The following is a 111,470-nucleotide window of genomic DNA, read 5'->3' as shown; positions in this document are numbered from 1 at the left end:
TGGTTGAAGGGACACTGGATGCTGCGGATCAGCGCAGCAGATGGATGGTTGATCAGAACCGTCGTCTGCCGCACCCCCGCGCCTGACTGTCTACCGGTAGTCACCTCCATCTTGGACCGGGGATCGACGGCTCTGCAATCGTGCACTGCGGCATTGTCTCGGCAGTGAGGCGCAGCGCACACGGGATGGATCGACCCGGTGGCAGAATGCAACGCCCGCTGATGTTGTGAGCCTGCCGAATGCGCGACGCCGCCGCCCCGTCTACCGCTGTCGCCGATGTTCCACTGCTGGTCGACAGCCGCTGCACCCATGGCGAAGGCGCCCTGTGGTCGGCCCGCCGGCAATGCCTTTTCTGGGTGGATATCAGTGAGCGCCGCTTGTGGCAGTACCGCAGTGCCGACGGCAGTCACCGGAGCTGGTTGCTGCCGGACCGGCCCGGCTGCCTCGCCGAAGGGGACGACGGCCGCCTGCTGATCGCGCTGGCCGGCTCATTGCAGCGGCTGGATATCGACCGCGACGGCGATGCCCCGGCGCCCGCGCTGGAATGGCTGGCCGATGTGCAGCCCGATGTCGCGGACACGCGCAGCAATGACGGCCGTACCGATCGCGCCGGCAATCTGGTGTTCGGCACCATGAGCGAGGATCCTGCGCGTGCACCGCTCGGCCGCTACTACCAGTTTTCGATGCGCCATGGCCTGCGCGAACTGAACCTGCCGGACGTCGTCATTCCCAATGCGATCTGTTTCAGTGCGGACGGCGCCACGATGTACTTCTGCGATTCGGTACGGCCGGCGCTGTGGTGCTGCGATTACGACGCCGAGCGCGCGCACTGCGGGGCGCCGCGCCTGTTCGCTGCGCTGCCCGATCCGGACTGGGAACCCGATGGGGCCATTGTGGATGCCGATGGCGGCGCCTGGAACGCGCAGTGGCGCGCCTCCCGCGTGGTGCGTTATCGCCCTGACGGACAGGTTGACCGGGTGGTCCTGCTGCCGGTGCGCAACCCGACCTGCGTCGCGCTCGGCGGGCCCTCGCTGCGGCACCTGATGATCACCAGTTCCCGGCTGGACCACACCGACCAGCAACTGGCGGCCAGCCCGCGCGCCGGCGGCGTATTTGCGCTGGAGACCGGCATCCCCGGCCTGCCCGAGAGTCCCTTCCGCTGGGGCTGAGCCTTGCGCCAGCGGCATTTCGGAGTTTCAGGCACGATCCGATCCCGCGCCACGGACCAACCTGTTCTAGAATTGTGCGGCTTACTGTCGGATTCAGATCCAGCCATGCCTTTTGTCGTCACCGAAAACTGCATCAAGTGCAAACACACCGATTGCGTGGAAGTGTGCCCCGTGGATTGCTTCCACGAAGGCCCCAACTTCCTGGTGATCGACCCGGATGAGTGCATCGATTGCACACTGTGCGAACCGGAGTGCCCGGTCAACGCGATCTTCCCCGAAGACGACGTGCCCGCCGGGCAGGAAGCATTCGTCGCCCTGAACGCCGAGCTGGCCAAGGCCTGGCCGGTGCTGACCGTGCGCAAGGACCCGCCCGCCGATGCCGGCGAATGGGATGGCAAGCCGGACAAGCTGACGCTTCTGGAACGCTGAGCCGTCGGGCGCTGGCGGCAACGAAAAAGGGCGCCGACGGCGCCCTTTTCGTTTCTCTGACCGGTTCCGGTTACGGAGCCAGCTTCGCCTTCAGCTCGCCCAGCAGCTTGGTCGGGGCCGCCGCGGTGGCCGGCAGGCCACGCGGGTCGACGGCCGACACATAAGCACCGGCATCGACGGCGACCACGCGGACCAGGAAGTCGCTGCCTTCGAAGGCCACGTCGTAGGAACCCAGCAGCTGGGCCTTGCTGGCGATCTTCACGCCTTCAACGGCCTCCAGCGCGGTGCCGACCTTGGCGAACACCTCTTCCTTGGTGCCCGGCACGGTGAAGCCGGCGTTGTTGGCGGCCGCCGGGTTCGCGGCCGGGGCCGGACGCGCCGCCTGCGAGGCCAGCGAGGAGCTGGTCGCAGCGGTAGCGGCGGCCTGGCCGGCCGGGACGTTCAGATCCGGCGGCACTTCCAGCGGGCGCACTTCCGGGGCCAGGGCGTAGTCGCCCTTGGCGCCGCGCTTGAAGCAACCGGTGGTGCCGACGAGGGTGGCGGTAGCCAGGATCGCGAACGACAGCACGCGGAAGGCGGAAACGGATTGACGCATGGGAATCTCCTGGGTGACCACTGACATCAGTGGTTGGATAGTGCTTCCAGCGCACCGATATCGGTGGCCAGGTGTTCGGCAGCGGCGTGATGGGCCGCGGACAAGGGCAGCAGCGGCAGGCGCAGGCCGTCACCAATGCCGATCCGGCGCAGCAGGTCCTTCACCGGGATCGGGTTGGACTCCACGCCGCAGAATTCATGGAACGGCTCGAGACGGGCATCCCACGACTCGGTCGCCTCGCGTTCCCCGGCCGTCGCCAGGTCGCACATCCGGCGGTAGGCGCCCGGCAGGGCGTTGGAGCCCACCGAGATCAAGCCATCCACGCCGGACAGGATGGAACGCGCGGCCGTACCGTCGTCACCGCTGAGGATGGCGAAGTCCGGCGTACGCAGGGCCAGCAGGGCATTGACGCGGCCCACATCGCCCACCGCTTCCTTGATGCCGACGATGTTCGGGTGGCGGGCCAGCTCGGCGACGGTCTCGGGCAGCATGTCGCAGCCGGTGCGGCCGGGCACGTTGTACAGGATGACCGGCAGGCCGCCCTGGTCGGCCACCGCGCGGTAATGCGCGATCAGGCCGGCCTGGGTCGGGCGCACGTACGGCGGGGTCACCACCAGCGCATGGGTCGCGCCGTTGGCGGCCGCACGACGGGTCTGCTCGATCGTTTTGGCCGTCCCCGACAGGCCGGTCCCGGCCAGTACCGGGATGCGCCCGGCGACGGTTTTGACCGCACTGCGCAGCAGCTGGTCGTATTCGTCGTCGGACAGGGCAGCGGCTTCACCGGTCGAACCGGCCACCACCACCCCATGAACACCACCCTCCAGTTGCAGGTGCAGCAGGCGCTGCCAACCGTCGGGATCCAATGCGCCGTTCGCCTGGAAGGGCGTCGCCAGCGCGGTGATGAGACCGGAAAGGGACAAGGACATCGTGCTCGGAAGAAAGGGGGCACCTTGCCTGCGTAAACGCCGGCCAGATGTACGTTGCATGTTACTTGCGGGTCGAAAGCGCGGGCAAGTATGCTGGACTCCGGCGAACGTGCCGTCGCCGGCCGTTCAGACTCACCTTGTATCACCCGGAACCATCTTGACCGACACCACGCCGCGGCCTGCGCCGACCGAAAACCACCTCCTGATCAACGCCTATACGACGCATCCGGAGTCCCCCCTGCTGCCTGTGACCCGGCGTATCGCCGACAGTGGCTGCAATCTGGTCGATGCCCGCCTGGCCACGGTCGGGCGCGACGTGTCCGTGACCGCCCTGGCCACCGGCTCGTGGGACTCGGTGGCCAAGCTGGAGGCGATGCTGACCCGGCTGGAGCGTGAGGAAGGCCTGAAGCTGGTCTGGTACCGCACCGGTGCCAAGCAGGCGCAGTCCAACCTGCTGCCCTACATCGTGGAAGTGATCGCCGCCGACAAGCCGGGGATCCTGTTCCAGCTGGCCGATTTCTTCGACCGCCAGGGCATCACCATCGAAAACCTGCAGAGCACGCGTTACCGCGCAATGCAGACCGGTGCGGAAATGTTCTCCGCGCAGGTCACGATCGGGGTGCCGGCGAACATGCACATTGCCGCGCTGCGCGATGATTTCCTCGAGTTCTGCGATCACCTGAACCTCGATGCGATCATGGACCCGATGAAGTTCTGATGTTTCGCGCGTTCGTCACGGACGCGCGGGGTTTCATGCAGTTGTAGTAGATCTACCCCAGGATCCGGAAAGGAACCCATGAACGACGGCGACACCCTGGACAGCACCACCCTCGCGCTTCCGCTGGCCTTGTCCGGCGGCGACACCACCACCCTCGGCGAGCTGGCCGGCCAGTGGCTGGTGCTGTACTTCTACCCCAAGGACAGCACCCCGGGCTGCACCACCGAGGGCATCGATTTCAACGCACTGCTCCCGCAGTTCACGAAGGCCGGCGCCCGCGTCTTCGGCGTCTCCCGCGATTCGGTCAAATCCCACGACAATTTCTGCGCCAAGCAGGGCTTCGCCTTCCCGCTGATCAGCGATGGCGATGAAGCGCTGTGCACGGCGTTCGACGTGATCAAGCTGAAGAACATGTACGGCAAGCAGGTGCGTGGCATCGAGCGCAGCACCTTCCTCATTTCGCCGGACAGTCGTATCGTGCAGGCGTGGCGCAAGGTCAAAGTGGCCGGCCACGCAGACACCGTCCTTGAAGCCCTGAAGGCCGCGAAAACCCAGTGATCAACCCGGCACCCCCAATGGCCATCACCCTGCCCCGCAGGTCGTGATGGCTTGTCCCTGTTCTGCCACCAGGAATTGACGATGACCCGAGGCAAGCGCATCTACGTACTGGATACCAACGTGCTGATGCACGATCCGACCGCGCTGTTCAAGTTCGAGGAGCATGATGTCTACCTGCCGATGCAGGTGATCGAAGAGCTGGACAACGGCAAGAAGGGCACCACCGAGGCGAGCCGCAATGCGCGCCAGGTCAGCCGTTTCCTCAATGAGCTGGTGCAGGCCTCGGGCCTGGACAACCTGGCCGATGGCATCCCGCTGCAGCGCCCCAACGGGCTGCAGCTGCGTGGCAAGCAGAGCGTGGGCCTGCTGCGCTTCCAGACCAGTCATTTCGATGCGGGCAAGAGCTTCGGCGCGGTGATTCCGGACAACGCCATCCTCGGCGCGATCCTGGCGCTGAAGGAACAGGTGCCGGAGATTCCGGTGGTGTTCGTGTCCAAGGACATCAACCTGCGGATCAAGGCGGCGATTGCCGGCATCGTCTCCGAGGATTACGAGAACGACCGCGCGCTGGACGATTTCAGCCTGCTCTACACCGGCGCCACCGAACTGCCGGAAGACTTCTGGAAGAAGCACACCGACAACCTGCGCAGCTGGAGTGACAAGGGCCGCACCAGTTACGAAATCATCGCCAGTGAAGACGAGAGCTGGCACCCGAACCAGTACGCCTACCTGCCGGGCGACGATGAAGTCGAACTGCGCGTGGCCAAGGTGGACGGCGACAGGATCACGTTGTCGCTGGTCAACGATTTCCGCCACGGCAGCCATGCGGTGTGGGGCATCAGCGCGCGCAACCGCGAGCAGAACTTCGCGCTCAATGCGTTGATGGACCCGGAGATCGATTTCGTCACCCTGCTCGGCACCGCCGGTACCGGCAAGACGCTGCTCGCGCTGGCCGCCGGCCTGGCCCAGACCATGGACCAGCAGCGCTACCGCGAGATCATCATGACCCGCGCCACGGTCAGCGTCGGCGAGGACATCGGCTTCCTGCCCGGTACCGAGGAAGAGAAGATGACGCCATGGATGGGCGCGCTGACCGACAACCTGGAAGTGCTCACGCATACCCAGGAAGGCGGCGCGTGGGGCCGAGCGGCGACCAACGACCTGATCGCCAGCCGGATCAAGATCCGCTCGCTGAACTTCATGCGCGGGCGCACGTTCCTGTCGCGCTATCTGATCCTGGATGAAGCGCAGAACCTCACCCCCAAGCAGATGAAGACCCTGATCACCCGTGCCGGCCCCGGGACCAAGATCGTCTGCCTGGGCAACGTCGAACAGATCGATACCCCCTACCTGACCGAGACCACCTCGGGCCTGACCTACGCGGTGGACCGTTTCAAGAACTGGCCGCACAGCGCGCACGTCACGCTGCGCCGTGGCGAGCGTTCGCGCCTGGCCGATTACGCCTCGGAGGTGTTGTGAGCCGTTCCCTGTCCCGTGTCCTCCTGCCGCTGGCGCTTGCTGCGCTGGCGGCAGCCTGCACGCCCGCCAACACCCGGCCGGGCGCCAGCGTCCCGACCGCGATCAAGACCGGCCAGTCCTGGGTGGTGACCCGTCCCGTCGTCGCCGCCCAGGTATTGGATACCTGCTCGCGCTCCAGCCCCGGCCGCGAGCCGGGGCGCGTCACCGGCTACTGGGCCCCCAGCCGCCAACAGGTGGAGCAGCTGGAAGCCCGGTTGCCGTCGCTGGAGGCGCAGGTGCCCAAGGCCGCCGATTTCGACCGCCAATATGTGGGCATCGAAATGGACGGCCGCCAGCTGATCTATCTCAACGCCTTCCATCTGCCCGACGACGCCGATATCGATCCGGCGCGCGATGCGATCCGGGTCTGCGATGGCGGCGCACAGTTCTGGGGCGCGGTGTTCGATCCGGGCAGCGGCCGTTTTTCGGATGTGCAGTTCAACGGCCCGCCCGCGGGTCGTTGATCGTGCCGTGACCATCACCGCGCACGCCGGATGAGCATCCGGCTGCCCACCTGGGTCTGGATCGGGGCGATCGCCCTGTCCTGCGTCGCCGGGATGGTCAACGTGGTCGGCTTCCTGGGCTTCGAGCACCAGGCGGTCAGCCACATGACCGGTACCACCAGCCAGCTCGGGATGGCACTGGCCCAGCGCGACTGGCGCGTGGTCGGGCACCTGTGGGGACTGCTGATCGCGTTCTGCGTGGGCGCTACGCTCAGCGGCGTGATCATCCAGGACAGCGGCCTGCAGCTGGGCCGTCGCTATGGCGTGGTGCTGGCGCTGGAATCGCTGTTGCTGCTGGTCGCGATTCCGCTGTTCAAACAGCAGCAGATCTGGGGCGCACTGGCCGCGGCGATGGCCTGCGGCCTGCAGAACGCAATGGCCACCACCTTCAGTGGCGCCGTGGTGCGCACCACCCACCTCAGCGGCATGTTCACCGACCTGGGGATCGGCCTGGGCCACCTGCTGCGCGGGCTGCCACTGCCGATCCGACGGCTGACCCTGAGCGGCTTGATCGTCAGCGGCTTCCTGGCTGGCGGCGTGATCGGCGCCCTGCTGTTCCTGCGCTTCGGCTACGACGCCCTGCTCGCCCCCGCGCTGCTGACCGGCGGCACCGGGCTGGGCTACGTGCTGTACCGGCAGTGGGCACTGCTTCGGGCACGCTGAGGGCGCGGCAGCACTGCCGCGACAAACATTGCACAATTGGGGCATGACGCCTTCCAGCCCCGTTTCCGCCCTGACCATCGCCGGCTCCGATTCCGGCGGTGGCGCCGGCATCCAGGCCGATCTGAAGGCCTTCGCCGCCCATCGCGTGCATGGCCTGTCCGCGATCGCCGCACTGACCGCACAGAACACCCGCGGCGTTACCGCCGTACACGTGCCGCCGCTGGACTTCCTGCAGGCGCAGATCGATGCCTGCTTCGCCGATTTCGATATCCATGCGGTGAAGCTGGGCATGCTGGCCAACGCCGAAGTGATCGCACTGGTGGCCGACGCACTGGAAAAGCACCGCCCGCCCCATGTGGTGCTCGATCCGGTGATGGTCGCCACCAGCGGCGCCAAGCTGCTTGAAGACGGCGCACTGGCGGCGATGCGCACGCGCCTGATCCCGCTGGCCACGCTGCTGACGCCCAACACCCCCGAAGCGGAGCTGCTGCTCGGCCGGCGCATCGTCACCGCCGAGGATGCCGAAGATGCCGCCGACGCACTGCTGGATCTGGGCGCCGGCGCGGTGCTGCTCAAGGGCGGCCATCTGGACGAAGGCAGCCGCGTGATCGATCGCTACTTCGACGGTGTGACCCGCGAAGAATTCATCCATACCCGCCTGCCGGTGGATGCGCACGGCACCGGCTGCACCCTGGCCTCGGCCATCGCCGCGCAGCTGTGCCAGGGGCTCTCGTTGCCCAACGCCTGCGAAGCGGCCATCGACTACGTCGCGCGTGGCCTGCAGAGCGGTTATTACCCGGGCCGCAGCGAGGTACTGGTGATCGACCACTTCGGCGCGGCACGTCCGGCATGATCGACGCCTCGCCCCTGCCCGTGCAGACCGGCGATGGCCATCGCGTCGAGTTGCTGGCGCGTGTCCCGGCACAGCCGCGCGCACGTCTGCTGTGGCTGCCGGCGCTGGGCGTGGCCGCGCGCCATTACCTGCCGTTCGCCGAGGCGCTCGCTGCGCGTGGCATCGCGGTGTACCTGCACGAGTGGCGTGGCAACGGCAGCAGCAGCCTGCGCCCGTCGCGCACGCAGGACTGGGGCTACCGCGACATCCTTGAGCAGGACCTGCCGGCGAGCCTGGCAAACGTGCCCGCAGACGCTGAAACACCCTTGATCATCGGCGGCCACAGCCTCGGCGGCCAGCTGGCCTGCTGTTTCGCCGGGCTGCATCCGCAGCGCTTCGCCCGCGTGTGGCTGGTCGCCAGTGGCACCCCGTACTGGCGCACCTTCCCGGCCCCGCGTGGCTGGACCCTGCCGCTGGTGTATCGCTTCCTGCCCTGGTTGGCCCAGCGCCAAGGGGTCCTGCACGGCAGGAAGCTTGGCTTCGGTGGCACCGAGGCGCGCGGGTTGATCCGCGACTGGTCGCGCGTGGGCCTCAACAACCACTACGCAGCCGCTGGCATGGCGACCGATCTGGAGGCCGGGATGCGCGAACTACGCGGCCAGGCGACCGCCGTGGTGATGGACCATGACTGGTTGGCACCGACGGGCTCGATGCAGGGCCTGCTGGCCAAGATGCCGGGCATGCGTGCGCAGCTCAGCGTAGTCAGTGCGCAGATGCTGGGTGCGCGTGCCGATCACTTCGCCTGGATGAAAACGCCCGAAGCCGTGGTGGAGCAGCTTCTTCGTTCATTTGAATGAAGACCTTCACAAAAACCGTTGACGAATGCGACGCCGATCCGCATAATTCCGCTCCTGTTGACGCGCCCGTAGCTCAGTTGGATAGAGTACCTGGCTACGAACCAGGCGGTCGGGAGTTCGAATCTCTCCGGGCGCACCATCAACAGGGTATCGATTTCGCCGTCGATATCAGCAATGAAAATTCGATGTAAATGCGCCCGTAGCTCAGTTGGATAGAGTACCTGGCTACGAACCAGGCGGTCGGGAGTTCGAATCTCTCCGGGCGCACCATTACATCGAACGGCAAGCGTGCTTGCCTTCCCGTCGAACGTGGCAACACGCGCGACAGGACACACAACCAGACAATGCAAATGCGCCCGTAGCTCAGTTGGATAGAGTACCTGGCTACGAACCAGGCGGTCGGGAGTTCGAATCTCTCCGGGCGCACCATTGCATCGACGAAGACAGCAACCATCGGTTGCTGTTTTTTTTGCGTGGGTGCCAGCTGTCACCAGGTAGTGCCGGCCGCTGGCCGGCTCTCATGGACGCTGGACGATCGCGTGGAGCCGGCCAGCGGCCGGCACTACCGGGAGGTCATCCCCGCGGCTTGGCGTGGGCCTGGGCTGCCTGCATCGCCATCAGATCCGCTTCGCCCGGCAGTTCCGGCGCCGGGCAGTCGCCACCGGCATGGGCGTCGTGCGCCAGCCAGTCATCCACCACGCCGGCCAGCAGATCCACGCGCAGCGGCAGGCTGATGTGGTCTTCGCCACGCATTTCGATGTAGTGCACACGCGGGCTGGCGGCAGCCAGACGACGGCCCTGCCCGACCGGCACATGCTGATCATCCTGGCCATGCAGCAGCAGTACGCAGGTACGGCTGTCGGCCAGCGCGCGGGTGACGTCGACGCGATCCAGGTCCAGATCCAGACGCTGGCTGGCGGCGGCGATCACCTGGTCGATATCCTGCCCGCCGTAGCGCCAGCGCCCATAGGCGGCCATGGCCTGCGCCTTCCACGCCGTCGGCTGCAGCGACATCAGGTGCGGGATCATGCTGCGGATCGCATCCCCGGCATTGGCGAAGGATTCCATCGCCACCACGCCGGTGACCTGGTCGCCGAGCTTGTCGGCGGTGAACAGCGCGGTGGCGGCGCCGTAGGAAACGCCGAAAAGATACAGCGGCCCGACCACCTCCCCGCGTGCCCTCAGCGCAGCGATGACATCGACCACATCATCCGATTCGAATGTCCCGTAACCGGACGGGCCGGCGCCGGAATGACCGTGATTGCGCAGGTCGATGGTGACCACGCGGTAGCCCGACTGCGCCAATTGCAGCGACCACGGCAGCATCGCGTCACCGTTCATCATCCAGCCGTGCAGCAGCACCACCGTGCCGCGCGGCGCCTGCGGCTGGAACGGATGCGGCAGGTCCAGCGCCATGCCGGTGCGCAGCGGCTCGCCGTTGTCGTGCGGCTGGGGCAGGTAGTGGTAGCGCACCCCGTACTGGCCCGGGTCGAAGGCCCGCCAGAAGATCGGCACGCCGGCGCGGCCGGTCACGAGACCATGCCGGTTGGGGACGCTGTCCACCGCGTCGGCAATGCGCGCGGTGTCCAGCAGGGTGGACACACCACCGGGCGCGATCAGCCGATCACTCAACGAGGTCGAGGCGGCGGTGGAGGTCAAGGAGGAGCAGGCAGCCAGCCACAGGCCAGCCCCGGCCAGCAGCAACAGCAGCAAGCGCTTCATGGGCAGAGTCGTAAAAACCAATCGAGTCGGGCAGGTTACCGATCCGCTCCGCGCCGCTCTATCGCATCCGTATGACCATCCGATGACAGCGAGGCCAGGATTCAGGTTGGCCCCGGCGGCTGGCTAGCCCAGCCAGCCTTCCATCGTCGGCCACCACCCCGCCAACACCGCCGGCCGCTGCATCCGCTCACGCCACCACTTCAGCGCGGCTCCCTCCTCGCCGGTGCGCCAGGCCAGCCAGAACGTCTCGTCCGGCTTGGGCTCCTCGACCTGCTTGATCACCAGCCGGCCATCGCGCACCGCCTGCTGCACGTAGGGCTCGGGCAGGAAACCGAAACCAAGCCCGGCACATTGCAGGCGGAACTTGCTGACCATGTCCGGCACGGTGACGGTCTCCTGCCCCATCAGCAGCCCGACCGTGCGCGGCAGCAGCCGCCGCGCCGAATCGGCCACGGCGATCGCACAGTGGGCGGCCAACGACTCACGGCCCAGCGGCTCGGACGCGGCCGCCAGCGGATGCGAGGGCGCCACCGCGAACACGAAACGCACCACGCCCATCGGCTCGACCACGTAGCCCCCGCCACTGGGCCCCTCGCCCGCCGCGCCGACCAGCAGGTCCGCGCGCCGGTCCAGCAGCGCCTCCCAGGTGCCCGACAGCGATTCACTGATCAGCCGCATCCGGGTCTGTTCGGCCACCGCAGTGAACGCGCGCACGTCCTCGGCCAGCAGCGCCGGCACGAACATCGAGTCGACCGCCACGGTCAGTTCGGCCTCCCAGCCGGAGGCTACCCGCCGCACCCGCATCTCCAGCTCCCGCGCCGCCCGCAGCAGATGGCGGCCCTCCTCCAGCAACGCCTCCCCGGCCGGGGTCAGGTGCGCGCGCGGGCCCACCCGATCGAACAGCTGCACGCCCAGGTCCTCTTCCAGTTTGGAGACGGTGTAGGAAATGGTCGATGGCACCTTGTGCAGGGCCTTGCCGGCTGCGGCGAAAGAACCACGGCGGTCGATGGCATCCAGGATCTGCAGGGCGTCGAGGCTGAGCTTGAGCATTCGAATTTTTCGATGATGGCTTGCGAAACTATCCGTTTTTCAACGCGCCGGAGCAAGCGGATACTGGCCGCAACAGGAAAGGGAACGGCAGCTGCCGCCCCGGACCGCCATCGAAACCATCGAACACCGAGGAGATTCCCATGCTGCAGATCCGCAAGAGCAACACCCGTGGCAAGGCCGACCATGGCTGGCTGAACTCCATGCACACCTTCTCCTTCGCCAACTACTACGATCCGCGCTATGTCAGCTTCGGCCCGCTGCGGGTGATCAACGAAGACCGCGTGCAGGGCGGCCAGGGCTTTGGCACGCACAGCCACAGCAACATGGAGATCATCTCCTACGTGCTCGGCGGCGCGCTGGAGCACAAGGACTCGATGGGCACCGGCTCGGTGCTGCGCTACGGCGATGTGCAGCGCATGAGCGCCGGCAGCGGCGTCAGCCACAGCGAGTTCAACCACTCGGCCGACGAGCCGGTGCACTTCCTGCAGATCTGGCTGTTCCCCGATCAGGAGAACATCACCCCAAGCTACCAGGAAACGCATTTCGCGCCGGAAACCAAGCGTGGCCAGCTGCGCCTGATCGCCTCGCGCGATGGCCGTGACGGCTCGCTGCTGATCCACCAGGACGCTAACATCTACGCCACGATCCTGGACGGTGACGACCGCCTCCATCTGCCGCTGGCCCCGCGTCGCGGCGCCTATGTACAGGTGGCCCGCGGGCAGCTGCAGGTCAACGGCATCACGCTGGAGACCGGCGATGCGCTGCAGGTCAGTGACGAGGCGCAGCTGACGCTGGAAAACGCCAACGACGCGGAAGTCATCGTGTTCGAGCTGGCGCTGTAAACACCCGGCCGCAAACGCAGACACCCCGGTTGCCCGGGGTGTCGTTCGTTTTGGATCAGAACCTGTAGTTGAGGGTCAGGCGCACGTTGCGCGGCTCGCCCCAGGTGTAGGTGCTGTACCAGCTGAAGATCGTGTAGTAGTGCTTGTCCAGCAGGTTGTTGACGTTGAGCGTTGCCGAGAGCTGGTCGTTGAACTGGTAACGCGCCATGGCATCGAGCAGCCAGTAGGGCTCGGTGCGGTGGATCTGGCTACCGCCGGTGGCCGGGTTGGTGATGGTGCCGAACGTGCTGCCCTGCCAGCGCGCACCCCCACCGACGCTCCAGCCATCGGCCGCGCCGGTGAGGCGATAGCTGCTGTGCACGCTGAACTGATCTTCCGGCTCCAGCGTGGAGACCTTGGTGGACTGCTGGCGCGCGATCTTGTGCGCGTAGCCCCCCTGGATCTGCCAGCCCGGCGCGAGCTGACCGGACACTTCCAGCTCATAGCCCTTGGTGCGCACCCCCATCAGGCCTTCATAGGCGATCCCGCCGCTCGGCGTCCTGCCGCCGGTCGGCTGCGCGTAGTTGTCCTGCTCCAGCTGGAACACCGCCGCACTGGCATTGAGGCGACCGTCGTAGAACTCCGCCTTCAGGCCCGCTTCGTAGCTGCGCCCTTCCAGCGGATCCAGCACCCGGCCCTGCTCGTCCTGGTTGCCCTGCGGCTTGAAGATGGTGCTGTAGCTGGCGAACACGGAGAAGTTGCGGTTGAGGTCGTACACCAGGCCGGCGTATGGCACGACCACGCCGCTCTCGTCGGTATCCGGAGATTTATAGTTGGCGATGCGGCTGCCGACGATCAGCTTGAGCGGATCGGCCAGGTCGAAGCGGCCCACCACATAGGCACCGCTTTCGCGGGTGACCTGGTTGTCACCGTAGCCCCACTGCCAGTCCGGCTCGGGCACATCGCCAGTCCAGGCGTAGTAGTCGGCGACGCTGCTCACGTAGCCCGGCTGCGGCGAGTAGCCGTTGTTGACCCAGCGCTTGCGCGACACGCTGCCACCGACGACCAGCTCATGCTGCCGGCCGAACCACTCGAACTTGCCGCTGACGTACAGATCGGCCGCGTTGCTGGTGGTCTTGCCGATGTACTGGCCCAGCCACATGCTCACGCCCTCACCGGTGACCGGATCCGGGTTGCCACCGGCCGCCGCGCCCAGCGAGGCGTCATAGCCGTTGACCTGGTGATTGAGCTGCAGCTTGGCGACCCAGTCATTGGCGAAGGTGTGCTCCAGCGTGGCGAAGCCGGTGCGGGCGTACTGGCCCCAGCGGCTCCAGCGCGCGCCGTTGTTGAACGAGCGCGGCATGTCGTTGAAGTTGCCTGCACTGTCCAGCAACGGAATGCCGCCCCAGCTGGAGCCCTTGGGATCGCTGTCCTGGTAATCGGCACCGACGGTCAGCAGCGTGCTCTCGCCGAGGTCGGCTTCCAGGATGCCGTAGAACACCTCATTGCTGCGCTGGTAATGATCGACGTTGGAATGCTTGTCCTGGTAGGCGCCCACGACGCGGCCGCGCACGCGCCCGCTCTCGGTGAGCGGCCCGCCGACATCGACTTCGGCGCGGTAGCTGTCCCAGGAACCGATGCCCAGCGTGGCACTGCCGGCCAGCTCGCGGGTAGGCTTTTTGCGCACCAGGTTGATGGTCGCGCCCGGGTCGCCCATGCCGGTCAGCAGGCCGGTGGCGCCCTTGAGCACTTCGATGCGGTCATAGATGGCCATGTCGCTGAGCGTGTTGCCCGCCGAGTAGGCCGAATCACGCGCCATCGGAATGCCGTCGTACTGGAAGTTCTGCACCGCAAAGCCGCGCGCGTAGTACTCGGTGCGCTCGCTGTCGTAGGTGACGATGCTCACGCCGGGCGTGACCTTCATGACGTCATCGATGCCATTGAGGCCGAAGTCGTTCATTTCCTGCCGCGTGATCACACTGATCGACTGCGGCGTCTGGCGCGGGCTGAGCACCAGGCGGGTGGCCGTGGCAATGGTGCCGGGCGTGTACGAATCGCTGCCCTCGGTCACGGTACCAAGCTGGTTGGCGGTGACCTGCACGGTCTGCAGGGTCTGCGCACCGTCCTTGGCAGGTGCGTCCCCTGCCGGCGCCTCTTCGGCCTGCACGGCCGAGGCGGACAGGGCCAGGCCCAGCACGCAGGCCATGGCCTGCATCAGCGGGGAGATCGAGGGAACAGCAGGACGGCGACCCGAATGGATCGGGGCAACACGGAACGGAACGACGGACACGGCAATGCCTCCAGGCAGGAAGGGACTCCTCTGGCGGCGGCTGGAGGGAACGAATGGGCCGCATGATGCCGCATCCGGGGCCATAGCGAAAGGCTATGGCGGCATGGGACCGGCGGATTCCCCTGCAGCCAGGGCGACGCCCCGCTGGAGGCGGGCGCCGGGTCAGCCGCGCGGCACCGGCGCATCCGAAGCGATCAGCTTTTCCTGCTTCAGCTCGGCCCAGAACGCCGCGGGCACCGCCACGGACAGGGAGGCGACGTTGGCCAACACCTGTTCCGGCGTGCGCGCGCCCGGGATCACGGCCGAGACCACCTCCGGTGCATCGGCGAACTGAAGGGCGGCCGTGCGCATATCCACACCGTGGCGATCGCAGATGGCCTGCACCTTCGCGCGCTTTTCCGGCGCCCACGACGGCACCTTGCCGTCGTACAGATACCGGTCGCGCCCAGCCAGATAGCCGGCCAGCAGCGGCGAACCCACCACCACCGACGCACCGTGCGCGGCGATCTTCGGGAACGTGTCATGCAGCGCTTGGTCGTGATCCAGCAGCGAGTACTGGCAGGCGAGCAGGAAGATGTCCGGGTCCGCCTCGGCGACCGCACGCAGGGCGGGCTCAGGGCGGTTCACCCCGAAGCCCCAGGCCTTGATCAGCCCCTCTTCGCGCATGCGCGTCAGCGCCGGCATCGCGCCTTTTGCAGCCTCGGCGAAGCGCTGCTCCCACGGCATCCCAAGGTCCTTCTCGTTGTCCGGCGAGAGGTCATGGATGAAGACCACATCCAACTGCGACACACCCAGGCGGTTGAGGCTGTCCTCCACCGAGCGCCGCGTGCCGTCGGCGGAGTAGTCGTAGCGGTAATGGAACGGCGAGGGGTCCTTCCACATCACGTCCTGCAACTCACCGGCGGTGGCCGTCAGGAGGCGGCCGACCTTGGTCGACAGCGTGTACTCACGCGCGGGATGGTTGTGCAGATGGTGGCCGTAACGGCGCTCACTCAGACCAAGCCCGTACCACGGAGACGTATCGAAATAGCGCACGCCCGCTGCAAAGGCGGCGGCGAGGGTGGCCTCGCTCTGCGCATCGGTCGCGGCCGCAAACCCATTGCCGATCGCGACACCGCCCAAGCCCAGGCGGGTCTGCGGACGATAGCGCCTGCCCTGCTGTGCGGGGTTGCCCGGCAAGGGCTTCGCCGAGGCCTGGCCGCGGGTGGGCAGGACGCTGCCCGGGCCGGCCGACTGCGCCATCAATGGGGCGGCGGCGAACGCGGCGGTGCCGGCGGCTGCAACGGAAAGGAAGTGGCGGCGTGCGTTCACGGCGACTCCTGTTTCTGCGGGGGAAGCGCACACCCTGGCAGAGCGGCGGTGCAGAGCATGCCTGTGCGGCGTCAACGCAGTGGCAACACCCCTCCGTTCGTTCCGGTTGCGCCTCGCTCAGCCCGGGCGTGCACCCGCCGCCAGAAGCAGTGTCTCCATCTGGCGGTAACCGCGCTGGCGTGCATGCTGCAGCGGGCTCACGCCCTCGCCGTCGGGCAGGTTCACGTCGGCCCCGGCCGCGATGAGCTGACGGACGATCTCCACATGTCGCGGGCCACCATCGGCCAGGATGATCGCCTCCAGCAGCGCGGTCCACTGCAGGTTGTTGACATGATCCACATCGACGCCGGCGGCGATCAGCGTCGCCACGGTCTCCACGTGCCCGCGTTCGGCCGCCGGAATGAGTGCAGTGCCCCCGTACCGGTTGGTGCTCTTCAGGTCCGCACCGGCCGCCAGGGTCGCGCGCAGGATCTCGAGATGTCCGCGGGCACCGGCGTAGAGGTAGGGGCTGTCCTGGATCGCATCCTTGGCATTGACGTCGGCACCAGCCTGGATCAGCGCAAGCGCGGCCTCCACGTGGTTGTGGTGGGTCGCGGCCAGCAACGGGGTCGCGTTGGCCGCGCCGCGCGCATCCACCTGTGCACCCTGCCCCAGCAGCGTGCGCACGGCTGCGGCGTCGCCCTTTTCCGCCGCCCGATGCAGGCGCTCCTCCAACGATGCGGCACCGACCGGCATGACCATGCCCATCAGCATGCTCACCACCACCCAGCCACGCAGTGACTTCCGTCCCATCGACATGCTCCTGCTCCTTTCACGGGGGGCGCCCGGTGGGGCGCCGCTGCACCAGACCGTAGCCGAGCCGCCGCGTCGGCACCAATGAAGATTGGGGATCGACTGCATGCGCCATCCGAATGTGTCGGCCGGCGCGCCGTCCGCCTGTTTCATGCGACGCTGCGCGCCACATTCCCCACGGAAGCGCACCACCATGCTGCATCACCTTTCACTGGGCGTGCGCAATCTCGCGCGTGCCGCCGCCTTCCACGATGCCGCGCTCGGTGCGCTGGGCATGCGCCGCGTCTTCGAAGACGACGAGGCGATCGGATATGGATATGTCGAAGATGAGGATCTGCTGTGCTTGAAACTGCGGGCCGACGCCTCGCCGCCCGGGGCTGGGTTCCACCTGGCCTTCGGCGCACCTTCCCGCGAGGCAGTCGATGCGTTCCACCGCGACGCACTGGCGGTTGGCGGCACCTGCAACGGGGCGCCGGGGCTGCGCGAGGACTATGGCGATCACTACTACGCCGCCTTCCTGATCGATCCGGATGGGCATCGGATCGAAGCGGTCTGCAAGTCGATCATTTGACCCGGATCGCACAAGCGGATCGCACAAAGAAAAAGGCCTCCGTACTTGCGTACGAAGGCCTTTTCTACAACTGGCGGAGCGGGAGGGATTCGAACCCTCGATAGAGTTTTAAGCCCTATACTCCCTTAGCAGGGGAGCCCCTTCAGCCACTCGGGCACCGCTCCAGTGTTCTTGGTCCGCCGCTGTGATGAATCATCTCAGCGGGGGCGCGAATAATAACGTTTTCCGCGCCCTCAGGTAAAGCCTTAATCCGAAGAATTTTCACTTCCGGATGCATTCGGCTCATCGCCGCGCTGGATCCGCTGGTAAATCTCTTCGCGGTGCACGGCCACGTCCTTCGGAGCGGTGATACCGATACGCACCTGGTTGCCCTTGACGCCGAGCACGGTCACGCTGACCGAGTCACCGATCATCAGGGTTTCGCCTACACGGCGAGTCAGGATCAACATTTGTTCAAGTCTCCAGGGGAACCGGTGGTGGCATTTCCCCACCGGCTTGGCGCCCCGGCAAGAGCGCCCCACGACAACGGGAAAAGATTCGCCATAGTACCGTCAGGCCTCCCGACCCATCAAGGAGCAGGAGGCTTCAGGCTGTTCAGATACGGGGGGTGACCCAGTCGACGACGGCGGCCAGTGCAGAAGCAAGGGCGGGCCCGTCCTCACCACCACCCTGGGCGAGGTCCGGGCGGCCGCCGCCCTTGCCCCCGATCTGACTGGCGATATGGGCCAACAGTTCCCCGGCCTTTACCTTGCCCATTGCGCTGCCGTTCACGCCTGCGACCAGGGCCGCCTTGCCGTCCTGGGTGCCGGCCAGCACGATCACCGCATCGCCAAGCTGCTGCTTGAGCCGGTCGATCGCATCGCGCAGCGCCTTGGCATCGAAGCCTTCCAGGCGCGCGGCCAGGATCTTGATGCCGTTGACCTCGACCGCGGCGCCACCGAGATCGGCGGTGGCACCGGCAGCCTGCTTGGCCTTGAGCGCCTCGAGTTCGCGCTCCAGCTTCTTCTGCCGCTCGCCGAGCTGGCGGATCTTGTCGACCACGTCGCCGGCATTGCCGCCAAGCAGTGCCGCCGCTTCGCTCAGCTGGGCTTCTTCATGGGCCACGTAATCCAACGCGCCCTGCCCGGTGACTGCTTCGATACGACGCACGCCCGAAGACACACCGCCTTCGGCAGTGATCTTGAACAGGCCGATGTCGCCGGTGCGCGACACATGCGTACCGCCACACAGTTCGGTGGAGTAGTCGCCCATCTTCAGCACGCGCACGTGCTCGCCGTACTTCTCGCCGAACAGCGCCATCGCGCCGAAGTCGAGCGCTTCCTGCATGCCCATGTTGTGGACTTCAGCGGCGTTGTTGGCGCGCACCTGTTCGTTGACCTTGCGCTCGATGATCGCCAGGTCTTCGGCGCTGATCGGCGCGAAGTGCGAGAAATCGAAGCGCAGGCGATCAGGCGCGACCAGCGAACCCTTCTGCTGCACGTGGGTGCCCAGCACTTCGCGCAGGGCGGCATGCAGCAGGTGGGTGGCCGAGTGGTTGAGAATGGTCGCGCCACGGCGCTGGCCATCCACCTGACCGGACAGCACATCGCCGACCTTCAGGCTGCCCGCGGTGAGCTTGCCCACGTGCCCATGGAACTGGCCCGCGAACTTCTGGGTGTCGCTGACCTCTACCTGGACGCCGGCGCCGGACAGGATGCCGTTGTCGCCGACCTGGCCACCGGACTCGGCGTAGAACGGGGTCTGGTGGGTCAGCACGATGACGTCATCGCCAGCTTGGGCACTCTCCACCGGGCGGCCGTCCTTGAGGATGGCGACCACGGTGAGGTCGTCGGCCTGCAGGCGGTCATACCCGAGGAACACGGTCGGCTTGAGCGTGGCGACCAGATCGGCCGACAGGGTCACGCCGCCGCCGAACTTGCCGGCCGCGCGCGCGGTCTCGCGCTGGGTGTCCATCGCGGCGTTGAAGCCCTCGATGTCCACGGTCAGGTCGCGCTCGCGCGCGATGTCCTGGGTGAGATCAAGCGGGAAGCCATAGGTGTCGTAGAGGCGGAACGCATCCACGCCCGGGATCACGCCGTTGCTGACCTTGGCGGCCACGTCGTCGAAGATCTTCATGCCCGAATCCAGCGTTTCCGCGAAACGCTCTTCTTCGGCCTGCAGGGCGCGCACAACCGTGTCGACCTGCGCCGGCAGTTCCGGATAGGCCACGCCCATCTGCTCGACCAGCGTCGGCACCAGCTTGCTGAAGAACGGCTGGCGCACGCCCAGCATCCAGCCATGGCGCAGCGCGCGGCGGATGATCCGGCGCAGCACGTAGCCGCGACCTTCGTTGGACGGCAGCACGCCGTCGACGATCAGGAACGAGCAGGCGCGGATGTGATCGGCGATCACGCGCAGCGACTTGTTCTCCAGGTCGGCCATGCCGGTCAGCTCGCTGGCCTTGCGGATCAGCGCCTGGAACAGGTCGATTTCGTAATTGGTGTGGACGTGCTGCAGGATCGCCGCCAGACGCTCCAGGCCCATGCCGGTATCCACGCACGGGGCCGGCAGCGGCACCAGGGTGCCGTCGGGCTGGCGGTCGAACTGCATGAAGACCAGGTTCCAGATCTCGATGAAACGGTCGCCGTCTTCATCCGGCGAGCCCGGCGGACCACCGGCGATGTGGTCGCCATGGTCATAGAAGATTTCGGTACACGGGCCGCACGGGCCGGTCTCGGCCATCTGCCAGAAATTGTCCGACGCGAACGGCGCTCCCTTGTTGTCGCCGATGCGCACGATCCGCTCTTCCGGAATACCGACCATGTCGCGCCACAGCGCGTAGGCCTCGTCATCGGTCTGGTACACGGTGACCAGCAGGCGCTCGGCCGGCAGCTTCCAGACCTGGGTCAGCAGCTCCCAGGCCCAGGCGATGGCGTCCTTCTTGAAGTAATCGCCGAACGACCAGTTGCCCAGCATCTCGAAGAAGGTGTGGTGGCGCGCGGTGTAGCCGACCTGGTCCAGATCGTTGTGCTTGCCACCGGCGCGCAGGCAGCGCTGGACGTCGGCCGCGCGCACGTAGCTGCGCTTCTCGGCGCCAAGGAACACGTCCTTGAACTGCACCATGCCGGAGTTGGTGAACAGCAGGGTCGGATCATTGCCCGGCACCAGCGGCGCCGACGGCACGATCGTGTGGCCTTTGCCCTTGAAGAACTCAAGGAAATCGCTGCGGATCTGGGAGGTAGTGAATTTGACGGATGCGTTCATGGGGGGCTGGCTTTGTGCGGGACGGTCAGTCCCTGGCACGCAGCCCCAATGGCCGGGTGTCAACTGCAGGACCGCCGAAACCACAAAGGGTATCAGGCCCGGGCCGCTCAGTCCTCCGGGTCGTAACGGGTGGCCTGGCGGATGCTGTCGCCGGGGAACCCCCGGCGGGCCAGAAGATCGGCGGCTTTGCGCCGTGCAGGCAGTTCCTGCGGGCCGGCCTCGCCAAAACGGCGGCAGACCAGGTCGCGGGCATTCTCGGTCCAATCGCCTTCGAAGGTGTCCATGGCCGCCGCGATCTGGTCGCTGTCCAGGCCATGCGTGCCCAGTTCGGCGCGGATGTGGATCGGTCCATAGCCGGTGTTGGCCCGGATCCGGACCAGATTCTCGGCAAAGCGGGTGTCATCCTGCCAGCCGGCCTCGGCCAGCTTGCTGACCGCAGCTTCGGCGGCCTCGTTCTCGATGCCGCGGGCCTGCAGTTTGCGGGTCAGCTCTTTACGCGAGTGTTCGCGGCGCACCAGCAGCCCCAACGCACGCTGGACCGGCGTCTGTTCCTGGACACGGCGCTTGCGCCGGGGTGCGGGGGCTTCGGAGTCTTGCATGGCAGCGGTCCATTACAGTGCGCCGTCCTTGGCGCCATCCCGTCGGGGATTCTTGAAACTGCAGGACAGGGCGAGCGTCACTGACGGCGCTGCCCTGCCCCGCAGGAAACTCACTCGGCGTCGTCTTCCGCCTCGTCGCCGCCTTCACGCACGGCTTCTTCCGGCTGGAACTTCTCGCGCAGCTCGGCTTCCAGACGCTGGGCGATCTGCGGGTTGTCGCGCAGATAGCCGCGGGCGTTGTCCTTGCCCTGGCCGATCCGCTCTTCGCCGTAGCTGTACCAGGCGCCTGCCTTCTCGACCAGCTTGGCTTCCACGCCCATGTCGATCAGTTCGCCTTCGCGGCTGATGCCTTCGCCGTACAGGATCTCGGTGATGACCTGCTTGAACGGGGGCGCCAGCTTGTTCTTGACGACCTTGATCTTGGTCTGGTTGCCGATGATCTCGTCGCCCTTCTTGATCGCGCCGATACGGCGGATGTCCAGGCGGACCGAGGCGTAGAACTTCAGCGCGTTGCCGCCGGTGGTCACTTCCGGGCTCTGGCCCGGCATCATGACGCCGATCTTGTGCCGCAGCTGGTTGATGAAGACCACCAGGGTGTTGGAGCGCTTGATGTTGCCGGTCAGCTTGCGCAGCGCCTGGCTCATCAGACGGGCCTGCAGGCCCGGCAGCTGGTCGCCCATTTCGCCTTCGATTTCGGCCTTGGGGGTCAGCGCGGCGACCGAGTCGACCACCACGATGTCCACCGAGCTGGAGCGCACCAGCATGTCGGCGATTTCCAGCGCCTGCTCACCGGTATCGGGCTGCGAGAGCAGCAGGTCGTCCACGTTGACGCCCAGCTTGGCGGCGTAGATCGGATCCAGCGCGTGCTCGGCATCGATGAAGGCCGCAGTACCGCCCTTCTTCTGGCATTCGGCGATCGCCTGCAGGGTCAGGGTGGTCTTGCCCGAGGATTCCGGACCGTAGATCTCCACGACGCGGCCCTTGGGCAGGCCACCGATACCGAGGGCGATATCCAGCATCAGCGAACCGGTGGGGATGACCTCGACCGCTTCGACGACACGGTCGCCCATGCGCATCACGGCGCCCTTGCCGAACTGCTTTTCGATCTGGCTCAGCGCGGCGGTGAGGGCGCGCTTTTTGTTTTCGTCCATCGGAGTGGTCCTTGCAGAGGTCGTATCGGTGGAGGTGCTGTCTTTGGAAGTCTTCTTGGCCATGGGTTCACTTTAAGGCTGGCGTATCGCACGGGCTGAGATTCTGCCCAGCGTTCGGAAAAAAATTATCGGACATCCGTACCAACCTCAGCAAAACCAGAGATGTGCCACAAAAGACCGCGCGTGATTCAAGGGGGAACAGGGTCAGCGGTTGGGCCGCAGCAACCCGCAATAGAGGCCTTCGATGGCGAAGTCCTGGTCGGGCAGCACTTCGATCGGCTTGTAATCGGGGTTGCGCGGCAACAGGCGGATCCGGTCCTTGCCCATCTTCAGCAGCTTGACCGTGATCTCGTCATCGATGCGGGCCACCACGATCTGGCCGGAGCGGGCGTCGCGGGTGCGGTGCACCCCGATCAGGTCGCCGTCGAAGATGCCTTCGTCGATCATCGAGTCGCCCTGCACTTTCAGCAGGTAGTCCGGCGCGGGCGAGAAGAACACCCGGTCGAGCACCACGAAGTCGTCCGAGCCGATATCCGCGCCGATCGGCAGACCGGCCGCGACCCGGCCCAGCACCGGCAGGCGCAGGACGTGGTCCGGCAACGCCGAGGCGGGCAGCGATTCGGGCAGGCCGTTCTGCAGCGCCGGTGCCTGGACCAGCCGGATGCCGCGGGCCTGGCCCGGGATGCGACGGATCGCCCCGGCCTGCTCCAGCGCTTCCAGATGGTACTGGGCGGCCCGGACGCCCTTGAAGCCGAACGCACGGGCGATTTCCGTCTGCGACGGCGGTGCGCCATCGGTCTCTATACGCTCGGCGATCAACTGCAGGATCGCCTGCTGGGTATCGGTCAGGTCCATGGTTAGTAGTATTACTACTAACGATGCGGGCACGCAAGTGCCCGCAGAGGAAGAACAGATAGAAGAAGGGTGGTCCACGCCCAACCGAAGCCGCCAGCAACACCTGTAGCCACCGACCGTTGGTCGGTGACCGCGCGAACGCGCGGCAATGGCGTCCGACCAACGGTCGGACCTACACGTAATCCCCCGCTTACGCGGGAGATTCCGGGGATCCTTCGGATCCCAGCGGTTAGAACCCTACGGGTTCTTACCGCTGCGCCAGATCGAGAACAGGATCCATACGCCACAGAAGCCGGCACCGATGAAGCCGGCCACGCCCAGCGCGAGCAGCCAGCGGCTGGAGATGCCGCCGACGCTGTGCATGACGATCGAGGAGCCGATGATCAGCGCGGCGGTCACGATACCCATGACCAGCCGGTTGGCGGCACGGTTGACCTGGTCGCCGAAGCCCTGCAGCGCAGTGGTTTCGATCTTGAGCTGGAGCCGGCCGCGGCGCGCCATCTGCAGCAGCCTGCGCACGTCGCGCGGCAGGTCGCCGACCAGGTCCATCACCCCGACCAGGCTGCGCTTGCCGCGCTTGAGCATCGCGCCGGGCGAGTAGCGCTGCCACATCACCCGCTCCAGATACGGGCGCGCGGCGCTGGCCATGTCGAACTGCGGGTCGAGCTGGCGGCCCATGCCTTCCAGGGTGAGGAAGGTCTTGATCATCAGCGCCAGATCGGCCGGCAGGGTCAGCGCGTACTGGCGCAGCAACTGGGTGATGTTGCCCAGCATCAGGCCCATGTGCAGGTCTTTCAACGGCACCCCGCGGTACTGGTCCACGAAGGTGCTGATGTCCTGCTGCAGCCGCGACTCGTCCACCTCCACGCCACCGGCCCAGTCCAGCAGCACGTCGGCCACCTGCTCCGGCTCCTGGGTGACCAGGCCGTGCAGCAGCTGGGCGACCTGGAAACGGCGCTGCTCGGAGATCGCGCCCACCATGCCGAAATCGATCACGCCGATGCGGCCGTCGCGCAGGTAGATGATGTTGCCCGGGTGCGGATCAGCGTGGAAACAGCCGTCCTCCAGCACCATCTTCAGCACGATGCGCGCACCGGTGCGGGCCAGTTGCACGCGGTCCAGACCGGCCGCATCGACACCGGCCAGATCGCGACCGGGAATGCCGTCCACGAAGTCCTGCACGTTGAGGCTCTCGCACGTCCACTGCCAGTGCACGTTGGGTATCAGGATGTCGTCGCGGCCCTGGAAGTTGCGCGCGATGCGCTCGGCATTGCGGCATTCGGCGGCAAAATCCAGCTCGCGGCGCAGCGACACCTGGAACTGCTGCACCACCTCGGCCGGGCGATACCGCTGCAGGTCGGGCAAGCGCGCTTCCACGATCTCGGCCAGCCGCGCCAGCAGGCGCAGGTCGGCTTCGATCACCTCGCGGATGCCCGGACGACGGATCTTCAGCACCACGGCGGTGCCGTCATGCAGGGTTGCGCGGTGCGCCTGCGCCAGCGAGGCCGCGGCCATGGGCGTTTCATCGAGCCACGCGAACACCTCGGTGGCCGGCGCGCCGAGATCGCGTTCGAGCTGCTCACGCACCTGCGCATATGGCAGCGCGGGCACGGCATTCTGCAGTTCGGAAAATTCCGCGATCCAGTCCGGCGGGAACAGGTCCACGCGGGTGGCCAGCACCTGGCCGAGTTTGACGAAAGTGGGTCCGAGGTCTTCCATCGCGCGGCGCACGCGCACCGGCGCGGTCATCCGCAGCATCTGCTGGGTGTCGTTCCAGTGCAGCAGGCGGCCGGCGCGCTCGAGCACATCGGCCAAGCCGATGCGGCGCACGAGGTCGCCGAAGCCATAGCGGATCAGGACCGACGCGATTTCCTGCAATCGCCCCAGGTCACGCACGGTACCCAGCGTTTCCCACATCGGCCCACTCTCCTGTCAGCACACCCGGTCAGGATGTCACAACAGCGGGAAGATTCCCGTCAGCGCCTGCTGCACGGTCTGCCGCCGTATGGCTTCGCGGTCGCCGTCGAACTGGAACAACTGCGCACGCGCGTAGCCGCCCCGGCCCTTCCAGCCGATCCACACGCTGCCGACCGGCTTGTCCTCGCTGCCTCCGCCCGGGCCGGCAATGCCGGTCACCGCCACGGCGATGCCGGCACCGGAATTGATCAGCGCACCGGAGACCATTTCCAGCACGGTCTCGCGGCTGACCGCGCCGAACTGTTCCAGCGTCTGTGCACGCACGCCGAGCAGGCGTTGTTTGGCTTCGTAGCTGTAGACCACCATGCCGCAATCGAAGAACGCCGAGGAGCCGGCGATATCCGTCATCGCCTTGGCGATCCAGCCGCCACTGCAGCTCTCGGCGGTGACCAGCTGCAGCGAGGCCTGCTGCAGGCGCTGGCCCACGTCACTGGCGAGGGCGCCCAGCTCGGCGTCGGAAGGAACGGTCATGGGGAATCCTGGATCAACGGGGGACGAACGCCCCCTGTTTTAGCCGAAATCGCGCGTGGTGTCGTGTGTCGCCGGGCGCGACGGAGGGTCGCACGCCCCCAAGATTATGCGAGCCGGCCAGCGGCCGGCACGCCCCGTCGCGCAGCCGCGCCGGGAGGCTGATGGAGCGCCGGCCAGCGGCCGGCACCCCCTCACCACTCCGGAAGCTTCTCCGGGAGCATCGCGCGGATCGGTTCGCCGCCCTCGCCGGCCGCCAGCTTCTCGGCCTCGGCGATCGGGATCTCGACCTGCAGCAGCCAACCGTCTTCGTCGGTGGTTTCGCTGCGCACGACTTCCAGCTGATGCAGGCGCGAACGCAGGCGGCCAGCACTCGGCGCCAACCGAAGCTCGCCACTGATGTGCTGCAGGCCCAGCCGCTTGCCCAGCACGGACTGCAACAGCGGCAGGCCAACGTTGTCGCGGGCGGAAATCCAGACCCGCTCGCGGCGCGCGTTGTCGGGGATGCCGTCCTGGCCATCGTGACGCACGTCGGCCCCGTCGATCCGGTCGATCTTGTTGAACACCAGCAACTGCGGCAGATCGCCCGCGCCGATGGCGGTCAGCACTTCATCCACCTGTGCGATGCGCTCCTCACGGTGCGGATCGGCCGCATCGACGAGGTGCAGCAGGAAGTCCGCTTCGCGGGCTTCGGACAAGGTGGACCGGAATGCGGCCACCAGATCGTGCGGCAGGTCGCGGACGAAGCCGACGGTATCGGCAAGCACCACGCTGCCGCCCGGCAGCGCGATGCGGCGCACGGTCGGGTCCAGCGTCGCGAACAACTGGTCCGCGGCATACGCCTCGGCACCGGTCAATGCGTTGAACAGGGTCGACTTGCCGGCGTTGGTGTAGCCCACCAGGGCCACCCGCGGCAGCTCGCTGCGCAGGCGGGCACGACGCATCTGGGTGCGCTGCACTTCCACCTTTTCCAGCTTCTTCTGCAGCTGCTCCACCCGCTTCTGCAGCAGGCGGCGATCGGTTTCCAGCTGGGTTTCACCCGGGCCGCGCAGACCGATGGAACCGCCGCGCTGGCGCTCCAGATGGGTCCAGCCGCGGATCAGCCGCGTGGACATGTGGCGCAGCTGCGCCAGCTCGACCTGCAGCTTGCCTTCGTGGCTGCGCGCACGCTGGGCGAAGATATCCAGGATCAGCCCGGTGCGGTCGATCACGCGCCGTTCCAGGAACCGCTCCAGGTTGCGCTCCTGCCCCGGCGACAGCGCATGGTTGACCAGGATCAGGTCGGCGCCGGTGGCATCGGCCGCGGCCTTGACCTCGTCCAGCTTGCCGCTGCCAATCAGGATCGACGGATTGGGCCGATCGATGCGCGCGGTCAACGTGGCCGCGATGCTGGCCCCGGCAGAGCGGGCCAGATCGGTGAACTCTTCCAGCACGTCATCTTCGAGCCGGCCGGCGTGCGGCTGGATCAGGAGTGCGTGTTCGCCTCGCTTGGAACGGTCAAACACGCAGTTCTCCAGAATTTTTCACGCAGTCACTCAACGTCGTCATCACCTTGGACGCCCTCGGCGCCATCATTGGATTGCACATAACCACCTCCGGGCCCGACCTTCACGTTGCGCGCCGGCACCACGGTCGAGATGGCGTGCTTGTACACCATCTGGCTCACCGTATTACGCAGCAGCACCACGAACTGGTCGAACGATTCAATCGTTCCCTGCAGCTTGATGCCATTGACCAGATACACCGACACCGGCACACGTTCGCGCCGAAGTGCATTCAGAAACGGATCCTGCAGCGATTGCCCCTTGGACATTGCACACTCCTGATTATTGTTTTTATGGTCTTCCGGCAGTTGCCACGGCCCCCGCCGCCCGCCGGAACCCTTGATGGTACACGGGGTGGGCGGGTGAAGGCGTGGACTCAGCGTGCGACGAAGGTCGACACCGCATCCGCCAGGGAAGCCCTGTCTAGATGGGGATCGAACCAGCGCGCATCAAGCTCCCCGCGCAACCAGGTCAGCTGGCGCTTGGCCAGCTGACGGGTGGCCTGGATGCCGCGTTCACGGAACGCCTCGGCCGTCCCCTGCCCGTCCAGATACTCCCAAGCCTGCCGGTAACCCACCGCCCGCACGGCCGGCAGATCCAGCGGCGCGGCCACCTCGGCCATCGCCGGCAGGGCCCGCAGCGCGCGGACTTCGTCCAGGAAGCCGCGATCCAGCATCGTGTCGAAACGGGTTTCGATGCGCTGGTGCAGCACCGTGCGCTCGCGCGGCGCGAGGATCAGTTTGAGCGCCCGCACCGGCAGCCGGTCCACGCCGGGCAGCTTCTGCCATTCGCTGATCGGGGTACCGGTCAGGCGATGGACTTCCAGCGCCCGCTGGATGCGCTGCGGGTCGGTGGCGTGAATGCGCTTTGCCGCTGCCGGATCGATGCCGGCCAGTTGGCCATGCATCGCCGCCCAGCCCTGCTCGGCCGCCTCAGCGGCAATCTGCGCGCGCACCGCCGGATCGGCTTCGGGCATCGGCGACAGGCCCTGCAGCAGGGCGCGGAAATACAGCCCGGTGCCACCGGCCAGGATCGGCATGCGGCCGCGCGCGATGATGTCGCGGACGGCGCGCGCCGCGTCGCTGGCGAACTCCGCCGCCGAATAGGTCTGCCACGGGTCGCGCACATCCAGCAGATGGTGCGGCGCCTGCGCGCGCTCGGCCGCATCGGGTTTGGCCGAGCCGATATCCAGACCGCGGTAGACCAGGGCGGAATCGACGCTGACGATCTCACCGTCCAACTGCTGGGCCAGCGCGATCGCGGCGGCGGTCTTGCCCGAGGCGGTCGGGCCCATCACCGCGATCGCCAGCGGGCGCTGATCGACGGCCATCAGTCCTCGTCCGGCCAGCGCGGCATCGCCGGTGCGGCCGACACCCGCGGCATCGGCACGGCATCGACCGCCGCCCAGACCTTCAACGCATCCACGGTGGCCGCGACATCGTGCACGCGCAGCAGCATCGCACCCCGCTGGGCCGCGATCAGGTGCGCGGCGACGGAACCGGCCACGCGGTCACGCGGCTGCTCACGACCGGTCAGTTCACCGATGCTGCGCTTGCGCGACAGGCCGGCCAGCATCGGCACGCCCAGCTCGAGGAAACGGCCCGAGCGTGCGAGCAGGATCATGTTGTGTTCGGTGGTCTTGCCGAAACCGAAGCCCAGATCGATGATCAGGTGCTTCTTGGCGACGCCGGCCATCTCGGCCTGGAACATGCGCTCGGTCAGGAAGCGATGCACGTCGGCGACCACGTCATCGTAGTGCGGGGTGTCCTGCATGCTGCCGGGCTCGCCCTGCATGTGCATCAGCACCACCGGCACGCCGAGTTCGGCGGCGGCGTCCAGCGCACCGGGCTGGCGCAACGCATGGATGTCATTGATCAGGCCGGCACCGGCGGCGACCGCGGCGCGCATCACCTCGGGCTTGAAGGTGTCGATGCTGATCGGCACGGTGGTTTCGCGTGCCAGCCGCTCGATCACCGGGATGACCCGGCGCAGTTCTTCATCCAGCGGTACCGGCGCACTGCCGGGCCGGGTCGACTCGCCGCCGATGTCGAGCAGGTCGGCGCCCTCGGCCACCAGCTGCAGGCCGTGCGCGACCGCGGCCTCCACGCTGTCGTGGTCACCGCCGTCGGAGAACGAATCCGGGGTGACGTTGACGATGCCCATGACCCGCGGGCGATCCAGCCGCAGCAGGCGGCCGCCGCAATCGAGCTGGGGGGAGATATCGAACATGGGCAGATCCACGAAGTACGCCAGCGCGTAGTTTACGCTGGCGCACCGGACCGGCCGTCAGAGGTCGCCGAGGCGGGCCCCATCGACCGGCTTGGCCAGCCAGATCGCCAGATCGTTGCCGATCGCATTGACCGTGCGCTCGAGCACATCGCACGAGCCCTTGAAGCCGGCAAACGCGCCACCGCGCGACACGCGGCGTGCGGTGACCGTGGCCACCTGCTGGCCGTTCTCGAACAGCACGCCGCGCACGGCAGCGGACTTGAAGTGGCCGGTGAACGCATTGCCGGCGCTCTGCGCCTCCACCAGTTCCAGCTTCAACGCGTGTCCGCTGCCGGTGTTCACCGGATCACTGCCGAAGACGATGGTGTTGCCATGCGCCGGCGCATTCTTGCCCAGCGCGGTCGCCAGCTGCGCGCCCATCCGGCACTCGGCCTTGATGTTCTCGGCGATGATCGCCGCGTCGTTGAACGGCACCGGATCCTGCACGTGGATCTCGGCGGCCATGAGCGGCGTGGCACAGCACAGCAGCGCAGCAACCGCTACGCGCATCGAATGACGCATGAACATCCCCCTGGAAAGTGTGTCGGCCGATCCCCCGGCCAAGCCCGACCGCGGCATGCGGCGCGGGCACGCGCATCGTGCCCACTGCCGGCGGCGCGCGCAAGCACTCAGCGCTGGCGGCGCTTGCGCTCCACGTACACGGTCTTGGCGATGCTCATCAGCACACCGACCGCGATGCCGACGCCGGCGCCGAGCAGGAAGTTGTCGCGGGTCAGGCCGATGGCCACGCCAATGATCGTGGCGATCACCATTTCAGTGGTGTGCGAGATCGGCTGCGGCGGGGGTGCGGACATGGCGACTCCAGAACGGGAACGAAAACGGACCGTCATTATGACCTGCCCGAAACGACGAAGGCCGGGTTTCCCCGGCCTTCGTCACTTACGTGGGCAACACTCAGATCTGCTCGGCAGGACCGGCGATCGGCGCGACCGGACGGGCATCGCCGCCCTTGTCGTTGTTGTTGCCGCCATCCTTGTTGCTGGGGGACTTGTCCCAGCCCATCGGCGGCGGCGGATCACGGCCTTCCATCACGGCATTGATCTGCGGCGCATCGATGGTCTCGTACTGCAGCAGCAGTTGGGACATCGTGTGCAGCTTGTCGAGGTTGGCGGTCAGCAGTTCGGTGGTACGGGCGTACGCCTTGTCCAGGATGCTGCGGACGACTTCGTCGATGCGGCGCGCGGTGTCATCCGACACGCTCTTGTGCTGCGTCACCGAACGGCCGAGGAACACTTCATCGTCCTCTTCACCGTAGGCGATCGGGCCGAGTTCGTCGGACAGGCCCCACTTGGTGACCATGTTGCGGGCCATCTTGGTGGCGCGCTCGATATCGTTGGAGGCGCCGGTGGTGACCTTGTCGGTGCCGAAGATCAGTTCTTCGGCAACGCGGCCGCCGTACAGCGAACACAGCTGCGATTCGATCGCCACCCGGTTCATCGAGTACTTGTCGCCTTCGGGAAGGTACATCGTCACACCCAGCGCGCGACCGCGGGGAATGATGGTGACCTTGTAGACCGGATCGTGCTCGGGCACCAGGCGACCGACGATGGCGTGGCCGGCTTCGTGGTAGGCGGTGAGCGTCTTTTCTTCTTCGCTCATCGCCATCGAACGGCGTTCGGCACCCATCAGGATCTTGTCGCGGGCACGGTCGAAGTGGTCCATGCGGACTTCCTTCTCACCGCCGCGCGCGGCGAACAGTGCTGCTTCGTTGGCCAGGTTGGCCAGGTCCGCACCGGAGAAGCCCGGGGTGCCGCGCGCGATCACCATCGGCTCGACATCGTCGGCCAGCGGCAGCTTGCGCATATGCACCTTGAGGATCTGCTCGCGGCCCTTGACGTCCGGCAGGCCGACCACGACCTGGCGGTCGAAACGGCCCGGGCGCAGCAGCGCCGGATCCAGCACGTCGGGACGGTTGGTGGCGGCGATGACGATCACGCCCTCGCCTCCCTCGAAGCCGTCCATTTCGACCAGCAGCTGGTTCAGGGTCTGCTCGCGCTCGTCGTGACCGCCGCCCAGACCGGCACCACGGTGACGACCGACAGCGTCGATTTCATCGATGAAGATGATGCACGGTGCCTGCTTCTTGGCCTGCTCGAACATGTCGCGCACGCGGCTGGCGCCGACGCCGACGAACATTTCCACGAAGTCCGAACCGGAGATCGAGAAGAACGGCACCTTGGCCTCGCCAGCAATGGCGCGGGCCAGCAGCGTCTTGCCGGTACCCGGCGGACCCACCATCAGCACGCCGCGCGGAATCTTGCCGCCCAGCTTGGTGAACTTGGTGGGGTCGCGCAGGAAGTCGACCAGTTCGCCGACTTCTTCCTTGGCCTCGTCGCACCCGGCAACGTCGGCGAAGGTGACCTTGATCTGGTCTTCGCCCTGCAGCTTGGCGCGCGACTTGCCGAAGGACATCGCGCCCTTGGCCCCGCCGCCACCGCCCTGCATCTGGCGCATGATGAAGATCCAGAAGCCGATGATCAGGATCACCGGGAGGAAGTTCATCAGGATCGCGCCCAGCGAGATGCCGCTGGAGGGCTCCTCCTGGACGATTTCCACGTTCTTGCCGCGCAGCACGTTGATCAGGTCGCGATCGAACGGGGCGGTGATGGTGGCCGACTGGCCGCCACGGGTGGTGTAGGAAATCTGATTGGTGCCGCCACGCATGTCCCCGCTGAAGGTCACCTTCTGGACATTGCCGCTGTCCACCTGGTCCAGGAACTGCGAGTACGTCGCGCCCTGTGCGCCGGCTCCGCTGCTCTTCGGCGAGAAGCTCTGGAAGACCACCATCAGCACGACGGCGACGACCACCCATAGCAGGAGGTTCTTGGTCAAGTCGTTCATCCTCATTGGCTCCGGTGTTCCTCTAATTCCTGACGCGATTCGTATGGTTGAGCTTGCTTGATCTGCGCGCGTTTTCCCTGCCCCAAGGCGTACACCTCGGGCGAGCGCTTCCGGGAGGCTTCAGGCTTGCGGATCACTACTTTGTCGTACCGGCGGCGCATTTCGCGCACGTAGTCGTCAAAGCCCACGCCCTGGAACAGCTTGATCAGGAACGCGCCACCGGGCTTGAGATGGTTGTCGGCAAAATCCAACGCCAACTCCGCCAGGTGCATCATCCGCGGTTGGTCCACCGCATCCATTCCACTCTTATTGGGGGCCATATCCGAGAGCACAAGGTCTACCGGCTGATCCCCCAGCATGGCTTCGAACTCCGATAGGACGGCTTGTTCCCTGAAGTCACCGTGAAGGAACTCCACGCCGGCCAGCGGCGGCATCTCCAGGATGTCCAAGGCCAGCACCCGGCCGGTATCGCCGATCTGGCGGCGGACCTGCTGGGACCAGCCACCCGGGGCGGCGCCCAGATCGACCACGACCATGTGCGGCTTCAGCAGCCGATCGCGCTGCAGCAACTCCTCCAGCTTGTAGGCCGCACGCGAGCGCATGCCCTCGGCCTGGGCCTTCTTCACGAAGGGGTCGGCGAAGTGCTCTTTCAACCAGCGTTGACTGCTTTTGCTACGGGTTGCCATTGAGATGCGGGTCGGATGGGGAGGTCATGATACCCTGATCGCCCCAGTTAACCGCTTGTTCCTGAATGGCTATCGCCCTGACTTCTTCCCAAACCCGTTTCCTCCGCGGCCACGCGCATGATCTGAAAGCCCTGCTCCAGATCGGCGGCAAGGGGGTGACACCGGCCTTCCTGGCTGAACTGGAAGAGGTGCTGGAGCGCCACGAGCTGATCAAGGTCAAGGTTGCCGCCGAAGACCGCGAGGCCCGTGACGCCCTCATCGCCGAGCTGGTCAGTGCCAGCGAAAGCGCGCTGGTGCAGCGTATCGGCCACGTGGCCGTGCTGTACCGCCCGAGCAAGGAACAGCGCCAGATCGTCCTGCCGCGCGGCTGATCCCGGAACGCTTATGCAGCTGAGCCACGAAATCCCCGACTACGCCTATGCCCTGCGCGCCGCCGATGGCCGCAGTGCGAAAGTGAATGACCGGACCCTGGCCGCCAGTTTCATCCTGGCTCCGGACACGCTGATCGAAGCGTGGCCGGTGGCCGATATTGCCTTGCTGACCCCGGAAGACCTGCAGCCGGTGCTGGCGCTGAACCCCGCGCTGGTGGTGCTGGGTACGGGCGATACCCAGGTGTTCCCGCCGGCGGCAGTCATGGCCGCCTGCCTGACCCGTGGGATCGGCCTGGAAGTGATGAACAACCCGGCGGCGGCGCGAACCTTCAACATCCTCGCCAGCGAGGGCCGCAAGGTGGCCGCGGCGTTCATCCTGAAGGGGTGAGACCGGGATTTCCGTTCAGAAAAGGCCGCCCTTGAGGCGGCCTTTTTCGTGCTTACTTCGGCGGCAGGTACAGCAGCGGGTCGACCGGCTTGCCGTTGTAGCGGATCTCGAAGTGCAGCATGTCGCGTGCGGCGCCGGTGCGGCCCATCTCCGCGATCTGCTCGCCGGCCTTCACGCTCTGGCCTTCATTGACCAGGCGCTTGCGGTTGTGACCATACGCCGACAACCACTGGTCGCTGTGCTTGATGATGATCAGCTCACCGAAACCGACCAGGCCGGCACCGGAGTACACCACCACGCCGGCGGCCGTCGCCCGGACCGGCTGGCCACTGGTGCCGGCAATGTCCACGCCCTGCTTGGTCGCTTCACCGGCGACGAAGCGCCCGACGATCGCGCCATCGGCCGGCCAGCGCCAGCTGATGTTGCTCTTGATCGCCGTGGTCGGCGCCGGCGTAGCGGCCGGCGCTGTGCCACCCGGGCGCGGCGCGGTCACCACGGTGGTCGGGGCGCGGCCCGGGCTGCCGCCGCTGCCGCCCGGGTACAGGCGCAGCGACTGCCCCGGATAGATCGTGTACGGCTCGGCCAACCCGTTCCAGGCGGCCAGATCGCGCGGGGTGATGTTGTGGATGCGGGCCAGCGCATACAGCGTGTCGCCACGGCGGACGACGGCGGTCTGGCCGGGTTTGGCCACCGAGCTCTGCGGCGTGCTGTGGGCCACACCGCCCGAGCCCGAGGGCCGCACCACGGTGGCGGTGCCACAGGCGCTCAGCGCCGACACCACCAGCAGCAGCGCGCCGCTGCGCACTCCCTTGCTCAAACGATCAGCACTCATGCGAACTTCGCTCTCCATACAAGCCAGGCCACCAGCACGACCACCAACGCGGTCGCGATCCAGCCCAGCGGTTCAATCCAACGGCGCAGCGCAGCTTCCGCGCGCGGCCCGCCAATACGAATGACCGCCGCCAGCACGTACACGCGCTTGCCACGGCCGATCAACATGCTCAGGAAATACTGCGGCAACGGCACGCCGACGATACCCGATGCCCATGTGAAGACCTTCATCGGGATCGGCATGAAGCCGCCCAGCACCAGGAAGGTGAACACCGCCCAGGGCGACTCGGCCATCTTGGCCTGCACGATGGCGATGCCACCTTCGATGCTGGTCAACATGCCCAGCGCGGCGAACACCGGCTTGAGCGCTTCGAAGGCGAAGTGGCCCAGCGCATAGCCGACCAGCGCACCGGCCATCGAACCGGCCAGGCTGAGCGTGGCGAACCACCAGCCGCGCTTGGGCTGGGCCACGCACATCGGGGCGAGCATCACCTCGGGCATCACCGGGAAGATGATCGCCTCGATGAAGCTCAACACCGTCAGATAGGTCGGGGCGCGCTCATGCGCGGCCCACTTCATTGCCCGCTCGTACAGCGGACCAAAAATCTTCATGACGCAACGCTCCTTGGAATCAGTCCAGCATGCCAGACAGCAGCGGTACGAACGTGACCGGTGCCAGTACCTGCTGTTCAACACTGCCGTCATCGCGACGGGTCAACTGGATCAGCGACTGCGCGCCCGGGCCGCCGACCGGCGCGACCAGGCGGCCACCCACGGCAAGCTGTTCGACCAGTGCGTCCACCAGCGCCGGTGCGGCCGCGGTCACCACGATCGCATCGTAAGGACCGTGTTCGGCCCAGCCGATGCGGCCATCATCATGTTTGCTGCGGATGTTCATGCCCAGCGCACGGAAGCGCTTGCGCGCCTGGCGCAGCAGATCGCCGATACGCTCGACCGTGTACACCTCCAGCCCGATCGCGCCCAGCACGGCGGCCTGGTAGCCCGAGCCGGTGCCGACTTCCAGCACTTTCTTCGGCGCTGACTGCAGCACCGCTTCGGTCATGCGCGCGACCACCCAGGGCTGGGAAATGGTCTGCCCGTGCCCGATCGGCAGCGCGGTGTCTTCGTAGGCACGCGACGCCAGCGCTTCATCGATGAACAGATGGCGCGGCACCACACGGATGGCATTGAGGGTGGCTTCGTCGGCGATGCCGGCATCGCGCAGGCGATCCACCAGGCGATCGCGGACCCGCTGCGAGGTCATGCCGATGCCGACGGCTTCGGGCTGCAGGCGCAGGCGCGGGGTCATGCCGGCCGGTCCAGCGCGTCGGTCAACCCGGCAACCCAGCTGGCCACTTTCTCCAATGCCTGGTAACGGGTGAGATCGACCTGGATCGGGGTGATCGAGATGTAGCCGTTGCGGACCGCGTGGAAATCGGTGCCGGGGCCGGAATCCTGCTCGCGCCCGGCCGGGCCGATCCAGAACACCTCATTGCCGCGCGGATCGCGCTGGGCAATGCAGCCTTCGGCGCGGTGGCGGTTGCCCAGGCGGGTCACTTCGAACCCACGGACCTCGCTCCACGGCAGATCCGGCACGTTGACGTTGAGGATGGTGTCGGCGGGCAGCGGGTCGGCCTTGAGCCGGGTAACGATCTCGACCGCGGCGCGGGCGGCGGTATCGAAGTTGCGCGGCTCGTGGTTGTGCGTGACCAGCGACATCGCCACTGCGGGCAGGCCGAGGAAGCGCCCTTCCATCGCCGCCGAGACGGTACCGGAGTAGATGACGTCGTCGCCGAGATTGGCGGCGTTGTTGATGCCCGATACCACCATGTCCGGTTCGTACTCGAGCATGCCGGTCAGGGCCAGATGCACGCAGTCGGTCGGGGTGCCGGCCACCGAGCAGGTGTAGTGGTCGATGCGCTTCATGCGGATCGGCAGGTCCAGGGTCAGCGAATTACTGGCGCCGGAGCGATCACGATCGGGGGCGACCACGGTCACTTCATGACCGGCGTCACGTAAACCCGAGGCGAGCATCTTGATGCCCGGTGCATCGACACCGTCGTCGTTGCTGACCAGAATCCGCATCTGCGATTTAACCGCTTGATTTTTCAAGACTTCGATTCCATCACTTCCCACTGTTGGCGGCGGTGGCCGTGCCCCTTCCGGAGCATGACGACCGCGCAAGTGCGTCCGCTATTGTGCCGCAAGCGGACAGATCGTCCTACCCCGATAACGGTAGGCATCGCCCTCCCCGCCCATTAGGCTGTACGCATGTCACATCCTGAAGACGAAGATCCTGCCGCGTTGTTCCGCGCCGCCATCGGCGAGGTCAAACCGCTGCGCAAGGTGGTCACGCCGCCGCCGGCCACGCCACGGCCGAAGCCGCGCGCGCGGATGGCCGAGCAGGATGAACAGGACGCCCGCGGGGAATTCGCCCGGCTGCTGCGCGACAGCAGCCCCCTGGAGGCTGGGGATACGGCCAGCTACCGGCGAGAGAACCTGCCGCCGCGGATGTTCCAGCGACTCAAGCGCGGCCAGTACTCCGTGCAGGACGAACTGGACCTGCATGGTGCAACCGTGGCCCAGGCCGAGGCGCTGGTCCGGCAGTTCCTGGTGGAGGCGCACGCGCATGAGTACGGCTGCGTGCGCATCATCCACGGCAAGGGGCTGCAGTCCGACGGGGGTGCGCCGGTGCTGAAGAATCTGGTCGATCGCCTGCTGCGCCTGCGCAACGACGTGCTGGCGTTTCATTCCGCGCCCGCCGGCCAAGGTGGGACGGGCGCGGTACTGGTGCTGCTGGCAAACCGGTAGCCACCCGCACACCCGCATGGCGTGGCTCTACGCCTCCGGTGTGGCCTGGCTGGCGTCTTCCACCGGTCCCAGCTCATGCAGCACCGCGGTGGCATAGCAGCCCGGTGGCAGCGCGAAGCTCAGTTCCAGCACATCCGCGGCCAGCCACTGGTGTTGCAGCATGGCCGGGCGCAGGCGCAGCGCACGGCGCTCCTGCTTCAGGCGAGCGCTTTCCAGGCCGGCGCGCAGCGCGAGCGATTGCTCATCCGCGACCGCGCCCAGTTCCAGTTCGGCGGCGGCGCCGGTGCTGCGCAGCTCACCTTCGCCCCACAACGGGCCGCTGGGGTGGATGTCGAAGCGGCCAAGGCGATCGGCCAGCAGATCCGTCCACGGCTCCGGGCCGAACACACTGCGGCTGCCATCGAGCATCCAGACTTCGCCCTCCAGCGGCGTGTCCCAGTTGCCCTGCTCCACGCGCGCCGCCAGCACCTGGTTGAACAGTGCCGAGCGCGCGGCCGAGAGCAGCAGCGAGCGCTGATCGGGCCGCATGCGGCGGCCGCCGAACATGGCCAGCGCGGCCGGCACGTTGCCGCCGTCGCGGCCGAAGCGCTGCTCACCGAACCAGTTCGGCAGACCGCGCGAGGCGATATGGGACAGGCGCTCTTCGATGGCCGCGGCATCGCCGCGCACATCGCGCAGCACCAGCTTGAAGCGGTTGCCAGCCAGCGCACCGCGCTGCAGCTTGCGGTTGTGCCAGGTCGACTCGACCACCTCGATCTCGTCCGAAGCCAGCAGCGCCGGATCCGGCGCCACGCGCTTGGGCAGGTGCACGCTGAAGCGCTGCGTGGTGACCGCGTGGCGATCCTTCATGCCCGCGTAGCTGACCGCCATGTCCGGCAGGCCAGCCCACCTGGCCAGCACCTTGGCCACGTGCACGGTGTTCGCCCCGCGCTTGCGGATCGTCAGCAACAGGTGCTCGCCCTCACCGCTCGGCTCGAACGCCGGCAGTTCGTCCACCTGGAAATCCTCGGGCGTGGTGCGGATCTTCGCGCTGAGCAGCGGCGCGCCGAACGCCAGCGGCAACGGGATCACAGCGCCACCAACAGCACGCTGGCCTGGGCGGCGATGCCCTCGCTGCGGCCGGTGAAGCCCAGCTTCTCCGACGTGGTGGCCTTCACGCTCACGCAGTCCAGCGCGATGCCCAGCACCGTGGCGATGCGCTCGCGCATGGCCAGCGCATGCGGACCGACCTTGGGCCGCTCGCAGATCACGGTGATATCGGTGTTGCCGACCTGCCAGCCGCGCCCGCGCAGCAGCCCGTTGCAATGATCCAGCAGGTGCGCGCTGTCCGCGCCTTTCCAGCGCATGTCGGTCGGCGGGAAATGCACGCCGATGTCGCCCAGTGCCAGCGCACCGAGCATGGCATCGCACAGGGCGTGCAGGATCACGTCGCCATCGCTGTGCGCGAGCACGCCGCAGCTGTGCGCGACGCGGATGCCGCCGAGCATGATGTGATCGCCCTCGCCAAAGGCATGGACGTCGTAGCCCTGTCCGATGCGGAAGGGAGGAAACTGGGGCGTGGTCATTGCAAGAACCTGCGGTTGGGTGTGGCGCGCGCGGACGTCAGGGTTCGCGACGCGACAACACGAATTCGAAACGGGACAGGTCAGCCGGCGTGGTGACCTTGAAGTTGTCTTCGCTGCCTTCCACCAGCAGCGGGCGCAGCCCCTGGCGCTCCATGGCCATGGCTTCGTCAGTGACGGCCACGCCGGCATCGGCCGCGTCCTGCAGCGCGCGCGCCAACTGGTAGCGGCGGAACAGCTGCGGGGTCAGCGCACGCCACAGGCGTTCACGCGGCTCGGTGGCATCGATACCACCGTCATCGCCGGCACGCTTGAGCGTATCGCGCACGGGCGCGGCCAGGATCGCGCCGACCGGGTCGGCACGGCCGACTTCCAGCAGGCGACCGAGATCGGCAGCGGCCAGGTTCGGGCGTGCGGCGTCGTGCACCAGCACGAAATCGTCCGCGCGCACGTCATCGGGCAACGCATGCAGGCCGGCCAGCACCGAGCCGGCGCGGGTGGCGCCGCCGATGCAGGTCAGAATGGGTTTGTCCGCCTGTGACTGCCAGCCCGGCCAGTCGGCGTCGTTCTCGGCGACCACCACCATCACTCCGGCCACGACCGGGTGCGAGAGCAGCGCCTCGAGGGTGTGGGCCAGCAACACGCGGTCGCCGGCCAGCAGATACTGCTTGGGCGTGGGCCCGCCGAAGCGGGTGCCACGGCCAGCAGCGGGAACCACCGCCCAGATGCCCGCCATCAGGGCACATCCTGGTGCGGCGCATCCGGATCGGTGACGGCCGTCGGCGCGCGCGGTGGCGGCACCGGCGCGTCTTCGACCACGCGGTAGAACTTCTCGCCGGGCTTGATCATGCCCAGCTCGCTGCGCGCGCGTTCTTCGATGGCGGCCTCGCCTTCCTTGAGGTCCTTGACCTCGGCAGCGAGCGCATCATTGCGCTGCTGCAGGCCGGCGTTGTCCCGCTTCTGGTTCTCGACCTGGGCCTCAAGCATCATCACTTCGCCCGAGTTGCCCGGCCCAAACCAGAAGCGGTACTGCAGCCATCCGAGCAGCAGCGCGAGCACCAGCAGCAGCCAGCGCCAGTCGCGCATCGGATCAGCGCTTCAGCGACACGAACGCGTCACGACCGGCGTAACGCGCGCCGGCACCGAGGGCTTCCTCGATACGCAGCAGCTGGTTGTACTTGGCCACGCGATCACTGCGGCACAGCGAGCCGGTCTTGATCTGGGTGGCGGTGGTGGCCACGGCGATGTCGGCGATGGTGGTGTCTTCGGTTTCGCCCGAACGGTGCGAGACGATCGAGGCGTAGTTGGCCGCGTGCGCCATGGCGATCGCTTCCAGGGTCTCGGTCAGGGTGCCGATCTGGTTGACCTTGATCAGGATCGCGTTGGCGGTGCCGGACTCGATGCCTTCCTTGAAGATCTTCGGGTTGGTGACGAACAGATCGTCGCCCACCAGCTGCACCTTGTTGCCGATGCGGTCGGTCAGCAGCTTCCAGCCGGCCCAGTCGTTCTCGGCCAGGCCGTCTTCGATGGTCACGATCGGGTACTGCGCGGCCCAGTCGGCCAGGAAGTCGACGAACTGCTCGGAGGTCAGGCGCTTGTTCTCGCCGACCAGGTTGTACTTGCCGTTCTCGTAGAACTCGCTGGAGGCCACGTCCAGGCCCAGCAGCACGTCTTCACCGGCGGTGTAGCCGGCCTTGCCGATGGCTTCCAGGATGGTGTCCAGCGCTTCGACGTTGCTGCGGAAGTCCGGTGCGAAGCCGCCTTCGTCGCCCACCGCCGTGCTCAGGCCGTGGCCCTTGAGCACCGACTTGAGCGAGTGGAAGATTTCGGTACCGGCACGCAGCGACTCGGAGAACGAGGTGAAGCCGACCGGCAGCACCATGAATTCCTGGAAATCGACGTTGTTGTCGGCATGCGCGCCGCCGTTGATGATGTTCATCATCGGCACCGGCAGGGTGACGTCGCGGCCGTTGGCCAGGTGCTGCCACAGCGCCTGCTTCTTCGAGGCGGCCACGGCGTGGGCGTTGGCCAGCGAAACCCCCAGCAGCGCGTTCGCGCCCAGGCGGCCCTTGTTCTCGGTGCCGTCCAGATCGATCAGGCGGCGGTCGAGGCCTTCCTGGTCGGCGGCATCGAAGCCCTTCAGCGCCGTGGCAATCGTGGTGTTGACGTTGGACACGGCGTTGCGCACGCCCTTGCCCAGGTAACGGGTCTTGTCGCCGTCACGCAGTTCCACGGCTTCCTTGGTGCCGGTCGAGGCGCCCGACGGCACCGCGGCACGACCGAACGAGCCGTCCTCGAGGATGACTTCGGCTTCCAGCGTGGGGTTGCCACGGCTGTCGAGGATTTCACGGGCGTGGATGCTGCGGATCGTGGTCATAGCGGGCCGGTTACCAGTCAGAGAGGGGGAGGCGCCGCCAACGCAGCGCCAAAAAAAACATGCCGCGTGATTATCCCTGCACACCCGCCACTTGCCAAATCGGCAGGGTGGCGGGCAGCACCCCGGCCACGCTGGTGTGGCGCGAGGTCAGCGACGGGATCAACAACACCAGCAGCAACAAAGCCAACAGGGCCAGCGCCACGCCGCCGCCGGCCGGTTGCCGGCGCAGCCGGAACGCCAGCACGCTGGCGGTCACGCAGGCCAGCGCAACGGTGCCGGTCAGTGACAGCGTGACCAGCAGCAACGGCCGCACCGAGCGCAGCGCGTTGTCACCGTCACCGGGCGAGCCGACGCTGGCGAACACCAACAGCACCAGCACGAACACACCGCCCCAGGCCATGATCGCCGCACCCAGCGCGACCCAGCCCCAGGCCCAGCCACGCCAGCCGCGGCGCACCGCAGGTGACGCCGGAACGTCGCCTGTCATGCGAAGCGCGAGAACCCGTGCTTCTTGGTGACCGCGTCGAGTTCCATCAGGGTTTCAAGCAGCTCCTCCATGCGGTCCAGCGGCCACGCGTTGGGGCCATCGGACAGCGCCTTGGACGGATCCGGGTGGGTCTCGGCGAACAGGCCGGACACACCGACAGCGACCGCCGCACGCGCCAGCACCGGCACGAACTCGCGCTGGCCACCGGAGCTGTTGCCCTGCCCGCCCGGCAGCTGCACCGAATGGGTGGCGTCGAACACGACCGGGCACCCGGTATCGCGCATCACCGACAGCGAACGCATGTCGCTGACCAGGTTGTTGTAGCCGAAGCTGGCACCGCGCTCGCAGACCATGATGTCCTGGTTGCCGGTGGCCTTGGCCTTCTCCACGACAGGTTTCATGTCCCACGGGGACAGGAACTGACCCTTCTTGATGTTGACCGGCTTGCCGGTCGCGCACACCTTGGTGATGAAATCGGTCTGGCGGACCAGGAAGGCCGGGGTCTGCAGCACGTCCACCACCGAGGCCACTTCGTCCATCGGGGTGTATTCGTGCACGTCGGTCAGCACCGGCACGCCGATCTGCTTCTTCACTTCGGCCAGGACCTTCAGGCCCTCTTCCATGCCCGGGCCGCGGAAGGCGGTGCCCGAGGTGCGGTTGGCCTTGTCGAAGCTCGACTTGAAGATGAAGTTGATGCCGAGGCGATCGGTGATTTCCTTCAACTTGCCAGCCACGTCCAGCTGCAGCTGCATCGACTCGATCACACACGGGCCGGCGATCAGGAACAGGGGCTGGTCGAGCCCGACGTCGAATCCACACAGTTTCATGGCGTTTCCTTGTTGTCCGGCGAACACTGGCCAGGCCAGCCGCCGTGGGTGATTAGCGCTCTGCAATGGGGGCACGCGGCCCCCACTGCAAGTGCGGCGTGCCGATCAGGCGGCTGCGTCCTGCGCCAGCTTGGCACCGGCCTTGCGCTCGCGCGCGGCACGGATGAAGCCGATGAACAGCGGGTGGCCTTCGCGCGGGGTGGACAGGAACTCCGGGTGCGCCTGGCAGGCCAGGAACCACGGGTGCTGGTCGCGCGGCAGCTCGATGACTTCCACCAGGGTGTCGTCCATCGACTTGCCGGCGATCACCAGGCCCGCATCTTCCAGCTGGGTGCGGTAGCGGTTGTTGAACTCGTAACGGTGGCGATGACGCTCGGAAACCACATCCTTGCCGTACAGCTCGCGGGCCAGCGTGCCCGGCTTCAGGCGCTGTTCCTGCAGGCCCAGGCGCATGGTGCCGCCCAGATCGCTCTTGTCGTCGCGCTTTTCCACATCGCCGGTGGCGGTGCGCCATTCGGTGATCAGGCCGATCACCGGGTTCGGCGACTGGCGGTCGTTCTCGGTGCTGTTGGCACCTTCCAGGCCGGCCACATGGCGGGCGAAATCGACCACCGCGGCCTGCATGCCGTAGCAGATGCCGAAGTACGGCACGCTGTGCTCACGGGCGAACTGCGAGCTCAGCACCTTGCCTTCGAAGCCACGGTCGCCGAAGCCGCCCGGCACCAGGATGCCGTCGACATCCTTGAGTGCGGCCAGATCGCTGTCTTCCAGTTCCTGCGCTTCGAGCCACTTCAGGTTGACCTTGGTGCGCTGGCGCAGGCCGCCGTGCTTGAGCGCCTCGCCAACCGACTTGTAGGCGTCCTGATGATCGACATACTTGCCGACCACCGCGATGGTGACCTCATCCAGCGGGTGCAGCGTGGCATCCACCGCCGCTTCCCACTCGGCCAGATCGACCGGGCCGGCCTTGTCGCCGAGCTTGAGCTGGTTGACGACGATGTCGTCCAGGCCCTGCGCGTGCAGGCCCATCGGAATGCGGTACAGCACGTCCACGTCCGGCACGCTGATCACGGCGCGCTCGGAGACGTTGGTGAACTGGGCGATCTTGCGGCGCTCCGAATCCGGCACCACCTGCTCGGAACGGCACAGCAGCACGTCCGGCTGGATGCCGATCGAGCGCAGTTCCTTGACCGAGTGCTGGGTCGGCTTGGTCTTCAGCTCGCCGGCAGCGGCGATGTACGGCACCAGGGTCAGGTGCATGAACAGCGCTTTCTCCGGGCCGCGCTCGGTGCGCACCTGGCGGATCGCCTCCAGGAACGGCAGCGACTCGATATCGCCCACAGTGCCGCCGATCTCCACCAGCGCCACGTCGAAGCCTTCGGTGGCCTCGTCCATGCAACGGCGGATTTCATCGGTGATGTGCGGGATGACCTGCACGGTGGCACCCAGGTAATCGCCGCGGCGCTCCTTGCGGATCACGTTCTCGTAGATGCGGCCGGTGGTGACCGAGTTCTTGCGGCTCAGGCGGGTGCGCACGAAGCGCTCGTAATGGCCCAGGTCCAGATCGGTCTCGGCGCCGTCATCGGTGACGTAGACCTCACCGTGCTGGAACGGGCTCATGGTGCCCGGGTCGACGTTGATGTACGGATCGAGCTTCATCATCGTCACCCGCAGGCCGCGGGCCTCGAGGATGGCGGCAAGCGACGCGGCGGCAATGCCTTTGCCGAGCGAGGACACTACGCCGCCGGTTACGAAGATCAAGGGAGTCATGGCTGGGGGTGTCCTGTCAGGAAGGGGGAAACGGCGCCGGCGCGCGGGGCGACGGACGACGTAAAGGGGAAAATCGGAACGATCCGGCTGGCGGCGGCGTCTTCACGCGCCAGGACCGGGATCAGGGGGGATACGGTGCGGGAGTGGGTCAGCGACGTCGGGTCAGCCGTGCCGGCCACTGTCTGGACCGTCACCTCCTGCCTACCCTGCTGGCGATCGCGCACGATCAGGCCAGTCCATTCGCTGATGGATGACACGCACTACTCCCGGAAAGCCATAGTTTACAGATTGACGGCCTCCAGCCCAAGGGGCGGATGACGGTCTTCACATAAAAAGAAGAGCCCCGGCGCGATACCGGGGCTCATGTTGACTACTTTTTCAGCTCCCCAGGTCTCTCGGGTGGAGAGCCCCCTTGGAGTTCAAGGGGGCGCGCCGACAGGCGCGGGGATGTGGAGGAGAGGGTGAGCGGGGCCCATGGTTTGCCGCGCAAACCGTGGGGAAGCGTCAGCGCGAAGCGCTTATCGCTTCTTCCGCGCTTCTTCCTCTTCTTCCTTCTGCGGGGCCTGCTCGCCCTTGGCCTTCATTTCGGCCGTGGCGGCGGCGCGGCGCTTGGCCTTGGCGTCCGCTTCCGCCTGGGCCTTGTCGGCCTGTTCGCCCTGCTGCGGCGTGGGCTGGCCCTGTCCGGCGTTCTGGGCCAGTGCCATGGGCACGGCCACCACGGCGGCGGCGATGGCAACGATGGTCAGCAACTTCTTCATGGGGTGCTCCTCGCGGTATGGCATGGAATGGGGCGCCGGAGGCTCCGGTTTCCCATCCAGCACAGTCTATCGCGCCCCGGTCGGCCGCCCCCTGAACGTGTGGCGTGCAAAAAACCCGTCCAGACCGCAAACTTCGCCGTCGCATTGCGCTTTATGAAGACAGATGAACGCCCGCTATAACGCCGCCGATATTGAAGTCCTGTCCGGCCTGGACCCGGTCAAGCGCCGCCCCGGCATGTACACCGACACCGCGCGCCCGAACCATCTGGCGCAGGAAGTCATCGACAATGCCGTCGACGAAGCCTTGGCCGGACATGCCCACACGGTCGAAGTCACGCTGTTCAAGGACGGCAGCTGCGAAGTCAGCGATGACGGCCGCGGCATGCCCGTGGACATCCACCCCGAGGAGAAGATCCCCGGCGTCGAACTGATCCTGACCCGCCTGCACGCGGGCGGCAAGTTCAACAACAAGAACTACACCTTCTCCGGCGGCCTGCATGGCGTTGGCGTCAGCGTGGTCAACGCGTTGTCCACCCTGGTGGAAGTGCACATCAAGCGCGAGGGGAGCGAACACCGCATTACCTTCCGCAACGGCGACCGCGCCACCCCGCTGGAAGTGGTCGGCAGCGTCGGCAAGAAGAACACCGGTACCCGCGTGCGCTTCTGGGCCGACCCGAAGTACTTCGATACGCCCAAGTACAACCTGCGTGCGCTGCGTCACCTGCTGCGCGCCAAGGCCGTGCTGTGCCCGGGCCTGACCGTGAAGCTTCTCGATGAAGCCACCGGCGAGCAGGACACCTGGTACTACGAAGATGGCCTGAGCGATTACCTCAAGGCCGAACTGGGCGAGCGCGAGATGCTGCCGGCCGACCTGTTCGTGGGTCACCTCAAGAAAGAAAACGAGATCGTGGACTGGGCCCTGGCCTGGATCCCCGAGGGCGAGCTGGTCCAGGAAAGCTACGTCAACCTGATCCCGACCGCCCAGCACGGCACCCACGCCAACGGCCTGCGCACCGGCCTGACCGAGGCGCTGCGCGAGTTCTGCGACTTCCGCAACCTGCTGCCGCGTGGCGTCAAGCTGGCCCCGGAAGATGTCTGGGACCGCGTGTCGTTCGTGCTGTCGCTGAAGATGACCGACCCGCAGTTCAGCGGCCAGACCAAGGAACGCCTGTCCTCGCGCCAGGCCGCCGGGTTCGTCGAAGGCGCCGCGCACGATGCCTTCAGCCTGCTGCTCAACCAGAACGTCGCATTGGGCGAGCAGATCGCGCAGCTGGCGATCGAGCGCGCCAGTGCGCGTTTGAAGACCGAGAAGCTGGTGACCCGCAAGAAGGTCACCCAGGGCCCCGCCCTGCCCGGCAAGCTGGCCGACTGCATCAGCCAGGACCTGTCGCGCACCGAGCTGTTCCTGGTCGAAGGCGACTCCGCCGGTGGCAGCGCCAAGCAGGCCCGTGACAAGGACTTCCAGGCGATCCTGCCGCTGCGCGGCAAGATCCTCAACACCTGGGAAGTGTCCTCGGGCAGCGTGCTGGCCTCCGAAGAAGTCCACAACCTCGCCATCGCGATCGGCTGCGACCCGGGCAAGGACGACATCGCCGGGCTGCGTTACGGCAAGGTCGTCATCCTGGCCGACGCCGACTCGGACGGCCTGCACATCGCGACCCTGCTGACCGCGCTGTTCCTCAAGCACTTCCCGGCGCTGGTGGATGCCGGCCACGTGTTCGTGGCGATGCCGCCGCTGTTCCGTGTCGACGTGGGCAAGCAGGTGTTCTACGCCCTGGACGAGGAAGAGAAGCGCACGATGCTGGACAAGATCGAGCGCGAGAAGATCAAGGGCCAGATCAGCGTGACCCGCTTCAAGGGCCTGGGTGAAATGAACCCGCAGCAGCTGCGTGAGTCCACCATCCATCCCGACACGCGCCGCCTGGTGCAGCTGACCATCGATGACGGCGAGCAGACCCATTCGCTGATGGACATGCTGCTGGCCAAGAAGCGCGCCAGCGACCGCAAGGGCTGGCTGGAAAAGAAGGGCGACCTGGCTTCACTGGAGGTCTGACCGACCGGTTGTGACACTGGAAAAACCCGCCTTCCGGCGGGTTTTTTCTTGGCGCGGAAGCACGCCAGGCATGGATGCAAGCGGTAGGAGCGGCTACCTTGGCCGCATCACCATCAGGGGAACCCCCATGCCGTTCGATCCCACCCTGCAACTGGAGAGCGCGCGCCTGGTGCTGACGCCCATCCGCGCGACAGACGCCCAGGCGTTGTTTGCGATCCAGGCCGGCCGTGCGGTGATGCGCTACTGGAACCACCCGGCGTGGACCGACCTCAAACAGGCCTACGTGCAGATCCTCGACGATCTGGCCGCGATCGATGCCGGCACGCAGCTCAAACTGGCGATCCGTGAACGTGCGGACGGGCCGCTGCTGGGCATCGTAGTGGTGTTCGCGATCGACGAAACCGCCAGGCGCGCGGAGATCGGCTATCACCTTGCCCCGTCGGCACAGGGCAAGGGCTACATGCACGAGGCGTTGTCACGGTTCGTGGCGTACCTGTTCGACGTGCTGCGCCTGCGGCGTCTGGAAGCGGAGATCGACCCGCGCAACGCCCCCTCGGCAAAGGTGCTGGCGCGGCTCGGCTTCCAGCGCGAGGGGCTGCTGCGGGAACGCTGGCGGGTCGCCGGCGAGGTATCCGATTCGGCCGTGTATGGGCTGCTGGCACGGGAGTGGCAGGGGCCAGGCAGCGCAGCGGCGGGGTGACCGTGCCCGGAAACGCCTCCGGCAAGTTCGGCCTCGGCATCCGCCTTGCCCACGAAAAAGCCCGCCTTCCGGCGGGCTTTTCGATGTTCAACCGCATGGACCGATCAGGCCCAGCCGAACAGTTCGAACAGACGCAGGATCAGGTACGCACAGCCGCCGGCGGCCGGGATGGTCAGGATCCAGGCCCACACGATGCGCTCGATCACGCCGAAGCGCAGCGAACGCGGGTTCTTGGCGAAGCCCACGCCCATGATCGCGGTGGAGATGCTGTGGGTGGTCGAGACCGGCATGCCGAAGTGCGCTGCCACGGTCAGGATCGTGGCCGAGCTCGTTTCCGCGGCGAAGCCGTGGATCGGGTGGAGCTTGACCATCTTGTGGCCCAGCGTCTTGATGATCTTCCAGCCACCCGATGCGGTACCGGCGGCCATCACCACGGCGCAGGTCAGCACGATCCACATCGCGATGCCGTCACCGGCGGTCGCGTCCGGGTGCATGAAGGCCAGCCAGGACGGCAGGTCGTTCAGCGCACCGGTTGCCTCGGCACCGATCAGGGTCATGGCGATGATGCCCATGGTCTTCTGCGCATCGTTGTGGCCGTGGGCGAAGCCCATGTAGGCCGCCGACACGATCTGCGCCTTGCCGAAGAACGCATTGACGATGCGCGGGCGGGCCAGACGGCCCAGGAAGCCACCGATCTTCGCCATGCCCGCGATCATGCCCCACAGCAGCAGCATCACCGCGATGCCGAGCAGGAAGCCGGCGATCGGCGAGGTGATCATCGGCAGGAACACCTTCCACAGCAGGCCCTTGTTCTGGGCCCAGGTGCCGATCCGCTCGGACCAGATCAGGGCATCCCAGTTGTTGTGGGCAGCGGCCAGGCCGGCGCCGCACAGGCCGCCGATCAGGGCGTGCGAGGACGAGGACGGCAGCCCCTTCCACCACGTGATCAGGTTCCAGATGATGCCGCCCAGCAGCGCACACAGGATCACCTGCGGGGTCACATCGACCACGTTGGTGTTGAGCAGGCCCGAAGCGATGGTCAGCGCGACGGCGGTGCCGGTCAGCGCGCCGATCAAGTTCATGAACGCGGCGAGCATCACCGCCCAGCCGGGCGAGAGCACTTTGGTCGCCACCACGGTGGCGATGGAGTTGGCGGTGTCGTGGAAGCCGTTGATGAACTCGAAAACGAGCGCGGCCAGGATCACCACCAGGACAAGGGTCAGCATGCTGTGGCGTCCGTCAGCTGTTCTTCAAGACGATCTGGTACGCCACCACGCCGGCCTCGCGGCAACGATCGATGGCCTTTTCCAGGATCTCGAAGAATTCCTTGAGCAGGAACATCTGCAGGCTGTCCAGGCGGCCGGAGTAGATGTCGCGGTACAGCTCGAGCATCAGACGGTCGGCTTCGTTTTCCAGCGAACGCAGCTTCTCGTTGAGCGCGGTCATCCGGTCCAGGTTCATGTGGCGCAGGTCATTGACCATCTCCACCACCACGCTGGCAGCCTGTTCCAGCATCGCCGCGCGCGGCGCGAAATCGATGTGTTCCAGATGCTGGGTGGCCAGCGAGTAGCGATCGGCGAACTTCTCGATCTGCTTGGGAATCTTGTAAAGCGCCGAGCCCAGCGCTTCGATGTCTTCGCGCTCGATCGGGGTCATGAAGCTGTCGACCAGCGCCTGGCTGATCTTGTCCGAGGCCGCGCGCTCGCGCAGGCGGGCCAGCTTGAAGGCGTCCAGGGCCGGCTGGCGGTCCGCTTCGCGCAGCATGGAGTGCAGCGCCTTGGAACTGTCCTGGGCGGCCTGGGCAGCCTCGTCCAGCAGGGTATAGAACTGTTTGCCGGAGCCAAAAATGGTCTGCAGAGAGAACATTGAGAAACCTATTCGCCGTCGAGGAAGGACGGCACCGGGCGGAATTATGACGGTTTGATGTCTGTTCCGGGTACTCCCCCCCTTCTTCACGCCGGGACGGCCCCGTCTGAACGACTCTGTTTGCACCCCTGCCCCGGCCTTTTGTTAAGATGCGCGGGCACCTTCGGGTGCACTCTATGGACGACGACCCTTACCCCCCGCCGCACCGCCGCGCTTACGCGCCCTCCGGTAGCCGACATCGCTTGAACACGCCCTCCCTGCCACCAACCGGGGAAGCCGCCCGTGTTTGAACTGATTATTGTCCTCGCCCTGATCCTGCTGAACGGTTTCTTCGCCATGTCCGAGATGTCGGTCATGACCTCGCGCAAGAGCCGGCTGAAGCAGATGGCAGGTTCCAGCAAGCGCGCCGAGCGTGCCCTGGCGCTCTCCGAGAAGCCCGAGAACTTCCTGTCCACGGTCCAGATCGGGATCACCCTGATCGGCATCCTGACCGGCCTGTTCGGTGGCGAGGCGATCGGCCTGACCATCGCCGAGTGGCTGCAGGGCATGTTCCCGGCGTTCGCCTATTCCGGCGTGGTCGGCAAGACCCTGGCCGTGGCCCTGATCACCTTCCTGACGCTGATCTTCGGCGAACTGGTGCCCAAGCGGCTGGCGTTGACCCGTTCGGAGGACATCGCGGGCCTGGTGGCGCTGCCCATGAGCTGGCTGGCGAGGATTGCCGCGCCCGGCGTCTGGCTGCTGTCCCACTCCACCCGCCTGGTGCTGCGCGTGCTGGGCCTGGGCAAGGACGAATCGGCCTCGGTGACGGAAGAGGAGATCCGCATGCTGGTGGCCGAGAGCCACGAGGCCGGCGTGATCGACGCCCATGAGCGCGACATGATGAACCGCGTCATGCGCCTGGGCGACCGCACCGCCGACAGCCTGATGACCCCGCGCAACCGGATCGCCTGGCTGGATACGCTGGCCGAGCCGGAGAAGAACATCGCGACCATGCGCGAGAACGAATTCTCGCGTTACCCGGTGTTCCGCGGCAACGATCAGGACATCGTCGGTGTGCTGGAGGTCAAGAGCCTGGTGACGCGCCTGGTGCGCGATGACCATTCGCTGTTCCAGAACCTGCGCGAGCCACTGTACGTCTCCGAATCCACCCATGCGATGAAGCTGCTGGAGATCTTCCGCGAGGAACAGCAGTCGATGGCGCTGGTGGTGGACGAATACGGCGAAATCCAGGGCCTGGTCACCATCAGCGACCTGATGGGCGCGGTGGTCGGCCGCCTGCAGTCGGTGGAGAACGTGGACGAGGACGCGTTGGTCGTGACCCGTGAGGACGGCTCGTTCCTGGTCGATGGCTCGCTCTCCATCGAAGACCTGCGCGAACTGATGGGCAACGCCGAGCTGCCCGATGCCGATGATGGCGACTACTACACGCTGGCCGGCATGTGCATCCACTATTTCGGCCGCATCCCGCATGCGGGCGAGTACTTCGATTGGGCCGGCTGGCGCATCGAGATCGTCGATCTCGACGGTGCCCGTGTCGACAAGCTGCTGCTGCGCACCCTGAGCGAAGACGAAACCGATGACATCACCGGCTGAGCCGACGCCGCCGGACCCGACGCGGCCGCAGTACCGCAACGAGGGTATCCGTACCCTGCTGGCGATGTTCGACCACGGTGACCCGGAGCAACGGCTGCTGCTCGGCCAGATCCTGCAGGATCTGCAGCAGAGCGCGTTTGGTGTGTTCCTGTTCGTGGCGATCCTGCCGGCCTTCATCCCGATCCCGGGGCTGGGCGGTGCAGTCAGTGGACCGCTGGTGGTGCTGATCGGCGCGCAGATGCTGTGCGGCATGCGCCGCCCCTGGCTGCCCGGCTTCATCCGCAACCGCGGACCCAAGCGCGGCACCATGCATCGGTTCCTGGAGCGCATCGACCGTCCGCTGCGGCGGCTGGACCGCCTGCTCAAGCCGCGGATGCCCGGCCTGCTGGTACCGCTGCCTGCGCATGCGTTCACCGGGCTGCTGCTGATCCTGATCGGCGTGCTGCTGTCGCTGCCGATCCCGCTCACCAATTATCTGTTCGGCTTCCAGCTGCTGCTGTTCGCGTTGGCACTGCTGGAACGCGATGGCGTGCTGATGCTGCTCAACTGGATCGGCGCGGTCGCCGCCGTGCTGTTCTTCGGCGTCAGTTCGGGGCAGCTGGTGGGCTATACGGTGGATCTGTTCCAGCGCTGGTTCGGCTGACGCCGGCACACCCCGGCACGCGACGTGCCATGAAAAAAGCCGACCCCGCGGCCGGCTTCAGCACAACAATGGCCGGCGCAAGGCCGGCCCTGTGAACCCGGTTACGCGCCGGGCTTGAGATCCACCGTGCCGGTGTCGGACATCGCGCCCGGATCATCGGTCACCGCCGACAGCACGAAATACAGCGCCTTGCCCAGCAGGCCGCCCGGGCCATCCCAGTACTCGGCCGATTCGGCGCTGACATGGATCAGGCGCAGGTTCGGGTCGTCCTTGCCGCCGGGGAAGAAGATCTTCATTGCCGGCGACCAGAGTTCGTCGATCTTGGCGCGGTCATTGACCACCCGCGCGGTACCCGAGACCGAGACATAGGTATTGCCCGACGGCGACGCGTAGGCCACGTTGACGCGCGGGTTGGCGGTGATTTCCGCGATCTTCGGGCTGTCGGCCCCGGTGGCGAACCACAGGTCGCCATCGAATTCGACTTCCTGCGTGCCCAGCGGACGACTGAACAAGCGTCCGTCCGCACCGACCGTGGTGAACATCGCGATGTCCACACCGCGGATCAGCTCGGCCAGTTGTTTGATGTGTTGCTGACGATCGTGCTCGGCCATGGGGTGGCTCCTGTAAGGGGAGCCACCATCACAGCCGATCGGCAGCTACGACGACGTGAACCGCGCGGTCACGCCTTCTTCGCACGCCGCGCCAGCCTCAGATCTGCAGTGCGCGCCATGCCTGCATCGCCAGCCCGAACGAGCGCTTGCGCGCGGCGTGGTCGTAGATATTGGCGGTGACCAGCACTTCATCCGGCTTGTGTCGCGCCACGAACGCGGCGAGGCCTTCCTGCACCTGCTGCACGTCACCGACCACCGCACAGGCCAACGCGCTCTGCACCCCGGCTTTTTCGTGCGGCTGCCAGAACGCTTCGATGTCGTCGATCGGCGGCGGGATCAGGCCGGGCAGGCCACGGCGAAGATTGACGAAGCTCTGCTGCTGGGTGGTGAACAAGCGCTTGGCCTCGGCTTCGGAATCGCTGGCGACCACGTTCAAGCCCAGCACCGCGTATGGCGCCTGCAGATACTGCGAGGCACGGAATTCGCGGCGGTAGACCGCCAGCGCTTCATCCATCGCGTCCGGCGCAAAGTGGGAGGCGAACGCGAACGGCAGGCCCATCGCCGCCGACAGCCGCGCACTGAACAGACTGGAGCCCAGCAGCCACACCGGCACCGGGATGCCCGCACCGGGCACGGCGCGCACGGCCTGGCCCTTCTGGGCCGGCTCGAAGTAATGCAGCAGCTCACGCACGTCCTGCGGGAACTGGTCGGCGCTGTCGAAGTAACGGCGCAGTGCGCGGGCGGTCGGCTGGTCGGTGCCGGGCGCGCGGCCCAGGCCGAGGTCGATGCGGTCCGGGTACAGCGAGGCCAGCGTGCCGAACTGCTCGGCCACCTGCAGCGGCGAGTGATTGGGCAGCATGATGCCGCCGGCACCGACGCGGATGCGCTTCGTGCCCCCGGCCACATGACCGATCAGCACCGCGGTGGCGGCGCTGGCGATGCCGGGCATGTTGTGGTGCTCGGCCAGCCAATAGCGGTGGAAGCCCCACCCTTCGGCGTGCTGGGCCAGGTCCAGCATGTTGGCGAAGGCCTGCGTGGTGTCGCTGCCTTCGCAGACCGGCGCCAGATCAAGAATCGACAGCTGCATCATGAATGCTCGTTCCAACCAGGAGATATCCCACTGAGATGGGGCTGTCCGGCCGGTTTGCCACCGCCCACAAGGCACAGGTGGCAAGACGCTGATTTCCGTCTCGCGACCATTCAGGACAATCAGGGCCGTGAAGACGGCTCAGGCGGCGCCGGCGTCCTGATCGACCAGCGGCTGCAGGGCCGCATCCAGCGCCACGCGCTCGTCGAAGACGAAGCAGCGGCCGTCATACCCCTCACCGCCTACGGCCTCGAAATAGCCCAGGATGCCGCCGTCCAGCTGCAGGACGTTGTCCATGCCATCGTTGCGCATCCACAGCGCCGCCTTCTCGCAGCGGATGCCGCCGGTGCAGAAGCTGACCACGGTGCTGTCCTTGAGCGCTTCGCGGTGCGGGGCCAGGGCCTCGGGCAGATCGGTGAACTTGGTGATCGGCAGCACCAGTGCGTGCTGAAAGGTGCCGTACTCGATTTCCTGGGTATTGCGGGTGTCCAGCATCACCACCGGCTTGCCGGCGTCGTCGTGCCCCTGGCGCAGCCAGCGCTGCACCGTGGCCGGATCGATCGAGGGCGCGCGCGGGTAGGCCAGCGGCTGGCCGTCGTCGATGCGGAAACTGATGATCTCCGGCTTGACCTTGGCCTTGAGCCTGGCGAACGGCTGCATCTGGCTGTAGCTGGTCTTCACCCGCAGCCCGGCAAACCGCGCATCGGCGCGCAGGGCGGCGTAGAAGCCGTCGATCTGCGGCTCGGCGCCGGCCAGGAACAGGTTGATGCCCTCGCCCGCCACCAGGATCGTGCCGCGCAGCTGCGCGGCGGTCGCCCGTTCCAGCAGGGTCGCGCACAGCGCGTCCGGCTCGGCGACGGGGGTGAAGTGGTAGGCGGCGGTATTGGCGATCATCCCGCCATTTTAGCCGCTGGGCAGGCGCTACGCCTGACCCGCCCGGGAATCAGCCGCGCAGCAGCACGAACGGCAGCAGCACCAGCGCGGTCGCGACGGCCATGCCGAGCAGCACCGCCACCACGAACACCGGGCGCCGCCGGATCAGGCTGCCGAAGGTTTCGGCCGTGCCTTCGCGCAGCGCGGCCTCACGCTCACCGCGGACGCGCTCGCCGCGTGCCTGCTGGTACTCGGCCATCAGCGCCTTGGCCCGGGGGTGATCGGCGTCATCGCGGACCCAGATCCCGCCAAAGGAGATTCCCCAGGGGCTGGGCTCGGTGCGGTAGTGGGCGATGCCCGCCTTGTCCAGCAGGGCGGTGACATCCTGGATTTCATCGTCCGCGACATTGCGCAGGTTGAGCAGCAGTTTCGACATGCGCCCATGATAGCGCCCGGCGATGCGCTACCCTTGCGTCCCCGTTTTTTGGATCCGGAGCCCGCCCATGCGCCGTCTGCCGCGTTACCTGCTCGCCCCCCTGATGTTGTCGCTGCTGGCTGCCTGCACCCCGCCCGGCCCGCCGCCCGGTGGCAGCATCGCGCAGTTCGAGAAGATCGATACCCAGCCGGGCACCGGCGCCGAGGCTACGCCCGGCAGCAAGGTCACCGTGCATTACACCGGGTGGATCTACGACGAGCGCACCGCCGACAAGCATGGCGACAAGTTCGACAGCTCGGTCGACCGCGGCGAGCCCTTCACCTTCAACCTCGGCCAGGGCCAGGTCATCAAGGGTTGGGACGAGGGCTTTGCCGGCATGAAGGTCGGCGGCAAGCGCACCCTGATGATTCCGGCCGAGTATGGCTACGGCGCACGGGGTGCCGGCCCGATCGCGCCGAACGCCTCGCTGGTGTTCGATGTTGAACTGCTCGACGTCAAGCCGCGTTGATCCTGCCTGCATGAGCATTGCCGTGAACACCCCACGCCGGGTCGCGATCATCGGCGGCGGCCCCGCCGGCCTGATGGCGGCGGAAACCGTGCGCGCTGCCGGCCACACGGTCGATCTGTACGAAGCCAAGGGATCGCCCGGGCGCAAGTTCCTGATCGCCGGCAAAGGCGGCCTCAACCTGACCCACTCCGATGCGCGTGAGGTGTTCGTCTCGCGCTACCGCGAGCGCGCGGAGGCAGTGGGCGGCTGGTTGGCCGATTTCGATGGCGAGGCGCTGCGTGCCTGGGCGCTGGCGTTCGGCGTGGACACCTATGTGGGTAGTTCGGGACGTGTGTTCCCGGTCGACCGCAAGGCCGCCCCGCTGTTGCGCGGCTGGGTGCGCCGGCTGAAGGAACAGGGGGTGCGCTTCCACGTGCAGCACCGCTGGACTGGCTGGGATGACGCGGGCGCACTGCGCTTTGAGACCCCCGAGGGCACGACCACGATCACGGCCGATGCGGTGGTGTTCGCGCTCGGCGGTGGCAGTTGGCCGGAGCTCGGCTCGGATGGTGCGTGGGTGGCGCCGATGACCGCCAGCGGCATCGACATCGCCCCGCTGAAGCCGGCCAACTGTGGCTTCGACATCGGCTGGACGCCCTACTTCAGCGAGCGCCAGGCGGGTGCCCCGCTCAAGCCGGTGGTGGCGCACTGGACCGACCTGCAGGGTGAAGCGCGCTCGCTGCAGGGCGAATGCGTGATCACCGCGACCGGCATCGAAGGCAGCCTGATCTACGCGCTGTCGGCCGATCTGCGCGACGGCCTGGCCCGCGACGGCCAGGTGACCCTGCAGCTGGACCTGCTGCCGGGCCAGACCGAAGCGCAGGTAGCGGAGAAACTGGGCAAGCCACGCCAGGGCCGAAGTTTCGGCGAGGTCCTGCGCCGCCAGCTGGGCCTGGGCGGGGTCAAATCCGCGCTGCTGTTCGAGGTACTGGGTCGCGAGGCCGGGCAATTGCCGCTGGACCAGATCGCGCATGCGCTCAAGCGCCTGCCGCTGGCCCTGCAGCACCCGCGCCCGATCGATGAAGTGATCAGCACCGCCGGCGGCGTGCGCCTGGAAGCGCTGGATACGCAGCTGATGCTGCGCGGGCGCCCGGGCACCTTCTGTGCCGGCGAGATGCTGGACTGGGAAGCGCCGACCGGCGGCTATCTGCTGACCGCCTGCTTTGCCAGCGGGCTGCGCGCCGGGCGTGGCGTGGTGGCGTGGTTGGCGCAGGCGTGAATCGAGAGGTGCCGGCCAGCGGCCGGCACTACCGAGGTAGTGCGCACCGTGGCGTGCCGGACCGCCTGTCAGGACATGCAATCGGTAGTGCCGGCCGCTGGCCGGCATCAGCGCCCGCGCTGCATCCGCACCGAGGCGAGCGACACGCCGCTGGGGTGCGGGTAGTCCTCCTCGCGCAGCACTTCAAAACCACAGCGACGATAGAACGGGACCGCATTGAGCGAGGCCGAGAGCACCAACGGCCGCGCCGGATCCGCAAGCGCCTGCATGGCCTGCATCAAGGTCAGGCCGATGCCACGGCCGCCACAGTCGGGATCGACGAACAATGCATCGATCTCGTTGCCGGCCAGATCGATCACGCCGTAGCCCAACAGTGCGCCATCGGCATCTTCGGCAATCACGCCGCCGCCGGCGGCGAGCAGCGCGCGGTAGTGTTCCGGCGGCGGTGAGGCCGACCACGGCCCGATCACCTCCGGCGGATAGGCCGCGCTGCACAGTTCACGTACGCAGCGCGTGCGCAGCAGCCACAGTCTGTCCGCCTCCTCGGCACGGCCAACGCGCAAACGCACGTCGCGCGCATCGGTCATCGCGATTTGCTCGTCCGCAGCGCCTGGATGCGCGCCGGCGGCTGGAACGAATCGCTGCGCGCATCGGCCCAGTAATCGTGGAAGACCGCATGGTCGGGCACTTTGCGCAGCAGCTCGCCCGGGGCCAGATAGCGGTACAGCGAGGCCAGTGAGCGGATTTCCACCGGCGAGACGCGGCGCAGGATGTGCTCCGGGCCCAGCTCGGAAGGATCGTTCAAGCCGGCCGCGCACAGCAGGTCGCGCAGCGCGCGCAGGGTGTTCTCATGGTAGTTGTGCACGCGCGTGGCCTTGTCGGCCGCGTCCAGGTGACGCCAGCGATGCGGGTTCTGCGTGGCGATGCCGGTCGGGCATTTATCGCTGTGGCAGCTCAGCGACTGAATGCAGCCCAGCGCGAACATGAAGCCACGCCCGGCATTGCACCAGTCCGCGCCCAACGCGATGGTGCGTGCGATCTCGAAGGCACTGGTGACCTTGCCGGCCGCACCCACACGGATGCGATCGCGCAGGTCCAGCCCGACCAGCGTGTTGTGCACCAGCAACAGCGCTTCGTGCATCGGCACCCCCACGTGATCGATGAACTCGGCCGGCGCCGCACCGGTACCGCCCTCGGCGCCATCGACCACGATGAAATCCGGCAGCAGCCCGGTTTCCTGCATCGCCTTGGCGATACCGAACCACTCCCAGGGGTGACCGATGGCCAGCTTGAACCCGACCGGCTTGCCGCCGGACAACTCCCGCAGCCGCGCAACGAACTGCAGCAGTTCCACCGGCGTATTGAACGCGCTGTGCTTGGACGGCGATACGCAATCCACGCCCATCGGCACGCCGCGGGTGATCGAAATCTCTTCGCTCACTTTCGCCGCCGGCAGCACGCCGCCATGGCCGGGCTTGGCGCCCTGCGAGAGCTTGATCTCGATCATCTTGACCTGATCATGGGTGGCATTGGCGACGAACTTCTCTTCGCTGAAACCACCGGCATCGTCACGGCACCCGAAGTAACCCGAGCCGATTTCCCAGACCAGGTCGCCGCCCATTTCGCGGTGATACGGCGAAATCGAGCCTTCGCCGGTGTCGTGATAGAAGCTGCCACGGCGCGCGCCTTCGTTGAGGGCGCGGATCGCGTTCGCCGACAACGAGCCGAAGCTCATCGCGGAGATGTTGAACACACTGGCCGAATACGGCTTGGCGCAGTTCGGGCCGATCTGGATGCGGAAATCGTGGTGGCCGATCTCGGTCGGCGCCAGCGAATGGTTGATCCACTCGTAGTCCACCGCATAGGTGCTGCGCAGCGTGCCGAACGGCACCACGTCCATTTCATTCTTGGAGCGCTGGTAGATCAGCGCGCGCTGCTGGCGCGAGAACGGCACATCCTCCAGATCGCTCTGCACGAAGTACTGGCGGATCTCCGGCCCGATCGATTCCAGCCCGTAGCGGAAGTGGGCCATCACCGGATAGTTGCGCCGCAGCGTGCTGCGCTTCTGCAGCAGATCCCAGGTGCCCAGCAGCACCAGCAACGCCGTCACGCCGACGCCCCAGTACCAGGCGGGCCAGATCGTGGCCAACCACACGCAGACCGGGAACAACAGGATGGCGAGCAGATACGCGAGATAGCGATGCATGGCTTTCCTCAATCAATAGCTGCCCCCGAGTCTACAGGCGGTCGTCCACCACTTCCCGGGGCCACACGGATTTGACGTCGTACACCACACCGCCCGGCGTGAGCAGCGCGCGCACCTGCGCGGCGTCGAAGGCACGGAAACGATCATGCGCCACCGCCAGCACGACGGCGTCATAGCCGGCCGCATCCGGGGCGTCGACCCAGCGCACGCCCGCATCGGCCAGTGCGGCCGGCCCGACCCACGGGTCCTGCACGTCCACCCGGGCGCCACAGGCCTGCAGGCGCTGCGCCAGTTCCAACGCGCGGCTGTTGCGCAGGTCCGGGCAGTTCTCCTTGAAGGTCACCCCCAGCACCAGCACGCGTGCCTGCGCGACATCGATGCTGCGCGATGCCAGCAGTGCCAGCACGCGTTGTGCGACATGCTCGCCGACCCGGTTGTTGACCTGGCGCGCGGTGTGGATCAGGTCCGGGTGATACCCCATGCTCTCGGACTTGTGCAGCAGGTAGTACGGGTCCACGCCGATGCAGTGGCCGCCGACCAGGCCGGGGCGGAACGGGAGGAAGTTCCACTTGCTGCCGGCCGCATCCAGCACGTCCTGGGTATCGATGCCGAGCCGATCGAAGATCAACGCCAGTTCGTTGACCAGCGCGATGTTGACGTCGCGCTGGATGTTCTCGATCACCTTGGCCGCTTCGGCCACGCGGATCGAGGGCGCCGGCCAGGTGCCGGCCGTGATGATGCCCTTGTACAAGGCATCGACCACGGCGGCGACTTCCGGCGTCGAGCCGGAGGTGATCTTGCGGATGTCCGGCAACCGTCGTTCGCGGTCGCCCGGATTGATCCGTTCCGGGCTGTAGCCGCAATAGAAATCGACGTTGAAGCGCAGCCCGGATCCCGCCTCCAGCAGCGGCACGCAGACTTCTTCTGTCGTGCCCGGGTAGACGGTGGATTCGTAGATCACGATGTCGCCCGGCGTGAGCAGACCGGCGATCAGGGTGCTGGCACTGCGCAGCGGCCCCAGATCGGGCTGCTCGTGCGCATCGATCGGGGTGGGCACGGTCACGATGTAGACATTGCACCCGGCCAGCTGCGAAGGATCGGCGGTGTAGCGGGCATGCACCGCGGCAGCGAGCTCGTCGGCTTCCAGCTCCAGGGTGTGATCCACGCCGCGCTGCAGTTCGGCCACCCGCGCGTTATCGATGTCGTAGCCCACCGTGGCCTGCTGCCGGCCGAAGGTCACCGTCAACGGCAGCCCAACGTAGCCGAGGCCGATGACCCCGATGCGCGCGGACACCGCGGCGGAAATGGCGTGCGTCATCGAGCGGCTCCGCACCGCGGAACCGGGCCAGCCATCAGGCGGGGCATCATCAGGGAATACGTCATGCGATACGGAGCCGGGAGACAGGTGGTGCAAGACTAACGCGCCCGACCCTGCCCCACAAAGAACAAAGCCGCCGCCCGCGGAGAGTACGGACGACGGCCAAAGGAATAATGGTCCAGCTGCGGTTACTACCCTTTCAGACAGCCTCCAAGGGTAAACCCCGCAAGACTGGTCACAGCTGGTAGAAAGAGGATAGGCGTGCAACCGTGATCATTGTGTTACGGCCAGCGTTGTTTTGCGTTACGAACCCAATGTCACTGCCGCCGGTTCCAACTCGCCGGAAACACCTGTCCATGCCTCCAGCAGACGACCAAACCCGGCGGGCATGTCGCCTTGCTCGGAACACCGCTGTTGGAACCCCTGCCAGGGCGCCTCGACGATACGCGCAAGCGCATCCGGTTCGACCGCTGCCGACGCCATCGTCCATTGGGGGAAATGGCGGGTCTCCACTGATCCGCGCGCGAGTTCGCGCAGATTCGTATGGATGCGCGCGTTGAACACGCGCTGGAACACCGAATCGACACCGTCCTCCGGGCCCTCGAAGTACTGCAGGAAACACCGGCCGTCGAACATCAGCACGCCGGTCACGCCTGCCACTTTGTTGAACCCCATCGCTGCGCGCAGGATCTGATCGATATCAGACGTTTCGATTCCATCGATAGCGTCGCTGATATAAGCGACCGCATGCAGCGGCATGAAGGATTTCCGGAATGAACTGAAGCTGACTATGCCATGAAGTTTTCGCACTGGGTAGACATCGAATGTGCGCGCTGTCGCGTTACGAAGCGCCGGTGACTCACACCTCATTCCGGCGCCTGTACCTCATAGCCCCGGGCACGCAGCTGATCGGCGTAGCCTCCGGGCGTCAGCAGCGAGGTGACCGGGACAGTCGCGAAGGTGACCGCATTGCGCGCCAACGCCTCGCCGGCCATGGTCATCCATTTGCGGTGCGCCTGCGCATCGACATCGGTCAAGCCACGCCGCCGCCCAAAATCGCTGTTGGCCACGGCATCCACGCAGGCCAGGTACTGCCCTTTCACCGCCAGCCGCTCCAGCGCCTCGATATCACCAACCGACCAGGCATTGGCGCGCTCGGCCAGCAGCGGCAAGCCGTGTTCGACCACATCCAGGGTGCGGCGGAAGCACTCGACATCCTGCAAGGCAGTGCCGCGCACTTCCTTCAACGCCTGCCGCGGGTCGACGATCTTGATCGCGACCTGGGTCGAGACCGGCGTGAGACCGTGCGCCTTGCTGGCCTTCTGCACGATCCTGGACACCGGTGAGGAACGGCCGAGGCCGACATCCTTCAGTGCGGCAGCATACAACTGCGTCGCAGCCACCAGCGGCCGGTCTTTCTCGATGCCTTTGTCGCGGCCGATGTGCCGCTGTTTGAGCACTTCCCAGCGCGCGTAGAGATCGGGCGGCAACACCTCGCGCAAGGTGCGTCCGTCGGGATCACGGGCAGCCTTCATCGCCGAGGGCAGCAAGGTCAGGCCGCGGAAGAAGCCCACGTCGGCATCCAATGCCCAGCCCGGCGAGCCGAGCACTTCCTGCGCACTGGCGATCACCGCCTGCACCTCGTCGGCGCGCCACTCCAGCTTGGCCGGCAGCGGCGAAACCGTCCCGAGAATCCACAGTGTGTGGCCCTGGCCGTTGCGGACCTGCCACATGCCTGGCCCGGGCTGCTCACCCGAGACCACCACCGGGGCCAGATCGATCACCTCGCCTGCGGCCTGCGCCGGCACCTGCGTCTGGGCCTGCGCATGGGCCACGCCGCCCAACAGCAGCGCAACGCTCCACACCAGTGCTTTCCCTGCACGTACTGCGATTGCCATGTGGCGTGTCCGAGGTGAGTTGCTGCGCAGCGTACGGCGGCACGCGGCCGGCTGCGTAAAGTTTGCGTTGCGCGGGCAACGCGTGAAACTGACCGTTGGTGCCCGGGGCCGGAATCGAACCGGCATGGGGTTGCCCCCGGCGGATTTTAAGTCCGATGCGTCTACCAGTTTCGCCACCCGGGCAACGGCGCGCATAGGGTGCCTGATCGCGCCCGGTTTTGGAATGCACGCGCCGCTGCGGGCCCGCTCAGATCGCGCGGGAATACCGCACGGGCTGGTCCGCCTGCATCAGATAGCGGTCGAAACACATCGCCAGCAGCCGCAGCAGTGGGCGCCCGCGCTCGCTCGCGCGCACCACGCCCTGCGCGTAATCGGCCAGGCCGTCCGCCTGCAGTGCCGCCAGCGCGCGCAATCCCTCGGCGAAATACGTCTCGAAGTCCACGCCGTGCCGTGCCGCCACGGCAGCCCCGTCCACTTCTCCCTGGCACATCAACTGGCCGATCACTTCCGCGCGCAGCACATCGTCCTGGTCCAGGGTCAGGCCGCGCCAGACCGGCAACCGCCCTGCATCGACCGCCGCTTCCCAGGCTGGCAGTTCACGCGGGTTCTGGCTGTAGGTCTCGCCGATGTGGCTGATCGCGCTGGCCCCCAGGCCCACCAGATCGGTATCGGCGTGCGTGGTATAGCCCATGAAGTTGCGGTGCAGTTGCCCCGCCCGTTGTGCCCGCGACAGGTCTTCCTCCGGCAACGCGAAATGATCCATGCCGATGTACTGATAGCCCGCCTCCGAGAGGCGCTGCACCGCCAGGCCCAGCAAGGCCAGCTTCTGCTCGGGGCTGGGCAGATCCGCATCGGCGATCTGGCGCTGCGCACGGAACAGGTGCGGCAGGTGCGCGTACCCATACACCGCCAGGCGATCCGGTCGCTCGCGCAGCACGGTTTCCAGCGTCTGCGCGAAACCGGCGAGTGTCTGCTTCGGCAGGCCGTAGATCAGATCCACATTGACCGAGCGCAACCCATGCTCGCGGCAGGCACGCAGGATATCCAGCGTGTCCTCCACGCCCTGCTCGCGGTTGATGGCCTTCTGCACGTCCGGATCGAAATCCTGCACGCCGAGGCTGGCGCGGTTGAAGCCCAGCTCGGCGAGCACCGCGATATCGGCGCGTGTGACAAAGCGCGGGTCGAGCTCGATGGAGAAGTCGCGCGCGGCCGCCGTGCTGAAGTTGAACCGCTGGCGCAGCCCATCGATCAACTCGCGCATCTGTGCCGGCGCCAGGAAGTTGGGCGTGCCACCGCCGAGGTGCAGTTGGATCACTTCGCGCGCCGGATCGAACTGCGGCGCCATCAGGTCCGCCTCGCTCAGCACGCGGGCCACGTAGCTGACGCCTTTGCTGTGATCGCGGGTGATGACCCGGTTGCAGCCGCAGTAGAAGCACGGGCTGCTGCAGTACGGCACATGCACGTACAGCGACAGCGCGCGGCCCCGGCGGTTGCTGTTCACGATGGCCTCGCGCAGGGCCAGCTCACCGTAGCCGTCATGGAAATGCGGGGCGGTGGGATAGGAGGTGTAGCGCGGGCCCGGCCGGTCGTGGCGACGCAGCAGCTCGGGATCGAAGTGCCAGGCGAGCCCGGCGGCGGCAGGCGAGAAGGTATCCATGCCGCCAGCTTGCGCATGCACGGGTGCGCACGCATTGCGTCAGATCAATTCACGCCCGGGCGGCCCGCCATCGGCAGGCTCGGCCAGCGCAGCATCTGGAAGCGACGCCAGAAGGTATCGGCGATCCGCTCGGCGACATCATCGGCCAGCCGCTGCATCGGTGGATTGCCACATTCGGCGGTGGTCTGCCGGAACAGGGCCAGCCAGCGGTCGAACAGATCGCGATCCAGCTCATCCATGGCCATGTGCTTGGGCATCGGCGCCCCTTTGAAGCGCCGCGTGCCGCGCAGCATCGCCGACCAGAAATCGACCAGCTGCGCCAGATGCGCATCCCAGTCGTGGATCCGCGCCGTGAACACCGGGCCCAGGCGCGGCTCCTCGCGCACGCGCGCGTAGAAGTCATGCACCAGGCCGGTGACCTCCTCTTCGCTGCACAGGTCCAGCGCGGGATTGGGCAGCGCGTTGTCGGTGGGATCGGACATGAACACCCTCGGGCAGCAACGCCCAGCATCGGCGGCAGGGCCTGCCGCTGCCTTGATCAGGATCAATGAAGCCGGCGGCGAAGCCTTCTAGTCTGGGAGCTCGACAGGAAGCGCGCACTCGCGATCCCGGCCCCCGGTCGGCGCGAAGTATAGCCGTGCCCTGCCCCCTCCTCCTGACCGTGGCCGCAATGAACGACCTGCACGACCCGCCCGACGGCAGCCGCCGACGGCTGATCCAGCAATGGGGCGCCATCCTGTGGCCCAGCTTCGTCGCGGCTGGCCTGGCCAGCGTGGTGTTCTTCGCCTTTGTCGACCCGCTGCGCCTGCGCGACATCAGTTTCCCGCAACACGAGATCAGCCGCGAGCTGGGCTACACGCTGGGGTTCTTCATGTTCTGGGCGGTCACCGCCGCCGCCAGCGCGATCACCTGGTACCTGCTGCGGCCGATGCCCAGCGACGATGACGACCTGCCACTGGGGTGACCATGACAGACCGCCTCACCCTGCATCTGGTTGATCCCTCGCCCTCGCCCCCGCCGCCCGCCCCGGGCCGGCGCGCGCCGCTGCGCTGGCGGCCACTGCTCCCGGCGATGCTGCTGGCCGGCTTCTATCTCCTGCCGTGGCTGCGCTGGGAGGGTCGCCAGGCGCTGTTGTTCGACCTCACCGCGCGCCGCTTCGATCTGTTCGGCTGGACCCTCTGGCCGCACGACGTCGGCATCCTGCTGGGCCTGGCCGCCGTGCTGGCCACCGCACTGGTACTGCTCACCAACCTGGCCGGCCGGGTGTGGTGCGGCTACGGCTGTCCGCAGACCGTGTGGAGCCGTTTGTTCCGGTGGATGGATCAAGGCACCGCGCGCTGGCTGCCGGCCACAGGCGCAGCGCGTGCGGTCAAGCATCTGCTATGGCTGTTGGTAGCCGCGTGGACGGGCATCACCTTCGTGGGCTTTTTCAGCCCGATCCACGGCCTGGTCGGTACGCCGTGGCCACCGGTCTGGAGTGGCTGGGAAACGTTCTGGATCGTCTTCTATGCCGCAGCCACCTGGGGCAATGCCGGCTTCCTGCGCGAACACGTCTGCCGCGAGCTGTGTCCGTATGCGCGCATCCACGGCATGTTCTGCGACAACGACACGCCGCGCATGCAGTACCACGCACGCCGCGGCGAACCGCGCGGCCCACGCGTGGCTGGGCTGGGCGGTGTCCAGGCGCGGGGCCGCGGACTGCTTGATCCCACCAGCGCCAGCGACTATGCGTTCCGCGCCGCGCACGAGGATATCGCCGGCCCGATGCCGCACTTCAGCGCCGATCGACTCGGCGATTGTCTGGACTGCGGGGACTGCGTCAGCGTCTGCCCGATGGCGCTGGACGTACGCGCCGGGCCGAACGCTGATTGCATCAGTTGTGGCGACTGCCAGGATGCCTGCGATGCGCGCATGCGTGCCTGGCAGTTCCCACCGGGATTGCTTCGTTATGCGCGTCCATCGGCCATGCAGCACCGCCCGTCACGCTGGGTCCGCCCGCGCACGCTCGCCGCGGCCGGCACGCTGTTGGCGCTGCTGGCCATCGGTCTTCATCACCTGTAGTGGCGCCGCGTTGGCGGTTGTCCCCGTATCGTTTCCCCGGTCCCCCGACCCGGTTTCAGCGCGCGCGTGGGCGTACGCTGCGCGGCGGCACCAACTGGGCGCGCCGCACGATCCCCAACTGCTCAATGATCAACGCCAGCTCATTGGTGACACGGGTTCGCGCGGTGCCCTGCGCGGGTGGGACCAGGCGCTCGAGCACGCGCTGGTAGGTGGACCAGAATTCCGGGCCGCAGCCATGTTTCACGTAGGCGGCTTCCAGCTCGGTTCGCACTCCGTCAGCCAAGTCATGTTCGCCGTATTCCATACGACCTCCGTGGGACTTGCTTGCTTCAGGGACGACAAAACCCCCTCAGGGGGCGGATTCACTTCGGGTTCACCTAAAATTTGCACGGTCATCGCATTAAGTCAATTACCCGAAGGATAAAAGCCACGCCCCCGATGAACCGTTCATACAACGTCCGAACCCGTGCCTGCATCATGCAGGCCGGATACTGACAGCAATATGTCAGGGCGGCGCGCCCGATAATCCGCGCCTGGCCGCCACTCCCCGGGAAGCTGCACAGGGGCGGGCAATCTCACTCAGCCGCCGAGCGGCTCTCCTGCAGACTCGCGCGCTCGGGCAGGTGCGGCGCGACGAACTGCATCAGACGCTCCATGGCACTGTCTGCCGGCGGTCCGCCCGCGGCGCGATCGGCAAACGCCTCCCACTCCCCGGCAGACAAAGTCTCGACCAAGGTCGGCTCCACGCCCAGCCAGCGCATGCTCCAGTAAGGAAAGTAGCGCGCAGGCACGCGGGCGTGACCGAGTTTGCGGATGTTCCGATGGCTGCGGGCCTGCAGTACGCGCTCGTGTACTGCCGACACCCCGTCATCCGGGCCTTCGAAGTACTGCAGGAAACGATTGCCATCGCAGAGAAGCACACCGGTGACCCCGGCCAGGCTGTTGAAGCGGATGGCATCCTCGACAAGTGCATCGAGATGCTCCGCAGACAGCGGGCCTGCAACGTCGCTGACATACGCGATCGCGCAAAGGGGCATGGGTAAACTCCGACGATTTCAAAGCACTATGCTGGCACTTTCAGGTATCTAAATAAAGCCGTTGCCTGAAGCATTCAGAACATACCTGAAACGAACGCCTCCCGTCCTGCACGCGGTCGCCGGTCAGGGCACCCGCCTGGCGCCGCTGGATTACCGATGTCCCGCCATCGAGCTTCGTACCGCTTCACTGAACGCATCGAGCAGGAATGGCTTGGCGATCATCGCCATGCCGTTATCGAGGAATGCCGAGCGCTCCTGTGCTTTCTCTGCGTAGCCGGTCATGAACAGCACCGGCAACGAGGGCCGCGATTGCCTCGCGATTTCGGCCAGTTGGCGTCCGTTGAGGCCGGGCAGTCCGACGTCGGTGATCAGCAGGTCGATCTTCTTGGATGAGCCGAGGATCGGAATGGCGCCATCGGCATCACCCACGACTTCAGCGGTATACCCGAGGTCTTCCAGCACCACGGTGACCAGCATGCGCACCTGCTCGTCGTCCTCCACCACCAGGATCGATTGCCCGGCGCCGAGCGACACTGGCTGTGCGCTCGGTGCACCGTCGTCCTCGGCGGCGTCGTTCACCACCGGCATGAACAACGCGACCGTGGTGCCCTGCCCTGGCGTGGAATCGACCGTGATGTGGCCGCCGGACTGCTGCATGAAGCCGTAGATCATCGACATACCCAAGCCCGTGCCCTTGCCGATCGGCTTGGTGGTGAAGAACGGCTCGAAGATCCGCTCGACCACCTCCGGTGGCATGCCGGTGCCGGAATCGGAGACCGATACCACGGCGTACTCGCCTGCCGGAATGGTCGGCACTTCGCCCTCGGCGGCGAAAACGTGCGAGGTCCGCAGGATCAGTTCACCCCCTTCAGGCATCGCGTCACGTGCATTGATCGCCAGATTCAGCAGCGCGCTTTCGAACTGGTTGCTGTCCAGGTTGGCGCGCAGCGGCGCGTCACTGGTCGCCATCTGGATGCGGATCTTCTCGCCCAGCGTGCTGCGCAGCAGGTGCTGGACCGATCCAACCAGCGCGTTGAGTTCCACCGTCTTCGAATCCAGCGACTGACGTCGCGAAAACGCCAGCAGACGCTGGGTCAAGGCCGCCGCGCGCTGGCTGGAGGCGGTGGCCGCATCCAGGAAGCGCTCCATCCCTTCCATGCGCCCCATGTCCAGGCGCATGCGCATGATGTCCAGCGAGGAGAGGATGCCGGTCAGCATGTTGTTGAAGTCGTGCGCGATGCCGCCGGTCAATTGCCCGATGGCATCCATCTTCTGCGACTGGCGCAGGGCCGCTTCGCTGGCCTCACGCGCGGCCATCTGCCGCTCCAGCTCCGCCGTGCGCTCGGCCACCATCGCCTCCAGGTCCGAGGCATGTTGCTGACTCGTTTCCAGGGCCAGCTTGGAGGCCGTGATATCGGTGACGAAGACGTGGAACCCATCCGGCGCGCCGTCTGCATCCCAGCGCGGCGAATAACGGATCTCGCTGTCGCGCCGGCGGCCGTCACTGAACGGCCAGTTGGCCTCGAACACGATGTGCTCGCCCGCCAGCGCACGTTCGATCAACGGGCGGCGGGTGCGCCAGACCTCCTGCCCGACTACCTCCGGCACGCGTTTGCCGATCACGGCCGATACAGGACGCTCGAACCAGGCCTCATACGCTTTGTTCGCGAAGCGGTAACACAGGTCACGGTCGATGAAGGCGATCAGCACCGGCATCGCATCGGCCACCAGGCGCAGTTCTGCTTCGCTGCGCTCCAGTGCGGCACGGCCATCGGCCAGCGCCCGCATCTGATCACGGACCAGGAACTGCTTGTCGCGCGCACGCAGCGCACTGCGCACGGAGCTGAGCAGCGAGCTGCTGCCCAGCGGCCGGTCCAGCTCGATGATGTTGATCGACAACTGCAGGCCAGGATCGGCCAAGGGGCGCTTCTGCGAGTGCGGCGACCGCAGCAGAATGACGGGAATATCCGACCAGGACGGTTGCTTGGCCAAGGGCTCCAGCAACGCTGCGGTGCCCTTGGCGACCGCCTCTTCGGTGACGACCACCGCACCCACGTCATCATCAAGCGCGGCGGCCAGCCGTGGCAGGCTCTCGTGGATCGCGGTGCGCAGCCCGGCGGCATTGAGTACGCCGGCAATGCTCGGCGCATCGCGCCCGAACGGCGCAAAGATATGCACCACACCGGAAATGGAGTCACTCTGCACGGGTGTGGCCGAGCAGATGCGCCGTATTGCCCACGAATTCCGGCGTGCCGGTCAGAATGCCCTTGAACTCATTGAGCGGGGCGCTCAGCGAGATTCCCTTGCCGTCGATCTTCAGCTCGCGGATCGTATTCTCGTGCGCACCGCCCCGATTCTTGATCACCGAGATCGCCTTGCGGATGCGCCCCTGCGATTCGAAGAAGCGGAACAGCACGACCGAGTCCGCGATGTAGGAGACGTTGAGATTACCGGTCGACATCGTGCCGACCAACCCGTGTTGCGGATTGATCAGGATGGTCGCCACGCCCTTCTGGTTGAGATAGGACAGCATCTCGTGCAGCTGAAGCATCAGCTGCTTTTCCTGGGGCATCGCGGTGACGTAGCCGTTGAGGCTGTCGATCACCAGCAGGCGGCACTGGCGCTCCTCGACTGCACGTTGCATGTTCCAGGCGAACTCGCCCGGTGAGATCTCGGCCGGATCGACCTGCAGGATTTCCAGCAGGCCCGACGCCAGGTGTTTGCTCAGATCGATGTCCAGCGACTCGGCGCGGGCCAGCAAGGTGCCGATGCGCTCATCGAATTCGAAAATGCAGCAGTGCTCACCGCGCTCGCAGGCCGCCCAGACGTACTGCAGCGCCACATTCGTCTTGCCGCTGCCCGCCGGGCCGGTCAACAGCGTGCTGGTGCCCCGCAGCGGACCGCCGCCGAGCAGACTGTCGATCTCGCCGACCCCGCTGCTGATGGGCGTGCCGTTGAATGTGGCGTGGTGGTCCGAGGCGATCAACCGCGGAAAGACCTCCAGGCCCCCTTCACGGATCGTCATGTCGTGGTAGCCGGCGGTGAAGTTCACCCCGCGCAGTTTCTGGACATGCATCCGGCGGCGCGCCGGGCCGAAATCCAGTGTCAGGCGTTCCAGCGACACCACGCCATGGCAGAGGCTGTGCAGCTGGCCATCGCGCTCCTCGCCGAAGGCCGTCATGTCATCGACCAGCACCACGGTCGCGCTCTTGGGCGCGAAGAACTGCTTGAGCGAGAGGATCTGGCGGCGATAACGCAGCGGATCCTGCGATAGCAATCGCAGCTCGGACAGCGAATCGAACACCACCCGATGCGGCTTGATGCGCTCCACCTCGCCGAGGATCAGCTTGACCGTCTCGTCCAGCTCGACTTCCCAGGAGTGCAGTACCGACTGCATCCGTCCGTCGCCCAGCGCTTCCTCGGCCGAGGCCAGCTCAAACAGGTCCAGGCCATCCAGGGACCAGCCGTGAGCATTGGCAACTTCGCGCAGCTCGTCAGCCGTCTCGGAGAGCGTGATGTAGAGACAGCGCTCGCCCTTGCTCAGCCCATGCAGCAGAAACTGCAGGGACAGCGTGGTCTTGCCGGAGCCTGGCGGTCCTTCCAGCAGGTACAGCCGCCCCTGCGGGAAGCCCCCGCCGAGGATGCTGTCGAGGCCTTCGATACCCGTCGCTACGCGTGCTTTTTGTGTCTGCATAAGGCTGCCAAAGTGGACGGCCGCAGCATACGAAGCGTGTTGTGTAGGCCCTGTCGGCTCTGGCCTCCGAAACTGAATGGAGGCCCACAACGCACAAAGCCCGCTTTCGCGGGCTCTGGGCTACTTTCCATTTGGAGGCCTGGGTCGGAATTGAACCGGCGTACGCGGATTTGCAGTCCGCTGCATGACCACTCTGCCACCAGGCCGGTGACCCTACGATCATCGAAGGCGTGTTGCGCGCCCCGATAAAACAAGACCCCGAGAACGGGGCCTGGTCAGGATTTGGAGCGGGAAACGAGACTCGAACTCGCGACCTCAACCTTGGCAAGGTTGCGCTCTACCAACTGAGCTATTCCCGCAAAATCAAGCGGGTATGTTACCGAAACCACTCGAAACACACCAGCTTTTTCACACTTTTTTTCACATCCCGGCCGATGCTTCCGGACTGGATGCCCGCGTGCCACCGCGGAGAAAAACAAGGCCCCAAGGGGGCCCTGTCGAAATCTGGAGCGGGAAACGAGACTCGAACTCGCGACCTCAACCTTGGCAAGGTTGCGCTCTACCAACTGAGCTATTCCCGCAGACTTTCGCTTGCCCCGACCGCACCGCACCCTGAGGCGCTGGAGGCTGTCGGCCCCTCGACCTGCGTCGAAGGAGCGCCATTCTGTCGGAATTCCTTCACGTCGTCAACATCCTTTTCGCCGCAACGTGGTGTGGTTTCCCACCGGGCGGTCACGGCGGCCTCCGACATCTTCCCCCGTTCTGCTCCCGCACAAAGTCCCCATGTCCGGCTTGCCAGACGTTGACGCGCCGAAGCGCCCCCGGACTTGCACGTCCAGTGCAGCGCAACGCCCTCGCGCAGCCGGCGCCCGTCGAATACCCCCTTCACCCTGTCCTGGGCGAAGGACGGGTGCAACTGCAGGCCCCTCCACTGGGGCGCAGCTCACCGGCGAGCCGCCACGGCAGGTTCGGCGTTTGGTTGCACGTTTCCCACAAGTTGTATTGTCAAAGGGAGTGCAACGCCGTCTGATGCATGCAATGCAGCGGACCCCACACCTGAAGACTCCGACACCCATGGCACACACCTCTGGCAGCAGCACCAGGCTGATGCTGTCTGCACTCCATTTCATTCAATGTTGCCCTGCGCGCATGGCCGCCACCTGTACGGGACTGTTATTGAGCGCATCGGCGATAGCCGCCCCCGTGACGCTCGTATTCCCGCTGCCCGATGGCCACCACCTGAGCATCTCGGCCAGCGACAAGCACGTACACGCGCAGCGGATGTCGGGAAGACGTCGGGCCATTTCCGTGGATGCCGACCTGCGACGGGTGCTGATGCAGGCCGATACCGTGTTTCCGATCAACCGCAGCGCCTTCATGCTGGAGGGCGGTCCGGGCGTAACGCTGTTCGTACGCACGTCATCCAATTCCGCCCGTCCGATGGCCTACTGCGGTTCGGGGCGGGAAGACCAGGTGCTGCTGATCGAACTCCGCGCGAACCGACTGGCCTTGCTCGACCGACTGCTGCTCGACAGCTGCTTACGTTCCATTGCAGTGATCGCAGACCTGGGCGACTGGCCACAGGAAGCCGTGGAACCAATGGCACATCCGTGGGTGGCTCGATTTCAGGCGCTCGACATGGATGGCCCTTATCCCCGCTGCGTTCGCATCGCACATCAACGACTCTGGGTAGACGACTCCTGCGAGACACCCGAGCGGCCTCAGCCTGAGTAGTCGCCCGGCCCGCCATGGCCGACCGCGCTGCGGTGCTGACGGAGTGAACCCATGATGCAGATGCATGCCCGAGGCACGGCACACAAACGGAAAAAGCGACCCGGAAGGTCGCTTTTTTCGTTGCATCGCATCGGGACGGATCACGATGGGATGCGGTATCTGGAGCGGGAAACGAGACTCGAACTCGCGACCTCAACCTTGGCAAGGTTGCGCTCTACCAACTGAGCTATTCCCGCTTGGGAGGCGAAATTCTACAGCCAAATGCATCCCTGTCAACAGCCCTCACGCACTCTTTTTTGCTTTGGTGTTCTCACGCGCGAGGCGCTCGTCTTCGCGCAGGCTTGGCCACGCCGCGTGCAGGTACTGCAGGCCGGACCACAGCGTCAGGATCGAGGCGATCGCCAGGGTCCAGTCGCCGATGTGGAAGACCTCGGTGCCCATCCAGATGTCCTGCATCGGGGTGTGCGGTGCGACCGAGTACAGCAGGCACAGCAGCGCGACCATCTGCGCGGTGGTTTTCACCTTGCCGATCACGGCCACACGCACCTTGGCCCGCTGGCCGATTTCCGCCATCCATTCGCGCAGTGCCGAGACGGCGATTTCACGGCCGACGATCACTGCCGCCCAGACCGCCATCCACGCGGTGGGGTGGCCCTGCACGATCAGGAACAGCGCCACGGCCACCATCAGCTTGTCCGCGACCGGGTCGAGGAAGGCGCCGAACGCGGACTGCAGGTCGTAGCGGCGGGCGATCCAGCCGTCGAGCCAGTCGGTGAGCGCAGCCAGGCCGAAGATCGCCGCCGAGGCGAAATTGGTCCACTTGTAGGGGAGATAGAACACCAGCACCAGAACGGGGATCATCACGATCCGCAGCAGGGTCAGCCAGGTGGGGAGGGTCAACTTCATTGCGTCTCTCTACTCGCCCGCCGCGTCGGGCGTGGGCAGTCCATGAAGGTTAGCGTAGATACGCGCAGCGAGGGCGTCATTGATGCCGTCCACTTTCGCGATTTCCGCTTCGCCGGCGGCTTTCAGGCCGACCAGGCCGCCAAAATGTTTGAGCAGGCTGGCGCGCCGGCGCGGGCCGATGCCAGGAATATCCTCGAGCTTGCTGGTCATCCGGGCCTTCTGGCGGCGCCCACGGTGGCCGGTGATGGCGAAGCGGTGGGCTTCGTCACGCACCTGCTGGATGAACTGCAGCGCCGGTGACGCCGCACCCGGGCGCAGTTCGCGGCCGTCCGGCATGACCAGGGCTTCATGCCCTGCCCTGCGCTCCACACCCTTGGCCACGCCGACCAGCATCACCCCTTCCACGCCCAGATCGGCCAGCGCGGACTGCGCCTGGGCCAGCTGGCCGGCGCCGCCGTCGATCAGCAGCAGATCCGGCAATACGCCGTCCTCTTCCACCGCGCGGCGGAAGCGCCGCTCGATCGCCTGGTGCATGGCCGCATAGTCATCGCCGGGCTCGATGCCGCTGATATTGAAACGGCGGTACTGGCTGCGCACCGGTCCGGCCGCATCGAACACCACGCACGAGGCCACGGTGGCTTCGCCCATGGTGTGGCTGATATCGAAACACTCCACGCGCTTGACCTGCTCGGTCAGGCCGAGCATCTGCCGCAGGTCTTCGCTGCGCGCGTGCTGCGCGGTGCGGCTGCCCAACTCGGTGACCAGGGTGATCTGCGCGTTGCGTGCGGCCAGTTCCACGTAGCCGGCGCGCTCACCGCGCACGTTCCAGCGCAGCTGCACCTTGTGTTCGGCCGAGGCACTCAAGGCCGATTCGATCAGGCTGGCATCCGGGATTTCGCGGTCGAGCAGGATCTCGCGCGGAGGGGCGTGCTCGGCGTAATACTGCGAGACGAACGCGCCCAGCACTTCATCGGCACTCTCCTCGCCATTGGTGCGCGGGAAGAACGGCCGCGTGCCCATGTTGCGGCCATCACGGAACGCCAGCAGCAGCACGCAGGCGCTGGCGCCCTGGGTGGCGCAGGCGAGCACGTCCAGATCCGCCGCGCGGCCATCCACGTATTGGCGGGTCTGCATGCTGCGCAGCGAGGCGATCAGATCGCGCAGGCGCGCGGCCTGCTCGAATTCCAGTGCTTCGCTGGCGGTCTGCATCTGGGTGCCGAGCTCGCGCGCGAGCTGGTCGCTCTTGCCTTCCAGGAACATCGAAGCGCGGCGTACCGACTCGGCGTAATCCTCCGGTGCCACCAGCTCCACGCAGGGCGCGCTGCAGCGGCCGATCTGGTACTGAAGGCAGGGCCGCGAGCGGTTGCGGAACACGCTGTCTTCGCAGCTGCGCAGCTTGAACAGCTTGTGCATCAGGTTGAGCGTTTCGCGCACGGCAGTGACGCCGGGGTACGGGCCGAAGTAACGCCCCGGCACCGCGCGCGGGCCACGGTGCAGTGCGATCCGCGGCCATTGCTCACGGGTCAGCAGCACGTGCGGATAGGTCTTGTCGTCGCGCAGGGAGACGTTGTAGCGCGGCGAGAGCGACTTGATCAGCTGGTTTTCCAGCAGCAGCGCCTCGGCCTCCGAGCGGGTCACGGTCACGTCCATGCGCGCGACCTGCGACAGCATCGACATGATCCGCGTGGTCTTGGGCGTGCCGTTGAAATAGCTGCCCACGCGGTTGCGCAGCGCACGCGCCTTGCCGACGTACAGCAGCGTGTCATCGGCAGCGTACATGCGGTACACGCCGGGGGCGGTGCTCAGGTGGGCCGCAAATGCCTTGCCATCGAAGGCGGGGGCGGAAGAAACAGTCATTCGTTGATCGGCACGTCGCTCAGGACACCACTGACGGGGTCGAAGCGCAGCACGGCGTGGGCATCGGTCTCGGCAATCCAGACCGCGCCACCGCCCAGCGCCAGGCCAGCCGGGCCGTGCAGGCGGCGCGGCAACCCCAGCGTACTCAGCTCACCACCGCCCAGGCGCAGCGTGCGCAGGCGGCCGTTGCCGGCATCGGCGATCCACAGCAGCGGCGCATCCGGACTCAGGGCAATTGCCTGCGGGTACTGCAGCAGTGCCGAGGTGCGCGGGCCGTCCTGTTCGCCGAACGTCCACAGCCCCTGCCCGACCAGCGTCTGCACCAGGTCACCACGCAACTGCATGGCGCGGATCGAGGAGCCCAGCGCATCGCAGACGTACAGCACCTGCTGGACCGCCGCGACAGAGCACGGCTGCGCGAACGCGGCCACGTGGCCACTGCCGTCGCGCTCGTCGATCGCCCCACTGCCGGCGCGCCACTGCAGGCTGCGCTGGCCAAGGTGATAGCTCCAGATACGGTTGTCGCCGGCCATGGCGATGTGGATCTGGTTGTCGGCGACGGCCAGGCCCTGCGGGTGGTTGAGTGCGGTGTGGCGCGGATCGGCCACCGGCCCTTCGATCAGTTCGCCGGGGCGGCCGGTGCCGCATAGCGTGTCGACCTGGCCGGAGAGCAGATGGATGCGGCGCAGGGCATGGTTGCCGGTGTCGGCCACGTACAGCCATTCGCGCTCCAGCGCCAGGCCCTGGGGATGGTGGAAGGCCGCCTGGGCCTGGTCCCCATCCATGAAATCGGCGGTGCCCATGCCGAACTGGCGCAGCACGCGGCCACCATGGCTGCACTCGAGCACGCGGTGATGGCCGGTGTCGGCGATGTACAGGCGCTCGGTGGTCACCGCCAACCCGGTCGGGAAGCGCAGCGGCAGGCGCGGCTCGGGGCTCAGCTCACGGGCGCCGTGCAGGTCCTCATCGGACGGCCGCGAGCTGCCTTCGCACAGCGCAGCAAGGGAGCGTTCCAGTTCCCCGCCAAGACCGACCAGACGCTCGCGCTCGCGCCCTTGGGCATCGAGCAGGACCAGGGTCGGCCATGCGGTCACGCCGAAGCGTCGCCAGCCATCCCATTCCGCGTCCAACAGTGCCGGTGCGTTCAGCCCCTGACGGCGCAGCAGCTTGAGGGACTGATCGGGATCGCGCTCGCCATCGAAACGTGGCACCTGCAGCACCAGCAGCTGCAGCTTGCCCGGGTGGCGCGACTGCCACTGGGCCAGCTCGGCCAGCCGCTGCGCGCACCATACCGAGGCGGCGTTGACGAAGGCCAGCACGACCGGCCGACCCTGCAACTCGGCCAGGGTGGTCGGTTTGGCGTTGAGCCAGGTGGCGAATTCGGGAAGATCCTGGACGGGCTGGACGTTCATGCCCCGATTATGCCGGACTCGGCGTCATGCAACCGTCGTGCCACGGTCACGGGTGTGCTGCCCACCTGGCCTCGGCACGCGCCAGATCGTCCGGGGTGTCGATGCCGGGCGGGAACTCGGCCGGGGTCAGCGCCACGCTGATGCGGTGCCCCGCTTCGAGCACACGCAGCTGCTCCAGCGATTCCAGCTGCTCCAAGGTGCCGGCCGGCAACGCGGCGAACTGGCGCAGGAAGCCGGCGCGGTAACCGTAGATGCCGATATGGCGCAGCCAGTGCGGGCCGGGCAGCGTATCGCGCGAGCGCGCGAAGGCATCGCGGTGCCACGGAATCGGCGCGCGGCTGAAGTACAGCGCATCCAGGTTCTGCTTGCGCACGACCTTGACCACGTTCGGGTCGAACAGGGTGTCCGCGTCTTCCACCGGCGTGGCCAGCGTGGACATCTCCGCATCGCTGTAGACCAGGGCTTCGGCCACCGCGCGGATTCCTTCGGCCGGGGCGAACGGCTCATCGCCCTGCAGGTTCACCACCAGGGTGTCATCGGACCAGCCCGCCTGTGCGGCGCACTCGGCCAGCCGATCGGTGCCGGAGGCGTGCTCGGTGGAGGTCATCGCCACGCGCACTTCGGCCAGGCCCTGCAGGGCCTCGGCGATGCGCTGATCGTCGGTGGCGACCCACACCTCGCGCGCGCCGGCGAGCAGCGCGCGTTGCGCCACGCGCAGCACCAGCGGCTCGCCGCCGAGCAGGCGCAGCGGCTTGCCCGGCAGCCGCGAAGCGGCATAACGGGCGGGAATGGCGACGACGAACTCGACGGAAGCGCTCATGGGGGATGACCTGTACGAAAGGAATGCAGTCCGGGCGTCAGTGTGCCGCAACCGGCACCGGGCCCGTCAACGCTTGCCGAGTTTCTCGACGCGGTCCAGCAGGCTGATCCAGAACGCCGCCGGCAACTCGGCCGACAGCGGCACGGCGAAGTGCCATTCGGTCGCGAAGGCCTTGCACTTGACCGCGTCCTTCTCGGTCATCAGCACCGGCAGTTCACTGCCGAAGCGCAGATCCGCTGGCTGGTAGGCATGGTGATCGACGAAGGCATGCGGCACCACACCGATGCGATGCGCGCGCAGCATGTCGAAGAAGCGCTGCGGGTTGGCAATGCCGGCCACGGCATGTACGCGCTGGCCCTGGAAATGAGAGAGGCGCCGCGCGCGGCCGCCCTGCAGCGGCTGTGCGCTGTCGATGCGCAGCTGCATGGGCCATTCGCCGAAGCCGCAGGCGGTCTGCGCTTCGGTGCCGTCGCTGGCCTGGCCCATGTTGACCACGCGGAAATCGCAGTCGCGCGCACGGCTGGCCGGCTCGCGCAGTGGGCCGGCGGGAATTAGCCGACCGTTGCCGTAGCGGCGCTGTGCGTCGACCACTTCAATTTCGATGTCGCGCGCCAGCCGGTAGTGCTGCAGGCCGTCGTCGCAGACGATGATGTCGCAGCCCGCATCGACCAGCGCCTTGCCGGCCGCCACACGGTCCGCATCCACCCGCACCGGCACGCCGGTTTTCCAGGCGATCAGCACCGGCTCGTCGCCGCCGACGGCGGTATCGGTACTGGCCAGCACCCAGCGCGGGGTGCCCGCATCGTCGCGACCATAGCCACGGCTGGCGACCCCCGGCTTCCAGCCCGCTTCGCGCAGGCGGTTGACCAACGCGATCGTCAGCGGGGTCTTCCCAGTGCCACCGGCGGTGACATTGCCGACCACCACCACCGGCACCGGCAGCGAATGCCGTTTCAGCCAGCGACGCCGATACGCCATCCGGCGCAGCGCGACCGCCGCACCGTACAGCGGTGACGCCAGGCGTGCCAGGAACGGAATGGCGCTGCCGTCATACCAGTACGACGGCGTGTGGGTGCCCTTGCCTGCCATCAAGGCTGCCTTTCGCGGAACTGCATCTTGTGCAGGTGCTCGTACAAGCCACCCAGCGCCAGCAGTTCGTTGTGCGTGCCACGCTCGACGATGCGGCCATGGTCCATCACCAATACCTGATCGGCATGTTCGATGGTGGACAGACGGTGCGCGATCACCAGCGTGGTGCGCTCGGGCATCAGCCGCTGCAACGCATCCTGCACCAGACGCTCGGACTCGTTATCGAGCGCGGCGGTGGCTTCATCCAGGATCAGGATCGGCGCATCGCGCAGGATCGCGCGGGCGATCGCCAGGCGCTGACGCTGACCGCCCGAGAGCAGCGCACCGTTCTCGCCGACGGGGGTCTGCAGCTGCTGCGGCATGCGCGCGATGAACTCCCACGCATTGGCCGCTTCGGCCGCAGCGCGGATCTGCGCTTCGGTCGCATCCATGCCGTAGGCGATGTTGGCGCCCACGGTGTCATCGAACAGCATGACCTTCTGCCCAACCATGGCTACCTGGCGACGCAGGTCCGCCAGCGGGTAATCGTCCAGCGCCACCCCATCCAGCGTGATGCGGCCACCGCTGGGTTCGTAGAAGCGCGGGACCAGCCGGATCAGGCTGGTCTTGCCGCTGCCGGAACGGCCGACAATTGCCGTCACCGTGCCGGGTTTGGCCACGAAACTGATGTCGTCCAGCGCGATGCCGGTGTCTTCGCGATAGCGCAGCATCACGTGCTCGAACGCGAGCTCGCCACGTGCGCGGCCGATCCGCTGGATGCCTTCGTCGCGCTCGACGGGCATATCGAGAATCCCGAACAGGCGCTCGGCCGCGGCCACACCGCGCGAGATCGAGGTCTGCACGCTGGTCAGGCGACGCAGCGACGGAATGATCGCCATCATCGAGGTCATCAGGCCCATGAACTGGCCCGCGTTGAGCTTGCCGGCCAGTGCCTCGCGGGTCGACACCCACACGATCACCGCCAGCGCCAGGGCCGCCAGGAACTGCACCGTGCTGGAGGCCAGCGCGCGCGTGGTTTCGACCTTCATGTTCAGGCCGAGCATGCGGTTGGCCAGACGGGAGTAGCGCGAGATCTCGTGCGCCTGGGTGCCATGCACCTTCACTTCCTGCTGCGCGGCCAGGGACTGCTCGGCGGTCTGCGCCATGCCGCCCATGCCGTCCTGGATGCCACGGCTGATCCGGCGGTAACGCTTGCCCACGATCGAGACGATCACACCGATGAGTGGCACCACCACCAGCATCGCCATCGTGACCTTGACGCTCATCTGCAGCATCACCACCAGCATGGCGATGATGGTGAGCGTATCGGCCACCAGGGTCTTGAGCGCATCGGCGCTGGCCTGGGTGACCTGCTCGGTGTCGAAGTTCAGGCGGCTGACCATCACCGGCGTGGCTTCAGCATCGAAATGCGAAGACGGCAGATGCAGGTACTTTTCCAGCACCTGCTCACGCAGGTCGCGCACCACGCTGCGCCCGGTGCGGGCCAGCGCGTAATCGCTGACCAGGGTGGCCAGGCTGCGCATCATGAACAACCCGAGGATGGTCAGCGGCAGGATCACCGCCATCCGCGGCTCCGGGTTGACGAACCCCCGGTTGACCAGCGGCTCCATCAGCTTGGTGAAGCTGTAACCGGCCAGGGCCTCCACCACCATCGCGACCACGGCGGCGACCATGAACACCCAATAGGCACCGGTATACCCGAGCAGGCGCTTGTAGATCGGCCAGACGGGGGAATGTTTCTTGCTCATGGACGCACCTCCGGCGCGGTAGCGATGGCGATGCGGCGGAAGCCCAGCTGGCCCAGAGCATCCTGGGCCGTGACGACAGCCTGGTAAGGCGTGCGCGCGTCGGCGCGCAACAGCACGGTCTGTTCCCGATCGCTGCCGGCGACGGCGGCAATCGTCTGCTTGACCGACTCGACGTCGGTGCGCAGCACTTCCTGGTCGTTGATGAAGTAACGCCCCTCGGCATTGACCAGCACGCTCAGCGAGCGCGGCGGCTCGGTGGTGTCCTGCTGGCTGGCGGTCGGCAACTGCAGCTGCAACGTCGAGCGCGCATCGAAGGTGGTGGTGACCACGAAGAAGATGATCAGGACAAGGATCACATCGATCAGGGGAACCAGATCGATATGCGGCTCGTCCTGGATCCGGTCATTGCGGATGCGCATCCGTCAGCCCTTGACCGTGACCGGTGCGGCGCCGGCCGAACCAGCGGCGGCACGCGGCCCGTTGTTCATCACGCCCGGGCGACCATCAAGCGCATCCAGCAGCGCCGACGCCTCCTGCTCCATCTCGATCACGTAGCCGGCGATGCGGCCTTTGAAATAGCGATGGAACATCAGCGCCGGAATCGCCACGATCATGCCCGTGGCGGTGCAGACCAGCGCCTTGCCGATACCGCCGGCCAGCTGGTTCACATCGCCCACGCCGTGGTCGAGGATGCCCATGAACATCTGGATCATGCCGACCACCGTGCCGAGCAGGCCCAGCAGCGGACCGGCCGAGGCGATCGTGCCAAGGGCATTCAGGAACCGCTCCATGCGGTGAACCAGATGCCGGCCGGCATCTTCGATGCGTTCGCGGATCTGGTCGCGCGGGCGGTTGCGTGCTTCCAGCGCGGTCGCCAGCAGCGCGCCCAGCGGCGAGTTGCCGCGCAGCGACTGGATATGACTCGGGTCGAGCTTGCCGCGCGCGGCCCAGTTGCGCACTTCCTGGCCCAGCCCGGGGGGCAGGACTTCATTGCGCCGCAGGGTCCAGAAACGCTCCAGGACGATTGCCAAAGCCAGTACGCCCAACAGCAGCAGCGGCAGCATCGGCCAGCCACCGGCCTTGACCAGTTCCCACACGTTTCAATCCTCCGGCCCAGCGGCCGCCTGTTTGATCGCCGATAGGATAGCAGCCGGCCGGCTCCGCTCCGCTGCATCCCACCAACGCCGCTCGAAAACCCGTTGTTCACGCACCTGCAGGCCGTCACGCCCGAGCCAGACCCGCACCGCGCCGCTCTCGGAGGTGTTGAGCACCTCGGCGCCCACGGCCTGCCAGCGCTCCACCACCTCGGCACGCGGATGGCCAAACCGGTTGCGGTGACCGGTCGAGACGATCGCCAGCCGCGGCGCGACGGCCGCCACCCAGGCCGGCGTGGACGAACTGGCACTGCCATGGTGCGGAACCACTACTGCCTGGGCCGCCAGCAGCGCGCCTGCGTGCTGGACCAGCAGGGCCTCGCTGCGCTTCTCGATGTCCCCGGCCAGCAGAATCGCCCCCCGGCTGGTTTCCAGCCGCAGCACGCAGCTGCTGTCGTTGGTCGGCTGCGGTTCGTCACGCGGGGGATGCAGCACCCGGAACGTCACGCCATCCCACTGCCAGGATTGCCCGGCATGGCAGGCCGATGCGCGGCCGCGCAGGGCGCCGGGCGGCGCCTGCAGCGTCGCGCCGGGAAAGCTGCGACGCACCCCGCGCAGGCCACCGGTGTGGTCGCGATGGTCGTGGCTGATCATGATCCGATCCAGCCGCCCCTGCCCCAGCGCACGCAGGGTCGGCACCACGATCCGCTCACCGGCATCGAAGCCGTCCTCGGCCCCCGGCCCGGTGTCGTACAGCAGCGTGTGCCGACGCGTGCGCACTGCTACGGCCAGGCCCTGCCCCACGTCCATCACCAGCAGTTCCACCTCGCCCTCGGCCGGCCCATGCCGCGCCGGCCACAGCAACGGCAGGCACAGCAGCAGTGCGGGGACCCGGCCACCACTGCCACGCGGCAGCAGCAGCCAGAACACGCCGAACACGGCCGAGATCAGCGCCCAGCGGTTGGATTGCGGCAGCCACCACAGCGACAGCTCGCTGCGCGCGGCATACCCGAACAGCCACCAGCTCGCCTCGAAGCACCACGCCGCCAGCTGCCACGGCCAGCGCCCCGCCCCGTCGATCAGCGCCTCCAGCGCGGTGCCCAGCAGGGCCAGCGGCACCACCACCATCGTCCACCAGGGAATCGCCACCAGATTCACCAGCGGCCCCGCACGCGAGGCCTGCCCGAACAGCGCCACGGTCAACGGCAGCAGCGCCACGGTCGCCACGCCCTGCGCGCCCAGGAACCCCCGAAGCCAGCTCTCCTCGCGCCCGGGCAGGCACCAGATCAGCCACAGAACACCGGCAAAGCTCAGCCAGAAGCCGGGCGCAAGGACTGCGAGCGGATCGACCAGCAGCATCGCCAGCGCCGCCAGGGAGAGCGACTGCGCCACGGTTGCCCGCCGCCGGCTGCAGCGCGCCGCTGCCACCACCGCGATCATCAGCACGGTACGCACCGTGGGCAGCGCGAAACCGGCCGCTGCGGCGTACAGCGCCGCGCCTGCGACGGCCGCCGCCGCAGCGCCCATCGGGCGTGGTACGTACAGGCCGAGCATCGGCAGGCACCGCCAGAGCCCGCCTGCCAACAGTGCAGCGACACCAGCCACCACGCCGACATGGAAGCCGGAGATCGCCACCAGGTGGGTCACCCCCAGCGCGCGCAGGTCATCCCAGTCGGCCTGGCTCAGGCCGCGGGTATCGCCCAGTGCCAGCGCCTGGACGAAACGACGGCCATCGCCCTGGACCGCCCTGGCGATCGCACTGGCCATCCGCTCGCGCCACGCGGGCAATCCGGTTGGCTCACCCAGCGGATGCGCCTGGGCAGGTTCCCGCACGTACCCGCTGCCAGCCACCCGTTGCCGCAACGCAAAACCCTCGGCGTCGAACCCGCCCGGGTTTACCCGCCCGCGTGGCGCCCGGACACGGACCGTGACCGACCAGCGTTCGCCGGCTCGGAGCGTGCGCCGGCGATCATCGGCTGCACCACGGAATCCGTCATACCAGCCCAGGGCGAGGTCCCGGCCGCGGAGTTCGCTTGGCATCGCCGGATCATCATCGACCCGGAACCGGAAGCGGGTGCCCCCGGGACCGTGGTCGGGGAGACTGATCACGCGGCCGTGCAGCGCATGGTCCACCGGCGGCCCACCGGGGGGCAGCTGCTGCGCCAGCCCGGCGTGAGCGTGCATGGCGGCCCAGCCGAGACCGGAAAGAGCAGCACCGAGCAGGCGGAGGCGGGAGGGCAGGATCCAGAGCAGGATGCCGGCAACTGCGGCGGCGACGCCCCACCCCAGCGGCAGCAGCCGGGGCGAGAAGACGATCGCGCAGATGCCGGCCAGCAAAGCGACCACACACGCCTTGCCGAAAATGGGAAGAGACGCGTGTGCCCCCATGCCGCCGGTGTGTAGCACTCGCCGCATGTGCAGCACCCAGGAAACCCTGAGTGTCGACCGTGGGCGCAGTGCGGGGTATCAGTGCAGCATGCAGGGCGTTGTCAGGAAATGCACATAGCAAAAAAGCCAACCCGAGGGCTGGCTTTTCTGTTGTGCCACGACAGTCTCCGGGACTGAAGTGGTGGGCGGTACAGGGTTCGAACCTGTGACCCCTACCATGTCAAGGTAGTGCTCTACCGCTGAGCTAACCGCCCGTTTTGCTTTCCTGCCCCGCTGCGAATGCGTCGGTGCAGGCCGCGTATATTACGGACGCCCCCCGGAAAGCGCAACACTTTTGTGAAGATATTTCACAACGTGGTGTTCAGCCCAGACTGGCCTCCTTCAACTGGCGGATCTGATCGCGTACGCGGGCCGCATCTTCGAACTCCAGATCGCGGGCGTGCTGGTACATCTGCTGCTCCAGGGCCTGCAGGCGCTTTGCGATCTGAGCCGGCTCCATCGTGCGGTAATCGGTGGACTCTTCGGCCACGCGCCCGCCCTTGCCTTTGCCCTTCCCTTTGCCGCGCGACTCTTTCTCGGCCGCTTCCGAACGCGCGCCTTCGAGCACATCGGTGATCGGACGCAGCACCGATTTGGGCACGATGCCGTGCAGTTCGTTGTATTCGACCTGCTTGGCGCGGCGGCGGTCGGTCTCGTCGATCGCGGCCTGCATCGAGCGGGTCATCTTGTCCGCATAGAGGATCGCCTTGCCGCGCAGGTTGCGCGCGGCGCGGCCGATGGTCTGGATCAGCGACCCGGTCGAACGCAGGAACCCTTCCTTGTCGGCATCCAGGATCGCCACCAGCGACACTTCCGGCATGTCCAGGCCTTCGCGCAGCAGGTTGATGCCGACCAGCACATCGAACTTGCCCAAGCGCAGATCGCGGATGATCTCCACACGCTCGACAGTATCGATATCCGAGTGCAGGTAACGCACGCGGATGCCGTGTTCGGTCAGGTACTCGGTCAGGTTCTCGGCCATGCGCTTGGTCAGCGTGGTGACCAGCACGCGGTCGCCCAGCTTGATGCGTTCGTTGACTTCGGACATCAGGTCATCGACCTGGGTGCCAACCGGGCGGATTTCGACCACCGGATCGATCAGGCCGGTCGGGCGCACCACCAGCTCGGTGATCTCGCCTTCGGTCTCGCGCAGCTCGTACGGCCCCGGCGTGGCCGAGACATAGATGCTGCGCGGGCAACGCTCCTCCCACTCTTCGAAACGCAGCGGACGGTTGTCCAGTGCCGACGGCAGGCGGAAACCGAACTCGACCAGGGTTTCCTTGCGCGAGCGGTCGCCTTTGAACATGGCGCCGATCTGAGGAATGGTCACGTGCGATTCGTCGATCACCAGCAGCGCATCCGGCGGCAGGTAATCGAACAGCGTCGGCGGCGGATCGCCGGCGTTCTTGCCGGTGAGATGCCGCGAGTAGTTCTCGATGCCGTTGCAGTAGCCGACCTCGGCCATCATTTCCAGATCGAACTGGGTACGCTGCGCCAGGCGCTGCGCTTCAACCAGCTTGTTCTGTTCGTACAGCTGTTCCAGGCGGACCTTCAACTCTGCCTTGATCGTGTCCACCGCCGACAGCACGCGCTCGCGGGTGGTCGCGTAGTGGGTCTTGGGATAGATCGTGTAGCGCATCATCTTGCGCAGGCTTTCGCCGGTCAGCGGATCGAACATGCTGATCTGCTCGACCTCGCCTTCAAACAACTCGATGCGCACCGCTTCGCTGTCCGATTCGGCCGGGAACACATCGATCACCTCGCCGCGCACGCGGAAGGTGCCGCGGTGAAGCTCGAACTCGTTGCGGGTGTACTGCAGCTGGGTCAGGTGCTTGATCAGGTCGCGCTGGTCGATCCGCTCACCGGTGGAGAGGATCAGGCGCATCGACAGATAGTCCTCGGGCGCGCCGAGGCCGTAGATCGCCGACACCGTCGCCACCACGATCGCATCCGGGCGCGACAGCAGGGTCTTGGTCGCCGCCAGCCGCATCTGCTCGATGTGCTCGTTGATCGAACTGTCCTTCTCGATGAAGGTGTCCGACGAGGGCACGTAAGCCTCCGGCTGGTAATAGTCGTAGTAGCTGACGAAATACTCGACCGCGTTGTGCGGGAAGAACGACTTGAACTCGCCGTACAACTGCGCCGCCAGGGTCTTGTTCGGCGCCATCACCAGCGTGGGTTTCTGCACCCGCTGGATCACATTGGCGACCGTGTAGGTCTTGCCGGAACCGGTGACGCCGAGCAGGGTCTGCTTGGCGATGCCCGCCTCGAAGTTGGCGGTCAGTTTCTCGATGGCCGCCGGTTGGTCGCCCGCCGGCGAATACGGGGATACAAGTTGGAAACGATCGCTCATGGTGCCGCCACTGCCGGGAAGCCTTCAGTATAACGGCCGGGTTGGTGACGGCCTGTTGAGGGGAGTGCCGACAGCAAAACGCGGCATGAACCGGCGGCGGCGGGGCCTTCGGGCCGCCAGAGTGAAGGTTGCCCGCCCCCTCCTGGACGGTCACCGTGAAACACTCCCGCCCAGCCACCTGCGCCGGCGTGACGCTGATCCAGTCGCTGATCGCGATGGCGGTCATGGCCGTGCTCACGGGCATGGCCCTGCCGGCCATCAAGCAGACCCGGGAACGCCTGCAGGCCGACAGCCTGCGCATGCAGCTGGCCTCGGCGTTGGCGACCGCGCGCAACACGGCGATCACCGAACGGCGCCCGATCGCGGTCTGCCCCACTGACGATGGCGTGACGTGCGGCCGGAACTGGAGCCGGGGCTGGGTGCTCTATGCCCCCGCAACGCCCTCCTCGGCCGAGGCTCCCTCCGCAGGTCACCTGCTGGTGCAGCAGCACGCCCGCTCGCGGCTGAGCGCCGGGGGGAGTCAGTCCAAGCCCCGCATCCAATTCCGGCCGGATGGGCGGCTGAATGGCAGCAATCAGTCAGTCACCTTCTGCCTGGACGGCGCCTCCCAAGGGAAGGTGGTGGTCAGCCTTGCAGGCCGGATACGCAGCGAGCGGCCGCGTGGTCCCGTGGCCTGCTGAGGCACGCGTTGCCCGCCGCGCGGAAACACAAAAAGCAAAAGCCGCGATTGCTCGCGGCTTTTGCAGATCTGGCGCCCGAAGTTGGACTCGAACCAACGACCCCCTGATTAACAGTCAAGTGCTCTAACCGGCTGAGCTATTCGGGCGGGGTGCGCATTCTAGCCAGCATCGGCAGTGTGATGCAAGCACTCCCACACAACCCGCGATATGCCAGCGTCACCAGCACCCGGAGACGGTCTTTTCAGTGGGCTTCTTGCGCCCCGCCTGATCCAGCGCCAACGTGCCGCACTTGTCCTTCGCCTGGGTTCCGCCGGCCACCGGGACGGCCTGGATACCGAACGTACTCGCCGTCGGGTCCTTGTCGAAAGACAGGGTGTAATGTGCGGTGCCATCGCGCGGTGACTGGGTGAACTGCAGCGTGGCGGTGGCGTACGTGTTCTGGACCGTGTGGTAACGCTCCAGGTTCTGGGCCAGTTCCACCAGATCGGCCTTGGCCTGGGCGCGCCGGGATTTCCGCACGGAGTCCTGGTAGGCCGGCATGGCGATGGTGGCAAGGATGGCCACCACGGCCACCGTAATCATCAGCTCGATCAGGGTGAAACCGGCGACCCGGCGGCGCAAAGCGGTCTGCATGGGGGCTCTCGTCATGAAGGTCATCAGCGCACCTGCCGCCAGGACTGGCGTCCGCAGGGGCGCGGCATGTACAGCGGATCCGCACCCGGTGCACGCAGCACGAAGGTGCACTGGTTGGCCTTGATCAACTCATCCACCGTGCAGGTGGCCTTGGTCGGGTCGCACGGGGTCAACTTGGGCACGAAGATGTTGCTGTCCTTCACTGGTGGGCCGCTATTGGTGGCCCCGCCCTTGGTCAGCGCGATGCCGCCGCAGTTGCCTGTGCACAGCGAATCGCCCCCGATGTCCAGACTGAGGCCTGTCATCGATCCAGCGCCGGTGAGCAGATCAAGCGAGTACATCCAGTTGGTGCCGCCACCGCCGCCGCAGACTGCCTGCCCCGGCTCGTAGGTGGTGAATACCACCTTGCGGTCCTGGATGGTCGGATAGCCAACGAAGCGCTCACCGGCCACCACGTCGCCGACGATCAGGTCGGTATACCAGCCGCGCTGGCTCACATAATTGACGGCGTTGCTGCTGACATCCCGCAGCGAGTACCCCCCGCTTCCGGCACGCGAGGTGATCTGCTGCGAGATCAGGTCACCGCGCCCGCCAATCGTCGAGCTCATGTTGTCCCAGACGCCGTACAGCGATTGCACCGGCGAAGACGAACTGACGGAATTGTCGTCATTGGTGAAGTACTGACCGGTGCCGAACACGATGTTGTAGCCACGCCCGGCCGCCTTGGAGACCTCCAGCCCCCCCATGATCGGCTGGGCGACACTGTTGCGGCTGGCAGTGAACAGCGGCGCGCCACTGTAGGCCACGGCCCACTTGCTGGGATCTGGATCGCGGAGGTCGAACTTCCACAGGTTGCCCTGCATGTCACCGCCATAGACGGTGTCGGCGATCCCGTTGTTGTTGTAGGCGGCCACCGGGGCGACGTTGATCAGGCCGTTGCGCAGCGCATAGCCGCTGCCGCTGGGCGACAGCCGCTTGAGCACCTGCCCGGTCTGGATATCCACCACGAACAGCACCGGCTTGCCACTGGATGCATTCACGCCGTTGCCGAAGATCGCCACGAACCGCGGCGCGCTGTCGGCCGTACTGCCGGAGACCGGGACGATCACCGGCTTGCCCAGCGCGAAGCCCATGTCCGAATCGGTCTTGCCCGAGACTTCCCACAGCACGTCATCCTTGGTGAAAGCCCCCGGATTGCTGATGTTCAAGCCGAACACCGCGCCGTTGCCGACAGCCTCTGCATTGGGCGCGCGGGTGGCGCCACCGGCACCGGTGGATCCGACCAGCACGGTATGCCAGGCATCGCCGTAATAGACATCCGACGAGGCCAGCGCGCCATCCACGTAGTACCGATGCGAATAGGTCGGATTGGCCAGCTCGGCCATGTGTTGCAGCGATGCGGACGGAATGAACGCGAAGAGTTCATTACCCGCCGTTGTGCCGGTGGAGGCGTCGAAGGCGTGCAGCATGCCGTCGTTCGCGCCGACATACACCATGGTGCTCCGGCTCTTCTTCGCGGTCAGGTAGTCGTTGTACCGGGTCGCCAGCGTCGCTTTCCAGGTGGGCGTGGAGCCCCACGCGCCATAGCCGTAGTTGTCGGCCGTGGACACGATCTCGGTGGTGGAGTTGACGATATCGCCAAGAATCGAGCCACGCGAGCGGAAGCCGCTGATGGCCGAGCCTTTCAGGTAGTTCACCAGATCGGCCACGCTGTGCGAGCCGAACCAGTCGGGAATCGAGCTGCTGAAACCCATGTTGGCCAACTGGGCCTTGCGGTCCGCACCCGGGACATCGTTTGCTTCGAACGGTGCGGCCGCCACCGGCACCAGCGCCCCGCTCCCATTGACCGTGGTCGGCGAGGTTGCCATGACGATGGTGCGGCCACTGGAACTCATCTTGGTCGAAGCGCGCCACAGCTCGATGTCATCGGTACCCGTGTCGGACACCTTGCTGGCAACGACATCCCCCACCCAGTCATTTGTTCCGGAGGCGACCTTGTAACTGGCCGAGACCGTGAACGAGCCCGCATTGATACGCGCACCGGACCCGCCGCCAGCCACCGGCGCGTCCCCCTCGGCTGCACTCTCGAAGATCGCCTCCAGGGCAGCCTTGAGCGCGGCCGGGTTACGTGCCAGGAAGTAGTTGTCCGGCGTGCCCGGCACCTTGGTGTCCCACTTGCCACTCGGGACACCGTACTTGGCGGCGTACCAGAGAGGACTCTGCAACTGGTTGGCCTGGGATCCGCTGAGCTTGTAGCGCACCACCGAAGGCTTGGTCCAGTTATTCGGCGGGTTCTCGGTGGAGCTGAGCACCGAGCCATTGCTGTTGCCAGGACGCAGCAGCAGACGCTGCACGTTGTTGGCCGCATTGGAGCCAACGATGGTATAGCCGGTCAGCATCGCATTGCCTGCATACGCCGACAGATTCTCAAGGCGCACCAGCACCTCGTCTTCGCCGATGGTCGCACTCAACAGTTCGTTGGAGCACACGGTATTGTTCGGCGAACGCCAGCACATGTCCGCGATGCCCGCCTTGTCGCCACAGGCTGCGCCGACGCAGTAACTCATCATGGTCACAACGTCGTTGTCATGGTCGTTGCCCCAGAGCGAATCCTCCCAGACCAGCGAGAAACTGCCGGACTTTCCGTCGGCACGGTACGGGCGCCCGTAGACGCGTTTGGGCCCGACCGCCGCCTCTTTGGTCCCGATGCCCACCGAGCCAAGGAAGCAACTGCGCCAGCCATTGCTGTTGAAACCTGCGCCACCCTCGTTGTTGGCCTGGCAAAGAGGAGACAGCGAAATCGTGCCGCCTGCGACGCTGATGTCGAACTTGGGCAGGTTCTCGGACATGGCCACCGTATACGTGGTCGCCGTGACCTTGTAATCGCCCGGCTTTCCTGCCAGGCCCGGCCGCAGGTCCGTCTCGGCGGCCGCCTTGGCCAGGCCCGCGATCAGATAGCTGCCTTCGGTGGACGGAATGTCCGGGCAGATACCGCGGACCAGGCTGAGCTGGTTCACCTCCAGCGCCTGGCAGATATCCTCGTGCGTATTGATCGATGCGTAACGCGGGGTTGCGGTGACGCGCCCGGCCAGGTAGCGCTTGCCATTGATGCCTTCAGCGGCGCCAAGCGCATCCGTGGCGGACTCCGCCGAGGCAAGATGCGGGACCGAGCCGACGTTGTCACTGTCAAAGGACGGCAGACCCGAGGACATCACCAGGATGTTGCAGGTCGCGCAGTACGAATTTCCGCCCTGCGCAGGGCTCCGATAGGGATCTTTCCACTCCACACCGACGGGCAGTCCGGACAGATCGCCGGTGTCGTCATACACCTTCGTGCCGGCACCGACATAGCGCAGTGCCTCGGCATACATCTCGGCCAGCGGATTGCCCCACGCACTGCACTTCTTGGCCTTGTCACCCGACGTGCCCGGGTCCAGCAGGTTGCCGCGATCACCAAAACCCTGGCGATTGAGGATGCTGTAGTCGTTGCAGTCGTTCCAGTTGTTGCTCCAGTTCCACTGATCGATGCGGAAGTTGGACATCGTGTTGATGATGCCCTCCGTCCCGCTGTTGCGCGCCAGACAGAACTGCCCGGTGGCGAGGTTGATCTCATCGCCGGCATCACACAGCTTGCTGCCGTTGCCGGCGATCTTGCCGATGTTCCTGCGCAGGACCCCGCCGTCGCGCGGGTGGGAATAGGTGCCGCTGACCAGGCCGAAACGCAAGCGCCCGCTTTCACCGTAGGCCTGCAGCAGGCCGCTGGGCTTATAGTGATCCTTGGTGCCATCGTTGTACTTGCGGCAGAAGCTCTCGCGATGCGCATCATTGGCGGGGTCACAAACTTCCACCCGGACGTCGTAGTCGGTCGTCGCCTTGGGCGTATCCGCTCCACCCTCGCCGGTGCGGTTGACGCCACACTGATACGAAGCCGTGGACGCCCACTCGGACCAGTTGCCACCGGCCACCCGCATCAACGGCGCGCCGTTGGCACTGATGCTTGCGTTGCAGAAGGATGTGGTCGAGGTCAATGGCGTGAAGCTGTTGATATCGGCGCCGGCATATACCTTGACCCAGGCATGCAGGTCGCTGGGAATCTGCGCGCGCTCCAGGACCGTCTTGGCCGCATCATCGGTGGAGCGTTGGCCGCCGTAGAGGACGTAGCGCATCACGTCCAGCCGGCTCATGGTCACCCAGTTGAGGAAGTTGCCCGACCAGCCCGTGCCACCACAGCTGTGCCCGTTGGTGCCGGTCGCCGGACCTGATGCCTTGAAGTGATTGCTGGTGTAGCTGTAGCAGAGCTTGGAATCGAAATAGCCTTCGTACGGGAACTTGTCCTGGTACGTGGTATCGATGATCTTGTCACCGTCCAGATCGCTGTAATCGCTGTAGGCCTTGTTGAACAGCTGCTCATCGCGCGACATCACCATCATCATCAGCGGCGGCTGGCTCTGCTTGGTATACAGCGGCTCCTGCGCGATGTCGTAGTCGCCCAGCGCGGCGCGCAGCGGCACGACGCGGCTGAGCAGGAAGCCCACCGCGATGACAAGGAAGCCAATGCGCAGCCAGTTGATCGTGCGCTTGCTGAAATGGAAGCGATCAGAGGTCATGGGATATAGATCGTGTCGACGACCGCACTGGCCGAGGGATTGGTCGGTTCGTCACTGGCCAGTGCAGTGATCTGGTAGATGTTGCCGGTCTCTTCGTTCTGACGCTCACCCACGCGCGCACTGGAGGCGGCGAAGCACTTGTCCAGGCGCCGGGTATAGCTCGCCTTGGCATCAGAGGTCCCGTCGGCCCAGGTCAGGGGATCGAAGATCGGGCTGCACTCTTCCTGCTTTGCCGTGTAGGTTCCGCCGGCCGCCAGGTCGGTATCGATGGTGTTCTCCAGCGTGCGTGCATCAGCCTCGGCATTCTGGAAGGCCAGGTTGGTGCGCAGGTAGTTGGCCGCCATGCGCTCCTGCATGCCGGTCACCTGCATGCCTGCTACGCCGAGAAGGGCAAGCAGGATCAATATGATGAGGGCCACATACAGCACGGCACCGTTCTGGCGGCGCGGTGCGACAAAGGGTTTTGGACGCGATGCCATGGAAGCCTCAATTGCCATAAAGGCGATTACGTACGGCGATCGTGGTTTGATAGACCGTCCGGAAACGACCGTCCGTCGGCGCGGTGAAGGTGACGCCCATGGCTGTCAACGCCGCATCCGCGTTGGCCTGCGCTGCGGCTGACGGATCCGGGCTTTCCAGCACCAGGCCCAGCTGCACTGACCCGACCCGGCGCCACGCATCGGCGGCCGGCGTGATCGAGGCATCCACGTCGGCAGCGGTTCCCTGCCGATCGATGTAGCCGGTGGGCGGCGAGGCGGCGCTGAGCGAGCGATCCTGCCCATACAGCAGCTGCATGTTGCGGACCCCCTCCACCAGTGCTTCCGGCGCACCTGCGACCAGGGCTTCACCGGGTTTGGCCGAGAACCGCACGCGATAGAGCGAACTCTGCTTGGTGGTGGCGTCGTAGCCGATGTAATAGACCACGCTCTCCGCGCGGTACAGCATGGCCTGGCCCGGCGTATAGAGGCTGGTGAAGCTGCCGGTGTTGTTCGGCGCGGACTCGAACGTCACGGTACCGGCAGACCCACTCACCGCGCTTGCCTGGAACATGGTGGCGGTCAGGCAGTCGGCGACACCGAACAGGCCCGGCGCTTCCACACCACTTTGGAGAACGGCCCAACGGCTGCTGTCGAAATTGAACACGGGCTTGTCGTCCGTGCCCCCCACCACGGTGACCGGGACACCATCGGGCACCAGAAACCGGAGCGCGACGATGTCGCTGCCGTCCACCCGATTGGTCAGCGCTGCGGCGTATTCCGTCGGCAGCGCGGGGGTGTACTCGATGCCGCCGGTCGACGGTGTGGCACTGAGGGTCAACGGGTCGCCGGGCTTGGTATCGGCGGCCTCGAAGCCCTGGATGGACTGCATGAAATCCAGCGCCGGGTGGCCGCCGGCATCGAACGTCGTCTGCATCGAGCCAGGGCTCTGCACGTTGTGACTCTGGTCGTTGACGCAACCGAAGTGGCCGGCCATGCGCAGATCACGCTGCAGGAAGTCCATCGCGAAACGGCCATTCTCCTGCACGCGCGCCAACCCTTCCGAGAGGCGCGAGGCCGTGCGCGAAGCGGCGAACACCTGCATCAGGCCCAACAGCAGGACCAGGCCGATGACCATGGCGATCATCAACTCGATCAGCGAAAGACCGCGTACGCGTTCTCGGGACGACATGGCGCGCATCACAGCTGGGTCCTCGCCGCAAAGGTGGTGTCTGCGGCATCCAGCCAGCGCTCGTCGCCCCAGCTCACGCTGACCGTCACTTCATCGCCGCTGCGGGTCACCTTGGCACTGGCTTCATCGCCCAGGGCCTTGCCCAGCCGGCAGCGCCAGTCCGTCATGTACTGATCCTTGGTGATCTTGGCGCCGATCGGCGATTTGCAATCGGCGGCCTTGGTGGTGGCCGCGTAGGTGCCTACGTAGGTCGTCGCGGCGACGCGGTTGATCCGGATCTGGTCCAGCAGCTCGTAGCTGAGGTTGGTCGCCTGGGTGCGGAAATTCGCGCTTTGCACGAACCGCACGTTCATCGTCTGCAGCAGCGCGAAACCAAGCAGGCCGATGCTCATCACCACGATCGCGATCAGCACCTCGATCATGGTGAAGCCGCCCTGCCCTGCGCGCCGCGCGCCAAGATGTCTTGCCGTCACTTGCAGCTCTCCCGTTCCACACGTACCTGCCCCACCGCCGACAGCCGCAGCGTGCGCTGCAGCGGCAGGTCCCCGCACTCATCGGGCTTGAGGGTGATGTCAAGCGCCGATGCAGCGCGATTTCGACCCCGGCCGTCAAAGGCCAGCGTCAGGTTGTTCTCGCTGCCCAGCATCTTGGTCGAGCCAGCCGAGTACCGCAGCACCGGTTCGCCGGAATCGAAACTGCCGCTGCCGTCGGCATCGGACCAGACCATCCAGCCGTCGCCCCAGGTATCACCGTTGCAGCTGGTGCCATCGGATGAGGCGCATACCCCCGCCCCCCGGGTGTTCTTCAGCGCTTCGCTGCGCGCCAGCGCCAATGAAGCGATCAGCTCGTTGGTGGTGGTGGCCGCCCGGTTCGAGCGCAGCACGCCCTGGAAGCTCGGAAACGCAATCACTGCCAGGATGGCAAGCACCGCGATGGTGACCATCAACTCGATCAGTGTGAAGCCGTTGGACCGGCGCAAAGACATGAAACGCTCCCCAGCGTTGATGACACAGAAGATGAACGTCCCGCCGCCGATCAGCAAGAGGCGGCAGGACGAACGGTCGCCCGGAGGCGACAGGCGTCAATCAGTTGACGCAGATCCAGACCGACGGCCGGCCCCTGCCCGCCGCCGGCCCGGTCAGGGCCTCAGGCCATGACCTTGTAGCAGGGCTGGTACTCGCCCGAGATCTTCATGCGGCGCTGTTCGACGAAGGCGCGCAGCAGCTCATCCAGGGCCTGCATCATGTCCGCATCGCCATGGATCTCGAACGGACCGAACTGCTCGATGCGGCGCATGCCGTCTTCCTTCACGTTGCCGGCCACGATGCCGGAGAACGCGCGACGCAGGTCGGCCGCCAGGGCATGCGGCGGACGGCCGTGATGCAGGTCCAGCGCGGCCATCGCCTCGTGGGTCGGCACGAACGGCTGTTGGTATTCCCACGGAATCTCGATCGACCAGTTGAAGAAGAACGAGTCCTTCTGCGCCAGGCGGTGCTCGCGCACGCGCTTGATGCCCTGGGCCATCTTGCGGGCCACGTTGACCGGGTCGCCGATGATGATTTCGTAGCGGCTGGCAGCTTCCTCACCCAGGGTGAGGCGGATGAAGCGGTCGATCTGCTCGAAGTATGGCGCGGCGACGGTCGGGCCGGTCAGGATCAGCGGGAATGGCAGGTCCTTGTTCTCGTCGCGCAGCAGGATGCCCAGCAGATACAGGATCTCCTCCGCGGTGCCGACACCGCCGGCGAACACGATGATGCCGTGGCCGATACGCACGAACGCTTCGAGACGCTTCTCGATGTCCGGCATGATCACCAGGTGGTTCACGATCGGGTTCGGCGACTCGGCGGCGATGATGCCCGGCTCGGTCAGGCCGATGTAACGCGTGGTGGTCTTGCGCTGCTTGGCATGGGCGATGGTGGCGCCCTTCATCGGGCCCTTCATCGCGCCCGGGCCGCAGCCGGTGCAGATGTCCAGCCCGCGCAGGCCCAGCTCGTAGCCGACCTGTTTGGTGTACAGATACTCATCGCGGCCGATCGAATGGCCGCCCCAGCAGACCACCAGGTTCGGGTCGCCCGGGTTGAGGATGCGCGCGTTGCGCAGCAGCCCGAACACCGCGTTGGTGATGCCCTCGGAGGACTCCAGTTCGGCCGCATAGGCCGGGCCCATCTCGATGGCCATGTAGGCCAGATCGCGGACCACCGCGAACAGCAGCTCGGCCACGCCGCGGATGATCTCACCATCCACGAACGCCATCGCCGGTGCATTGACCAGATCGATGCGCACGCCGCGGTCCTGCTGGGCCACCTGGATATCGAAATCGGGATACAGATCGCGCGCCGCGCGCGGATCGTCCGAAGCACTGCCGCTGGTCAGCACGGCCAGCGCGCAGCGGCGCAGCAGCTCGTGCATGCCACCACCGGAGGCATCGCGCAGGCGCGCCACTTCCGCGCGCGACAGCACATCCAGCCCACCGCGCGGGTAGATCCGCGCGTCCTGCACCGGCAGCGTCCGCGCCGGCTTTTCGTTGATCGTCATGTCCATCTTTTTCGCTTTCCTCAAGGTTACCGACTGTACCGCTGCCCCCTTAAAAAGCAAAACGGCCGGGAAACCCGACCGTTGGATGTGTCCTGACCGCGACAGGGGCACTGGGCCGTCGCAATTGCGCTGATTTCCGCGCAACCCATTGAAGATACATCCACGGTGCCGTTCTGGCAAGGGCGCCGAGGCGACAGAACAACGGCAACGCCGGCCCCAAAAAGAAAGCGGCCGGGTTTCCCCGGCCGCTTCCATTTACTGCATCAGGTCCTGACGGATCAGAACTTGTACTTCAGGGTCAGCTGCATCGACCAGCGCGACACGCCGGTGTTGCCCTTGTCGTTGTTGTTTTCCTGGATCGTCGGGGTATCGGTGGAACCGGTGAAGTTGTAGATGTACTTGCCGGTGGCCGGATCGATACCTGCGTAGCTGGCTACGCGAGCGGTCGAGTTGAAGCCGTAGTCTTCGATGTGGCCCCACTTCTTGTTGATGAGGTTGCCGACGTTCATGATGTCCAGCGCCAGCTCACCCTTGTGCTCCTTCATGAAGCCCGGGAACTCCTGGGAGATGTGCACATCGAAGCTGTTGGTCCACTTGGTGCGGAAGGCGTTGGCCGGGGCGATCTGGCCCTGGTACTTCTCCAGCTGCGGGTTGGCTGCCAGCCAGTCGAAGAACTGCTTCTCCATCGCCGCGCCGCCGGTGAACTTGACGTCACCGTAGCCGTTGGGCACGTAGAACAGGTCGTTGAAGTAGCCGGCACCGGTGGTGGCAGCGGCATCGCCGTTCATGTCGTTGTAGTAGATGTAGCTGAACGGACGACCCGAACGCCCTTCGTAGAACAGGCCCACCGAGGTGTTGTAGTCGCGGAAGAACGCCTTTTTCCAGTTGATCGAGCCGGTCACACGGTCCTTGATCGCGTAACGCGAATCATAGGCCACGTTTTCGTTGGCGGTCCCGATCAGGGTGCTGCCCCAGTTGGAGGTGTTCTGCGAGCTGGTCAGCGGGCTGACTTCCTTCGCGGCGGTGTAGGTATAGGCCAGCGACCAGCCCCAGTTCTCGGTCAGCGGCTTGTTCAGGCCCGCGGTGAACTGGCGGCTGCTGCCCTTGTCCGTGTTCTTCATGAGCAGCACGTCGCCCATGTCATCCGGACGGTTCGCCTTGCCATTCGCTCCGGCCGCACCCTCTCGGACCGAGCAGTTGGTCGGCGAGGCGGCCAGACCAACACACGGCACGTAGCCGGCGTCGTTCCAGTACAGCTCACGACCGTCCTGGCCAATGCGGGTTGCAGCAACGGGGCCATTCTTGCCACGCAGGTCCAGGCGCTCGAAGTAGATCGCGTTGTTGACCTTGGTGTACAGGAACTCGGCCGATGCCACGATGCCATACCACGGCAGCTCGTGATCGAACGCGATGTTGGTCTTCCACACCGACGGCAGCTTCAGATCCGGTGCCGCGATATCCACGTTCTGACGCGCACCCGCGCCGGCAGCCGGGATGTACGGCGGATTGGTATCCGGCGTGAAGATCCCGTTCTGGTTGCGGACCGTGTACTCGGTGTAGTTCAGGCCGGTGTTCTGGTACGCACCTGCCAGCCAGACGTTCGGGGCGGCGCCGCCGAACAGGCCCACGCCACCGCGCATCTGGGTGGGGCGATCGGTATCGAAGGTGTAGTTGAAGCCGAAGCGCGGCTGCACCAGCTTGTCATCGGGAAGCTTGGTGTTGTCGTAGCCGTACAGCTCCATGATGCGCGGGTTGTACAGGCGCTGCGAGCTGAAGTCCGGCATATCAACACGGACGCCGGCCTGAACGGTCAGGTTGCTGTTGACCGCCCAGCTGTCCTGGACGAACACACCGGTGTTCTTCAGGGTGTACTTGGCCGGAATGTCGTCATAGCTGCCGCCGGCGCGCGGCGCGCGCACAACGTACTGGTTGACGCGGCCGGCAGCGAAATCAGCCAGGTTGGAGAACACGTACGCACCGTTGACGTTGCGGCCGTAGTAGTTCAGCAGGTCGTTGTCGGAGTAATCGAAGCCGAACTTGACGGTGTGGTCGCCCACGTACCAGGTGGCGGCACCGAAGGCGCTCAGCTCCTTGCTCTCGACCGCGTTGACGTGCGAATTCTGCTCGGTACCGAAGTAGAGAGAATCATTGCCACCGTTGCCAAAGCCACGGATCTGGATCTGCGGCAAGCTCGACGGCGTGGTGCGGACCGAGGTGTACTCCTTGTGCGAGAGCTTGAACTCGGTCGAGAAGTTCTCCGACCAGTCGCTGAACAGTTCACCCATCCAGGATTCATAGGTCTTCGGCTGCTGGTACCAGAAGCTGCTCAGCGACACGGCGCTGTTGCTGATCTGGGGGAAGCGGACCACATTCTGCTCGAGCTTGTTGTAACGCACGGCAGCACGGTGGTTATCGCTGATGTTCCAGTCAACCTTCAGTGCGTACTCTTCCACTTCGGTCTTGTTGGCCGGCGCGTTGAGCGAACCGGCATCAAAGCCGTAACCAGTGGCGATCTGCTGCGCACGGGTGATGTCGGCGTCGGTGATGGTGCCCTTGCCGTACGGCGAATCGGTCAGGCTGACGCCCGGGGCCGAACGCTCCATCTTTTCGTAGTTCGCGAAGAAGAAGACCTTGTCCTTGATGATCGGGCCACCCAGGGTCATGCCGTAGGTCTTTTCGTCATCGAAGCCGTTGAAGCGGACGCCTTCCAGATCCTTGCGGACCATGTCCTTGTCGCGGTACGCGTAGTAAACGGTGCCGCCGAAGTTGTTGGTACCCGACTTGGTCACCGCATTGATCACCGCACCGGTACCACCGGCGATGGTGGTGTCGTAGTTGGCGATGTCGATGTTGATTTCCTGGATCGCATCCATCGACACCGGCTGACGCTCGGTCGGCAGGTTGTTGGATTCCAGACCGAACGGATCGCCGGCACCGATGCCGTCGATGCGGATCGCGTTGTAACGGGTGTTCTGGCCACCGACCGAGATCGCACCGTCGGCCTTGCTGACCTGCGAGATGCGCGGGTCGAGGCGGATGTAATCCTGGATGTTGCGGTTGACCGACGGCAGCGACTCGATCGTCTGGCGATCGACGTTGGTGCCGGTGCCCATCTTGTAGGAACTGAAAACGTCCGAACCACCCGCCACAGCCACAACCTGCACGGCCTCGAGGTTGGTGGCACCGGCAGCGATATCGCCGGCCAGGTTGGCGTTGACGGTGTTTACCTGATTGAGGTTCAGGTAAACGCCTTCTTCAGTCTTCGTGCCTTCACCGGACTTGTTGATGGTGATGGTGTACGGACCACCCACGCGCAGGCCGCGCGCGTTGTAACGACCCGACGCATCGGTGGTCGCACGGCTGACCGTGCCCGACTCGGTGTGCGTGATGGTGACTTCGGCACCGACGACAGGCGCGCCTGCGGCCGACGTAACCTGACCGCCGACACCGGCAGAGGTGCTCTGGGCGAAGGCGGGAGCGGCGGCAAGTGCAGCCACGAGACCAAGCGTCAGCTTGGACATCCGGAGACAACGGGAGTGGGTCATTGGGGAGTAGCCTCGATGCGAGATTGGCGATGGCGGAGAAAAAAACGCGCCCAAGCAGCCTTGCTGGCGGCTGACTGGACTTTTATCTGGGTTCCCTAGCCGCGAGCTGGTTTCAGCCGCAACGGTTAACACTAGATTAACACGGTAACCCCGGATTGTGACGTTTTCGCTACAAAACACACGCCATCACAACGGGATCGTGACGCTATCTTCACATCCGATTGTGACCGGCTGAATGCGGGCCATTTGGCGCCGCCAGCGGTTTCGGGAGGGTCCCGCGGGGTTTTCAAGGTTCACTGGGGAGCCGGCCAGCGGCCGGCACTACCTGACAGCCGTGGGACGGCCCTGGGCACGGTCGCCCTGGGCACGGTCACCCGACGGTGACGCCCTTCCCGCCCTCAGGCCTCGAGAATCTGGCCGCGATGGGCAGCGCCGGCGGCGGACAGCAGCATGACCGCCGCGGCGGCGCACTCGGCCGGGTCACGGGCGGTGCGGTCTTCATCCAGGGAGAAGGCACGGGCGCGCAGCGCCGTACGCATCGGGCCGGGCTGCAGGCCGCTGACCCGCACCGGGCTGCGGCCGAGTTCGTCATGCAGGGAGGCGATCAGGCCGCGCAGTCCGTGCTGGGCCGCGCCGTAGCCGCCCCAATACGCCTGCCCTACCCGCGCCGGGTCATCCACGGTGAATACCAGCGCGGCATCGTCACTCTGGCGCAGCAGCGGCAGGCAGGCCTGGGCCAGCCAGGCCGGCGCGGTCAGGTTCACATGCACGGCGCGGGCGAAGGCGGCCGGGTCGGCCAGCTCGAACGGGGTCAGCCCGGCGAAATCGGCCGCGCAGTAGAGCACCCCATCCAGATGACCGAGCTCGGAGTGCAGGCGCTCGGCCAGGGTGGCGTAGTCGTCGGGGGTCGCCCCTTCCAGATCCAGCGGATACAGCAGCGGCTCGGGGCCGGCAGCCTCGACGGCAGCGTAGACCCGGTCCAGGCGGCGGGGTTTGCGCCCCAGCAGGACCACGGTTGCCCCGGCCTGCGCGCAGGCGACAGCGGCGGCGCTACCAAAGCCTCCCCCGGCCCCGGCGATAAGAATGACGCGATCGGCGAGCGATCCGGTCCCGACCACCACGGACGGGACCGCACTCACGGCTGGGAAGCCTCTTCGACGATGCGCTTGAGCTCGCCGGATTCGAACAGCTCCAGCACGATGTCGCAGCCGCCGATCAGCTCGCCGTGAATGAACAGCTGCGGGAAGGTCGGCAGGTTGGAGAAGCGCGGCAGGTTGGCGCGGATCTCGGGTTCTTCCAGCACGTTGACCGTGCGCAGCGCGATCGCGCCGGCGGCCATCAACGCCTGGATGGCACGGCTGGAAAAGCCGCACATGGGATATTGCGGCGTGCCCTTCATGAACAACACGAGGGGGTAACGTTCGACTTCGGACTGGATCTGCTGCATCACCGCCACAACGACTCTCCCTCCAATGGGACAACCCGGCCTCACCGGTCGGATAGACTTCCCTGGCCGCCATTGTATGCCCTACCTTCGGGTGGTGGGCACCCTGCCATCGGCCACACTGATGACGATCCGCCATGGATCGGCGCTCTCCCTTCCCAATCTGTCGTGCCCATGCCCCTCGAATTGCCTCGCCTTCCCTACGACCGCGCCGCCCTTCAGCCTCACCTGTCGGCGGAGACACTGGACCTGCACCACGGGCGCCACTTCCGTGGCTACCTGGAAACGGTGAACGCACGTATTGAAGGCACGGAGCTGGCCGAGCTGCCGCTGGAGGAGATCGTCCGCCAGAGCCAGGGCAGCCTGTTCGATGCCGCGGCACAGGCCTGGAACCACCAGTTCTATTTCCAGTGCCTGCACCCGCGCGCCGGGGGCGATCCGCAGGGCCGGCTGGGTGAACTGGTCACCCGTCATTTCGGGGATGCCAAGCGCCTGCGCGACACCTTCGACCGCGCCGCGCTGCGTCTGTTCGGCTCGGGCTGGGTGTGGCTGGTGCAGCACCCCAACGGCGCGCTGGCGATCCAGGCCACGCGCAACGCGGGCACGCCGCTGACCGGCGAGAGCACTCCGCTGCTGGCCTGCGATGTGTGGGAACACGCGTACTACACCGACTACCAGAATGAGCGCTCACGCTATCTGGAGGCGTTCTGGAAACTGGTGAACTGGGACTTCGTCACCGCGCAATTGCGCGATTGAGGCGGTGCCGGCCAACGGCCGGCACTACCCGATGCTCAACCGCGCAGGATCTTGATCACCGGCGCGACCTGCTCACCGCGATCAAGCTGCGCACCGACGCTTTCCAATGCACCGGCCAGCGCCGCCGCATCATCATCACGCAGCGTGGCATGGCCGACCTTGCGGCCGTCCCGCGCCTGCTTACCGTAATCGTGCCAATGGCCGCTGGCCTGGCCGAGCACGGCCGCGGCACCGGGCATCTGGCCGATCCAGTTGAGCATGCAGGCATGGCCCAGCATGCGCGTGTCGCCCAGCGGCAGGCCAAGCACGGCACGCAGATGGTTCTCGAACTGCGAGGTCTCGCTGCCTTCGATGGTCCAGTGGCCGGAGTTGTGCACGCGCGGCGCCATCTCGTTGGCCAGCAGTTCATCGCCACGGCAGAACAGTTCGAGCGCGAACACGCCAACATAGTCCAGGCGCTCGGCCAGCGTACGTGCGTAGCCGATGGCCGCCTCGTACTGGGCCGCCGGCAACTGCGCCGGGGCCAGACTGGCCGAGAGCACGCCATTGACGTGCCAGTTGCCGGTGATCGGCCAGGCGCGGAACTCGCCATCCTGCCCGCGGACCGCCACCACGCTGACTTCGCGATCAAAGGCGACGAAGCCTTCCAGAATCAGGCCGGTCTTTTCGACGTAGCTGCCGAGGGTTTCCCATGCCGCGTCGATGTCGGCCGCGCTGCGAATCCGGAACTGGCCCTTGCCGTCATAGCCCAGCCGGCGGGTCTTGACGATGCAGGGCATGCCGAACTCGGCGACCTTGGCCGCCAGTTCATCGCGGCTGCGGATATCGGCGAAGGCCGGCAGCGGGATGCCCAGCGACTGGAACAGGGTCTTCTCGCTGAGCCGATCCTGGGCCACGGCCAGCGCATCCGGATTGGGATACACCGGCACGCGCTCGGCCAGGAACGTGGCGCTGCGCGCCGGCACGTTCTCGAAATCGAAGGTCACCACGTCCACGCGCGCGGCGAACGCAGCCAGGGCCGCCTCATCCTCGAACGCGGCCACCTGCAGCGGGGCCACCTGGGCACCACAGGCATCGGCGGCCGGGTCGAACAGCTCGAAGCGCAGCCCCATCGGCGCACCGGCCAGGACCATCATGCGGGCGAGCTGACCGCCGCCCAGAATGCCAACGGTCCTGGACGTCATTGACGCGGATCGTCGTGGGCCATGACGTCTTCGGTCTGGCGGGCGCGGAAGGCCTCGAGCGCTTCACCGATCGCCGGCTGGTCCGAGGCCAGCATGGCGGCTGCGAACAACGCCGCGTTGGAGGCGCCGGCGTTGCCGATGGCGAAGGTGGCGACCGGGATACCGGCCGGCATCTGCACGATCGAGAGCAGCGAATCCATGCCGTTCAGCGCCTTGGACTGCACCGGCACGCCCAGCACCGGCACGGCGGTCTTGGCGGCGATCATGCCCGGCAGGTGCGCGGCCCCGCCGGCACCGGCGATGATCGCGCGCAGGCCACGCTGGCCCGCCTGCTCGGCGTAGGTGAACAGCACGTCCGGCGTGCGATGCGCCGAGACCACTTTCACTTCATAGGGAACGCCCAGCGAATCCAGCTTCTGGGCGGCGTGCTGCATGGTTTCCCAATCCGAGCGGGATCCCATGACGATGCCGACGAGCGGCGCGGTTTGGTTGAGGGTCATTGGCCGTCACCTGCCTTAAAGACGTATTCTAGCCGTCTTCCACGCAAGACGAAGAATCCATGGATCGCAAGCTGCTCGACCTCCTGTGCTCGCCCGATACGCGCCAGCCCCTGTCCCTGCTCGACGCCACCGGTCTGGACGCGCTCAACCGCGCGATCGGCAGCGGTGCCGTGCTCAAGGCCGATGGCAGCCCGCAGGCGCAGACGCTGCGCGAGGCCCTGCTGACCCGTGACCGCAAGCAGGTGTTCCGCGTGGACGACGGCATCCCGGTGCTGCTGGCCGAAGAGGCCATCGCCACCGCCCAGATCGCCGATTTCCCGGAAAAATGAGCCACCTCCCCGTGCCGGCCCCCGAGGCCGCCCTGGTGGCCGCCGATGTGGCCCGTGCACTGGCCGAGGACATCGGCAGCGGTGATGTCACCGCCGCCCTGCTCCCCGACCGCCCCGACAGCGCCTACCTGCTGTGCAAGCAGGACGCGGTGATCGCCGGCCGCCCGTGGTTCGATGCGACCCACCGGGCGCTCGATCCAGAGGTCCGGATCGAGTGGCGCGTGGCCGAGGGCGACCGCGTCGCCGCCGGCACCGTACTGGCCCTGCTGCAGGGCCGCAACCGCAGCCTGGTGAGTGCCGAGCGGACCTCGTTGAACTTCCTGCAGACGCTGTCCGGCACGGCGACCACCACCGCGCACTACGTCGCGGCGGTGGCCGGTACCGGCGCGCGGATCCTGGACACCCGCAAGACCCTGCCCGGGCTGCGCGTCGCGCAGAAATACGCGGTCCGCTGCGGTGGCGGCGACAACCATCGCCTGGGCCTGTTCGACACGGTGATGCTCAAGGAAAACCACATCCGTGCGGCCGGCTCACTGACCGCGGCGGTGCTGGCGGCGCGTGCGCAATGGCCGGCGTTGCCGCTGGTGGTCGAGGTGGAAGACCTGGACCAGCTGCGCGAGGCGCTGGCGGTGGGCTGCACCCGCATCCTCATCGACGATTTCGACGCCACCACGCGGCGCGAGGCCGTGCGCATCGCGGCCGGGCGGATTCCGCTGGAAGTGTCCGGCAGTGTCGGCCTGGACGGCCTGCGCGCGATCGCCGAGGACGGCGTGGACTGCATCTCCATCGGCGGACTGACCAAGCATGTGCAGGCAATCGACCTGTCATTGAAACTGGGCCCGCCCCCACAGGGCTGATGCCGCTTTCACGGTATGGGCAGATGCGGTCTGCGAGGCTGCGTCTGCCCCCACCTGGAATGCACGCATGCGCTGCCTGCCGCTTCTCGCCTGCCTGTCTCCCCTGTTCGCGCTGCTGCCGCCGCAGGCGTCCGCCGCCGAGGTCTGCGATGTACCCCCGCGGTTCGGGCTGAGCCCGCTGGCCGTGGCCATCGTGCAGACCGCGTGCAATGAGCACCGCCTCTGGTACCGGCCCTTCATCGATCGCGATGGCCGCGCGGCCAGTCTCAGCGTGACGGAAGCCGAGGACGTCCACCTGGCCGACAACGGCCTTGTCGCGTGGCAGCGGGTGGTCGGCTACTGGCGGCAGAGCGGCACCTTGTCGCCGATGGGCAGCCAGCCCGGCGCATCGAGCTGCATGGCCCCACCGGGCACGCGCTACACCGATAGCGACTGCCGTGCCTTCCTGGTGGACAACCCGTGGTCGGCCGCCTTCATTTCCTGGGTGATGACCCGCGCCTCGGTGCCCGGCTTCACCCGCTCGCCCCGCCACATCGACTACATCCGCGCGGCCTACCAGAACAGCGGGCCGTACCGGATGACCGACCCGGCGCAGGAGAAACCCGCGCCCGGCGACCTGCTGTGCTACCTGCGCGACCGCCGCGAGACCCTGAGCTACACCGGGCTGGTGCAGTCGCTGGGCAGCGGCGCGGTGACGCACTGGAAATCGCACTGTGAAGTGGTGATCGCGGCCAACATGGGCGGCGACCGCACGCTGTATCTGATTGGTGGCAATGTCATGAACACCGTGGCGTTGCGCAAACTGTCGCTGGACCGCAGCGGCCGGATCGAACTGCCGCCGGCGAAGGCCAATGCAGGCGATGGCGTGGATCTGGGCTGCACGCCGGGCCGCGAAGAGGAATGCAGCTTCAATCGCCAGGACTGGGCCGCACTGCTGAAACTGGTGGCCACCGCGCCGGCGGCGGTGCCGATGGGAGCTCCGGACCCGGCGACCCTGCCCGCTCCCGGTGCGACGGCACCGCCGATGGCCGCCCCGGCTTCCCAGGCACCGATGCGCGCGCCCACCGTGGTGCCGCCCCGTCCGCCGGTCCCGAGCGCGAACCCGGTTCCGGCCCCGCCGGCGAGCCCGACTCGGACGCCGACACCCACACCGACACCGATACCCGTCCCGCCACCGCCACCGCCACCGCGCACGACCTGATCGCGCTCGCGCGGATGGCTTGATCCGCGCCGCATTCGTCGCCATCTTGGAGGGACCGACCTCCCTGACCGCGCCGAGTCACCGATGCCCAGTTTGATCCTGTTGATGATTGCCGGCGCGTTTGCCTACGCCTTCTGGAATTCTTCGCGTGCCGCCGCCGAACGTGCTGGCGTGCTTGGGCGCAATGCCTGCCGCGCTGCCGATGTGCAGTGGCTGGACCAGAGCGTGCACGCCACCGGCCTGCGCGTATGCCGAAAGGACAACGGCTGGCTGGGCTGGGAGCGCACCTTCAAGTTCGAGTACTCACACGATGGCGTGGACCGCCACAGCGGGCGCATGGTGCTGCGCGGTGATCAGCTGATCACGTTCGTGGGGCCATCGGCGGCGAGGATCAGCGAGATCCGGCGCGATATCGATACGCGCGATGCCGAGGACGTCTGATGAAATGGCCGCCTTGCGGCGGCCATGGTGGGTCTTATTTGACCACCCGCAGATGCGGGCGACCGCTGGGCTTGGGCGGTGCGTCGTCCGGCGGGGTCGGTGAATCGTCCGGCGGCAGCTCATCGTCCGGACCCGGCTCATGGCCCGGGATGTCATCCGGCAGCGCCATGCCCTGCCCCGTCTCGCGGGCATACACGGCCAGCACGGCCGAGATCGGCACCTGCACCGGGTAGCTGGTGCCGGAGAAGCGGGCCGAGAAGCTGACGCTGTCATTGTCGATATGCAGGCGCACCACGGCGCGCTCGGCGATGTTCAGCACGACGCGGCCATCCTTGACCGCGCTCTGCGGCACCTGCACGCCAGGCAGGCCGGCGTCGACCAGGATATGCGGCGTCAGGTCGTTGTCATTGATCCATTCCACCAAGGCCCGCAACAGGTACGGGCGGTGGCTGGTCATGCGAAAAGTGTCTTCAGTCATGTGGTAGAGCCGAGCCGTGCTCGGCTGCTCTTGATCCGGATTGCCTGATGCAAGTGTACGCGCCCGCCTACCCGCAGGTCAGCCATGGCGCGTACCGGCACCGCGATTTCGTTCAGTACACGGGTGTGCCGCATGCGGCACACGTACCCCGATCAGACCGGCAGATCGCGCAGTTTCTTTTCCTGGTCGGTCAGGCTGCGGATGAAGCCGGGGTGCCGGAAAATGCGGTTGCCATAGTCTTCGATCGACTTGCCATCCTTCGGCAGCGGCACGTCCAGTGCCTGCAGCCGCCAGATGATCGGTGCCATCGCGCAGTCGGCCAGGCTCATTTCCGGGTTGAGGAAGAACTTGCTGGCCTTGAACAACGGCACCGCGCTGGTCAGCAGTTCCTTCAAGCGTTTGCGCCCGGCCTCGGCCTGGGTCTTGTTGCCCAGCTGGATGGCCTGCACCTGTGGCACCCAGTCGTGTTCGATGCGCAACATCGCCAGGCGGATGCGGGCCCGCGAGAGCGGATCGACCGGCATCAGCGGCGGGTGCGGATAGCGCTCGTCCAGGTATTCGCTGACCACCGACGCCGCGTACAGCACCAGCTCGCGTTCCACCAGGGTGGGCACGGAGTGGTACGGATTGAGATCGATGAGATCTTCGGGCGGGTTCTGCGGGTCGACCGGCACGGAGTCATAAGTGACGCCCTTGGCCGCCAGTACCAGCCGCACGCGATGGCACAGCACATCGTCGTTCGAGGAAAACAGCGTCAGGGTATTCCGCATGCGTACGCTCGCCGCCATCAAAGGCTCTCCAACGTCCGGTAACCGCCGGTCGTATCGGCGCCGCCAGCCCATTGCCGACGGTCGTCACAGTACCCGAGTGTGCAACCGCACATCACAAAAGCCAATAGGGCGATGGTCCCACGCGTGGAACGATCGCCACTGGACGGCGCCCGACGGCTCAGTGGACGTCCTTCCAGTATTCCTTCTTGAGCAGATAGGCCAGGAAGGTCAGCAGCGCCAGGAACAGGATCACCCACACGCCCAGCTTCTGGCGTTTGAGGGCCGCCGGCTCGCCGGCATACTCCAGGAAGTTGGTGATATCGCGCACCACCTGATCGTACTGCCCGGCATCGATGTTGCCCGGCTGTTCGATCTTCAGCCCAACCACCGGAGCATCCAGCCCGGGGCCCTCGGCCTTGCCGTGCACCGCATGCTGCAGCCCCTGCATTTCCCACAGGGGGTTGGGCATGGAGGCATTGGGGAACACGGTGTTGTTCCAGCCCAGCGGCCGCGTGGGATCCAGGTAGAACGATTTGAGGTAGGTGTAGACCCAGTCGCTGCCCCGCACGCGCGAGATCAGGCTCAGATCCGGCGGCATCTTGCCGAACCACTTCTCGGCCTGCGCCTTGGGCATCGTCACCGGAATCGGCTCACCCACCGGGGTGCCGGTGAAGTTGAGGTTGTTCATGACCTCTTCTTCGCTCAGCCCGAGATCGGCGGCCATGCGCGAGTAGCGCAGGTATTTCAGCGCGTGGCAGCCGGAGCAGTAGTTCATGTAAAGCTGTGCGCCGCGTTGCAGCGAGGCACGATCGCTCAGGTCATTGCCTGCCTGCAGGGTCTTGGCGCCCTCGGCGGCATCGGCCACCGCGACACCGAGCATCAGCGCCGCCGCGCAGGCCAGCCGGACAATCCAGTGGTCAGTCATGCGTGGTCACCCGGTCCGGTACCGGCTTGGTCCTGTCCAGCTTGGTCCATAGCGGCATGGTGATGAAGAAGGCGAAATACAGGAAGGTCAGCACGCGCCCGATGTAGGTCTCGTGCGCATCCGTACCCGGGCCGGAGCCGATCACGCCCAGCCACACGAAGCACACCGCGAACATGCCCAGCAGGCCGCGCGAGAGCAGGCCGCGGTAGCGGTAGGACTTCACCCGCGCGCGGTCCAGCCACGGCACCAGGAACAGGATGGCGATCGCCGAGAACATCACGATCACACCACCGAGCTTGTTGGGCACCACGCGCAACATCGCGTAATACGGGGTGTAGTACCAGACCGGCTTGATGTGCTCGGGCGTCACCAGGCGGTTGGCCTCGGTGAAGTTGTCGTGCTCCAGGAACAACCCGCCGAAGGCCGGGGCGAAGAAGATGATGAAGGCGGCGATGATCAGCAGGAAGCCGGCGCCGACCGCATCCTTGAGCGTGTAGTAAGGATGGAAGGGAATGCCATCGGTAGGCGCGATGGCCGACCAGCGGTTGCCCTTCGGGCCCTTCTTGATCTCCACGCCGTCCGGGTTGTTGGAGCCCACTTCATGCAGCGCGCCCAGATGCAGCACCACCAGCAGCAACAGCACCAGCGGCAGTGCGATCACGTGCAGGGCGAAGAAGCGGTTGAGGGTGGCGTCGCTGGGCAGGTAGTCGCCCATGATCCATTCGGTCAGGCCGGTGCCGATCACCGGGATCGCGCCGAACAGCGAGATGATCACCTTCGCGCCCCAGAACGACATCTGGCCCCACGGCAGCACGTAGCCCATGAAGGCCTCGGCCATCAGCACCAGGTAGATCAGCATGCCGAGGATCCAGACCAGTTCGCGCGGCTTCTGGTAACTGCCATAGAGCAGGCCGCGGAACATGTGCAGGTAGACCACGATGAAGAACAGCGAGGCACCGGTGGAGTGCATGTAGCGGATCAGCCAGCCCCACTCCACGTCCCGCATGATGTATTCGATGGAAGCGAACGCTTCGGCCGCGTTCGTCTTGTAGTGCATCGTCAGGAAGATGCCGGTGACGATCTGGTTGACCAGGATCAGCAGCGCCAGCGAACCGAAGTAGTACCAGATGTTGAAGTTCTTCGGCGCGTAATACTCGCTGACATGCTTGCGGTAGACCGGCATCAGGCCCGGCGCGCGGGCGTTGACCCAGTCGGCCAGTCCGGTGGCGGTGCGGGAAAGGATATTGGCCATGATCAAGCCGCCCCCTGCGGATCAACGCCGATGATGATGGTGTTGTCGTCCTGGTAATGGTGCGGCGGCACCAGCAGGTTGATCGGTGCCGGAACATCCTTGAACACGCGACCGGACATATCGAAACGCGACTTGTGGCAGGGGCAGAAGTAGCCGCCCTTCCACTGCGGGTCGTAGGGCTCGGGGCGGATCTCGGCGACCATTTCCGGCGAACAGCCCAGATGGGTGCACAGCCCGACCAGCACCGAGACCTCGGCCTTGATCGAACGGAATTCGGGATTCTGCTTGAGCACGTACTCGGGCTGCTGTTCCTTCTCGCCCGACTCGGGATCCTTCAGGCGGCCGTCCAGCCCGTGCAGCGCATCGAGGATGGCCTTGGAGCGCTTGACGATCCAGATCGGCTGCCCACGCCACTCCATGACCAGACGCTGGCCTTCCTGGAGCGCACTGATGTCGGCAATCACCGGGGCACCGGCCAGTTTGGCGCGGGCGCTGGGATTCCAGGACTTGATGAACGGTACCGCTGCAAATCCGACGCCGACCGCTCCGACCACCGCAGTGGTTGCTGAGAGAAACCGCCGACGTCCAGTGTTGACTGGATCGTTTACCCCATCGTTGGCCATCCGGCACTCCGATATTGATTTAGGTAGCTTGAGGCTGCCAGCAGACCGGTGGGGGCCAGTCCACATTGAATCAGCCGCGAGTGTAGCTGAACCGAAGTCGGCCACACAACGCGGTACTACGGAACGACATTACCCCCGACAGTACGGCATCAGGTACCACCGGCGCCATGGGTTATTGATGGGTGGCGACCGCACTTCGATAGCGGTCGGCCAATACGGCCACCCGCTTCACGTAATACTGGGTCTCGCTGTAAGGGGGCACGCCGCCATGGCGGGCTACCGCACCCTCGCCCGCGTTGTAGCCCGCGGCGGCGAGGGTCAGGTCACCATTGAAGCGCTTGAGCAGCCAGGACAGGTACTGCACGCCGCCGCGGATGTTCTGCGAAGCATCATAGGAATCACTGACCCCGAAGCGACGCGCGGTGGGCGGCATCAGCTGCATCAGGCCCTGCGCGCCGGCCCGGCTCAGCGCCAGCGGGTTGTAGGCGGACTCGGCATGGATGATCGCGCGCACGATCGCTTCTTCCACCCCGAACTCCCGGGCGGCCGCGGCGATCTCGCTCTGATAGGCCGTGGTGTTGAGGCGGACCGAGCCGAAGTTGACCGAGGGGTTCGCGCCACAGGCATAGCAGCGTTCGATGAAGGTGTAATGGATGGTGCGGACCTGCCCGAGGCTGGCCATCTGGGCCGGACGTGCGCTGGTGTAATGGCGCACGCCGTCTTTCATATACGAATAGAGCTGACCGCTGCGGACCTGCCCAGCCTTGCCAGCTGCGGGGGCCCGGGTGGGCGGCGCGGTCAGCACGGTGGCCGGAGCCGGAGCCGGAACCGGGGCGGGCGTGATCGCGGTGGCGACCGTGGCGGTATCGGCCCGGACCGGCGCGGCGGTGCCCCCCGCTGCAGGTGTGGCGCTGGCGATCTGGGCGACCGGGGTCGGCACGGG

Annotated in this window: 109 protein-coding genes, 11 tRNA genes and 1 pseudogene; 32 read left to right on the top strand and 89 right to left on the bottom strand. The window is 66.4% G+C overall.

From position 1 onward, the window contains the following. Positions 1-239: 239 nt before the first annotated feature. Both ACW6W5_RS08675 and fdxA read left to right on the top strand, forming a co-directional pair. Positions 240-1,169 carry an SMP-30/gluconolactonase/LRE family protein gene (locus ACW6W5_RS08675; protein ID WP_152151543.1) on the top strand — a complete coding sequence of 310 codons (930 nt, stop codon included), beginning with the start codon at positions 240-242 and terminating at the stop codon, positions 1,167-1,169. Positions 1,170-1,274: 105 nt separating this feature from the next. Further along, complete coding sequence (gene fdxA / locus ACW6W5_RS08670) at positions 1,275-1,598, top strand: ferredoxin FdxA (protein WP_121041829.1); 324 nt, start codon at positions 1,275-1,277, stop codon at positions 1,596-1,598. Between the two features lie 70 nt (positions 1,599-1,668). On the opposite strand, the gene ACW6W5_RS08665 is transcribed toward fdxA, so the two are convergent. Together ACW6W5_RS08665 and dapA are read right to left on the bottom strand one after the other, a co-directional pair. Further along, positions 1,669-2,193, bottom strand: a complete 525-nt coding sequence (locus ACW6W5_RS08665; protein WP_152151542.1) for a hypothetical protein — start codon at positions 2,191-2,193, stop codon at positions 1,669-1,671. Positions 2,194-2,219: 26 nt separating this feature from the next. Further along, positions 2,220-3,113, bottom strand: coding sequence for a 4-hydroxy-tetrahydrodipicolinate synthase (gene dapA / locus ACW6W5_RS08660; protein ID WP_121042213.1), 894 nt, complete (start codon positions 3,111-3,113; stop codon positions 2,220-2,222). Between the two features lie 163 nt (positions 3,114-3,276). On the opposite strand from dapA, the gene ACW6W5_RS08655 reads away from it, so the two are divergent. The 10 genes from ACW6W5_RS08655 (at position 3,277) to ACW6W5_RS08610 (ending at position 9,197) form a co-directional block, all read left to right on the top strand. Continuing rightward, positions 3,277-3,837 carry a glycine cleavage system transcriptional repressor gene (locus ACW6W5_RS08655; RefSeq protein WP_019183297.1) on the top strand — a complete coding sequence of 187 codons (561 nt, stop codon included), beginning with the start codon at positions 3,277-3,279 and terminating at the stop codon, positions 3,835-3,837. A gap of 78 nt (positions 3,838-3,915) precedes the next feature. After that, positions 3,916-4,395 carry a peroxiredoxin gene (locus ACW6W5_RS08650; RefSeq protein ID WP_152151540.1) on the top strand — a complete coding sequence of 160 codons (480 nt, stop codon included), beginning with the start codon at positions 3,916-3,918 and terminating at the stop codon, positions 4,393-4,395. A gap of 81 nt (positions 4,396-4,476) precedes the next feature. Then, positions 4,477-5,874, top strand: a complete 1,398-nt coding sequence (locus tag ACW6W5_RS08645) for a PhoH family protein (protein ID WP_152151538.1) — start codon at positions 4,477-4,479, stop codon at positions 5,872-5,874. Next, positions 5,871-6,377: a hypothetical protein gene (locus ACW6W5_RS08640; protein ID WP_152151536.1), complete on the top strand. Its 507-nt coding sequence runs from the start codon at positions 5,871-5,873 to the stop codon at positions 6,375-6,377. The genes ACW6W5_RS08645 and ACW6W5_RS08640 overlap by 4 nt, the downstream gene beginning before the upstream one ends. Before the next feature lie 30 nt (positions 6,378-6,407). Continuing rightward, the gene (locus tag ACW6W5_RS08635) at positions 6,408-7,079 is read left to right on the top strand and encodes a YoaK family protein (protein WP_152151534.1); all 672 of its coding nucleotides are present in this window, start codon (positions 6,408-6,410) and stop codon (positions 7,077-7,079) included. Positions 7,080-7,122: 43 nt separating this feature from the next. Beyond that, positions 7,123-7,932, top strand: coding sequence for a bifunctional hydroxymethylpyrimidine kinase/phosphomethylpyrimidine kinase (gene thiD, locus ACW6W5_RS08630; RefSeq protein ID WP_121041817.1), 810 nt, complete (start codon positions 7,123-7,125; stop codon positions 7,930-7,932). Beyond that, positions 7,929-8,768, top strand: a complete 840-nt coding sequence (locus tag ACW6W5_RS08625) for an alpha/beta hydrolase family protein (RefSeq protein WP_152151532.1) — start codon at positions 7,929-7,931, stop codon at positions 8,766-8,768. The genes thiD and ACW6W5_RS08625 overlap by 4 nt, the downstream gene beginning before the upstream one ends. Positions 8,769-8,830: 62 nt before the next feature. Beyond that, a tRNA-Arg gene (locus tag ACW6W5_RS08620) sits at positions 8,831-8,907 on the top strand. 54 nt (positions 8,908-8,961) lie between these two features. Further along, positions 8,962-9,038 (top strand) — tRNA-Arg (locus ACW6W5_RS08615). Between the two features lie 82 nt (positions 9,039-9,120). Next, positions 9,121-9,197: transfer RNA gene (locus ACW6W5_RS08610), tRNA-Arg, on the top strand. A 144-nt stretch (positions 9,198-9,341) separates the two neighbouring features. Here ACW6W5_RS08610 and ACW6W5_RS08605 read toward each other — a convergent pair. Both ACW6W5_RS08605 and ACW6W5_RS08600 read right to left on the bottom strand, forming a co-directional pair. Then, entirely contained in the window at positions 9,342-10,490 is a 1,149-nt protein-coding gene (locus ACW6W5_RS08605) for an alpha/beta fold hydrolase (RefSeq protein ID WP_152151530.1), read from the bottom strand. A gap of 123 nt (positions 10,491-10,613) precedes the next feature. Then, complete coding sequence (locus ACW6W5_RS08600) at positions 10,614-11,540, bottom strand: LysR family transcriptional regulator (protein ID WP_152151528.1); 927 nt, start codon at positions 11,538-11,540, stop codon at positions 10,614-10,616. 140 nt (positions 11,541-11,680) lie between these two features. Here ACW6W5_RS08600 and ACW6W5_RS08595 point away from each other — a divergent pair, with 140 nt between their 5' ends. Beyond that, complete coding sequence (locus tag ACW6W5_RS08595; protein WP_152151526.1) at positions 11,681-12,382, top strand: pirin family protein; 702 nt, start codon at positions 11,681-11,683, stop codon at positions 12,380-12,382. A gap of 55 nt (positions 12,383-12,437) precedes the next feature. Here ACW6W5_RS08595 and ACW6W5_RS08590 read toward each other — a convergent pair whose 3' ends face one another. From ACW6W5_RS08590 to ACW6W5_RS08580, 3 genes are all read right to left on the bottom strand, one after another. Then, a complete protein-coding gene (locus ACW6W5_RS08590) occupies positions 12,438-14,576 on the bottom strand; it encodes a TonB-dependent siderophore receptor (RefSeq protein ID WP_152151656.1) in 2,139 nt (712 codons plus the stop codon). A gap of 237 nt (positions 14,577-14,813) precedes the next feature. Next, positions 14,814-15,962: an aldo/keto reductase gene (locus ACW6W5_RS08585; protein ID WP_193222754.1), complete on the bottom strand. Its 1,149-nt coding sequence runs from the start codon at positions 15,960-15,962 to the stop codon at positions 14,814-14,816. Between the two features lie 117 nt (positions 15,963-16,079). Beyond that, complete coding sequence (locus ACW6W5_RS08580; RefSeq protein ID WP_152151524.1) at positions 16,080-16,760, bottom strand: ankyrin repeat domain-containing protein; 681 nt, start codon at positions 16,758-16,760, stop codon at positions 16,080-16,082. A 187-nt stretch (positions 16,761-16,947) separates the two neighbouring features. Here ACW6W5_RS08580 and ACW6W5_RS08575 point away from each other — a divergent pair, with 187 nt between their 5' ends. Then, positions 16,948-17,325 carry a VOC family protein gene (locus ACW6W5_RS08575; protein WP_152151522.1) on the top strand — a complete coding sequence of 126 codons (378 nt, stop codon included), beginning with the start codon at positions 16,948-16,950 and terminating at the stop codon, positions 17,323-17,325. 71 nt (positions 17,326-17,396) lie between these two features. Here ACW6W5_RS08575 and ACW6W5_RS08570 read toward each other — a convergent pair. From ACW6W5_RS08570 to rlmE, 16 genes are all read right to left on the bottom strand, one after another. Then, positions 17,397-17,489, bottom strand: a tRNA-Ser gene (locus ACW6W5_RS08570). Positions 17,490-17,570: 81 nt separating this feature from the next. Continuing rightward, the gene (csrA, locus tag ACW6W5_RS08565) at positions 17,571-17,774 is read right to left on the bottom strand and encodes a carbon storage regulator CsrA (protein WP_019183311.1); all 204 of its coding nucleotides are present in this window, start codon (positions 17,772-17,774) and stop codon (positions 17,571-17,573) included. Between the two features lie 145 nt (positions 17,775-17,919). Continuing rightward, positions 17,920-20,568 carry an alanine--tRNA ligase gene (alaS, locus tag ACW6W5_RS08560; protein WP_152151520.1) on the bottom strand — a complete coding sequence of 883 codons (2,649 nt, stop codon included), beginning with the start codon at positions 20,566-20,568 and terminating at the stop codon, positions 17,920-17,922. 107 nt (positions 20,569-20,675) lie between these two features. Next, positions 20,676-21,167, bottom strand: a complete 492-nt coding sequence (gene recX / locus ACW6W5_RS08555) for a recombination regulator RecX (RefSeq protein WP_123728918.1) — start codon at positions 21,165-21,167, stop codon at positions 20,676-20,678. A gap of 110 nt (positions 21,168-21,277) precedes the next feature. Next, the gene (gene recA / locus ACW6W5_RS08550) at positions 21,278-22,318 is read right to left on the bottom strand and encodes a recombinase RecA (RefSeq protein ID WP_123728917.1); all 1,041 of its coding nucleotides are present in this window, start codon (positions 22,316-22,318) and stop codon (positions 21,278-21,280) included. Between the two features lie 204 nt (positions 22,319-22,522). Further along, positions 22,523-23,173: a transcriptional repressor LexA gene (lexA, locus tag ACW6W5_RS08545; RefSeq protein WP_121041795.1), complete on the bottom strand. Its 651-nt coding sequence runs from the start codon at positions 23,171-23,173 to the stop codon at positions 22,523-22,525. Positions 23,174-23,410: 237 nt separating this feature from the next. Then, positions 23,411-25,090 carry a 2-polyprenylphenol 6-hydroxylase gene (gene ubiB, locus ACW6W5_RS08540; RefSeq protein ID WP_152151518.1) on the bottom strand — a complete coding sequence of 560 codons (1,680 nt, stop codon included), beginning with the start codon at positions 25,088-25,090 and terminating at the stop codon, positions 23,411-23,413. Positions 25,091-25,126: 36 nt separating this feature from the next. Further along, positions 25,127-25,621 (bottom strand): CinA family protein, encoded by a 495-nt coding sequence (locus ACW6W5_RS08535; protein WP_019183317.1) that lies wholly within the window; start codon positions 25,619-25,621, stop codon positions 25,127-25,129. A 191-nt stretch (positions 25,622-25,812) separates the two neighbouring features. After that, positions 25,813-27,123 carry a ribosome rescue GTPase HflX gene (hflX, locus tag ACW6W5_RS08530; protein WP_121041791.1) on the bottom strand — a complete coding sequence of 437 codons (1,311 nt, stop codon included), beginning with the start codon at positions 27,121-27,123 and terminating at the stop codon, positions 25,813-25,815. Between the two features lie 26 nt (positions 27,124-27,149). Further along, a complete protein-coding gene (gene hfq, locus ACW6W5_RS08525; RefSeq protein WP_019183319.1) occupies positions 27,150-27,431 on the bottom strand; it encodes an RNA chaperone Hfq in 282 nt (93 codons plus the stop codon). Between the two features lie 107 nt (positions 27,432-27,538). Then, entirely contained in the window at positions 27,539-28,492 is a 954-nt protein-coding gene (gene miaA, locus ACW6W5_RS08520) for a tRNA (adenosine(37)-N6)-dimethylallyltransferase MiaA (RefSeq protein ID WP_152151516.1), read from the bottom strand. Then, positions 28,492-29,391: a dihydropteroate synthase gene (folP, locus tag ACW6W5_RS08515; RefSeq protein ID WP_152151514.1), complete on the bottom strand. Its 900-nt coding sequence runs from the start codon at positions 29,389-29,391 to the stop codon at positions 28,492-28,494. The genes miaA and folP overlap by 1 nt, the downstream gene beginning before the upstream one ends. A gap of 57 nt (positions 29,392-29,448) precedes the next feature. Then, complete coding sequence (locus tag ACW6W5_RS08510; RefSeq protein ID WP_152151512.1) at positions 29,449-29,952, bottom strand: hypothetical protein; 504 nt, start codon at positions 29,950-29,952, stop codon at positions 29,449-29,451. A 107-nt stretch (positions 29,953-30,059) separates the two neighbouring features. Then, positions 30,060-30,245, bottom strand: coding sequence for a hypothetical protein (locus ACW6W5_RS08505; RefSeq protein WP_121041784.1), 186 nt, complete (start codon positions 30,243-30,245; stop codon positions 30,060-30,062). A gap of 100 nt (positions 30,246-30,345) precedes the next feature. Beyond that, on the bottom strand, positions 30,346-32,292 hold the full coding sequence (gene ftsH, locus ACW6W5_RS08500) for an ATP-dependent zinc metalloprotease FtsH (RefSeq protein WP_183073776.1): 1,947 nt from the start codon (positions 32,290-32,292) through the stop codon (positions 30,346-30,348). A 2-nt stretch (positions 32,293-32,294) separates the two neighbouring features. Continuing rightward, entirely contained in the window at positions 32,295-32,978 is a 684-nt protein-coding gene (gene rlmE / locus ACW6W5_RS08495) for a 23S rRNA (uridine(2552)-2'-O)-methyltransferase RlmE (protein WP_152151510.1), read from the bottom strand. 65 nt (positions 32,979-33,043) lie between these two features. On the opposite strand from rlmE, the gene yhbY reads away from it, so the two are divergent. Both yhbY and ACW6W5_RS08485 read left to right on the top strand, forming a co-directional pair. Further along, the gene (gene yhbY, locus ACW6W5_RS08490; RefSeq protein ID WP_019183325.1) at positions 33,044-33,349 is read left to right on the top strand and encodes a ribosome assembly RNA-binding protein YhbY; all 306 of its coding nucleotides are present in this window, start codon (positions 33,044-33,046) and stop codon (positions 33,347-33,349) included. A 13-nt stretch (positions 33,350-33,362) separates the two neighbouring features. Beyond that, positions 33,363-33,737 (top strand): Mth938-like domain-containing protein, encoded by a 375-nt coding sequence (locus tag ACW6W5_RS08485; protein WP_121041778.1) that lies wholly within the window; start codon positions 33,363-33,365, stop codon positions 33,735-33,737. Between the two features lie 52 nt (positions 33,738-33,789). Here ACW6W5_RS08485 and ACW6W5_RS08480 read toward each other — a convergent pair whose 3' ends face one another. Genes ACW6W5_RS08480 through surE form a run of 4 tightly spaced genes read right to left on the bottom strand, consistent with a single transcriptional unit; the run spans position 33,790 to position 36,653 of the window. Then, positions 33,790-34,569, bottom strand: coding sequence for a peptidoglycan DD-metalloendopeptidase family protein (locus ACW6W5_RS08480; protein WP_121041776.1), 780 nt, complete (start codon positions 34,567-34,569; stop codon positions 33,790-33,792). Continuing rightward, a complete protein-coding gene (locus ACW6W5_RS08475) occupies positions 34,566-35,180 on the bottom strand; it encodes a YqaA family protein (RefSeq protein ID WP_121041774.1) in 615 nt (204 codons plus the stop codon). Before ACW6W5_RS08475 ends, ACW6W5_RS08480 begins: the two co-directional genes overlap by 4 nt. 19 nt (positions 35,181-35,199) lie before the next feature. Continuing rightward, positions 35,200-35,877 (bottom strand): protein-L-isoaspartate(D-aspartate) O-methyltransferase, encoded by a 678-nt coding sequence (locus ACW6W5_RS08470; protein ID WP_121041772.1) that lies wholly within the window; start codon positions 35,875-35,877, stop codon positions 35,200-35,202. Beyond that, entirely contained in the window at positions 35,874-36,653 is a 780-nt protein-coding gene (gene surE, locus ACW6W5_RS08465) for a 5'/3'-nucleotidase SurE (RefSeq protein WP_152151508.1), read from the bottom strand. Before surE ends, ACW6W5_RS08470 begins: the two co-directional genes overlap by 4 nt. A 186-nt stretch (positions 36,654-36,839) precedes the next feature. Here surE and ACW6W5_RS08460 point away from each other — a divergent pair, with 186 nt between their 5' ends. Beyond that, positions 36,840-37,379, top strand: coding sequence for a Smr/MutS family protein (locus ACW6W5_RS08460; RefSeq protein WP_121041768.1), 540 nt, complete (start codon positions 36,840-36,842; stop codon positions 37,377-37,379). A gap of 27 nt (positions 37,380-37,406) precedes the next feature. Here ACW6W5_RS08460 and truD read toward each other — a convergent pair whose 3' ends face one another. The 10 genes from truD to ACW6W5_RS08410 form a co-directional block, all read right to left on the bottom strand. Next, positions 37,407-38,450 carry a tRNA pseudouridine(13) synthase TruD gene (truD, locus tag ACW6W5_RS08455; RefSeq protein ID WP_121041766.1) on the bottom strand — a complete coding sequence of 348 codons (1,044 nt, stop codon included), beginning with the start codon at positions 38,448-38,450 and terminating at the stop codon, positions 37,407-37,409. Further along, a complete protein-coding gene (gene ispF, locus ACW6W5_RS08450) occupies positions 38,447-38,944 on the bottom strand; it encodes a 2-C-methyl-D-erythritol 2,4-cyclodiphosphate synthase (RefSeq protein ID WP_121041764.1) in 498 nt (165 codons plus the stop codon). Before ispF ends, truD begins: the two co-directional genes overlap by 4 nt. A gap of 37 nt (positions 38,945-38,981) precedes the next feature. Then, the gene (gene ispD / locus ACW6W5_RS08445) at positions 38,982-39,680 is read right to left on the bottom strand and encodes a 2-C-methyl-D-erythritol 4-phosphate cytidylyltransferase (protein WP_152151506.1); all 699 of its coding nucleotides are present in this window, start codon (positions 39,678-39,680) and stop codon (positions 38,982-38,984) included. Beyond that, positions 39,677-40,027 carry a cell division protein FtsB gene (gene ftsB, locus ACW6W5_RS08440; protein WP_121041759.1) on the bottom strand — a complete coding sequence of 117 codons (351 nt, stop codon included), beginning with the start codon at positions 40,025-40,027 and terminating at the stop codon, positions 39,677-39,679. Before ftsB ends, ispD begins: the two co-directional genes overlap by 4 nt. Positions 40,028-40,031: 4 nt before the next feature. Beyond that, on the bottom strand, positions 40,032-41,318 hold the full coding sequence (gene eno / locus ACW6W5_RS08435) for a phosphopyruvate hydratase (protein ID WP_121041757.1): 1,287 nt from the start codon (positions 41,316-41,318) through the stop codon (positions 40,032-40,034). Between the two features lie 70 nt (positions 41,319-41,388). Next, complete coding sequence (locus ACW6W5_RS08430; protein WP_152151504.1) at positions 41,389-41,805, bottom strand: hypothetical protein; 417 nt, start codon at positions 41,803-41,805, stop codon at positions 41,389-41,391. Then, positions 41,802-42,632, bottom strand: coding sequence for a 3-deoxy-8-phosphooctulonate synthase (kdsA, locus tag ACW6W5_RS08425; protein ID WP_088433181.1), 831 nt, complete (start codon positions 42,630-42,632; stop codon positions 41,802-41,804). Before kdsA ends, ACW6W5_RS08430 begins: the two co-directional genes overlap by 4 nt. A 105-nt stretch (positions 42,633-42,737) precedes the next feature. Further along, positions 42,738-44,402: a CTP synthase gene (locus tag ACW6W5_RS08420; RefSeq protein ID WP_121041753.1), complete on the bottom strand. Its 1,665-nt coding sequence runs from the start codon at positions 44,400-44,402 to the stop codon at positions 42,738-42,740. Beyond that, on the bottom strand, positions 44,399-44,659 hold the full coding sequence (locus ACW6W5_RS08415; protein WP_121041751.1) for a hypothetical protein: 261 nt from the start codon (positions 44,657-44,659) through the stop codon (positions 44,399-44,401). The genes ACW6W5_RS08420 and ACW6W5_RS08415 overlap by 4 nt, the downstream gene beginning before the upstream one ends. A 261-nt stretch (positions 44,660-44,920) precedes the next feature. Continuing rightward, positions 44,921-45,160 (bottom strand): hypothetical protein, encoded by a 240-nt coding sequence (locus ACW6W5_RS08410; RefSeq protein ID WP_088433184.1) that lies wholly within the window; start codon positions 45,158-45,160, stop codon positions 44,921-44,923. Positions 45,161-45,323: 163 nt separating this feature from the next. On the opposite strand from ACW6W5_RS08410, the gene parE reads away from it, so the two are divergent. Together parE and ACW6W5_RS08400 are read left to right on the top strand one after the other, a co-directional pair. Continuing rightward, complete coding sequence (gene parE, locus ACW6W5_RS08405) at positions 45,324-47,213, top strand: DNA topoisomerase IV subunit B (RefSeq protein ID WP_121041749.1); 1,890 nt, start codon at positions 45,324-45,326, stop codon at positions 47,211-47,213. A 127-nt stretch (positions 47,214-47,340) separates the two neighbouring features. After that, positions 47,341-47,913: a GNAT family N-acetyltransferase gene (locus ACW6W5_RS08400; protein WP_152151502.1), complete on the top strand. Its 573-nt coding sequence runs from the start codon at positions 47,341-47,343 to the stop codon at positions 47,911-47,913. Between the two features lie 104 nt (positions 47,914-48,017). Here the strand turns inward: ACW6W5_RS08400 and ACW6W5_RS08395 are convergent, their stop codons facing one another. Both ACW6W5_RS08395 and ACW6W5_RS08390 read right to left on the bottom strand, forming a co-directional pair. Beyond that, complete coding sequence (locus ACW6W5_RS08395) at positions 48,018-49,139, bottom strand: inorganic phosphate transporter (RefSeq protein WP_121041745.1); 1,122 nt, start codon at positions 49,137-49,139, stop codon at positions 48,018-48,020. A gap of 13 nt (positions 49,140-49,152) precedes the next feature. Then, complete coding sequence (locus ACW6W5_RS08390) at positions 49,153-49,779, bottom strand: DUF47 domain-containing protein (protein WP_121041743.1); 627 nt, start codon at positions 49,777-49,779, stop codon at positions 49,153-49,155. A gap of 282 nt (positions 49,780-50,061) precedes the next feature. Between ACW6W5_RS08390 and ACW6W5_RS08385 the strand changes: the two genes are divergently transcribed. Both ACW6W5_RS08385 and ACW6W5_RS08380 read left to right on the top strand, forming a co-directional pair. Continuing rightward, on the top strand, positions 50,062-51,372 hold the full coding sequence (locus ACW6W5_RS08385) for a hemolysin family protein (protein WP_152151500.1): 1,311 nt from the start codon (positions 50,062-50,064) through the stop codon (positions 51,370-51,372). Further along, a complete protein-coding gene (locus ACW6W5_RS08380; protein ID WP_121041739.1) occupies positions 51,356-52,015 on the top strand; it encodes an exopolysaccharide biosynthesis protein in 660 nt (219 codons plus the stop codon). The genes ACW6W5_RS08385 and ACW6W5_RS08380 overlap by 17 nt, the downstream gene beginning before the upstream one ends. Positions 52,016-52,116: 101 nt before the next feature. Here ACW6W5_RS08380 and ACW6W5_RS08375 read toward each other — a convergent pair whose 3' ends face one another. From ACW6W5_RS08375 to ACW6W5_RS08360, 4 genes are all read right to left on the bottom strand, one after another. Continuing rightward, positions 52,117-52,626 carry a pyridoxamine 5'-phosphate oxidase family protein gene (locus tag ACW6W5_RS08375; protein ID WP_121041737.1) on the bottom strand — a complete coding sequence of 170 codons (510 nt, stop codon included), beginning with the start codon at positions 52,624-52,626 and terminating at the stop codon, positions 52,117-52,119. Between the two features lie 97 nt (positions 52,627-52,723). Next, positions 52,724-53,716, bottom strand: coding sequence for an LLM class flavin-dependent oxidoreductase (locus tag ACW6W5_RS08370; RefSeq protein ID WP_121041735.1), 993 nt, complete (start codon positions 53,714-53,716; stop codon positions 52,724-52,726). A 138-nt stretch (positions 53,717-53,854) separates the two neighbouring features. Next, on the bottom strand, positions 53,855-54,607 hold the full coding sequence (locus ACW6W5_RS08365) for a sulfurtransferase (protein ID WP_152151498.1): 753 nt from the start codon (positions 54,605-54,607) through the stop codon (positions 53,855-53,857). Between the two features lie 49 nt (positions 54,608-54,656). Beyond that, complete coding sequence (locus ACW6W5_RS08360; RefSeq protein WP_121041731.1) at positions 54,657-55,022, bottom strand: DUF6164 family protein; 366 nt, start codon at positions 55,020-55,022, stop codon at positions 54,657-54,659. Positions 55,023-55,089: 67 nt separating this feature from the next. Here ACW6W5_RS08360 and ACW6W5_RS08355 point away from each other — a divergent pair, with 67 nt between their 5' ends. Beyond that, the gene (locus ACW6W5_RS08355) at positions 55,090-55,530 is read left to right on the top strand and encodes an FKBP-type peptidyl-prolyl cis-trans isomerase (RefSeq protein WP_152151496.1); all 441 of its coding nucleotides are present in this window, start codon (positions 55,090-55,092) and stop codon (positions 55,528-55,530) included. Positions 55,531-55,540: 10 nt separating this feature from the next. Then, on the top strand, positions 55,541-56,788 hold the full coding sequence (locus ACW6W5_RS08350) for a TIGR03862 family flavoprotein (RefSeq protein WP_152151494.1): 1,248 nt from the start codon (positions 55,541-55,543) through the stop codon (positions 56,786-56,788). Between the two features lie 107 nt (positions 56,789-56,895). Here ACW6W5_RS08350 and ACW6W5_RS08345 read toward each other — a convergent pair whose 3' ends face one another. The 8 genes from ACW6W5_RS08345 to ACW6W5_RS08310 form a co-directional block, all read right to left on the bottom strand. Beyond that, the gene (locus tag ACW6W5_RS08345) at positions 56,896-57,375 is read right to left on the bottom strand and encodes a GNAT family N-acetyltransferase (protein ID WP_121041725.1); all 480 of its coding nucleotides are present in this window, start codon (positions 57,373-57,375) and stop codon (positions 56,896-56,898) included. Beyond that, on the bottom strand, positions 57,372-58,994 hold the full coding sequence (locus tag ACW6W5_RS08340) for an FMN-binding glutamate synthase family protein (protein ID WP_121041723.1): 1,623 nt from the start codon (positions 58,992-58,994) through the stop codon (positions 57,372-57,374). Before ACW6W5_RS08340 ends, ACW6W5_RS08345 begins: the two co-directional genes overlap by 4 nt. Positions 58,995-59,025: 31 nt before the next feature. Next, positions 59,026-60,312: a nucleotide sugar dehydrogenase gene (locus tag ACW6W5_RS08335; protein ID WP_121041721.1), complete on the bottom strand. Its 1,287-nt coding sequence runs from the start codon at positions 60,310-60,312 to the stop codon at positions 59,026-59,028. Positions 60,313-60,615: 303 nt separating this feature from the next. Further along, a complete protein-coding gene (locus tag ACW6W5_RS08330; RefSeq protein WP_152151492.1) occupies positions 60,616-61,071 on the bottom strand; it encodes a BLUF domain-containing protein in 456 nt (151 codons plus the stop codon). Positions 61,072-61,178: 107 nt separating this feature from the next. After that, the gene (locus tag ACW6W5_RS08325) at positions 61,179-62,210 is read right to left on the bottom strand and encodes a TraB/GumN family protein (protein WP_193222753.1); all 1,032 of its coding nucleotides are present in this window, start codon (positions 62,208-62,210) and stop codon (positions 61,179-61,181) included. A 96-nt stretch (positions 62,211-62,306) separates the two neighbouring features. Continuing rightward, a tRNA-Leu gene (locus tag ACW6W5_RS08320) sits at positions 62,307-62,393 on the bottom strand. A 64-nt stretch (positions 62,394-62,457) separates the two neighbouring features. Continuing rightward, a complete protein-coding gene (gene hemN / locus ACW6W5_RS08315) occupies positions 62,458-63,867 on the bottom strand; it encodes an oxygen-independent coproporphyrinogen III oxidase (protein ID WP_152151488.1) in 1,410 nt (469 codons plus the stop codon). 44 nt (positions 63,868-63,911) lie between these two features. Continuing rightward, complete coding sequence (locus ACW6W5_RS08310) at positions 63,912-64,349, bottom strand: group III truncated hemoglobin (protein WP_121041712.1); 438 nt, start codon at positions 64,347-64,349, stop codon at positions 63,912-63,914. A gap of 188 nt (positions 64,350-64,537) precedes the next feature. Between ACW6W5_RS08310 and ACW6W5_RS08305 the strand changes: the two genes are divergently transcribed. After that, positions 64,538-64,831, top strand: a complete 294-nt coding sequence (locus ACW6W5_RS08305; RefSeq protein ID WP_121041710.1) for a hypothetical protein — start codon at positions 64,538-64,540, stop codon at positions 64,829-64,831. A gap of 107 nt (positions 64,832-64,938) precedes the next feature. Then, positions 64,939-65,928: a 4Fe-4S dicluster domain-containing protein gene (locus ACW6W5_RS08300; RefSeq protein WP_226956594.1), complete on the top strand. Its 990-nt coding sequence runs from the start codon at positions 64,939-64,941 to the stop codon at positions 65,926-65,928. 55 nt (positions 65,929-65,983) lie between these two features. Here the strand turns inward: ACW6W5_RS08300 and ACW6W5_RS08295 are convergent, their stop codons facing one another. The 7 genes from ACW6W5_RS08295 to ACW6W5_RS08265 all read right to left on the bottom strand — a co-directional run bounded on the left by ACW6W5_RS08295 (position 65,984) and on the right by ACW6W5_RS08265 (position 71,240). Further along, positions 65,984-66,232 carry a hypothetical protein gene (locus tag ACW6W5_RS08295; RefSeq protein ID WP_152151486.1) on the bottom strand — a complete coding sequence of 83 codons (249 nt, stop codon included), beginning with the start codon at positions 66,230-66,232 and terminating at the stop codon, positions 65,984-65,986. Between the two features lie 271 nt (positions 66,233-66,503). Beyond that, on the bottom strand, positions 66,504-66,965 hold the full coding sequence (locus tag ACW6W5_RS08290) for a BLUF domain-containing protein (RefSeq protein WP_152151484.1): 462 nt from the start codon (positions 66,963-66,965) through the stop codon (positions 66,504-66,506). A 150-nt stretch (positions 66,966-67,115) separates the two neighbouring features. Beyond that, the gene (locus ACW6W5_RS08285) at positions 67,116-69,170 is read right to left on the bottom strand and encodes a hybrid sensor histidine kinase/response regulator (RefSeq protein WP_226956588.1); all 2,055 of its coding nucleotides are present in this window, start codon (positions 69,168-69,170) and stop codon (positions 67,116-67,118) included. Next, positions 69,160-70,749, bottom strand: coding sequence for an ATPase domain-containing protein (locus tag ACW6W5_RS08280; RefSeq protein WP_264298037.1), 1,590 nt, complete (start codon positions 70,747-70,749; stop codon positions 69,160-69,162). Before ACW6W5_RS08280 ends, ACW6W5_RS08285 begins: the two co-directional genes overlap by 11 nt. A 42-nt stretch (positions 70,750-70,791) precedes the next feature. Beyond that, positions 70,792-70,865 (bottom strand) — tRNA-Cys (locus ACW6W5_RS08275). A gap of 77 nt (positions 70,866-70,942) precedes the next feature. Next, positions 70,943-71,018 (bottom strand) — tRNA-Gly (locus tag ACW6W5_RS08270). Between the two features lie 146 nt (positions 71,019-71,164). Further along, positions 71,165-71,240: transfer RNA gene (locus ACW6W5_RS08265), tRNA-Gly, on the bottom strand. Between the two features lie 526 nt (positions 71,241-71,766). Here ACW6W5_RS08265 and ACW6W5_RS08260 point away from each other — a divergent pair. Continuing rightward, positions 71,767-72,393, top strand: a complete 627-nt coding sequence (locus ACW6W5_RS08260; RefSeq protein ID WP_193222752.1) for a hypothetical protein — start codon at positions 71,767-71,769, stop codon at positions 72,391-72,393. A gap of 160 nt (positions 72,394-72,553) precedes the next feature. On the opposite strand, the gene ACW6W5_RS08255 is transcribed toward ACW6W5_RS08260, so the two are convergent. From ACW6W5_RS08255 to uvrB, 12 genes and pseudogenes are all read right to left on the bottom strand, one after another. Continuing rightward, positions 72,554-72,629 (bottom strand) — tRNA-Gly (locus ACW6W5_RS08255). 46 nt (positions 72,630-72,675) lie between these two features. Further along, positions 72,676-73,299 carry a CDP-diacylglycerol--glycerol-3-phosphate 3-phosphatidyltransferase gene (gene pgsA / locus ACW6W5_RS08250; RefSeq protein ID WP_121041698.1) on the bottom strand — a complete coding sequence of 208 codons (624 nt, stop codon included), beginning with the start codon at positions 73,297-73,299 and terminating at the stop codon, positions 72,676-72,678. Between the two features lie 9 nt (positions 73,300-73,308). Further along, the gene (gene uvrC, locus ACW6W5_RS08245; protein ID WP_121041696.1) at positions 73,309-75,156 is read right to left on the bottom strand and encodes an excinuclease ABC subunit UvrC; all 1,848 of its coding nucleotides are present in this window, start codon (positions 75,154-75,156) and stop codon (positions 73,309-73,311) included. Continuing rightward, complete coding sequence (locus ACW6W5_RS08240; RefSeq protein WP_152151478.1) at positions 75,153-76,568, bottom strand: redoxin domain-containing protein; 1,416 nt, start codon at positions 76,566-76,568, stop codon at positions 75,153-75,155. The genes uvrC and ACW6W5_RS08240 overlap by 4 nt, the downstream gene beginning before the upstream one ends. Positions 76,569-76,614: 46 nt before the next feature. Next, a complete protein-coding gene (gene kdsB, locus ACW6W5_RS08235; protein WP_152151476.1) occupies positions 76,615-77,388 on the bottom strand; it encodes a 3-deoxy-manno-octulosonate cytidylyltransferase in 774 nt (257 codons plus the stop codon). 66 nt (positions 77,389-77,454) lie between these two features. After that, entirely contained in the window at positions 77,455-78,477 is a 1,023-nt protein-coding gene (gene lpxK / locus ACW6W5_RS08230) for a tetraacyldisaccharide 4'-kinase (protein ID WP_152151474.1), read from the bottom strand. Beyond that, positions 78,477-80,225, bottom strand: a complete 1,749-nt coding sequence (gene msbA, locus ACW6W5_RS08225) for a lipid A export permease/ATP-binding protein MsbA (protein WP_152151472.1) — start codon at positions 80,223-80,225, stop codon at positions 78,477-78,479. The genes lpxK and msbA overlap by 1 nt, the downstream gene beginning before the upstream one ends. After that, positions 80,222-80,644: an ExbD/TolR family protein gene (locus ACW6W5_RS08220; RefSeq protein ID WP_019183376.1), complete on the bottom strand. Its 423-nt coding sequence runs from the start codon at positions 80,642-80,644 to the stop codon at positions 80,222-80,224. Before ACW6W5_RS08220 ends, msbA begins: the two co-directional genes overlap by 4 nt. A 3-nt stretch (positions 80,645-80,647) precedes the next feature. Continuing rightward, positions 80,648-81,322 (bottom strand): MotA/TolQ/ExbB proton channel family protein, encoded by a 675-nt coding sequence (locus ACW6W5_RS08215; RefSeq protein WP_121041686.1) that lies wholly within the window; start codon positions 81,320-81,322, stop codon positions 80,648-80,650. After that, a pseudogene (locus ACW6W5_RS08210) lies at positions 81,213-83,707 on the bottom strand (DNA internalization-related competence protein ComEC/Rec2). The gene ACW6W5_RS08215 and the pseudogene ACW6W5_RS08210 overlap by 110 nt, the downstream one beginning before the upstream one ends. A 179-nt stretch (positions 83,708-83,886) precedes the next feature. Beyond that, positions 83,887-83,961 (bottom strand) — tRNA-Val (locus tag ACW6W5_RS08205). A gap of 107 nt (positions 83,962-84,068) precedes the next feature. After that, positions 84,069-86,099, bottom strand: a complete 2,031-nt coding sequence (gene uvrB / locus ACW6W5_RS08200; RefSeq protein ID WP_121041682.1) for an excinuclease ABC subunit UvrB — start codon at positions 86,097-86,099, stop codon at positions 84,069-84,071. 155 nt (positions 86,100-86,254) lie between these two features. Between uvrB and ACW6W5_RS08195 the strand changes: the two genes are divergently transcribed. Further along, positions 86,255-86,779 (top strand): GspH/FimT family pseudopilin, encoded by a 525-nt coding sequence (locus ACW6W5_RS08195; RefSeq protein ID WP_152151469.1) that lies wholly within the window; start codon positions 86,255-86,257, stop codon positions 86,777-86,779. 69 nt (positions 86,780-86,848) lie between these two features. On the opposite strand, the gene ACW6W5_RS08190 is transcribed toward ACW6W5_RS08195, so the two are convergent. The 11 genes from ACW6W5_RS08190 to grxD all read right to left on the bottom strand — a co-directional run bounded on the left by ACW6W5_RS08190 (position 86,849) and on the right by grxD (position 101,223). Further along, positions 86,849-86,925 (bottom strand) — tRNA-Asn (locus ACW6W5_RS08190). Positions 86,926-86,995: 70 nt separating this feature from the next. Beyond that, positions 86,996-87,412 carry a type IV pilin protein gene (locus tag ACW6W5_RS08185; RefSeq protein WP_183073773.1) on the bottom strand — a complete coding sequence of 139 codons (417 nt, stop codon included), beginning with the start codon at positions 87,410-87,412 and terminating at the stop codon, positions 86,996-86,998. A gap of 23 nt (positions 87,413-87,435) precedes the next feature. Then, positions 87,436-92,019: a pilus assembly protein gene (locus ACW6W5_RS08180; protein WP_152151468.1), complete on the bottom strand. Its 4,584-nt coding sequence runs from the start codon at positions 92,017-92,019 to the stop codon at positions 87,436-87,438. Continuing rightward, a complete protein-coding gene (locus ACW6W5_RS08175; RefSeq protein WP_121041674.1) occupies positions 92,016-92,498 on the bottom strand; it encodes a pilus assembly PilX family protein in 483 nt (160 codons plus the stop codon). The genes ACW6W5_RS08180 and ACW6W5_RS08175 overlap by 4 nt, the downstream gene beginning before the upstream one ends. Positions 92,499-92,505: 7 nt before the next feature. Beyond that, complete coding sequence (locus ACW6W5_RS08170; protein ID WP_226956587.1) at positions 92,506-93,687, bottom strand: PilW family protein; 1,182 nt, start codon at positions 93,685-93,687, stop codon at positions 92,506-92,508. A gap of 8 nt (positions 93,688-93,695) precedes the next feature. Further along, positions 93,696-94,160 carry a type IV pilus modification protein PilV gene (gene pilV, locus ACW6W5_RS08165; RefSeq protein ID WP_152151464.1) on the bottom strand — a complete coding sequence of 155 codons (465 nt, stop codon included), beginning with the start codon at positions 94,158-94,160 and terminating at the stop codon, positions 93,696-93,698. After that, positions 94,157-94,672 carry a GspH/FimT family pseudopilin gene (locus tag ACW6W5_RS08160; protein WP_121042207.1) on the bottom strand — a complete coding sequence of 172 codons (516 nt, stop codon included), beginning with the start codon at positions 94,670-94,672 and terminating at the stop codon, positions 94,157-94,159. The genes pilV and ACW6W5_RS08160 overlap by 4 nt, the downstream gene beginning before the upstream one ends. 161 nt (positions 94,673-94,833) lie before the next feature. Beyond that, positions 94,834-96,222, bottom strand: a complete 1,389-nt coding sequence (ppnN, locus tag ACW6W5_RS08155; protein WP_121042205.1) for a nucleotide 5'-monophosphate nucleosidase PpnN — start codon at positions 96,220-96,222, stop codon at positions 94,834-94,836. Positions 96,223-96,500: 278 nt separating this feature from the next. Continuing rightward, positions 96,501-99,767 carry a TonB-dependent receptor gene (locus ACW6W5_RS08150; RefSeq protein WP_152151462.1) on the bottom strand — a complete coding sequence of 1,089 codons (3,267 nt, stop codon included), beginning with the start codon at positions 99,765-99,767 and terminating at the stop codon, positions 96,501-96,503. A 398-nt stretch (positions 99,768-100,165) separates the two neighbouring features. Next, positions 100,166-100,906, bottom strand: a complete 741-nt coding sequence (locus ACW6W5_RS08145; RefSeq protein WP_152151460.1) for an SDR family NAD(P)-dependent oxidoreductase — start codon at positions 100,904-100,906, stop codon at positions 100,166-100,168. Next, complete coding sequence (gene grxD / locus ACW6W5_RS08140; protein ID WP_019186185.1) at positions 100,903-101,223, bottom strand: Grx4 family monothiol glutaredoxin; 321 nt, start codon at positions 101,221-101,223, stop codon at positions 100,903-100,905. The genes ACW6W5_RS08145 and grxD overlap by 4 nt, the downstream gene beginning before the upstream one ends. A 162-nt stretch (positions 101,224-101,385) precedes the next feature. On the opposite strand from grxD, the gene ACW6W5_RS08135 reads away from it, so the two are divergent. Next, positions 101,386-101,967: a superoxide dismutase gene (locus ACW6W5_RS08135; protein ID WP_152151458.1), complete on the top strand. Its 582-nt coding sequence runs from the start codon at positions 101,386-101,388 to the stop codon at positions 101,965-101,967. A gap of 35 nt (positions 101,968-102,002) precedes the next feature. Here ACW6W5_RS08135 and ACW6W5_RS08130 read toward each other — a convergent pair whose 3' ends face one another. Together ACW6W5_RS08130 and purE are read right to left on the bottom strand one after the other, a co-directional pair. Continuing rightward, complete coding sequence (locus ACW6W5_RS08130; protein ID WP_152151456.1) at positions 102,003-103,151, bottom strand: 5-(carboxyamino)imidazole ribonucleotide synthase; 1,149 nt, start codon at positions 103,149-103,151, stop codon at positions 102,003-102,005. After that, positions 103,148-103,651, bottom strand: coding sequence for a 5-(carboxyamino)imidazole ribonucleotide mutase (purE, locus tag ACW6W5_RS08125; RefSeq protein WP_019186188.1), 504 nt, complete (start codon positions 103,649-103,651; stop codon positions 103,148-103,150). The genes ACW6W5_RS08130 and purE overlap by 4 nt, the downstream gene beginning before the upstream one ends. A 59-nt stretch (positions 103,652-103,710) precedes the next feature. Between purE and ACW6W5_RS08120 the strand changes: the two genes are divergently transcribed. The 4 genes from ACW6W5_RS08120 (at position 103,711) to ACW6W5_RS08105 (ending at position 106,479) form a co-directional block, all read left to right on the top strand. Further along, positions 103,711-103,980, top strand: coding sequence for a Trm112 family protein (locus tag ACW6W5_RS08120; RefSeq protein ID WP_019186189.1), 270 nt, complete (start codon positions 103,711-103,713; stop codon positions 103,978-103,980). Beyond that, the gene (gene nadC, locus ACW6W5_RS08115; RefSeq protein ID WP_121041661.1) at positions 103,977-104,837 is read left to right on the top strand and encodes a carboxylating nicotinate-nucleotide diphosphorylase; all 861 of its coding nucleotides are present in this window, start codon (positions 103,977-103,979) and stop codon (positions 104,835-104,837) included. The genes ACW6W5_RS08120 and nadC overlap by 4 nt, the downstream gene beginning before the upstream one ends. Positions 104,838-104,904: 67 nt before the next feature. After that, complete coding sequence (locus tag ACW6W5_RS08110) at positions 104,905-106,038, top strand: DUF2272 domain-containing protein (RefSeq protein WP_226956586.1); 1,134 nt, start codon at positions 104,905-104,907, stop codon at positions 106,036-106,038. 84 nt (positions 106,039-106,122) lie between these two features. After that, positions 106,123-106,479 carry a DUF3301 domain-containing protein gene (locus tag ACW6W5_RS08105; protein ID WP_019186192.1) on the top strand — a complete coding sequence of 119 codons (357 nt, stop codon included), beginning with the start codon at positions 106,123-106,125 and terminating at the stop codon, positions 106,477-106,479. A gap of 34 nt (positions 106,480-106,513) precedes the next feature. Here the strand turns inward: ACW6W5_RS08105 and ACW6W5_RS08100 are convergent, their stop codons facing one another. The 6 genes from ACW6W5_RS08100 to ACW6W5_RS08075 all read right to left on the bottom strand — a co-directional run. After that, entirely contained in the window at positions 106,514-106,957 is a 444-nt protein-coding gene (locus ACW6W5_RS08100; protein WP_121041657.1) for a ClpXP protease specificity-enhancing factor, read from the bottom strand. A 152-nt stretch (positions 106,958-107,109) separates the two neighbouring features. Then, the gene (locus ACW6W5_RS08095; protein WP_019186262.1) at positions 107,110-107,745 is read right to left on the bottom strand and encodes a glutathione S-transferase N-terminal domain-containing protein; all 636 of its coding nucleotides are present in this window, start codon (positions 107,743-107,745) and stop codon (positions 107,110-107,112) included. 160 nt (positions 107,746-107,905) lie between these two features. After that, positions 107,906-108,607, bottom strand: coding sequence for a cytochrome c1 (locus ACW6W5_RS08090; RefSeq protein WP_428999463.1), 702 nt, complete (start codon positions 108,605-108,607; stop codon positions 107,906-107,908). A 37-nt stretch (positions 108,608-108,644) separates the two neighbouring features. Continuing rightward, positions 108,645-109,904: a cytochrome b gene (locus ACW6W5_RS08085; protein WP_121041653.1), complete on the bottom strand. Its 1,260-nt coding sequence runs from the start codon at positions 109,902-109,904 to the stop codon at positions 108,645-108,647. Positions 109,905-109,906: 2 nt separating this feature from the next. Further along, a complete protein-coding gene (gene petA / locus ACW6W5_RS08080; RefSeq protein ID WP_019186259.1) occupies positions 109,907-110,527 on the bottom strand; it encodes a ubiquinol-cytochrome c reductase iron-sulfur subunit in 621 nt (206 codons plus the stop codon). A 172-nt stretch (positions 110,528-110,699) separates the two neighbouring features. Continuing rightward, positions 110,700-111,470, bottom strand: a 771-nt coding sequence (locus ACW6W5_RS08075) for a lytic transglycosylase domain-containing protein (RefSeq protein ID WP_458233639.1), incomplete at its 5' end; no start/stop codon positions are given.

The organism is Stenotrophomonas sp. IS26, assembly GCF_054188265.1.
The sequence above is the reverse complement of the archived record's forward strand: the minus strand, read 5'-3'. Positions and strand labels throughout refer to the sequence as shown.

Coding starts and splice junctions, on each gene's coding strand:
- ACW6W5_RS08675 (WP_152151543.1), top strand. CDS start 240: ATGCGCGACGCCGCCGCCCCGTCTACCGCTGTCGCCGATGTTCCACTG.
- fdxA (WP_121041829.1), top strand. CDS start 1,275: ATGCCTTTTGTCGTCACCGAAAACTGCATCAAGTGCAAACACACCGAT.
- ACW6W5_RS08665 (WP_152151542.1), bottom strand. CDS start 2,193: ATGCGTCAATCCGTTTCCGCCTTCCGCGTGCTGTCGTTCGCGATCCTG.
- ACW6W5_RS08650 (WP_152151540.1), top strand. CDS start 3,916: ATGAACGACGGCGACACCCTGGACAGCACCACCCTCGCGCTTCCGCTG.
- ACW6W5_RS08645 (WP_152151538.1), top strand. CDS start 4,477: ATGACCCGAGGCAAGCGCATCTACGTACTGGATACCAACGTGCTGATG.
- ACW6W5_RS08635 (WP_152151534.1), top strand. CDS start 6,408: ATGAGCATCCGGCTGCCCACCTGGGTCTGGATCGGGGCGATCGCCCTG.
- thiD (WP_121041817.1), top strand. CDS start 7,123: ATGACGCCTTCCAGCCCCGTTTCCGCCCTGACCATCGCCGGCTCCGAT.
- ACW6W5_RS08625 (WP_152151532.1), top strand. CDS start 7,929: ATGATCGACGCCTCGCCCCTGCCCGTGCAGACCGGCGATGGCCATCGC.
- ACW6W5_RS08605 (WP_152151530.1), bottom strand. CDS start 10,490: ATGAAGCGCTTGCTGCTGTTGCTGCTGGCCGGGGCTGGCCTGTGGCTG.
- ACW6W5_RS08600 (WP_152151528.1), bottom strand. CDS start 11,540: ATGCTCAAGCTCAGCCTCGACGCCCTGCAGATCCTGGATGCCATCGAC.
- ACW6W5_RS08595 (WP_152151526.1), top strand. CDS start 11,681: ATGCTGCAGATCCGCAAGAGCAACACCCGTGGCAAGGCCGACCATGGC.
- ACW6W5_RS08590 (WP_152151656.1), bottom strand. CDS start 14,576: ATGCAGGCCATGGCCTGCGTGCTGGGCCTGGCCCTGTCCGCCTCGGCC.
- ACW6W5_RS08580 (WP_152151524.1), bottom strand. CDS start 16,760: ATGTCGATGGGACGGAAGTCACTGCGTGGCTGGGTGGTGGTGAGCATG.
- ACW6W5_RS08575 (WP_152151522.1), top strand. CDS start 16,948: ATGCTGCATCACCTTTCACTGGGCGTGCGCAATCTCGCGCGTGCCGCC.
- csrA (WP_019183311.1), bottom strand. CDS start 17,774: ATGTTGATCCTGACTCGCCGTGTAGGCGAAACCCTGATGATCGGTGAC.
- alaS (WP_152151520.1), bottom strand. CDS start 20,568: ATGAACGCATCCGTCAAATTCACTACCTCCCAGATCCGCAGCGATTTC.
- recX (WP_123728918.1), bottom strand. CDS start 21,167: ATGCAAGACTCCGAAGCCCCCGCACCCCGGCGCAAGCGCCGTGTCCAG.
- recA (WP_123728917.1), bottom strand. CDS start 22,318: ATGGACGAAAACAAAAAGCGCGCCCTCACCGCCGCGCTGAGCCAGATC.
- lexA (WP_121041795.1), bottom strand. CDS start 23,173: ATGGACCTGACCGATACCCAGCAGGCGATCCTGCAGTTGATCGCCGAG.
- ubiB (WP_152151518.1), bottom strand. CDS start 25,090: ATGTGGGAAACGCTGGGTACCGTGCGTGACCTGGGGCGATTGCAGGAA.
- ACW6W5_RS08535 (WP_019183317.1), bottom strand. CDS start 25,621: ATGACCGTTCCTTCCGACGCCGAGCTGGGCGCCCTCGCCAGTGACGTG.
- hfq (WP_019183319.1), bottom strand. CDS start 27,431: ATGTCCAAGGGGCAATCGCTGCAGGATCCGTTTCTGAATGCACTTCGG.
- miaA (WP_152151516.1), bottom strand. CDS start 28,492: ATGGCCGTCGATCAGCGCCCGCTGGCGATCGCGGTGATGGGCCCGACC.
- folP (WP_152151514.1), bottom strand. CDS start 29,391: ATGTTCGATATCTCCCCCCAGCTCGATTGCGGCGGCCGCCTGCTGCGG.
- ACW6W5_RS08510 (WP_152151512.1), bottom strand. CDS start 29,952: ATGCGTCATTCGATGCGCGTAGCGGTTGCTGCGCTGCTGTGCTGTGCC.
- ACW6W5_RS08505 (WP_121041784.1), bottom strand. CDS start 30,245: ATGTCCGCACCCCCGCCGCAGCCGATCTCGCACACCACTGAAATGGTG.
- ftsH (WP_183073776.1), bottom strand. CDS start 32,292: ATGAACGACTTGACCAAGAACCTCCTGCTATGGGTGGTCGTCGCCGTC.
- rlmE (WP_152151510.1), bottom strand. CDS start 32,978: ATGGCAACCCGTAGCAAAAGCAGTCAACGCTGGTTGAAAGAGCACTTC.
- yhbY (WP_019183325.1), top strand. CDS start 33,044: ATGGCTATCGCCCTGACTTCTTCCCAAACCCGTTTCCTCCGCGGCCAC.
- ACW6W5_RS08485 (WP_121041778.1), top strand. CDS start 33,363: ATGCAGCTGAGCCACGAAATCCCCGACTACGCCTATGCCCTGCGCGCC.
- ACW6W5_RS08480 (WP_121041776.1), bottom strand. CDS start 34,569: ATGAGTGCTGATCGTTTGAGCAAGGGAGTGCGCAGCGGCGCGCTGCTG.
- ACW6W5_RS08475 (WP_121041774.1), bottom strand. CDS start 35,180: ATGAAGATTTTTGGTCCGCTGTACGAGCGGGCAATGAAGTGGGCCGCG.
- ACW6W5_RS08470 (WP_121041772.1), bottom strand. CDS start 35,877: ATGACCCCGCGCCTGCGCCTGCAGCCCGAAGCCGTCGGCATCGGCATG.
- surE (WP_152151508.1), bottom strand. CDS start 36,653: ATGCGGATTCTGGTCAGCAACGACGACGGTGTCGATGCACCGGGCATC.
- ACW6W5_RS08460 (WP_121041768.1), top strand. CDS start 36,840: ATGTCACATCCTGAAGACGAAGATCCTGCCGCGTTGTTCCGCGCCGCC.
- ispF (WP_121041764.1), bottom strand. CDS start 38,944: ATGACCACGCCCCAGTTTCCTCCCTTCCGCATCGGACAGGGCTACGAC.
- ftsB (WP_121041759.1), bottom strand. CDS start 40,027: ATGCGCGACTGGCGCTGGCTGCTGCTGGTGCTCGCGCTGCTGCTCGGA.
- eno (WP_121041757.1), bottom strand. CDS start 41,318: ATGACCACGATCCGCAGCATCCACGCCCGTGAAATCCTCGACAGCCGT.
- ACW6W5_RS08430 (WP_152151504.1), bottom strand. CDS start 41,805: ATGACAGGCGACGTTCCGGCGTCACCTGCGGTGCGCCGCGGCTGGCGT.
- kdsA (WP_088433181.1), bottom strand. CDS start 42,632: ATGAAACTGTGTGGATTCGACGTCGGGCTCGACCAGCCCCTGTTCCTG.
- ACW6W5_RS08420 (WP_121041753.1), bottom strand. CDS start 44,402: ATGACTCCCTTGATCTTCGTAACCGGCGGCGTAGTGTCCTCGCTCGGC.
- ACW6W5_RS08410 (WP_088433184.1), bottom strand. CDS start 45,160: ATGAAGAAGTTGCTGACCATCGTTGCCATCGCCGCCGCCGTGGTGGCC.
- parE (WP_121041749.1), top strand. CDS start 45,324: ATGAACGCCCGCTATAACGCCGCCGATATTGAAGTCCTGTCCGGCCTG.
- ACW6W5_RS08400 (WP_152151502.1), top strand. CDS start 47,341: ATGCCGTTCGATCCCACCCTGCAACTGGAGAGCGCGCGCCTGGTGCTG.
- ACW6W5_RS08395 (WP_121041745.1), bottom strand. CDS start 49,139: ATGCTGACCCTTGTCCTGGTGGTGATCCTGGCCGCGCTCGTTTTCGAG.
- ACW6W5_RS08390 (WP_121041743.1), bottom strand. CDS start 49,779: ATGTTCTCTCTGCAGACCATTTTTGGCTCCGGCAAACAGTTCTATACC.
- ACW6W5_RS08380 (WP_121041739.1), top strand. CDS start 51,356: ATGACATCACCGGCTGAGCCGACGCCGCCGGACCCGACGCGGCCGCAG.
- ACW6W5_RS08375 (WP_121041737.1), bottom strand. CDS start 52,626: ATGGCCGAGCACGATCGTCAGCAACACATCAAACAACTGGCCGAGCTG.
- ACW6W5_RS08370 (WP_121041735.1), bottom strand. CDS start 53,716: ATGATGCAGCTGTCGATTCTTGATCTGGCGCCGGTCTGCGAAGGCAGC.
- ACW6W5_RS08365 (WP_152151498.1), bottom strand. CDS start 54,607: ATGATCGCCAATACCGCCGCCTACCACTTCACCCCCGTCGCCGAGCCG.
- ACW6W5_RS08360 (WP_121041731.1), bottom strand. CDS start 55,022: ATGTCGAAACTGCTGCTCAACCTGCGCAATGTCGCGGACGATGAAATC.
- ACW6W5_RS08355 (WP_152151496.1), top strand. CDS start 55,090: ATGCGCCGTCTGCCGCGTTACCTGCTCGCCCCCCTGATGTTGTCGCTG.
- ACW6W5_RS08350 (WP_152151494.1), top strand. CDS start 55,541: ATGAGCATTGCCGTGAACACCCCACGCCGGGTCGCGATCATCGGCGGC.
- ACW6W5_RS08345 (WP_121041725.1), bottom strand. CDS start 57,375: ATGACCGATGCGCGCGACGTGCGTTTGCGCGTTGGCCGTGCCGAGGAG.
- ACW6W5_RS08340 (WP_121041723.1), bottom strand. CDS start 58,994: ATGCATCGCTATCTCGCGTATCTGCTCGCCATCCTGTTGTTCCCGGTC.
- ACW6W5_RS08335 (WP_121041721.1), bottom strand. CDS start 60,312: ATGACGCACGCCATTTCCGCCGCGGTGTCCGCGCGCATCGGGGTCATC.
- ACW6W5_RS08330 (WP_152151492.1), bottom strand. CDS start 61,071: ATGCCGCTGCATGCGGTCGCTTATATCAGCGACGCTATCGATGGAATC.
- ACW6W5_RS08325 (WP_193222753.1), bottom strand. CDS start 62,210: ATGGCAATCGCAGTACGTGCAGGGAAAGCACTGGTGTGGAGCGTTGCG.
- hemN (WP_152151488.1), bottom strand. CDS start 63,867: ATGGATACCTTCTCGCCTGCCGCCGCCGGGCTCGCCTGGCACTTCGAT.
- ACW6W5_RS08310 (WP_121041712.1), bottom strand. CDS start 64,349: ATGTCCGATCCCACCGACAACGCGCTGCCCAATCCCGCGCTGGACCTG.
- ACW6W5_RS08305 (WP_121041710.1), top strand. CDS start 64,538: ATGAACGACCTGCACGACCCGCCCGACGGCAGCCGCCGACGGCTGATC.
- ACW6W5_RS08300 (WP_226956594.1), top strand. CDS start 64,939: ATGCTGCTGGCCGGCTTCTATCTCCTGCCGTGGCTGCGCTGGGAGGGT.
- ACW6W5_RS08295 (WP_152151486.1), bottom strand. CDS start 66,232: ATGGAATACGGCGAACATGACTTGGCTGACGGAGTGCGAACCGAGCTG.
- ACW6W5_RS08290 (WP_152151484.1), bottom strand. CDS start 66,965: ATGCCCCTTTGCGCGATCGCGTATGTCAGCGACGTTGCAGGCCCGCTG.
- ACW6W5_RS08260 (WP_193222752.1), top strand. CDS start 71,767: ATGCTGTCTGCACTCCATTTCATTCAATGTTGCCCTGCGCGCATGGCC.
- pgsA (WP_121041698.1), bottom strand. CDS start 73,299: ATGAAGTTGACCCTCCCCACCTGGCTGACCCTGCTGCGGATCGTGATG.
- uvrC (WP_121041696.1), bottom strand. CDS start 75,156: ATGACTGTTTCTTCCGCCCCCGCCTTCGATGGCAAGGCATTTGCGGCC.
- ACW6W5_RS08240 (WP_152151478.1), bottom strand. CDS start 76,568: ATGAACGTCCAGCCCGTCCAGGATCTTCCCGAATTCGCCACCTGGCTC.
- kdsB (WP_152151476.1), bottom strand. CDS start 77,388: ATGAGCGCTTCCGTCGAGTTCGTCGTCGCCATTCCCGCCCGTTATGCC.
- lpxK (WP_152151474.1), bottom strand. CDS start 78,477: ATGGCAGGCAAGGGCACCCACACGCCGTCGTACTGGTATGACGGCAGC.
- msbA (WP_152151472.1), bottom strand. CDS start 80,225: ATGAGCAAGAAACATTCCCCCGTCTGGCCGATCTACAAGCGCCTGCTC.
- ACW6W5_RS08220 (WP_019183376.1), bottom strand. CDS start 80,644: ATGCGCATCCGCAATGACCGGATCCAGGACGAGCCGCATATCGATCTG.
- uvrB (WP_121041682.1), bottom strand. CDS start 86,099: ATGAGCGATCGTTTCCAACTTGTATCCCCGTATTCGCCGGCGGGCGAC.
- ACW6W5_RS08185 (WP_183073773.1), bottom strand. CDS start 87,412: ATGCAGACCGCTTTGCGCCGCCGGGTCGCCGGTTTCACCCTGATCGAG.
- ACW6W5_RS08180 (WP_152151468.1), bottom strand. CDS start 92,019: ATGACCTCTGATCGCTTCCATTTCAGCAAGCGCACGATCAACTGGCTG.
- ACW6W5_RS08175 (WP_121041674.1), bottom strand. CDS start 92,498: ATGGCATCGCGTCCAAAACCCTTTGTCGCACCGCGCCGCCAGAACGGT.
- ACW6W5_RS08170 (WP_226956587.1), bottom strand. CDS start 93,687: ATGTCGTCCCGAGAACGCGTACGCGGTCTTTCGCTGATCGAGTTGATG.
- ACW6W5_RS08160 (WP_121042207.1), bottom strand. CDS start 94,672: ATGTCTTTGCGCCGGTCCAACGGCTTCACACTGATCGAGTTGATGGTC.
- ppnN (WP_121042205.1), bottom strand. CDS start 96,222: ATGACGATCAACGAAAAGCCGGCGCGGACGCTGCCGGTGCAGGACGCG.
- ACW6W5_RS08150 (WP_152151462.1), bottom strand. CDS start 99,767: ATGACCCACTCCCGTTGTCTCCGGATGTCCAAGCTGACGCTTGGTCTC.
- ACW6W5_RS08135 (WP_152151458.1), top strand. CDS start 101,386: ATGCCCCTCGAATTGCCTCGCCTTCCCTACGACCGCGCCGCCCTTCAG.
- ACW6W5_RS08130 (WP_152151456.1), bottom strand. CDS start 103,151: ATGACGTCCAGGACCGTTGGCATTCTGGGCGGCGGTCAGCTCGCCCGC.
- purE (WP_019186188.1), bottom strand. CDS start 103,651: ATGACCCTCAACCAAACCGCGCCGCTCGTCGGCATCGTCATGGGATCC.
- ACW6W5_RS08120 (WP_019186189.1), top strand. CDS start 103,711: ATGGATCGCAAGCTGCTCGACCTCCTGTGCTCGCCCGATACGCGCCAG.
- nadC (WP_121041661.1), top strand. CDS start 103,977: ATGAGCCACCTCCCCGTGCCGGCCCCCGAGGCCGCCCTGGTGGCCGCC.
- ACW6W5_RS08110 (WP_226956586.1), top strand. CDS start 104,905: ATGCGCTGCCTGCCGCTTCTCGCCTGCCTGTCTCCCCTGTTCGCGCTG.
- ACW6W5_RS08105 (WP_019186192.1), top strand. CDS start 106,123: ATGCCCAGTTTGATCCTGTTGATGATTGCCGGCGCGTTTGCCTACGCC.
- ACW6W5_RS08100 (WP_121041657.1), bottom strand. CDS start 106,957: ATGACTGAAGACACTTTTCGCATGACCAGCCACCGCCCGTACCTGTTG.
- ACW6W5_RS08095 (WP_019186262.1), bottom strand. CDS start 107,745: ATGGCGGCGAGCGTACGCATGCGGAATACCCTGACGCTGTTTTCCTCG.
- ACW6W5_RS08090 (WP_428999463.1), bottom strand. CDS start 108,607: ATGCTCGGTGTCGCGGTGGCCGATGCCGCCGAGGGCGCCAAGACCCTG.
- ACW6W5_RS08085 (WP_121041653.1), bottom strand. CDS start 109,904: ATGGCCAATATCCTTTCCCGCACCGCCACCGGACTGGCCGACTGGGTC.
- petA (WP_019186259.1), bottom strand. CDS start 110,527: ATGGCCAACGATGGGGTAAACGATCCAGTCAACACTGGACGTCGGCGG.